Below are 115,343 nucleotides of genomic sequence, written 5' to 3' on the forward strand. Positions count from 1 at the left end.
CAGGGAAAAGCCCTTGGTCTACCGGTAAGTTCGCTGTTGGGTGGCGCACTCACCACGAAACTTCCGGTGCTATGGACGCTGGCCAGTGGCGACACCAGCAAAGACATTGCCGAAGGTGAAAAGCTGCTGGAAGAAGGGCGGCATAACGCCTTCAAACTTAAAATTGGTGCGCGAGATTTTCGCACCGACATGCAACACACCCGCGCCATTGTGGTCGCACTTGGCGATCGTGCCAGCATTCGAGTTGATGTGAATCAGGCGTGGGACACCAGCACCGCCGTGCGCGGTTGTGCTGAGCTTGATGCAATGGGTATTGATCTGATTGAACAGCCGGTGGCTGCACAAAACCGTGAAGCACTGGTTCATCTTAGCCAGCACTGCCGGGCTGCTATCCTTGCTGATGAAGCGGTTGCCAGCAGCGATGACGGGTTTGATATTGCCCGCCGTGGTTTTATTGGTGCATACGCGTTGAAAATTGCTAAATCAGGTGGTCCGGCAAGTGTTTTGCAGCTGGCCCATGTGGCTCAGGCTGCGGGAGTCGGTTTGTATGGCGGGACGATGCTGGAAGGGACTATCGGTACGGTTGCCTCCTTACATGCCTGGTCAACGTTGCCGTTGCAGTGGGGGACTGAAATGTTCGGCCCCTTATTACTGAAAGATGACATTGTTGAGAACCCGTTGCATTTTGCCAATAGTTCCGTCGAATTGCCTCAGACTTCAGGGCTTGGCGTAACAATTGATGAAGATAAACTCAACTATTATCGCCGCAAGGATTGAGGAGAATGACATGTTATTTAAAGTTGAAATGACGGTAAATATTCCACTAGATATGCCGGAAACAATAGCTACAGAAATTAAAGCTAAAGAAAAGGCCTATTCACAAGCTTTACAGCAAGAAGGTAAGTGGCGACATATTTGGCGCGTTGCCGGTCTGTATTCAAATGTCAGCATTTTTGATGTTAAAGATGCTGATGAACTGCACGAAATATTAATGGGGTTGCCGCTATACCCTTACATGGATATTCAAGTGGACGCTTTGTGTCGCCATCCATCATCAATTCGTAACGACGATAAGTAAATAACAATAATAATTCATCTTAACCATGCTCTTTTTCAGGGTGTGGTTCCCTACAAATAAGCAATGAGACAATCATTATGACAAAGAACTTCATTAACCAACCAGAAGTACAAGCATTATTAAGAGAGAGTGCCGGTTTAAATAGTACGGAGGGCGATGAGCGTTTTAAGAATATTATTCATCGCATGTTAGAAAATATTTGTGCATTGATTGATGATTTTAATGTTACCGAAGAAGAGTTCTGGCACGCAGTTAATTACCTGCACGAGTTGGGTGGCAGCAAAGAGGCAGCATTATTAGCCGCTGGCCTTGGCATTGAGCACTACCTGGATTTACGCCAGGATGCTCTGGATGCAGCAGCCGAGATTGAAACCGGCACCCCACGTACTATTGAAGGCCCCCTGTATGTTGCTAACGCGCCACTTTCTCAGGGCCATGATCGCATGGATGACGGGAAGGACAATGGTAAAACCATGTGGCTGTTCGGAACTGTGCGTGACACGAAAGGCAACCCGGTGGCAAATGCTGTTGTTGATATCTGGCACGCCAATACGCTGGGTAACTACTCCTTCTTCGACTCAAGTCAGAGCGAATACAACCTGCGCCGCCGCATTAAAACTGGTAGTGATGGGCGTTACAGCGTGCAAAGTATTGTGCCATCAGGCTACGGTTGCCCACCGAACGGTCCGACACAGCACCTATTGAATGGTTTAGGCCGTCACGGAAATCGCCCAGCACATATTCATTTCTTTGTTTCCGCTCCGGGCCATAAACATCTCACCAGCCAGATCAATCTCATTGGTGACAAATATCTGTGGGATGATTTTGCCTTTGCAACTCGTGACGGATTAATTGCCGACCCGGTAGAAGTGACCGATACGCAGACTATTAAAACGCGTGGCTTAAATGGCCCGCACACCGAAGTGAATTTTGACTTCACGCTTTGCGTTTCTCATTCACCAGAAGAAGAGTCCCGTATCGCTCGCCTGCGCGCCAAAGAATAATAAGAGTGCCAGCACAAGCTGGCACCGCTTTCACCTCTGGCCACACATTACATCGCTAAATAAAAGATCCCCAACGGGAGATTAAGCCATGCAAAATAAAATGGATTTATTAAAAAAGAAAATCAGTAACGCGCTAATTGTTGATCGTGAAAATGACATTTACCGCTACAACAGAAATATCTTTATTGACGAGCAGCTATTTGAACTCGAAATGAAACATATATTTGAAGGAGGTTGGGTCTATCTGGCCCACGAAAGCCAAATTCCTGAGTCAGGTGATTATTTCACGTTGACCCTTGGTAGGCAGCCAATAATTATTACACGTGATAAAAAGAATGAATTGCATGGTTTAATTAATAGCTGTGCTCATCGTGGTGCCATGTTATGCCGCCGTAAAGCGGGTAATAAAAGCTCGTTCACCTGCCCGTTCCACGGTTGGACGTTTAGCAATAACGGTAAATTACTAAAAGCTAAAGACGAAAGTGTGGGTGGCTACCCAGAAAACTTTAAGCAACACGGTTCCCACGATCTCAAAAAGTTACCGCGCTTTGAGTCATATCGAGGGTTCCTGTTTGGCAGCCTTTCAGACGATGTGATGCCGCTTAATGATTATCTCGGTGAAACTCTAAAAATCATCGATCTGATAGTGGATCAAGCACCTGATGGCCTCGAAGTTCTGCAAGGTGCATCGAGTTACATTTACGAGGGTAACTGGAAACTGGGTGCTGAGAATGGGGCCGATGGTTATCACGTCAGTGTCGTCCACTGGAATTATGCCTCGACTATGTCGCGCCGTAATTATGAAGAAGAGGGGACTCAGGCGGTGGATGCCAATGGCTGGTCGAAAAGCATTGGCGGTGGCTACGGTTTTGAACACGGACACATGCTGCTCTGGACGCGAGCACTTAACCCGCAGGTACGCCCGGTATTTGCCGAGCGTGAACGTTTGACTACCCAGTTTGGTGAGTTGCGCGCCGATCAAATGGTGAATGAAACGCGCAATTTATGCCTGTACCCCAATGTTTATCTGATGGATCAGTTCTCCACGCAAATCCGTGTAATCCGCCCTCTGGCGGTGGATAAAACCGAAGTCACCATCTATTGCTTCGCGCCTAAAGGGGAAGCCGCTGAAACACGAGCCACGCGCATTCGCCAGTACGAAGATTTCTTTAATGTCAGCGGTATGGGCACGCCGGATGATTTGGAAGAGTTCCGCGCCTGCCAGAATGGATATCTCGGGCAAAATCTTGAATGGAGCGACCTGAGCCGTGGAGCGCAGCATTGGGTTTATGGGCCTGATGAACATGCCCAAAAAGCAGGCTTTGTGCCGCAAATGAGCGGCGTACGTTCCGAAGACGAAGCGTTGTACATCGCGCACCACCATCACTGGCAGCAAACCATGCTGGCGGCGATTGAAAAAGAGCAGCGCAGTTACGATGCCTCCATTACCCAACGTGTGGAGGTGACGCCATGAGTCTGGATATCAACGCTATCAGCCAGTTTCTCTATTATGAAGCGAGTCTGTTAGACGATCGTCAATGGGATGAATGGATCAGTTGCTACAGCCCGAAAGTGGTGTACTGGATGCCAGCCTGGGGTGATGACGATCAACTCACCACCGATCCTTATAGCCAAATTTCACTGATTTTTTACCCAAACCGCCAGGGGCTGGAAGACCGTGTATATCGCATTAAAACGGAGCGTTCCGGAGCCAGTACGCCCGAGCCAAGAACGACGCATATGCTGTCAAATATCGCCATTGTCGGCCAAAGCGGTAACAGCGTCGATGTGCGTTACAACTGGGTGACACATAGCCATCGCTATCAGCAGAGTGGTTATTTCTTTGGCACCACATACTGCACACTGGATTTGAGCGAAAGTCGACCGCAAATCACCCGCAAAACTATTCATCTGAATAACGATTACATCCGTCAAGTGATCGACATCTATCACGTCTGAGAAGAGGTAATGCCATGAGCTTTAACATCGCCCTCAACTTTGAAGATGGGGTCACACGTTTTATTTCCTGCAATGTGGGTGAAAAGGTGCTGGATGCGGCCTATCGCCAGAAAGTGAATTTACCGATGGATTGCTCTGATGGCGTATGCGGCACCTGTAAGTGCCACTGTGCGAGCGGAGAGTACAACCTCGGTGAAGATTTTCTGGAGGACGCGCTCTCCGAAGATGAAGCACAACAACGCCTGGTACTAACTTGCCAGATGGTGCCCGACTCTGATTGTGTGATTGATGTGCCAGTACCCGCGGCGGCCTGCAAAACTGGCATCGGCAGTTTCGAGGGGACGGTAATACGCAGTGAAGCACTGACGTCCAGCGCTATAGAATTGGTCATCGGCCTGGATAAGGGCATCGATTTCCTGCCAGGGCAGTACGTCAATATCCAGATCCCTGGTGGGAAACAGGTACGCGCCTATTCGTTTAGTTCGCTACCTGGTGATTCGCAGGCAAGCTTTCTGATTCGCAATGTTCCTGGCGGCATGATGAGCACCTGGCTTGCGCAGCACGCGAAAGCAGGGGATGTATTAACGCTCACAGGCCCAATGGGTAGTTTTTATCTGCGCCCGGCGTTACGCCCGATTTTGATGTTGGCCGGTGGTACGGGACTGGCACCGTTTCTTGCCATGCTTAAACAGTTGGCGAAAACTCCCGCCGAACAGCCGATTACGCTGCTTTATGGTGTGACGAAAGATACCGATCTAGTGATGGTCGAGGTACTTAACGAACTGGCGGCTCGCTTGCCAAACTTGACCTGGCTGCCGGTAGTCACCGATGAAGCTTCCGCCTGCCCACAAAAAGGCTATGTCACCGATCACTTCAGTGAAGAGTTGCTTAACCAGGGTGAGGTGGATGTGTATCTGTGCGGGCCACCACCGATGGTTGATGCAGTTTTACGCAGTTTCCGCGAGCGCCAAATAACCCCGGCGAATTTTCATTACGAAAAATTCACTCCCAGCCAGAATGCAACGGACAGCGCGGCAGCCTAAGGAGCCATAATGCGATTTCATAACAAAGTAATGGTGATTACCGGGGCGGCCCAGGGCATTGGTCGCCAGGTTGCTGAACAAGCCGCTAAGGAGGGCGCGCGACTGGCTTTGATTGACCGCGCTCGCTACGTTCACGAACTTGCGCAAAATTTGCGTCAGCAAGGTAGCGAAGTGCTGGCCATTGAGGCCGACCTTGAACAGTGGCAAAGCACTGAAAAGGCGATGAGTGAGGCGCATCAGCACTTCGGCGTGATTGACGTGCTGGTTAATAATGTTGGCGGGACTATTTGGGCTCGTCCTTTTGCTGAATATCAGGCAGAGCAAATTGAAGCTGAAATCCGACGCTCGTTATTTCCTACGCTGTGGGGATGTCGCGCCGTCTTACCTTACATGCTCACCCAACAACGCGGTGCGATTGTGAATGTTTCTTCTGTGGCAACCCGTGGGGTTAACCGCGTGCCATATTCCGCCGCCAAAGGTGGGGTAAATGCGTTAACACAATCGTTGGCGATGGAATATACCGGAAGCGGCATCCGTATTAATGCCACGGCACCGGGCGGAACAGAGGCGCCTGCACGCCTGACTCCTCGTAACCAGGAGCAGCCAAGTCCACAGGAGCAAGAATGGTATCAGCAGGTAGTAGACCAAACCAAAGAGAGCAGTCTGATGCATCGTTATAGCTCGCTTACTGAGCAGGCTAATGCGATTTTATTTCTGGCAAGTGACGAGGCAAGCTATATCACGGGAACTATCTTGCCAGTCGGCGGTGGTGATTTAGGTTAGCGATAAAAAGAAAAGAGGCCGGTTATCCGGCCCCAGACGGACGCCTCACTTTCACCGCCATCCATATGAAATTTCAATAATTGCGAAAATCGATAGCGCAGATTAGCCGCCTCGCTTACACCTTATCTACACTCTAAAAATCATCCAGTTATCTTACCGTGGGAAATATTTCAGGTACGCGCTTTACTGCGCTGTCTATCACATCCTGGTGAAATTTCCTTGCCGCCCTGTGCTTGCCATATTTACGCAGACTATTGTTTTTGTACGGGGATTTTTTTGGACTTCGGCACTGATTGTTTGAGCGTGCCGCCTTCATCTTTCAGACAGGAGTAGCAGCAATGCGTACAAAACAGGCTATATGGTCTCTTTCCACCCTCTGTTTGACCGTGCTTTCTGCACAGGCGGCGGGGCTTCCAGACAAAATAGGTGCCGGTGAAGGGCAGCTCGATATCATCGCCTGGCCGGGTTATATCGAACGAGGTGATACTGACAAAGCGTACAACTGGGTCACCGACTTTGAAAAAGAGACCGGTTGTAAGGTGAACGTGAAAACCGCCGCGACGTCTGACGAAATGGTCAGTTTAATGGCGAAGGGCGGTTATGACCTCGTCACCGCCTCGGGCGATGCATCCTTGCGCCTGATTATGGGTAAACGTGTGCAGCCGATTAACACGGCGCTGATCCCAAACTGGAAAAACGTCGATCCACGTCTGGTGAAAGGATCGTGGTTTAACGTGGGCGATAAAGTTTACGGCACGCCGTATCAGTGGGGGCCAAACCTGCTGATGTACAACACTAAAACCTTCCCGACACCGCCTGACAGCTGGAGTGTTGTGTTCGTACAACAAAATCTACCAGATGGCAAAACCAACCAGGGCCGCGTGCAGGCTTACGACGGGCCAATTTACATCGCCGATGCCGCGCTTTTTGTGAAAGCCACACAGCCACAACTGGGCATTACCGACCCGTACCAGCTCACCGAAGAACAATATGCCGCAGTGTTAAAAGTGCTGCGTGACCAACATGGTTTGATTCACCGCTACTGGCATGACACCACCGTGCAGATGAGTGACTTCAAAAACGAAGGTGTAGTCGCTTCCAGCGCCTGGCCGTATCAGGCTAACGCCCTGAAAGGCGAAGGCCAGCCGATTGCCACCGTATTCCCGAAAGAGGGCGTCACCGGGTGGGCGGATACCACCATGCTGCATGCTGATGCGAAACACATGAACTGCGCCTACAAATGGATGGACCACTCGCTAAAAGCGAAAGTCCAGGGTGACGTGGCGGCCTGGTTCGGTTCACTGCCTGCGGTAGCGGAAGGCTGTAAAGCTAGCACTTTGCTCGGCGACAAAGGCTGTGAAACCAACGGCTACAACTATTTCGATAAGATTGTGTTCTGGAAAACTCCGGTCGCCGAAGGCGGTAAATTCGTGCCGTACAGTCGCTGGACCCAGGATTACATCGCCATTATGGGTGGCCGCTAAGCCTGGAGGAGTTATGTCGTACGCTGTTCAGTTCAGAAACGTCTCGCGCCTTTATGGTGATGTTCGCGCCGTAGATAACGTTTCAATTGATATCGATGACGGGGAGTTTTTCTCGATGCTCGGGCCTTCCGGCTCGGGCAAGACCACCTGTTTAAGGCTGATTGCCGGTTTTGAACAGGTGACTTCCGGGGAGATAGCTATTTTTGGCAAACCGGCACAAGACGTGCCGCCTTATCAACGCGATGTGAACACCGTTTTCCAGGATTACGCCTTATTCCCCCATATGACGGTACTGGAAAACGTCGCTTATGGGCTGATGGTGAAAGGCGTTGATAAAAAGACGCGACTTGCCAAAGCTCAGGAAGCACTGGAACGCGTGGCGCTTGGCTTTGTTCACGCGCGCAAACCCTCGCAGCTTTCCGGTGGCCAACGTCAGCGTGTGGCGCTGGCACGAGCGTTAGTGAATCGTCCGCGAGTGTTGTTACTGGATGAGCCGCTGGGGGCACTGGATCTTAAACTGCGTGAGCAGATGCAGGGCGAGCTGAAGAAACTCCAGCGTGAACTGGGCATCACCTTTATTTTCGTCACCCACGACCAAAGTGAGGCGCTGTCGATGTCTGACCGCGTTGCGGTGTTCAATAATGGGCGTATCGAGCAGGTGGATACGCCACGCCAATTGTATATGCAGCCGCGTACCGCATTTGTGGCCAGTTTTGTCGGTACTTCAAACGTGTTGCAACCGGCGCTTTCCGGGAAAGTGTGCGGTGAGGAGGGGCTATTTTCTCTACGCCCTGAGCATATTGTTCTCAACGATCATTCTGGCCAAAGCGGTGGTATTAGCGTTAGCGGTATGATTCAGGAGATCCACTATCAAGGAGCGGCGACGCGACTCGAACTGCGCCTTGCCGACGGCGAAAAACTGCTGGTCAGTGAAGCGAACCCGCAACGGATTATCAGCGAAGAGCGCTATCAAATTGGCCAGCAGGTCACCGCAGTCTGGCCTCGTGCGGCGATGGTCCCGCTGTTGGGGGAAGGATGAAATGGATATGAGTCTCCCCACATCGCATCCTGACAACCGCCTGATGCGCCGCATTGCCACATTTTTGTGGCAGCGTCCAGGATTCTGGTTGGCCTTACTGCTTCTGCCACCGATGTTATGGTTCGGTGTTATTTATCTTGGTTCGTTACTCACGCTATTGTGGCAAGGGTTTTACACCTTCGATGATTTCACCATGTCGGTCACGCCTGACCTGACCTTTGCCAATATCGCGGCGCTGTTTAACCCGGCTAACTACGACATTATTCTGCGTACCCTGACGATGGCGATTGCTGTCACGCTTGCAAGCGCCGTGCTGGCATTCCCGATGGCGTACTTTATGGCGCGCTATACCACCGGCAAGCTGAAAGCGTTTTTCTATATCGCCGTGATGCTGCCGATGTGGGCCAGTTACATTGTTAAGGCTTACGCCTGGACGCTGTTACTTTCCCGTGATGGCGTAGCCCAATGGTTCCTTAACCATATGGGATTGGAACCGCTATTAAACCTGATGCTGACCATTCCAGCGGTGGGCGGTAATACGCTATCCACATCCGGTTTTGGGCGCTTCCTGGTATTCCTCTACATCTGGCTGCCGTTCATGATTTTGCCGATTCAGGCGGCACTTGAGCGCCTTCCTCCTTCGTTGTTACAGGCATCTGCTGATCTGGGTGCGCGGCCAACGCAAACCTTCCGCCATGTGATTTTACCGCTGGCAATTCCTGGTGTGGCCGCAGGTTCAGTGTTTACGTTTTCGCTTACGCTGGGTGATTTTATTGTGCCGCAGTTGGTGGGGCCGCCGGGGTATTTCATCGGCAATATGGTCTATTCCCAGCAAGGCGCGATAGGCAATATGCCAATGGCGGCTGCGTTTACCCTGGTGCCGATTGTATTAATCGCTATTTATCTTTCACTGGTGAAACGACTGGGGGCCTTCGATGCACTCTGAACGCGCACCATTACTGTTAAAAATTGCCGCCTGGGGCGGGGTTATCTTCCTGCATTTCCCGCTGGTGATAATCGCTCTTTATGCGTTTAACACCGAAGAGGCGGCATTTAGCTTCCCGCCAAAAGGACTGACGTTGCACTGGTTCAGCGTGGCGGCATCGCGCAGTGACATTCTTGACGCTGTGACGTTGTCACTTAAAATTGCCGCACTGGCAACTATACTTGCTTTGATCCTTGGCACACTGGCTGCGGCTGCACTGTGGCGGCGTGAATTCTTCGGCAAAAATGCCATCTCGTTATTGTTGCTGTTACCGATTGCTTTGCCGGGAATTATCACGGGCCTTGCGCTGTTAACCGCCTTCAAGATGATGAATTTTGAACCGGGCTTTTTCACCATCGTGGTTGGGCACGCAACGTTTTGCGTCGTTATTGTGTTTAACAACGTCATCGCTCGTTTTCGTCGTACCTCTTACAGTTTGATTGAGGCGTCGATGGATCTTGGTGCCGACGGCTGGCAGACCTTCCGCTATGTCATTTTGCCTAATTTGGGGTCGGCATTACTCGCTGGAGGGATGTTGGCGTTTGCTCTGTCGTTTGATGAAATTATCGTCACTACCTTTACCGCAGGACATGAACGCACATTGCCGCTGTGGCTGCTCAACCAATTAGGGCGTCCGCGCGAAGTTCCGGTCACGAATGTGGTGGCGCTAATGGTGATGTTGATGACAACCATTCCGATTTTAGGGGCGTACTGGCTGAGCCGTGGTGGAGATGAAGTCGCGGGCAGCGGTAAATAATGTTGAAAAGGGTATCACTATGCAAAGCCAGCTATTAATAAACGGCCAGTTAGTGCAAGGCCTTGGGGAAAAATTGCCGGTATACAATCCGGCGACTGGGGAAGTGCTGCTTGAGATTGCGGAAGCCAGCGCGGATCAGGTAAACGATGCGGTACGGGCTGCAGATATTGCTTTTGCTACCTGGGGGCAAACCACGCCAAAAGAGCGTTCGGAACATCTACTAAAACTGGCAGATGTTATCGAGCAAAATGGCGAAGTATTTGCCCGCCTGGAATCGCAAAACTGCGGCAAACCCTATCATTGTGTGTTGAATGATGAGATCCCGGCTGTGGTGGATGTATTCCGTTTCTTTGCGGGAGCAAGCCGCTGTTTGAATGGTTTGGCGGCGGGGGAGTATCTCAGTGGCCATACCTCGATGATTCGCCGTGACCCTGTGGGCGTGGTGGCATCTATTGCACCCTGGAACTATCCACTAATGATGGCGGCCTGGAAGCTCGGCCCGGCACTCGCCGCGGGTAACTGTGTAGTGATCAAGCCTTCCGAAATCACACCGCTTACTGCTTTCAAACTCGCTGAATTGGCAAAAGATATTTTCCCGGCTGGCGTATTGAACGTATTGTTCGGACGTGGGCAAACGGTGGGTGATGTGCTGACCGGTCACCCGAAAGTACGCATGGTCTCCTTAACCGGGTCAATTGCCACCGGCGAGCATATTATCAGCCATACTGCCCCTTCGATTAAGCGCACCCATATGGAACTGGGCGGCAAAGCGCCGGTGATTGTCTTTGATGATGCGGATTTAGATGCCGTCGTCGAAGGTGTACGCACATTCGGATATTACAACGCCGGGCAAGACTGTACTGCCGCGTGCCGAATTTACGCCCAGAAGGGTATTTACGACAAACTGGTGGAAAAACTGGGGGAAGCGGTCAGCAGCCTGAAATATGGTGCGCCAGACGATGAATCCACCGAGCTCGGGCCACTAAGTTCCGCCGCTCACCTTGAGCGCGTAAGCCTTGCGGTGAATGCCGCCAAAGCGCTGGCGCACGTTAAAGTGGTGACGGGGGGCTCGAAAGTAGAAGGGCCGGGATATTACTTCCAGCCAACTCTGCTTGCCGGTGCGAAGCAGGAAGATGACATCGTGCAAAAAGAGGTGTTCGGCCCGGTGGTCAGTATCACGACCTTTGATGATGAGGAGCAGGTTCTGGGTTGGGCTAACGACTCAAGTTATGGATTGGCTTCATCAGTCTGGACAAAAGATGTCGGTCGCGCACATCGCCTGAGTGCTCGTTTGCAGTACGGCTGTACATGGGTGAACACTCATTTCATGCTGGTAAGCGAAATGCCGCACGGTGGGCAAAAACTCTCAGGTTACGGCAAGGATATGTCGTTATTCGGGCTTGAGGATTACACCGTTATTCGCCACGTGATGATTAAGCACTAGCGTTATCTCACCACCTCCGGGAGAGGTGGTGATTATTTTTTACAACTTAATGATCCAGATACAAATAGTGCATCCAACTGGTCATCCGCAATAAAACCTTACGCATCACAGAGACATGGGTAAAGTGGTCGGAATAGACGGCAACTTGTGCAAAGATCCCATCGGGTAAGGCATCCACTTGCGCATTTGGTGCGAGCTCAATCACCGCTAATACGCCGTCACTTCCGGGGGTTAGCGTTAGAGATTGCAACGTACCTTGAGCCTGATAAGAACCGCCTGGAACAACAGGCAGAACCGTTGTCAGTTTACCCTGAAAAACCTGCCCCGGTAGCGCATTGAACACCACTTCGGCTTCGTCACCAGCTTCTAAGCGTAACAAAGAGTTTTGTCTGAATTGGGCAATAATCTGGCGTTTTTGTTGCGGGATAAACACCATCACCGGACGTAACGGAAGTGCGGCTGCATAGGTTCCCGGACGAATCAGAACTTGCGTGACATAACCATCGCTGGGGGCACGAATAACGGTTTGGTTAAGATTATATTTGGCTTCGGCAAGCTGGGCGCGCAGGCTGACAATCTGTGATTGTTCGCCGTTCACCATGCTGTCTAACTGGCTTCTGATCTGTGACTGTTCAGCAACTGAGCCTTTTACCAGCGCATCTTGTGCGAGGTAGTTTTGCCGCGCGTTATCAATATCGCTTTCAGAGAAGGGATTCACACGGGCTTTGCTGCCCTGAAGATAACGTTGGTAGTCTTTATACAGTCTGTCGCGTTCGGCGGTGACGCGGGTCGTGTTGGCCACAGCAGCATCAAGTTGAGATTTGAGTGACTCTGTGCTGTGAATTTCCGTCATTAAATCAGCTTGCAACCTGTCGACACGAGCTTGATAGCGCGTAGGGTCTATTTTAAAAAGGACTTCCCCTTTTTTAATCATCATATTTTGTTTATCGGTGACTTCACTGACAATTCCCGTTACCTGTGGAGTAAGTGGAATAGAAATAACCGCTTTTTGTGCGAGATAAGTATAAGGGTGGTTGTAGTTCATTAATAAAATAAGCGCACCAATTAAAAATACCCCGCCTAAGGCAGCTGTTGGCACTGTCCATTTATTTACCGGTATTTTAAAAATCTTAAATACGGCCCACGCAAAAGCAACATACGTCAGGATAATGAGCAGATCCATGATATTACTCCGATGGAGTTATTTTGTTGTTATCCAGTTTCTGTTCCAGTTCGCTTACGCGTTGCTGTAACGAAGCCAGTGTTGCGTCGGCATTTTGTTGCATGCCCCATCCGCGTTCAGGGCGGTAGAGCGTTGCCCAAATCCATAAGAATGGCCATATAACATGCAGAGTAAATAAACTTACCCAGCCGGCGACGTGAATCGCATCGGCGTGAGGGTGGTTGCGGGCTTTGGCTATCAGGTAGGGAATGTCGTGAAGAATAATAATCCCATAAAAAATAATGAGAAAGACAACGATCAGAACACCCAGCGCGAAATAGTTGAGGAACATAGTGACCTCGATTGAGAAACCGCCGTTTTTATTAAAGATAGTCGTTATCTAACTCAGGGTTTATGAATCAGTAAAATTTCACCCGGAATAATTAATTACCACCCTAATGACCAGGATAACGCCGGCATTTTCTTTCCTGAAAAATCGTAATAATGAGAACTGGCGTCATCCTTTTTCTTCTGTTAATTACTCGGTTTCGTCGCGTACATCCGTCGACGAGGCATTTTTTTGAACGGATTCAATCCCTTTATGGGCCGCCGCTTTCGATGAGTACATTTCGCTTTGTGCAATAACTTGCCCGTTTGACGCTTTCAGCACGAAATAAAATGGCTCCGCTGTCGCTTTCGTTGATTTCTTTAAAACATAGTGTCCCATAGAAAATCTCCGCAGTTACCCAAGGCCCAATGCCTGTGGGATAACTTAAATATAGTGCAATCAACAAGCGAGACGGTCAGGGGAGTTTGATGGGAGCAAAAACTTGATCTGAGTCATAAAAAAGAGCATATTTTGCGGGAAATTTTTCAAACTACCCATTATAAAAATGACTCTTTATCAAGATATGTTGGTTTTTTACGCTGTAATGTCGTTAATCACTGCTTCTGTTACCTGGTTTTTGGCTCATGATACCAAACGAATTAAACTATTAAGCTCTGTGCTGGTGGGTGCGACCTGGCCAATGAGCTTTCCAGTGGCTTTAATGTTTTCTTTGTTCTAAAAGCCGTCATAATTCAAGCCGAATCACTACAACTCGAATGATTTTGGGTTAGCTAACCAGGTATTCCATGAATGACATAACTTTTTTCCAGCGTTTCGAGAGCGATATTGTCGCCGGGCGCAAAACAATTACATTGCGTGATGCCTCTGAATCGCACTTTAGCGCAGGCCAACAACTGCGCGTCGGGCGTTATGAAGATGACGTTTATTTTTGCACTATTGAAGTGGTCAGCGTGACGCCAGTGGCTCTTGACCAACTGACCGATGAGCATGCACGGCAGGAAAACATGACGCTGCCAGAGCTCAAGGAAGTGATTGCTGAAATTTATCCGGGTCTGAATGAGCTTTACGCGATTGTATTTAGCTTGGTATACCCTAAATAATTCGATTTGCAGGAAGGCGGCGACGCAGTGAGTCCCCAGGAGCTTACTTGAGTAAGTGACTGGGGTGAGAGAGGAAAGCCAACGCACATGCAACTTGAAGTATGACGGGTATAAAGGAAGGGGGAGCGCCCCCTTCCTGACAACGAACCTAATGACTGGCTTTCTTCAACATCTGATACAACTCATCTTTTAGCCGCAGCTTCTCTTTTTTCATCTGCACGACCTTTTCGTTGTATCCCGTCCCTTTTGGTCCCCCCTGGCGTAAAATCTCATCGTCGAGTTGATTGTGCTTGTCAAACAAGCTGAGGAAACGTGGATTAGCGGATTTTAGTTCGTTGATCAATTCACGGTACTCAGGAAACATTGCGAACCTCCTGGACTGTTCTACCCGTCATGCTTCAATGGCGAATTATTTGGGTAGAGGGTGGGTGAATGGAATTTGCTGGCAGTCACTGCCAGCCCCAGTGTATGCACCACTTAAAGCAAATTGAAAGCGCCGCTTGGTAAGGGTTTGTCAATTTGCGACCCGTGAGACGAGTTAGTTAAATTGATTAAATTTTCAGCGGAATACAGCTTGTATAATCGCAAAAATTGATAACGACAATCTCATATTCATGTGCTAAAACATATCTATGATATATCTTATGCAATGAATAATGAGAAACCGATGACCACACAAACCAAACCTAAACTTCCTAAGCGCGTAAAAAACGAGCTCAAATTCCGTGAATTAACCGTTAAAAGCAAACAAACGGTCGCCGGCTGCTTCCACCGTATTGTTTTTACCAGTCCTGAACTGGTTGGCTTTTCTTCCCAGGGGTTTGATGACCATGTAAAAGTCTTCTTCCCACCTGAAAACGGCGACTTTGTGCGCCCATCAGTTACCGACGACGGCATTGTCTGGGGCGAAGGGCTGCGTCCCATTTCTCGCGATTACACGCCTTTGTCTTTTGATGCCGCACATAACGAATTGACGCTCGATTTCTATATTCACGACGGCGGTGTGGCAAGCATGTGGGCTGATAAAGCCGCAGTGGGCGATACATTGCTTATCGGCGGGCCAAGAGGCTCTCTCGTTATCCCAACCGATTACGCATTCCAACTCTATATTTGTGATGAAAGTGGTTTACCCGCAGTCCGTCGCCGCTTGCTCTCCTTACCCGAACACATTTCACCTGTCGTGCTGGTCAATAGTCACCATGCACAAACTCATGAATATCTCAGCGATTTTGAACATGCACGCGTTGAGTGGCTTGATACCGAATCCATCGCAAGCAACGTCCGTTCCATCGAATTCCCGGAGACTGACTATTTCGTCTGGATTACCGGCGAAGGGCACGATGTGAAACAACTGAGCGATGAACTGCTGGAAAGCCGTGGTCTGGACGCCGATTACGTTCGCGCTGTCGCTTACTGGCATAACAAATAAGGAAACGAACATGAAAATCCAACATATTCATCATCTTTTTTGTGCAAAACACGAACGCCATGAACAGCATGGTTTACACGGTGGTCATCATGGTCATCACGAACACGGGGGATTGGAAGGCAAAGCTCGGATGCGCCGTGAACGTTTGTTTGATGCCAACGACATTCGTCTGCTGATCCTGCACTTCCTCTCAGTCAATACAGCCCACGGGTATGAGCTGATTAAATCCATCGAGGCCACGGCAAAAGGCGAGTATGTGCCAAGCCCTGGGATTGTTTACCCTAACCTCTCATTGCTTGAGGAGATGGGGTTTATCAGTGCCGTGCAGAGCGAAAGTAACAAAAAAGCGTGGATGCTAACCGAAGAGGGACATGCCGAACTCGCTCAACAACATGAGCACCTTGGCCATCTTATCTCGAAGCTTGAATCGTTAGGAGTATTAGGCGATAACCGCCGGCTTCCTGAAATACAGCGCGCCATCCATAACTTCAAAATGGCGCTCAATACCAAACTTGGCCAGAGCGATTTGCCAAAAGAGACGCTGTATAAAATCATCGATACCCTGGATCAGGCCGCGAAGGATATCGAACGCAGTTAATTTCGCCGGTTCTCGACAATGAAGCATAAAGATTCGCCCAAATCTGCCGAAACTATATGCTTCTGTTGCCATGAGAACAAATTAGCATGTTAAATCGCATAAAAGTTGTAACCAGCCTTCTGTTTGTGCTGGGTTTATTCGGTATTTTACAAATGACGTCTGGCGGGTTGTTCTTCAACGCGCTGAAAAACGACAAAGAAAACTTCACCGTACTGCAAACTATTCGCCAGCAGCAATCCACACTCAACGGCAGCTGGGTTGCGTTACTGCAGACTCGTAACACGCTAAACCGTGCCGGTATCCGCCATATGATGGATACCAACAATATCGGTAGCGGTGCGACGGTAAATGAGCTGATGCTGATTGCCAGCCAGTCGTTAAAGCAGGCCGAAAAAGAGTGGGCGGCATATGAAGCCCTGCCACGCGACCCGCGTCAGAGCGAAGAGTCTATCAACGAAATCAAACGCAACTATGTGATTTACCACGGTGCGTTGGCCGAGCTGATTCAACTGCTTGGCGCAGGAAAAATCAACGAATTCTTCGACCAGCCAACCCAGAAATATCAGGATGGCTTCGAACAGCAGTACGTCACCTACCTGCAACAAAATGACCGCCTGTATCAACAAGCGGTAGACGACAATAACCAGTCTTACTCGCAGGCCATCTGGATCCTCGCTGTGATTCTGGCACTGGTTGTTGCGGCGATTATTACCGTTTGGCTGGGTATCAAGAAAACCCTTATCGAACCGCTGCATCGCTTGATTGATAACATCCGCCATATTGCGGACGGTGACCTGATGCATTCTATTGATGTGCATGGGACCAACGAAATGGGCCAACTGGCAGCAAGCCTGCGTCATATGCAGTCGGAGCTGGTGAGCACAGTGAACGAAGTTCGTAACGGCGCACATGCGATTTATAGCGGTGCCAGCGAAATCTCTATCGGTAATAACGACCTTTCTTCCCGTACTGAACAACAAGCGGCTTCGCTTGAAGAGACTGCTGCCAGCATGGAACAGTTAACCGCGACCGTGAAACAGAATGCGGAAAATGCGCGTCAGGCAAGCCAGCTGGCATTAAGCGCATCAGAAACTGCGCAGAAGGGCGGTAAAGTGGTGGATAACGTGGTGCGTACCATGAATGACATCGCCGGTAGCTCGAAGAAAATTGCTGACATCACCAGCGTGATTGATGGTATCGCTTTCCAGACTAATATCCTGGCGCTGAACGCCGCCGTTGAAGCTGCGCGTGCCGGTGAGCAAGGACGTGGTTTTGCGGTTGTTGCCGGTGAAGTGCGTAACCTGGCGCAGCGTAGTGCACAGGCGGCGAAAGAGATTAAAGGGCTGATTGAAGATTCCGTCAATAAAGTAGATACCGGTTCAACTCTGGTTGAAAGTGCTGGTGAAACCATGGGCGAAATCGTCAATGCGGTCACGCGTGTGACGGATATTATGGGTGAGATTGCTTCAGCGTCTGATGAGCAAAGCCGTGGTATCGACCAGGTCGGGCTGGCGGTTTCTGAAATGGACCGTGTAACGCAGCAAAACGCCGCATTGGTTGAGGAATCTGCCGCTGCTGCTTCAGCGCTTGAAGATCAGGCAAGCCGTCTGACTCAGGCTGTTGCCGTGTTCCGTATTGGCCAGGAAACCAAAAAAGAACCCCGTAGCGTTGAGCCGAAGCTGACTCTCACTGCTGTACAAAATCGCAAAGCCCCGGTGAGCGATTCAAACGAGAATTGGGAAACGTTCTGATTTTCGTGATGTGACTGCGGTGGATAAGCGCATGCGTTATCCACCCGTTCATACGCCATTAAGATGTCGGATTAGCGCAAGCGAGATCCGACATCTCTCTACAATACTGCTTCATCTAACCGCATTAAACGGTCCAGGCGCTGATGGTAGCAACGCAGCGTGGCATCAATTGCCTCGGCTGGCATAAACGAATCACGATATACGGACTCCACAACCCGGCTCTCTTTTTGCAAATCGTTCAGCAGTTTCACAATAAGCTTCTCGGTTAAGCCCATTCCTAACCCAAGCTCCCGGAAATCCATTCCCAGATATTCTCCATATGCCGTTTTGAAACCCGGAGCTAACTCCCGGTCGCCTTCTTCACAGATAAGCAGGGGCAGCGCCATAAATCCGGAACTAAAAATAGCCGGATAGGGTGCAACAGAGACAAAGTCATAAACCGGGGATAGCGTGGGTTCGCCAACTCTCGGGTGCATCAACCCGAAATTGCGCAGATGCATATCGTTATTACCCAGCAAATAGGCATAGGCGATACGGCGGAACAAGTCGATTTTAAAGGCGAGGTTGCTGTTAACATGCTGGGTCAGGAACGCAGCCAGTTGCTGATAACTGACATATTGCTTTCCGTCACTGCCGGTTTTGCCGTACTTTTCACCAACATTCATCGCCGCATCAAGTTGTTCCTGGTGAATAGCCACCCCGGTTATCATATCCCGGTCAAAGCGGCGGATAACAAAGGCCAACTCACGCTCGGTATCACTTCCTTCGGGCGCAAAACTCACTAGTCCATGCGGCGGTACGTCAAACCCCAGTCGCGACATGAGCGTCATTGTGGCGTGTTCGTTTTCCGCCAGATGAGGGAATTCGGCCGGAGAGGGTTTGAGTATGTATTCACCCTGATGCTCTACCACCGCAAACTCGCCATCGCGTACCACCATTTGCAGTTTCGGCTGATACCCGGAAATACTCATTCCGCGCTGGGCTTTTGGCAATTCGTGAATAAATTCACTGCGCGTAAAACTCAGCTGCGGGTTGACCTTACCGGAGCTGGTCAGGTGCTTGAGGCCTTTGTTCGAATAACCTGACGCCTGCTCTTTGGCCTGTACCAACGGAGTTAAAAGAATGTGGCAGCGCATTGTTAATCCTCCTGGGTGTTGACCAGCTGTACTGCGCCAATCAGGTTTTTGCCGTTATCAATCAGCATACCGAGTAGATCATGCTCATCGCGTTGTTGCAGTTGGCTGTAACGCATTTTCAACCAACCTTCCGGTGCTAATGATGCAAAAAATGGCGGTAGTGTTCGGCTGTGAAAGTGGCCGACACGCACCGGTAAACTTAAGGAGAGCGGCGGCCCGATATAGTCGGCATAGTAGCTAAACGCAAAACCGTCATCGTTCTGGCGCAGTTCACCCACAGGTTCACCGTATAACCACACTTCTACACGGCGGCGCACAGCTTCACTCCTAATGCGTCAGCAACTCGCAACACGGTACCGAATTTGACCTGGTCGGGATCTTTAAACAGGCGTTTGAGCGTTGATGCGGATACGCCGGTTTGCAGTTCCAGCGTCGCCAGATCGATATCAAGCTCTTTGCGGCGCTGGTTCAACTGCTGCCCCAACTGCGCGGATTCAGCAATGACGTGTTCATCAAAAGTGAGATCAGATTCCTGCGCCCGCAGAATCACCACCTTTTTAACGTCATTCAGTAATTCGCCCATAGCGTGGAGTTTGTCGGCAAGCGTGGCTGTGTCGTAGTTCATTTTTGACCCCTTTCTCTTAATTTAGGTAGGGAAACGGTTAAATGTGAGCCTGTGATACAAAAATGTATCATGCATGAGCTTTATTGTCTTTTTTTAATTCAAATAGCTCATATTTGGTCTGATAGGGATTTAATGGTTTATTAAAGACCTTACTTAGATTCACAAATATAAAAATAGACCATTTATGACCTTATCTGCGTCATGAAAATCGGCTTATCCAGAAACTGGATAACCAAATGTAAATTAATTGTTTCACTCGTGTTGGTGAAAACCTTATTAATTAAGGCATGTTAAACAATACGAGTTTGTCGCATGTCTTATCGAATCAGCCTGCTGGATAAAAGTCCGGTCGCAAAGGATGGCACTCCTGGCGACGCTCTGAAACACACGTTACATCTGGCTCAACAGGCCGAAGACTGGGGTTATCACCGTTTCTGGATTGCCGAGCACCACAACACTTCCCGTCTGGCAAGTCCGTCTCCTGAGTTACTGATTGCCTGGATTGTTGGGCAAACCAGCCGCATTCGTGTCGGCTCCGGCGGGGTAATGTTGCAACATTACAGCCCTTATAAAGTGGCGGAAAACTTCAATTTATTAGCAAGTCTTGCTCCGGGCCGTGTGGATCTCGGTGTAGGTAAAGCGCCGGGTGGGTTGCCGCTTTCCATGCAAGCATTGCAACGTGCCGGGCAAGATAAAGAGTCGTTCGCGGAAAAACTTACTCAGCTTGATAACTGGCTCTCATTACCAGCAGCGCAGGATGACGAGGAAACCTTACGTGCAACACCCGTTCCTGCACAAAGCGCTGAGCGTTTCTTGCTGGGTGCAAGCCTTGAGAGCGCAGAACTTGCCGCAAATCTTAACTGGAATTTCGTCTACGCCGCCCATCTGAATGGCGATAAAACCCTAATGCGCGACGTTCTTAACGCCTGGCGCAGCAAAAGTCAGCGCGATACGCAGGTGGCGGTGCAGGTGATTGTGGCAGCGGATGCGGATACTGCTGACGCACTGGCAAGTCTGGTTGAAATCTGGAGCGTTGAGCTTGAAAACAACCAACGCGTTAGTGTCGCCAGTGAAGAGCAGGCACACGCATTTTCTCGCCAGGCGGGCAGCGCCATCAAAAAAATCGAACGCCGCGAACCCTCGCTGCTTAAAGGCACCGCCGAGGTAGTTCAAGCCGGGCTTGCGGCATTAAGCCAGCAGTTTGGCATCGACGAATTTATTATTGATACCCCAATTGCCGACCCGACAGCACGTTTGCAGTCGCTGCGTTTGTTGGCAGGTAAAACGACCGAGAAACCCGTGTCTGATTTTGCCACCTCCTTTACTGCACAGCATGAAGCCTGGTAAGGGGATGACAATGACATTTGCCCCACAGACATTCGAACAACAGCTTATCGACTGGCGACGTGAGCTCCACCAAAACCCTGAACTGTCCGGCGAGGAAGTGGCAACTACCGCTCGTATAAGGCACTGGCTGGAATCCGCAGGGCTGCGTCTGTTGCCGTACACACTAGCCACTGGTGTGGTGGCTGAAGTAGGGCACGGCGATAAGGTGATTGCGCTGCGTGCTGATATTGATGCACTGCCTATTCATGAAACCAGCGGCGTCTCTTTTAGCTCACAACATGACGGCGTGATGCATGCCTGCGGGCATGATGTTCACAGCAGCGTGATCCTCGGCGCAGCCTTGTTACTTAAGGAGCGTGAAGACCAATTGGCGGGTCGCGTTCGCTTGCTGTTTCAACCGGCGGAAGAAAATTTTACTGGCGCAAAGGCATTGATTAAGGCCGGTGCGCTGGAAAATGTCTCAGCCATTTTTGGAATGCATAACGAACCCGGTTTACCGGTCGGCACCTTTGCCACCAGAGGCGGTGCATTCTATGCCAATGTCGATCGCTTTGTTTTGCGGGTGAAAGGGAAAGGTGCGCATGCCGCTCGCCCACATGAAGGCCACGACCCTATTGTGTTGGCAAGCCAGCTGGTTATCGCACTGCAAACTATCGCCAGTCGCGATATCGATACGCTGGATTCAGTGGTCGTAAGTGTGACACGCATACAGGGAGGTAATACCTGGAATGTACTGCCTGAAAACGTTGAGCTTGAAGGAACGGTGCGCACGCATCATGGCGATATTCAAAAACAGGTCGAGAAACGCATCCGCGAAATTGCTTCCGGCTTAGCCAGTGCATTTGGTGCTCAGATTGACGTGGAGTGGTTTAACGGGCCGGTGACGTTAATCAACGATGAGAAATGGGCGGCATTTTCTATGCAGGTCGCAGAAAGCGTGGGTTACAACACACAAACCTCCGAACTGCATATGGGTGGCGAAGACTTTGCTGTTTATCTGCAAACCATTCCCGGTGCGTTTGTCAGTATTGGTAGCGCCAGCCCTTATGGTTTACATCATTCGGCGTTTAATCCGGATGAGGCATTAATTGAGAATGCGGCGCGATATTTCGCGACACTTGCCGAACAGGCATTACTAAAAAATTAACTATTGCTCATTTGCAGGGGTATCACTCCCCGGGATGCGTGCGGCCAAAATATAGGGGTACATATGTCAAATAATCGACAACTGCGTCTTGGAACAATCTTACATGGCGCATCAGGAAATATGTCGGCATGGCGTCACCCGGCAGCTATTGCTGATGCCAGCATTAGTTTTGAATTTGTGAAAGAGACGGCGTTAAAAGCAGAAGTGGGCAAGCTGGACTTTTTATTTGTCGCAGACGGTTTATATATTAACGAAAAATCGATCCCTCACTTCCTGAATAGATTTGAGCCATTAACGGTGCTGTCAGCATTAGCCAGCGTCACTTCGCATTTGGGGTTGGTTGGCACACTGTCTACCTCCTACAGTGAACCCTTTACCGTCGCTCGCCAGTTTGCAAGCCTTGACCATTTGAGTAAAGGGCGTGCGGGCTGGAACGTGGTGACATCGCCACTGGAAGGCTCGGCGAAGAACTTCTCCCGTGAAAAACATCCGGAACATGCGCTGCGGTATCGCATTGCTGATGAATATCTGGATGTGGTCAAAGGGCTGTGGGATTCCTGGGAAGAAGATGCATTTATCCGTGATAAAGCCAGTGGGCAATTCTTTGACCCCAATAAATTACATACCCTGGATCATCGCGGAGATTTCTTCCAGGTAGCAGGTCCATTAAATATTTCCCGCACGCCGCAAGGGCGTCCGATTGTATTCCAGGCTGGCGCATCAGACGACGGCAAGAAATTAGCCGCCCGCCATGCAGATGCTATTTTCACCCATCATGAAACCCTCGAAGAAGCGCAACATTTCTATCGGGATGTTAAACAACAGCTGGAAACTCATGGTCGCCGTCATGAAGACCTGCACATATTCCAGGGTGTGAGCGTGATTGTTGGCAAAGATGCTGACGATGTGGAGAACCAGTATCAAACGACCGCCGCACTGGTCTCAATTAACGATGCTCTGAATTACCTCGGCCGCTACTTTGAGCACCACGATTTTAGCCAGTATCCGCTTGATGAGCCGTTCCCGGATCTCGGAGACCTGGGGCAGAACAGCTTCCGCAGTACTACAGATGAAATCAAACGTAATGCTCACACTCGCAATCTGACGCTACGCCAGGTGGCACTTGAAGCCGCATCACCGCGCCCACGTTTTTCCGGGACGGCACAGCAGGTGGCAGATGGGTTGCAGCAGTGGTTTGAAAGCTATGCCGCCGACGGTTTCATTATTCAGGGCGGTACACCAGATACCTTCCCACGCTTTGTCGATGAAGTGGTCCCGGTTCTGCAAGCACGCGGGTTGTTCCGCAGGGAGTATCCCGGCACCACGCTGCGCGAAAGTTTGGGCCTGGCAGAACCCGTAAATCAGTTTTCGTAACAAACACCAAACATCACAATAAAAAAGAGAACCTGCTATGCAAAAAATATCGCTAATCCTTGCTATCGCTCTGGCACTTTCTTCGGCACAAACTCTGGCGCAAGAGGTCACCATTAACGGCACTGGCGTCAGCCTCGAAGCCAATAAAACGCCGATTAACACGGCCGTGAATCCATCGGCTGTGGCACAGCTGCCAAAAGATCATCATTTTGCGGTTCCCGGTAAATTCACCGTGGCAGTTGCAGCGCTGAACTCACCACCACTGACCGTGTTTGCTGAAGACAACAAAACGTTGCTCGGCAGCGAAGTCGATATTGCCCGTCTGGTGGCTGACAGCTTAGGACTTGAGCTCAACGTTGTACCCACATCCTGGGAAGACTGGCCATTGGGTGTGGCATCGGGGAAATACGATGCGGCAATCAGCAATATTACCGTGACCAAAGAGCGCAAACAGAAATTTGACTTCGCCACCTACCGTAAAGATTCACTAGGGTTCTACGTGAAAGCCAACAGCCCAATCAAGAAGATTGAGAAAGCAGAGGATATTGCCGGGCTGCGCATTATTGTCGGCTCGGGAACCAACCAGGAATCTATTTTGCTGGCATGGAATGAAGAGAACCTGAAGAAAGGGCTTAAACCTTTCACCCCGGTTTATACCAAAGACGATGCGGCACAAACGCTGGCATTGCAGTCCGGCCGCGCCGATGCGTTCTTTGGCCCCAATGTAACGGGAGCCTGGAAGGCCGCACTCACGCAGAAAACCCAATTAGTTGGCGTGGTTGATGGCGGCTGGCCGAAAGCTGCGCATATCGCCGTAACGTTGAAGAAAGGCAGTGGACTCGTGGAACCGGTACAAACCGCGCTTAATGGCGTCATCAAAAATGGTGATTACCACAAAGTACTGAATCGCTGGGGAGAAGGTGTAGAGCAAATCCCTTCATCAGAAGTTAACCCAGCCGGTCTTGGCGATTAAGGAGCAGAACATGCGTGAACAATTTCGTGATGTTTCACCTGAGGCGCCAGAGCTACAGCCGATCATTGCTGGGTTATTTGGCGAATATGAAGCGCGATACGGGGACTATTTTTCCCGTGATGCCGAAGTCGAACTTACCGAATGGTACCTGGCACCGCAGGGCCTGTTTATTGTTCTGGAGCGTGACGGGGAAATTATTGCCACAGGCGCTTATAAGCCATTCGACGAACAGACAGCCGAAGTTAAACGTATCTGGACGCATCCTGCATTACGCCAACAAGGGCTTGCTCAGCGTGTGATGCGTGAACTGGAAAGTCGGGCGCAGGTTGCCGGTTATCGCCATATCTATCTGACTACCGGTTTTCGCCAGCCAGAAGCGGTGAAACTTTATCTGAGTCTTGGCTACCAACCGCAGTTTGATATTCACCGTAACCGGGAAGAATACAGTGTGGCTCCGTTCGACGGCCGCTTACGTTTTACAAAAGAGTTGGCTCGTCTGAGCAAAACGGCCTGAGGAATACTTATGCATACCCCATCAACGATAAAAGTGGTTCCTGCGCGCTATCCACTCAGAACACTCGGTGCAATTATCGCTCTGTTTGTGCTGGCTGTGGTTATCCAGTCGGTTGCATTTAACCCCCGCTGGGAGTGGAGCGTCTTTGCCCGCTGGTTCTTTGACCCGGTGATTCTTGAAGGACTGGCGCAAACTTTACTGCTGACGCTAATAGGGACTGTGCTGAGTGTCGTGATTGGCGGAATGTTGGCGCTGGCACGGCTTTCATCTTCGTGGCTGCTAAATAGCCTTGCGTGGAGCTATATCTGGCTGTTTCGTTCACTGCCACTGATCGTGGTGCTGATTATTCTCTATAACTTCTCCTATCTGTACGACACGCTCTCGATTGGTATTCCGTTTACCCAAATTCAGTGGGGAAGTTACCAAACGATAAACGTGCTGGGGCAGTTTTCTACCGCCGTGGTTGGGCTGACGTTAGTGCAAAGTGCCTATACTGCCGAGATTATTCGCGGTGGTTTCCTTGGCGTGGATCACGGCCAATATGAAGCGGCAGCGGCATTAGGGTTACCCGCATGGCGACGTACGCTGCGTATTATTCTGCCGCAGGCGCTGCGCACCATCTTGCCTTCAGGTTTTAATGAAATTATCAGTCTCGCTAAAGGCACGGCGATGGTTTACGTGTTGGCGATGCCTGAGCTGTTCTACACCATTCAGATGATCTACAACCGCACTCAGGAAGTGATCCCACTGCTAATGGTGGGGGCGGTCTGGTATCTGGTTATCACCAGCGTACTGTCGCTGATTCAACATCTGGTCGAACGTTGGCTGGCACGTAGTGAGCGCCGCTCGGCGATTAATCAACAAACTCCCGCTCGTAATCCGTCACATCAACCGGTGCTGCAGACTCAGGAGGCCGCCCATGTACCAACCCCATAACCAGACTGGCCAAATTTCGATTACCGGTGTGAGTAAATATTTTGGCCGCCATAAAGCGCTGGATAACGTCTCACTGGAACTGGAACCAGGTTCGGTCACGGTGATACTTGGGCCGTCAGGTTCCGGCAAATCAACCTTGCTGCGGGCGATTAATCATCTTGAACGTGTAGATGAGGGTTTCATCCAGATAGATGGTGATTACATTGGCTATCGTCAGGCTGGCGACAAACTGTATGAACTCAAAGAAAAAGAGATCCTGCGTCAGCGCATTAACGTCGGCTATGTGTTTCAAAACTTCAATTTGTTCCCGCATCTCACGGTGCTGGAAAACCTGATTGAGGCACCGATTGCTCATAAACAACTGAGCCGTAAAGCGGCGATTGAACAAGCCTATCAACTGCTTGATGTGGTGGGGCTGCGTAATAAAGCGGATGCCTGGTCGCGCCATCTTTCCGGTGGGCAGCAACAACGTATCGCCATTGCGCGAGCGCTGGCACTGCGTCCACGCGTGATGCTGTTTGATGAACCTACGTCCGCACTCGATCCGGAACTGGTGGGCGAAGTGTTAGACGTGATTAAAAAACTCGCCCGTTCCGGCACCACGCTGGTGGTGGTGACGCATGAAATCGGTTTTGCCCGGGAAGTGGCGGATAACGTGGTGTTTATGGTCGACGGGAAAATCGTTGAACAAGGCAGCAGCGACGAAGTGCTTAACCATCCACAACATTCGCGAACGCGTCAGTTTTTATCAAAAGTTCTCTAAGGAGCAGTTATGAAATTTGTCCCACTGGCGCTGTTGATAGTGAGTTCGGCGAGCTTTGCACAGGGAAGTCTCGATCTTAAAGCTAATGAAGTGCCGATACATACGGCTAAAGACCCGGTGGCTATCAGTAAAATTCCTCAGGGCTATAAATTTGTTGAGCCGGGTACGCTTACAGTCGCCATTTCAGCACTAAATTCGCCACCGCTGGCGATGCTGGCGAGTGATAACCGCACAAGGATCGGCAGCGATCCTGATATTGCACGTTTGCTGGCTGATAGTTTAGGGCTGAAGCTCAAACTGGTGCCTACCGCCTGGGAAGACTGGCCGCTTGGCATTACATCCGGTCGCTACGATGTGGCACTGGTGAATATTGCGGTAACCGAGCAGCGTAAAACCAAGTTTGATTTTGCGACCTATCGCGTAGATTCGCTGGCATTTTCGGTGAAATCAGACAGCCCAATTCAAAAGATTGCCGGGCCAGCAGATGTTTCCGGCCTGCGTATTATTTTGGGTTCTGGAACCAATCAGGAAAAAATCCTCCTGGGCTGGAATGAACAAAACGAACGTGAAGGGCGTAAACCTGCGCAGCCTATTTACCTGACGGATGACGCTTCCGGCAATTTGTATATTCAGGCGGGGCGTGCAGATGCAACGTTTGGCCCGCAAAGTGTCGCCGCCTACAAAGCGGCATTAACCGGGAAAACGCGTGTTGTGGGGCTTGGGCCTAAAAAAGCGTATGTCGCCACGACTACCAAAAAGGGTAATGGTCTGGTTTATGCGCTACAGGCCGCGCTGGATGGCGCGGTGAAACGTGGCGAATATCAGCAAGTTCTCGACCGTTGGGGAGAAAAGGGCGAAGAAGTTGCGGCGTCTGAGATTAACCCGCCGGGCATTACTTATCCCTAAGCAGTACCTGCTCAATAAACCCGTGAATATCCTCCAGCGCCTGCTCTCTGGCGAGCGGCGCGCTGTCGATAATCAGTTGATCCGAATACCCGTTCAGCAATGCGCCAAGCTGGCGGGTGACACGCAAAACATCCGTCTGGCGGAACACGCCGCTTTCGATGCCGTCATGAATAATACTCGCCAGCAACGCATCCCACTTTTCGGTTAACGCCAGCGCAAAATCGGCATACACCTTGTTATGCACCGCCAGTCGCCACAGCGAACTGTACAACTCCCAAACGGCATCCGCGCGGTCGGGTAAATAGTCTTCGATAAAAACGGATAAACCTTGCTCCGGCGGCAGCGCGCGGCTCTTTTGGGTAAAGGTTTCCAGATCCGCGTACATAAAGCGCGAAAACGCCTCGATGCACAGTGTCTGCCAGTCCGGGAAGTAGTGATAAATGTGGCTACGGGCGATGCCAACTTGCTCCGTAAGCTCACGCGTGGTGACCTTTTCTACGCCCTTTTCGGTGAACAGGGCAATCGCCGCATCAAGAATATTCTCTTTTAGAACAGTCGCTTTTTCTTTCATCACAGTACCTTCGTTGACTTTGAGCAAGTGCTCAAATAGACTCTTTCCATTCGTTGAGCAACCGCTCAAGGATAACAATCTAAGAAATTAAAGTCATGGAAACCTTACAAACCGCTCAACTTAAACCTTCGCGCGGTGCATTAAACACCTTAAAAAAACTCGCCAGACTCCACAGAAAAAAGCTCGTTGTGACGCTGATGCTGGTGGTCGCCGAAAATATTATCTACCTGCTTTATCCGCTGATGGCGGGTTTTGCCATCAACGCCATCATTAAAGGGCAACCGCTACATGCATTGCTGTATGCGCTGGTGGTCTTTGTGATGTGGGCGATAGGCGCTGCACGCCGCAGCATGGATACCCGGACATTTGCCAGAATCTATGCCGGTCTTGCCGTACCGGTGATCCTTGCACAGCGCGAGGATGATCATAGTCATTCGACCATCGCTGCTCGCGTGACGTTGTCACGTGAATTTGTCAATTTCTTCGAAACACACCTGCCGCTACTGATTACCTCTGTCGCGTCAATTATCGGCGCAGTGATTATGTTGCTGACTATCGAGTTTTGGGCAGGTGTCGCTTGTTTTGGCGTGTTGATATTCTTCGCGATGTTTCTGCCGAGCTATACGCGCAAGAACGAAATGTTGTATGAGAAACTCAACGACAGGCTGGAAAAAGAGGTGGGTTTTGTCGGCACAGCCAGTGAAAACACACTGAACAAGCATTACAACTTTTTGGCGCGTGTGCGTATTCGTTTGTCCGACCGGGAGGCATACGGCTATTTATCTATTGGTATTGCCGCAGCGTTCCTGTTCGCGATGACCATTTGGCTTATGACCGTGAAAGGTGTCGGGAACGCCGGGCATATTTACTCTGTCATGACCTACATGTGGATGTTTGCCATGAGCCTTGATGATGGCCCATCTCTGCTTGAGAAGTACTCGCAGCTTAAAGAGATAGGCAAACGCGTTAACACAGGGCTTGTGTAATTAACCCACTTCCGGCAATGCGCCGGATGCAATCAACGCCTGAATCACAATCACGGCGATACCGCAGGCAAATACCAGAATCAGCAACGGTTTGCCACCAGCGACACGGTAGCCAGGCTCTTTTTGAGTCTGGCGACTTTTCCAGACCAAAAGTGACGGGATGATTAGCGCCAGTATTGCCAAAGCAACACCGGCATAACCCAGCGCCATCACAAACCCTTGCGGGTAGAACAGGGCGAAAACCAACGGCGGCACAAACGTCATCAAACCTGTTTGCGCACGGCCCGATGCATTACGTTTACGGTTGAACAGGTCGCTCAGGTAATCAAACAATCCTAACGACACACCCAGGAATGAAGTTGCCAGCGCCAGATCCGCAAACAGATGCACCGCCAATTCGACATGCGGCGAGGCCACCACTTCACGAACCGCCTGCAATAAACCATTCAGCCCTGAATGGTTAGCTAACAGCCCGCTAAACACACCCGAATCAATCGCACCCAGCGTGGCAACTTGCCAGAAGATATAGGCAACTAACGGGATTGCGCTGCCAATGATAAACACCCAACGCAGTTTGCGCAGGTTGCCATCAAGGTAACTGACAATACTCGGTACGCTGCCGTGGAAGCCAAACGAAGTGAAGATCACCGGAATCGCCGAAAGTGCGAGGCCTTTCTCCAGCGGCAATGTCAGCAAATTAGTATGATGGATGTGCGGCATCATCAGCCCCAGCATCACCACCAACATAATCACCTTGGCGCTAAACAACACGCGGTTGAACATATCCACCATATGGGTACCGATGCAAACAATGCCTCCGGCAACAATCGTGAACAGCAAAACCCCAGTGGTGACCGAAATGTTAGTAGAAAACCACTGGCTCAGGCTTGCCGATAACAATTCGCCCGCACCGCTGATATACGCCGCCGTCAGCGCATACATCAGGAACAGCATGCTAAAGCCGGTAAGCCATTGCCCCGGCCGTCCAAGGTAGCGACGGGCAAGGGTGCCAAGCCCGGTGTCTGCGGAAACGTGTTGATAAACTTCGACCAGAAGCAGTGCTGTGTAACACATCAACCCCCACAGGCCGATGAGCAACAGGAAAGTCACTCCAAACCCAACACCTGCTGAAGCCAGCGGCATTGCCAACATTCCTGCGCCAATAGTGGTACCGGCGACGATAAAGATACTGCCAAGAGTGCGATTCTTCACGCTTCCCTCTGAATTTACGCTTGTAATAACGAGATTATGCCGCGCAGGGTAAGGGATTGTTACGACTCCGTCAAATGAGAGTTACATGAGGTGTAATTTTATGTTTACGATATTTTGTTGGTGCTCATATTATTCAGACCGGTAGTGAATGCGAGTCTTTATTTATTGTACCAGGAAGATTCTTGGGGAAATTGTAGTTAAGGAACGGTCAGATACATACCCTACCATTATTGGTGTTTATCCCATTGATTGCTTGACGTTTTATTTATTATTGGCGACATTATTCCGTCTTAAATTCTCAAGCGTAAATAAGTGTCTTTCAGATACTTGTGGCTTTTTGCGTGCAATAAATAAAAAACATACAGCTTATATAAAAGGATTTGTGCAAATGAAAACTAAAAATTTATTTCTCTCTGCCTCTGTTTTAGCCGCCTTACTTCTCAGTGGTTGTGCAAGCGTCCCTTTGGCTCCAGAGCAAGAATCTATTAATGCCAAAGCATTCCCTGCTCCAGAGCAAGATAAAGCTGGGCTATATATTTATCGCGATAGCTTTGCGGGTAAATCGCTTAAAAAAGATGTGTATGTCGATGGGAAATGTGTGGGTGAAACCGCGGACAGAACGTTCTTCTATACGCAGGTAACAGGTAACCAGACGCACAAAATTTCTACTGAGTCCGAATTCTCTCCAAATGATTTGTCGTTATTCATGCAAGCAGGAAAAAACTACTTCATCAGACAATATATCAAGATGGGGGCTTTTGTCGGTGGCGCAGGTTTGAGCGAATCTTCTGAAACCGAAGGTAAGCGCGTAGTTTCCAAACCGGAAGTGAAACTGGCCCAGCAAGGTCACTGCGATAACTAAATAGAAATGCCCCTTTGGATGCGTGAATTTTGCCGTACTGAATTATTGTCTCAGTCTTCAGAATTCACGCCGATAACTCAAACAGTAAAATAAAACGCTGCCTCAACACTAACTGAGGCAGCCAAAGATTAATGCTTGCCAAGATACTCTTTTTCCAGCCGGGCAACAGTGCCGTCCTGCATCATTTTGGTGAGAGCATCATTGATGAATTTCAGCGTCTGATCATCACCTTTGCGCACACCGATGGCGCTATTGGCTGAAAGCATCGGGTCTTTCACTGGCTCACCAGAGAAGGCGTACTCTTTGCCAATGGGTTGGTCGAGAAATGCAGACTGCCCTGAGGTGGCAATGACAAAGGTCGCATCCAGTCGGCCATTGGCTAAATCGCCGTAAATCGACTGCTGATCCGGGTACTCTGTCACGTTGGCACCTTGCGAACGCCATTTCGCATCAGCATATTTCGCCTGCACTGAGCCCTGTAATACGCCAACATTTTTACCACTCAATGATGTTGCCTCAGGCTTCAGTGGTGCACTTTTGGCAGAAATTAAACGGCTGTCGTCTTCATACAATGTCTGGCTGAAGTCGATAACTTTCAGGCGTTGTGCGTTCGGGGCCATCGAGGAGATAACCGCATCGAATTTTTTGGCTTTCAGCCCCGGAATTAAGCCATCAAAACCGGACTCCACCCACTGGCAGGTGACGCCTGCGGTTTTGCAGATCTCATTACCAATCGCAATATCCAGGCCAACCAAACTGCCGTCAGGCTTTTTCGATTCATAAGGTGGATAAGTGGGGTCGGTACCAAAACGTAATGTTTGCGCCTGAACGGACTGGCAGACCGTCAATGCCAGCAACCCACAAACTCCTGCAACGTATTTGTTCATCTTTTACTCCGGTGATAGTCAGTTAGCGCTGTTATGCACAAAGGCGGTCAAGGGCGAGGGTAATGAAATAGCGCACGCCCAGCGGCAGTACATCGTCGTTAAAATCGTATTCTGGGTGATGGCAAAAAACGCCGCCCTGGCCGAGCAGCACGTAAGCACCTGGCCTGCGTAACAAAAACTCTGAGAAATCTTCAGAACCGTTCATTGGCGGGAAACTGCGTAAAACATTGTCTTTGCCAAACACCTTTTCGGCACTTTTTGCTGCGGCCTCGGCCTCGGCCGGATGGTTAACGGTTGCCGGTGAGCCATTGGCAAAACCAACGCTAATCGCGCATTCGCAGGTTTTGGCCACCCCTTCGCAAATTGCCTCAATACGGCGTTTTGCCTGGGCGCGCACCGCCTCGTTAAAGGTGCGCAAGGTGCCAGCAAGTGTTGCATGGGCTGGGATCACGTTCGGCGTGCTACCGGCATGCATGCTACCGATACTCAGCACCGACATTTCTGAAGGAGAGATGGTGCGACTGACTACCGTTTGTAATGCGCAGACCAGTTGTGCTGCGGCAATCACCGGGTCGCGAGTTAGCTCTGGTGCGGAACCGTGCCCACCCACGCCATCGATGCTTATCAACACATCGTCACATGAGGCGAGCATTGCGCCATCCAGCACGCCAAAAGTCCCTGGCGCAAAGTGTGGGGCATTGTGCAGCCCGTAAATTTCATCCCAGTCAAACTGCGTTTCAGCACCAGCCTCCAGCATCGCTAGTGCGCCACCGCCGTTTTCTTCCGCAGGTTGGAACAAGAACACCACTTTCCCGGCAAAATCGCGGTTTTGGCTAAACCACTGCGCCGCACCTAACAACATGGCGGTGTGCCCGTCATGCCCACAGCCATGAAAAGCGCCCGCATGAGTTGAGCGATATTCCGGATTGCCTTCTTCTTCCATCGGCAGCGCATCCATATCCGCTCGTAGAGCGATAGTGCGCCCCTGGCCGCGCTCGCCTTCCACCACGCCAACAACACCCGTGCCGCCAATATTGCGCCAATGGGTGATTCCCCATTGCTGCAGGCAATTTGCGACACGTTCACTGGTGCGAGTTTCTTCAAAAGCAATTTCGGGATGGGCATGTAAATCACGGCGTAGTGCTACTAACTCAGCAATATTTACCGTCAAATCAAGGTTATTGTTCACCACTTATAAAGCCCTCTATTATACTGAGTTCGCAAAACGGCCGGCTTTATGATGCTAGAAGAGACTGAAATCATTGGTCAATTTCCAGTTTCTTATGCCTATAACAAACAGTTATAGCGGAGGGTTTATCAAAACATCTCAATTGCGGATCTTAGTGGCAGTTGCCCGACACGGAACGCTGATCGGTGCCGCTGGTGAGTTGGGGTTATCTCAACCGGGCGTAACGCGCAGTATCAAAGAACTCGAATCCAGATTAGGTGTGCAGTTACTGGTGCGCAGTGGAGCTGGCGTGCGTTTCACTGCATATGGCAACACGCTACTTCGTTACGCGCGCACCGTAATGACAGAAATCAGCCGCGCAGAACATGAAATTGCCGCCATGAAAGCGCAATCCCATGCCAGTTTGAATATTGGTGTCTCTTTGCTTTCGGCAACCGTTCCGGTTTACGAGGCTTTGCGTCGCTTTCGCTTACGCTTCCCGCAGGCCAGAGTTAACGTTCACGAAGGCATGCCTGGGCAAATCATTGATGGATTACGCAATGGCGATTTTGACTTGTGCCTGGCATTTGTGGCGCAAACCGACCCGATTGCTGAGTTTCGCCTGATTGCTTTGCAGCACTGGCCACAAATTCTGGCGGTGGCGGAAGACGACCCGCTGGTCAACGCCACAAACCTGAATCAACTCTCTGAAGCGCAGTGGCTGTGCAGCCACACACGGGAAAGCTGGCAACCGTTCTGGCAAGAACTGGTGGGGGAGCAAAACGTACAGGAACCTGAGCAGGTGAATATTTGCACCTCCTGGGGGCTTTATTCCGCACTGGCGCAGGATGCTAACACCGTCAGCATCTGGCCAGATTTTTTGCTGCACGCTCGCTCAGGGCAAGGCAAATTAGTACCGCTCAATATTCAGAGGCAACTACCCGATATCACCTTTGGTTTTATGCTGCGAAAAGACCAGGTACTGACTCCGGCTTACGAATATTTTATCGACTGTATGGGTCAGGAGCTAAAAGCTTCTGCTTTGTAGCCATCGAGCAAAGTGCAATTCCCAGCGTGATAAGCAGAGCGCTGACGAGATGAAAACCGTGTAACGGTACATTGAGAAACAGCACACTAAACACGCCACCGCTGAGTGGAATAAGGTGCGAATAAACTTCACCACGCGTCGCCCCAATGGCCTGAATACCTTTATTCCACAACAAATATGACAGCCATGACGGGAAAATAACCAGGTAACCCAGCCCTAATAAGAAGCCTGAATTAAAGTAGGCATTAATCTCAGATGCATAGTGGGCCGCCGAATAGAGTGATAACACCGGTAGCAGCACTATTGCGCCAATCGCGGCACTTACCGCAACAAATGCATTCCCACCAACCTGTTTGGGTTTGAGGCGCAAGAACGCGCAGTACAAGGCCCAACTGACAGCCGAACCCATGGTCCACACGTCGCCACGATTGAGGTTTTTAAGCGTATCCATATGCAGAAGGTCGCCTTGCATCACCAGATAGATCACACCCAAAGAGCTAAGCACCACACCATAAATATTGCGTCGTGAAATATCCTCTTTGAAAATAAAATTATTAATCAACAACACTAATGCAGGCGTGGTGGATAAATATATAGCTGCATTTAATGATGAGGTGTATTGCAGGCCGATATATAGCGTCACCGGGAATAACACTTGCCCGCATAAAGCGAGGAAAAACACCGTGTATTTTGCCTCAACCATCGCCTGCCATTGCGCTCTTATCTGCCGGAAATAGAGGCTGATGAGCAACAGGGCGGTGAGCATCCAGCGAGCCTCTGACAGCACAATGGGGTCAACCTGCGCGACCAGTTCGTGGCCCACAACGTAGTTTCCACCCCAGAAACAGGCGGCAAGGCTTAACAGTAAATACGGCATAATTTGAGTTCCAGAAAATGGTTTAATACACTCAGCTATAGATTAAATTCATATAGGCGATTTCACTCAGCTGATAAAGACTGCGTGGGTCTAGCGGTTGGACACCTGATTTTTTCTTGAGTCATTGGCTTTCTGAGGACCATGGTAGGGTTGCGAGACAATCAAATCTAATTCATCTTTTTCATGGCGAGGTATAGTTTAAAACTATGAGATTCACACTGCGGCAGCTGGAGTTTTTCATCGCGCTTGCGCAAACACAGCAAGTTTCCAAAGCGGCATCGCGCTGTAATATCTCGCAGTCGTCGATGACGGTCGCCATGCGCAACCTCGAAGCCTCGTTAAACAACCAGCTGTTTTTGCGCCAGCCAAAAGGTATTGAACTCACCGCCGCAGGTGAGCGCTTCCTGCATTACGCCCGTAAGATTATTAATGATAGCCAGCTTGCCATCGACGATTTGCTACACCAACCGCAACTGGAACAAGGCACAGTGAATATTGGCATTGCCAAAACGCTTTCCGCTTATTTGCTTCCGGCGATTATTCTTGAAGTTGAACAGCACTTCCCATTAATGACGATTAATTTCATTGAGGAGAATCCACAGGAATTAACCGAATCATTAAAACGTAAGGATATTGATTTCTCGCTGCTGTTAACCTCAAATATTGCGCACGACAACGCCCTGAAAACAGAAATCTTTATTCGTTCACCACGTCGACTTTGGGCCGCACAAGGCCACCCGCTATTGAACCAGTCCGTCATTCATCTGGCTGATATCGAAAACCAGCCATTCTTGCTGCTGGATACTGATGAATATCCTGACGTGATTAAAGAGCACTGGCGCACACGTGTTGGCAGCCCAAATATCTCTTTCACCACCACATCGTTCGAAACGGTGCGCAGTATGGTCGCAAAAGGAAAGGGTGTGACGATATTGTCGGATCTGGTTTACCGCCCGTGGTCGCTCGAAGGGTTACGCGTGATGCGCCGCAGCATTGCCGACAGCACCACCTACATGGATGTTGGCGCGGTAACGCTTGCTGAATCCTCGCTGAGCGAAACGGCAACAGCAATGCTGACTTATTTGCGCAGGGTGATAACGCGGTTGGGTGAGGAGACATGATAGTGACCTGGAACCAATGCAGATTATTCGAATCAAGCGGATATAAAGCAACATGAAAAGAAGGGTGAAATATAATAACAATAAATATGTGGATATATATATCGTATGACAGTTAATTGATCTGCCATTATCAGCGTGGCATCATATCGGCACAAAAGATATATAGGGCTTACGATGAAAGACGTTATTGACGGTTTTTTGAGGTTTCAGAAAGAAGCATTTCCGCAACGTTCCAAACTCTTCAAAAAACTCGCATCAAATCAAAATCCTAAAACACTTTTTATTTCCTGTTCTGACAGTCGACTGGTTCCTGAATTAGTGACACAGCGTGAACCGGGTGAACTGTTTGTCATTCGAAACGCGGGTAATATTGTGCCACCGTTCGGGCCTGAGCCTGGTGGTGTTTCAGCTTCAGTTGAATATGCGGTGATGGCGCTTGGCGTTCGTGACATCGTGGTTTGCGGGCATTCGGACTGTGGAGCAATGACAGCTGTCGCCAACTGCCAGTGTCTTGACCATATGCCAGCCGTTGCCCACTGGTTACGTTATGCCGATGCTGCAAAAGCCATTAACGAAGCGGAAGATCATAACTCAACCCAATCTCGCGTGGACGGCATGGTGCACCAAAACGTGATCGCTCAACTGGGGAATTTACGTACTCACCCTTGTGTTGCGTTAGCGCTTGCGAAGGGCAACATCACGCTTCACGGCTGGGTTTATGATATTGAATCGGGATGTATTGAAGCTTTCGATAGCAAATGCGGGAAATTCATCTCGTTATCAGACAATCCTGGTGTAACGGCGTCTTAATTAGCCATTTATGAAAACTTCCGCCACGGGCAATAACCGGGCGGAAGTTTTCAGTTGGTCTGCTAAACCCTACGCGCAACCAGCGTCAGAATGGAATAGAGCGCCACGGATTGTTTATCCTGGTTCAGCACTTCAACTGCCCACTCCACCACACCAACCGGTCTGTCTTCCGCATTCTTTTGCGGTTTGGCAGTTTTGCGCTTGCACGTCAGGCGCACTTGCAGAGTGTCACCAATTTTCACCGGTTCGATAAAGCGCAGGTTTTCCATACCGTAGTTGGCAATAACCGGCCCGACACCTGGGTCAACAAAAAGGCCCGCTGCAGCTGATACCACAAAGTAGCCATGTGCTACACGTTCGCCAAAGAACGACTCGGCCGCACCAATTTTATCGACGTGAGCATAAAAATGATCGCCACTCAGATTGGCGAAGTTGACAATATCAGCCTCTGTAATGGTCCGGCGCGCGGTCAGTAAACTCTCACCGATTTCCAGTTCGTCAAAATGCTTACGGAAAGGGTGAGCCGGGCTTTCATGCACCGCCGCGCCGTAACACCACTGTTTGCTTATCGCCGCCAGCATTGATGGGCTGCCCTGAATCGCCGTGCGCTGCATGTAATGTTTCACTGCTCGCAGGCCACCAAGCTCTTCGCCACCACCAGCGCGACCAGGGCCGCCATGAACCAGCATCGGCAGCGGCGATCCGTGACCTGTAGATTCCACGGATGACTCCTGGTTTAGCACCTGAATGCGCCCGTGAGCGCGGGCGGCCCCCAGAACAAACTGGCGCGCAATATCGCCACTCGCCGTGACCAGCGTTCCCGCAAGGCTACCCTGGCCTGCACGTGCCAGCGCCATCGCGTGTTCTGAATTGTGATAAGGCATCACGGTAGCAACTGGGCCGAACGCTTCGAGTTCATGCACCGCTGGCGTTTCACCTGGATGCTGGCATAGCAATAACGTTGGCGGGAAGAAGGCGCCGGGACGAGAGTTATCCGCTTTGCCACCGATCACAATCTGACAACCAGCGGCAACCAACTGATTCACTTTGCTTTGCACATCGTCACGCTGCTCAAGACTAACCAGTGCGCCCATTTTCACGCCTTCCTGCGCAGGGTCGCCGGGTTGGATCTTCTCTAGTTTGGCTTTCAGCGCCTGAATAACATTTTCCAACTGAACCTGTGGGACGATAACACGGCGGATCGCGGTACATTTTTGCCCGGCCTTGGCTGTCATTTCACGCACCACTTCACGGATAAACAACGCGAACTCAGGATGTTCTGGTGTCACGTCTTCGCCCAGCACGCAGCAGTTAAGCGAGTCGGCTTCCATGGTGAAAGGTACAGAGCGGGCAACAATATTTGAATGACAACGTAACTTTTGTCCGGTGCTGGCGGAGCCGGTAAAGGTCACAACATCCTGCTCATCAAGCAGTTCAAACAGATTACCTACGCCACCGCAGATAAGGCTGATTGAACCTTCCGGTACTAGTCCAGAATCGACGATGGATTTCACCATTATCTGGGTCAATTGTGCACTGGAGGTACCCGGTTTGATAATGGCTGGCATTCCGGCAAGCCAGGTCGGAGCCAGTTTTTCTAACATGCCCCAACAAGGGAAGTTAAACGCGTTGATGTGCAACGCCACGCCGGATTTCGATGTCAGCACATGGCGGGCGGCAAACCCACCTTGTTTAGAAAGCGGGATCATCTCATCTTCTGGCCACAGCACATCGTCAGGCAGTTCACGGTTTCCCATACCGGCATAGGCGAAAAGGGTGCCTATACCGCCTTCGATATCAACCCAGCTGTCAGCGCGGGTCGCACCTGTCTGTGCAGAAACTTCATAAAACGTTTCTTTGTTTGCCAACAGGTGTTTTGCCACCGCTTTCAACATCGCCGCACGTTGCACAAAGGTCAGGGCGCGTAATGCAGCACCTCCAGACTCGATAGCAAAATGGCGTGCCTGTGCCATATCCAGCCCTTCGCTTGTGACTTGATACAAAGCTTCGCCATTAATTGCATGATTTATCGTACGTTCTTTGCCGTGGCCCATCACCCAATTGCCTGCCAGATAACTTGTTAACTGTTGCATCAAACACCTCGTTAAGCATTACGTTTAATGACACTAATGTTTGATTTGTGAATCATAAAAAGCAAGGTGTAATTTAATAATTTATTAACAATGTGATTAGTGGTCGTTGTCACTGAAATCACATTCATTTGAATAATAGGAGTTTGTGAAAATTTATCGTGATAACGCTCACAAAGCATACGTGTAATTTTTGCTGTTTTGTTTAACTTATCTGTAACTTTAACTCATCAAGTGATTCACAAAACCGTATTTAGTTAATTAATTTTGAATCATAAAGGGTGATGCCGTGACAGAACTACGCCGTTTTGATGAGCGAATCGCACAGGAAGTCGCGATTGAACCCCAGGACTGGATGCCGGATGAATATCGCAAGACGCTGATTCGACAGATTGGGCAGCACGCCCATTCTGAGATTGTCGGCATGCTGCCGGAAGGTAACTGGCTGACTCGCGCACCGAGCCTGAAACGCAAAGCAATTTTGCTGGCAAAAGTGCAGGACGAAGCCGGACACGGGCTTTATCTCTACAGCGCGGCGGAAACACTGGGCTGCGCGCGAGAAGACATCTACCAGAAGATGCTCGACGGCAAGATGAAATACTCATCCATCTTTAACTACCCGACGCTGAACTGGGCCGATATCGGTGTGATTGGCTGGCTGGTTGATGGCGCGGCGATCGTAAATCAGGTGGCACTGTGCCGCACGTCATACGGCCCGTATGCCCGCGCCATGGTGAAGATCTGCAAAGAAGAGAGCTTCCATCAACGCCAGGGTTTTGAAGCCTGCATGGTGCTGGCACAGGGTAGCGAAGAGCAGCGCCAGATGTTGCAAGACGCGATCAACCGTTTCTGGTGGCCTGCATTGATGATGTTTGGTCCAAACGACGACAACTCCCCGAACAGCGCCCAAAGCCTTGCATGGAAAATTAAACGATTTGGCAATGATGAACTGCGCCAACGCTTTGTCGACAACACCGTGCCGCAAGTGGAAATGCTCGGCATGACAGTACCGGATAGCGATCTTACGTTCAACGAAGCCACCGGGCATTACGAATTCGGCGAAATCGACTGGCATGAATTTAACGAAGTGATTGCCGGGCGCGGGTTGTGCAACGAAGAGCGTTTGAGCGCCAAGCGCAAAGCGTGGGAAGAGGGTGCATGGGTTCGTGAAGCGGCGCTGGCGTACGCAGAAAAACAGAATTTGTAGGGTGGATAAGCGCTAGCGTCATTCACCATTTACATCAGATATGAAGGATCAATTTATGAGCAATGTTCACTGGCCATTATACGAAGTGTTTATTCGCAGCAAACAAGGATTATCGCACCGCCACGTCGGTAGCCTGCATGCCGCAGACCAACAAATGGCGCTGGAAAACGCCCGTGACGCCTACACACGTAGAGCCGAAGGCTGCTCAATCTGGGTGGTAAAAGCGAGCGAAATCATCGCCTCACAACCCGAAGAGCGCGGCCCCTTCTTTGACCCGGCTGAAACAAAGATTTATCGCCACCCAACATTCTACGCCATCCCTGATGGCATCGAGCACATGTGAGGCGTGACATGACTAATTCCCCGTTAACCACTTATACCTTGCGTCTTGGCGACACTAGCCTGGTGCTGGCACAGAGACTAAGTGCCTGGTGTGGGCATGCACCAGAACTGGAGATTGATCTCGCGCTGGCGAACATCGGCCTGGATTTACTCGGCCAGGCGCGCAATTTTCTGACGTACGCCGCCGAACTTCAGGGCGACCAGCTTGATGAAGACAAACTGGCTTTTGGCCGCGATGAGCGTGAGTTCCACAATTTACTACTGGCAGAACAGCCGAATGGGGATTTTGCCGACACCCTGGTACGCCAGTATCTGCTGGATGCCTGGCATGTCGAACTGTTCAGCCAACTGGCACAAAGCCGCGACCGCCAACTGGCTGCAATTGCCGCGAAAGCCATCAAAGAGGTGCGATACCACCTGCGCTTTAGCCGTGGTTGGTTAGTGCGTCTGGGCAACGGCACTGAAGTTTCTCAGCACAAAATTCAGCAGGCGCTCAACAAACTGTGGCGCTTTAGCGGCGAAATGTTTCATGCCGATGAGCTGGAAATCGAGCTGGCACAGCAGGGAATAGGCGTTGACCCACGCACGCTGAAAGCCGCGTGGGAAGAAGAAGTGTTTGGCGGATTAAGGGATGCAGCACTGGTCAAGCCACAAGAAGCGCAATATCGCACCGGCGGCAAACAGGGGCTTCATACCGAGCATCTTGGCCCGCTGCTGGCAGAAATGCAGTACCTGCAACGCGCATACCCCAATCAGCAATGGTAATGAGGTAAACATGCAAATTCTCGATGTGGTTGAACCGGCGCAGACCCGCGATGTATGGCGCATCCTTGGGCAGATCAGCGACCCGGAAATCCCGGTGCTGACTATCACCGATCTGGGTATGGTGCGCAGCGTTCACCACCGTGATGACGGGTGGCACATCGGTTTCACGCCAACGTATTCCGGCTGCCCGGCAACCGATTTTTTGCTGGCGGCAATTCATGAAGCGATGGAAGACGCGCAGCTGCGCCCGGTGCACATCGAGCAGGTGCTTCATCCAGCATGGACGACCGACTGGATGACGCCATCAGCCAAAACGCGGCTGCGTGAATATGGCATCAGTCCACCGCAGGGCCATGCTTGCCACGCATCATCCGTGAGTGGTGACGTGGTTTGTCCACGCTGCGGCAGTTTGCACACCTCGCTTATCAGCGAATTCGGTTCCACGGCCTGCAAAGCGTTATACCGCTGCGACAGCTGCCGCGAACCCTTTGATTACTTTAAATGTATTTGAGGTAGCCATGACAACGTTTCATTCGCTAAAGGTGGCGCGCATTGAGCAGGAAACTCCTGAAGCGGTGGCCATCACTTTTGAAGTGCCAGGGGAGTTACAGACGCACTTTACTTTCAAACCTGGCCAGCATTTGACCCTAAAAACTCGCCTCGGTGGCGAGGAGTTACGCCGCTGTTATTCCATTTGTCGCGCTGAGCAACCCAGCGAAATCTGTGTGGCGGTCAAAGCCATCGACGGCGGGCGCTTTTCGCAATATGCGGTGAGCGATTTGGTGGCTGGTATGGCGATGGACGTGATGATCCCACAGGGAACATTCGGCTACCAGCCGCAGCCTGAAACAGAGGGTAATTATCTGGCGCTGGCAGTCGGCTCCGGCATTACGCCAATGTTGGCGATTGTCACAGCCACGCTTGCCACCGAAACGAATAGCCGCGTGACTCTGGTTTACGGTAATCGCAGTAGCCGCAGCATGATGTTCCGCCAGGCGCTTGCCGACTTGAAAGACCGTTATCCACAACGCTTGCAACTGATCTACCTGTTCAGCCAGGAAGTGCAGGAAAGTGAGCTGCTCAGCGGGCGATTAGACGGCGCAAAAATCAAAGCACTGGGCGACAACTTGCTCAATTTAAAGGGCTTTAATCGTACCTTTATTTGCGGCCCGCAAAGCATGATGCAAGAAACTGAAGCGGCACTGCTGGAGATGGGCGTCGCGGCTGAAAACATTTTTATCGAGCACTTCAACACACCAGGCTCTACACCGAGCTTGCGCCGCCGTGAACTGGCGGCAGGTAAAATGGTAACGATTCGCCAGGACGGACGCGACCGCAAAATCACCCTCGACTCCCATGACGAAAGCATTCTCGACGCGGCTTTGCGCCAGGGCGCGGATTTGCCATACGCCTGCAAAGGCGGGGTGTGCGCCACCTGCCGTTGCAAAGTGGTGAGCGGAGAGGTGGAGATGGGTGTCAATTACAGTCTCGAGCCAGATCAACTGGCGGCGGGTTACATCCTTAGTTGCCAGGCGCTGCCGAAAGGTGACGACGTGGTGCTCGACTTTGATGCTCAGGGGCTGTGATGAGCGAACTATTGGTTAGCCTGAACGGGCGTGTACTGACGCTGACGTTAAACCGTCCGCAGGCGCGTAATGCGTTAAACAACTCACTGCTGGAGCAAATTGCCCTGTCACTGGAAAGTGCTCAAAACGACGAAAGTATTGGCACGGTGGTTATTACCGGCAACGAGCGATTTTTTGCTGCCGGTGCTGACTTAAAGGAGATGGCGAGCCGTGATATGCCCGCCACGCTTAACGATCCAAGGCCACAGCTTTGGGCGCGTATCGAACGTTTTAACAAGCCGTTACTCGCAACTGTAAATGGTTATGCACTAGGCGCAGGGTGCGAGTTGGCGATGTTGTGCGACATCGTAATCGCGGGTGACAACGCACGCTTTGGCCTACCGGAAATCACCCTCGGCATTATGCCAGGTGCGGGTGGCACGCAACGTTTGATTCGTAGTGTCGGCAAAGCGCTGGCCTACAAAATGGTGTTGACGGGCGAAACCATCACCGCGCAGCAGGCGCTACAAGCCGGACTGGTTGCAGATATCTGCCCTGCGGCGTTAACGCTTGAATACAGCGAGAAGCTGGCGGCCCGCATCGCACAACATGCGCCGCTGGCATTACAGGCGGCGAAAACGGCGTTGCGCCAGGCACATGAACTGTCACTCAGCCAGGGCTTAACTCACGAACGGCAGCTTTTCACGCTGCTTGCAGCCACCGAAGACCGCCAGGAAGGCATTGCTGCATTCCTCGAAAAACGACCCGCTGCGTTTAAAGGACGATAACCATGACATTCATTGTTAGCGATGTGCAAAACGGCGTGATGACACTGATTTTAAACCGCCCGGAGCGCCTGAACAGTTTTAATGACGAAATGCACCGCCAGCTTGCCGATGTGCTGACGCAAGTCGAACGTGACGACACCATTCGCTGCCTGCTGATAACTGGCGCGGGCCGTGCGTTTTGTGCCGGACAAGATCTCAATGACCGCAATGTTGACCCAAGCGGAGCTGCACCAGATTTAGGCACTTCGGTTGAGAATTTCTACAACTCGCTGATTAAGCGCCTGGCCGCATTACCAAAACCGGTTATTGCCGCGGTAAACGGTGTCGCCGCAGGGGCCGGGGCAACGCTTGCACTGGGCTGCGATATGGTGATTGCGGCACGTTCGGCAAACTTCATTATGTCTTTTAGCAAATTAGGCCTCGTTCCTGATTGCGGCGGTACCTGGTATTTGCCGCGCCTTGCCGGACGTGCGCGGGCCATGGGGCTGGCGTTACTGGGTGACAAACTTAGCGCCGAGCTAGCCTTGCAGTGGGGCATGATCTGGCAAGTAGTTGATGATGAAGCACTCAACGATACCGCTCGCCAGCTCGCCGTGCATTTTGCCAGCCAGCCAACCTTTGGCCTGGGACTGGTGAAGAAGGCACTGAACGCTTCCGAAACAAACACCCTTGAAGAACAGCTCGATCTGGAGCGCGATTACCAGCGCCTTGCCGGACGCAGCGAAGATTACCGTGAAGGGGTGTCGGCATTTCTGGCTAAACGCACACCGGTGTTTAAGGGGAAATGATGATGCTGACACCACAATCAATTATTGCCGTGATTGGCGGCGGCACCATGGGGGCTGGCATTGCGCAGGTTGCCGCTCAGGCTGGGCATCAGGTCAGAATTTATGATATTCAACCCGGCGCTGCGGCGCGTGCCATTGACGCAATTGCCACAGCACTGAGTGCCCGCATGGCTAAGGGCAAACTGACGGCGTCCGAAAAGCATGACGTTGAAAGCCGTTTAAACGCCGCACAAAGCATCAGTGAACTGGCGGATGCGGCGCTGGTCATTGAGGCCGCAGCCGAACAAATCGACATCAAACAGGCAATCTTCAAAGAGCTAGCAGAGTTCTGTTCAGCAGAGGCGATTTTTGCCAGCAATACATCGTCGATTTCCATTACTGCGATTGCCAGTGGCATTCCACAACCACAACGCGTGGCAGGGCTGCATTTCTTTAACCCGGCACCAGTAATGAAACTGGTGGAAGTGGTGAGTGGACTGGAAACCGCGCCGGCGGTGCTGGAGAGCCTGACTGAGCTGGCATTGCGCTGGGGGAAACAACCGGTGCGTTGCCACTCAACGCCTGGGTTTATCGTTAACCGCGTGGCGCGCCCATTTTATGCAGAGGCCTGGCGCGCACTGGAGGAACAGGTGGCTCCGGCTGGCGTGATTGATGCGGCGCTGCGCGACTGCGGCGGGTTTCCGATGGGGCCGCTGGCGTTAACTGATTTGATTGGCCAGGACGTGAACTTTGCCGTGACCTGTTCGGTGTTCAACGGTTTCTGGCAAGAGCGCCGCTTTTTACCGTCGCTTATCCAGCAGGAGCTGGTATTTGGTAAGCGCCTTGGCAAGAAAACTGGGCAGGGGGTTTACAGTTGGCCACTCAACGAATCATTACCTTACCAGCCCGTAGAAACCGCTGAGTCATGTGCACAGGACATCCGGCGCCATGGTTACGCAGCATGGCTGAACAATCATCATTCTAGTGACAGTGTCACTGATTCTTATCTTGAACTGGACGATGTTCTGGTGCAGGTAACGCAAGGCGAAACAGCGACTCAACTGGCTAAACGCTTGCAGCGCCCGGTAGTGCTGCTTGACCTGGTTAATGATTGGCAGCGCTCGCCATTGATTGTGCTGGCAGCCGCAGCCAGTAACACCGCGCAACAGACCGCCAAAGCGGTTCATTTCTTCCAGCAGCAGGGCAAACAGGTACTGATGATCAGTGATTATCCTGGAATGTTGGTCTGGCGCACTGTAGCGATGCTGGCAAACGAAGCGACCGATGCTGCACAAAAGGGTGTCGCCAGTGAAGAGGATATCGACACCGCGATGCGCCTTGGGGTGAATTATCCTCACGGCCCGCTTACGTGGGGGGCTGAACTCGGCTGGCAACAGGTGCTGCGCCTGCTGGAAAATCTGCAACAACATTACGGCGAGGAACGTTACCGCCCAACGTCACTGCTGCGCCAACGCACACTTCTGGAGACACAACATGAGCACTAATGCATGGGCGAATGCCCGGGAAATGTACGCTCGCGACAACTGTGCGCAGCAGATGGAAATTGAGATTCAGGAAATGGGCGAAGGGTTTGCGCGCCTGACGATGACCATCACCAACGCGATGCTTAACGGCCACAAAACCTGTCATGGCGGACAACTTTTTACGCTGGCTGATACTGCGTTTGCCTATGCCTGCAACAGTCAAGGTCTGGCAGCTGTGGCTTCCGGCTGCAGTATCGATTTCGTTCGACCTGGAAAAGCAGGTGATGTGCTGACGGCGACAGCTCAGGTGCGTACTCAGGGGAAACAAACCGGCGTCTACGACATTGAAATTATCAATCAGGATGAGAAAACAATCGCCCTGTTTCGCGGGCGTTCGCACCGTATTGGCACAACATTATCCGGAGCCAAATTATGAAAGATGCCTTTATCTGTGACGGGGTACGCACGCCCATTGGCCGTTACGGCGGCGCACTCTCGTCAGTTCGTGCCGATGATCTTGCCGCGATCCCGCTAAAAGAACTGATGGCTCGTTATCCGAACCTTGACTGGAATGCAGTAGACGATGTGATTCTCGGCTGCGCCAACCAGGCAGGGGAAGATAACCGTAACGTGGCGCGAATGGCGACACTCCTCGCCGGGCTGCCACAGGCTATTTCCGGTACCACGATTAACCGGTTATGCGGCTCCGGCCTGGATGCGTTAGGCATGGCGGCGCGTGCCATTAAAGCGGGTGATGCCGAACTGATGATTGCCGGCGGCGTGGAGTCGATGTCACGCGCCCCATTCGTGATGGGCAAGGCCAACACACCGTTTCAGCGCCAGGCGCAAATGTTCGATACCACGATTGGCTGGCGTTTTGTGAACCCGCTCATGGCTGAACACTTTGGTACTGACAGCATGCCAGAAACGGCAGAGAATGTAGCGGAGTTGTTAAATATAAGCCGCGACGATCAAGATGCTTTTGCATGGCGCAGCCAGCAACGTGCACAGCTCGCTCGCGAAAATGGCATTCTGGCGCAGGAAATTGTGCCTGTGCAGCTCAAGGGTAAAAAAGGTGTGGTGACTGAAATTCGCGAAGACGAACATCCGCGCCCGGAAACAACGCTGCAACAACTGAATGAACTGAAAGCGCCATTTCGCCAAAACGGCGTGATTACGGCGGGGAATGCATCCGGTGTTAACGACGGTGCCGCCGCGCTGATTATCGCCAGTGCGTCCGCTGCACAGCGCCACGGTTTAACGCCGAAAACACGCATTGTGGCGATGGCGACCGCAGGCGTTGAGCCGCGATTGATGGGCCTTGGGCCAGTTCCCGCAACCCGCAAGGTGCTGGAGCTCGCAGGGCTTTCCATCAACGATATGGATGTTATCGAACTGAATGAGGCCTTTGCCGCGCAAGCTTTGGGGGTATTACGACAGTTAGGGCTGCCTGACGACACCCCACATGTTAACCCCAACGGCGGTGCGATTGCGTTAGGCCATCCGTTAGGTATGAGTGGAGCCCGACTGGCGCTTGCCGCCAGCCACGAACTTCATCGCCGCAAAGGGCGCTATGCCCTGTGTACGATGTGTATCGGTGTTGGCCAGGGCATTGCCCTGATCCTTGAGCGTGTGAGCTAATCAACCCTGCGAGTATCCTATAATGATAACCTCTACTACAAAGCTGGAACCGATTGAAACCGCGTCAGTTGATGAGCTGCAGGCTTTACAAACGCAGCGAATGAAATGGACTCTTAATCACGCTTATAACAATGTGCCGATGTACAAACGCAAATTTGATGCGGTGGGTGTGCATCCTGATGATTTTAAAGAGCTGAAAGACATTCGGCTTTTTCCCTACACGACTAAACAAGATCTGCGCGACAACTATCCATTCGACACTTTCGCTGTGCCAATGGAGCAGGTTGTACGTATTCATGCCTCATCCGGCACTACCGGGAAACCTACGGTAGTCGGCTACACACAGAAAGATATTGATACCTGGGCCGATATTGTCGCCCGTTCGCTACGTGCGGCTGGCGGTACGCCGAAAGATAAAATTCATATCGCTTATGGTTACGGGCTATTTACCGGCGGGCTGGGCGCGCATTATGGCGCTGAGCGCCTCGGGGCGACCGTTATTCCGATGTCCGGTGGGCAAACTGAGAAGCAGGCGCAACTGATCCGCGATTTTCGCCCCGACATGATTATGGTCACGCCATCATGGTGCCTGAACCTGATTGAAGAGCTGGAGCGCCAGATGGGGGGCGATGCCCGCGATTGTTCGCTGCGCGTCGGTGTATTTGGCGCAGAACCCTGGACCCATGCGATGCGCCGGGAAATTGAACGCCGCCTCGGCATTACCGCGCTGGATATTTACGGTCTGTCAGAAGTGATGGGCCCGGGCGTGGCGATGGAGTGCCTGGAAACCACCGACGGGCCGACAATCTGGGAAGATCATTTCTACCCAGAAATCGTTAACCCGATAAGCGGTGCTGTGCTCGACGATGGCGAGCAGGGCGAGTTGCTGTTCACTACGCTGACCAAAGAAGCGCTGCCGGTGATTCGTTATCGTACTCGCGACCTGACGCGTTTACTGCCAGGAACAGCCCGAACCATGCGACGCATGGACCGCATCACCGGGCGCTCAGACGACATGCTTATCATCCGTGGTGTGAATGTGTTCCCATCGCAGTTGGAAGAGGAAATCGTGAAGTTCGAGCACCTGGCACCACATTACCAATTGGAAGTGCATCGCGATGGCCATCTCGATACGCTGGCAGTGAAAGTTGAGCTCAAAGAGAGCAGTTTGCATTTAAGCCATGAACAGCGTTGTTCCGTATGCCACCAGTTGCGCCACCAAATTAAGTCGATGGTGGGGATTTCAACCGATATCAGCATTGTGAATTGCGGCAGTTTGCCTCGTTCGGAAGGAAAAGCGACTCGCGTTTGTGATTTACGCCAGGCTGCGAACCAATAACAGACAATGGCGGGTGGCACAGTGCTTATCCGCCATGCACTCCATAAAAAACTATAAATACAAAAATGTGAATCACATTGTTAGTGACATGATTTTTATTATCTTTCTTATGCTATGTTTTTGGTAATGAGCTTTAAACACGGAATTTCTGGAAGATGATGAACAACAAACTGGAACAGTTTATAGAGCAGGCGGTCAGTGCCGTTCCTATAAGCGGAACGTCACTGATCGTCTCTTTATACGGTGATGCGCTGGCGCATCGCGGCGGTGAAATCTGGCTCGGAAGCCTTGCCACAATGCTTGAGTCGCTGGGTTTTGGTGAGCGTTTTGTCCGTACTTCACTGTTCAGACTTAATAAAGAGGGCTGGCTGGATGTGGAGCGCGTAGGGCGGCGTAGTTTTTATCGCCTGACAGAAATGGGCCAGCGTATGACTCGCCGGGCGGAAGCGAAAATCTACCGTGCGGGGCAACCTGAATGGGACGGTAAGTGGCTGCTTTTGCTCTCTGAAGGGCTTGAAAAAAGCACGCTGCAACAAGTGAAAAATCAGCTTATCTGGCAAGGGTTTGGCACACTGGCCCCAAGTCTGATGGCATCGCCTTCGCAAAATCTTGCCGATGTACAAAATCTACTGCATGAAGCCGGTGTGGCGGATAACGTTATCTGTTTTGAAGCCAGTTCACCGCTTCAAACTTCGAAAACCGCACTCAAAGCCCGCGTGGAAGAGTGCTGGTTACTCACCGATAAAAACGAGCGTTATGGCGAGTTTATAAACTCGTTTCGCCCGTTGTTGCCGTTATTGCGTGAGGCAGATGCAAGCGAACTTACACCGCTACGTTGCTTCCAGATTCAACTTTTGCTTATCCATTTCTACCGCCGCGTCGTGCTGAAAGACCCATTGCTTCCTGATGAATTACTGCCGCCGCACTGGCTGGGGCAAAGCGCCCGCCAGCTGTGTATCAACATTTATCAGCGTGTTGCACCAGGGGCACTGGCTTTTGTTAGCGAACATGGTGAAACCTCAGTAGGAGACTTGCCACAGCCGGGAAGCGGTTATTTCCAGCGTTTTGGTAGACTCAGCCTGAAGCCGTAAGGAGAAATTATGCCCGTATATCAAATTGATGGACTCACCCCCGTGGTACCTGAAGATAGCTACGTACATCCAACGGCGGTGCTGATTGGTGATGTGATTCTTGGCCATCGCGTGTATATCGGCCCGAATGCCAGTTTACGTGGCGATTTTGGGCGCATCATCGTCAAAGATGGGGCGAATGTACAAGATAACTGTGTGATGCACGGTTTCCCCGAACAGGACACAGTGGTTGAAGAAGACGGGCATATCGGCCACGGTGCAATTCTGCACGGCTGCTTAATTGGCAAAAATGCGCTGGTCGGCATGAATGCGGTGATCCTTGATGGGGCGCAGATCGGAGAGAACAGTATTGTCGGTGCTGCCGCTTTTGTTAAAGCACGGGCCGAGTTTGGCGCCAACCTGATGATCCTCGGCAGTCCGGCAAAAGTGGTTCGCGAGTTGCGAGCGGATGAGATTGAGTGGAAAAAGCAGGGAACACGTGAGTATCAGGATCTGGTAATCCGCTGCCAGCAAACGATGCACCAGGTTGAACCGCTGCGCGAAGTTGAGCCAAACCGTCACGAAAAAACGGTTGGTGCGGGTTACAGTGTAAAACCCAACAATTAAGAATAATAGGGAAGTGTAGTCACTTCCCTAACGGTTAAATAAATAGCCTCGGATTATTCCGGGGTTTATTTTTAATTAGCGATAATGATGATGATGCCAGCCGTGGTGATGGCCTCCATCCCTGTAAATACAGCCAGACAGATTCATGATAATTACTATGCTACTGATAATTAATGCAAATTTCTTCATGATTAAAACCGTTTCTCACTGTTAACATTACCAGTGATTATCGGTTGATATAAAACTGGAACAACCAGATAAAACTCAATTTCATCCCCTTCACATTTTTCTCAATATTGCTCAATTAATATTCATATCATAATTAAATATAACAAATAATTAATACGGCTGAATTGATATGCTAATCGCTGAACAAAATAAGACTATTTCGATTGGCGTTTTTGAACCGCAGTGGGGATACAAGAAGAGTTGGGCAACGCTGTCTCATGTTGGGAATAAATGAAGCCCAATTTTTTGATGCATTTACGTGAATTCTGCTGCACCAATGTACTGCCAAAACAGCAGAATTCACGTAGCGACGCCATTTTAAAACAAACCCATTTTATTCAATAGGTTATATAGTAGATATTAACTGCCCCAGCGGTTTTTAAGGTAGCTAACGGCTTCTCTGGTCTGTGGCTGGTTAAGATTATTCTCTCTGAACAAAATGGTGCCGCTGATTTGTGGCAAAGATTCGTTCAGATCGAGCTGTTTTTTCAGCTCGGGTACACCACCATTTACAGTCCAGTCCGGCTCTTTCCTGGACGGTTCGCCGATTTTGTAGAGCGCAATGCCAATATAGAGCCGCGTATTTGTTGGTTTCACCACGTCGGCCCACCATTTTGCGAGCACATCATACCGGGCGGCATCTCGCGCGAAAGGCCAGTACAACTGCGGGGCGATGTAATCCAATAGGCCCTGTTGCACCCACTTTCGTGTATCAGCAAAAGATTCATCATATGCCGCTGCACCTCTGGTATCGGAACCAGCCGGATCAAATGAACGGTTACGCCATACGCCAGCAGGGCTCACACCAAATTCAACACCCGGCTTTAACTGTTTGATAGTACGAGAAACTTGTTCAATTAATTGCTGCGTGTTGTGCCGACGCCAGTCCGCTTTTGAATCAAATCCCTGGCCATATTTTTGGAATGTCGGGTTGTCGTTGATGAAGGACCCTGGGGATTCTGTATAGAAGTAGTCATCAAACTGCACGCCATCAACGTCGTAACGCGATACCACTTCAGCAACGACGCTGGTAATCCAGTCACGAACTTCCGGAATCCCAGGATCTAAGACATAACGATCGCCTGATGTACGAATCCAGTCACGATGCAGCACGAACACGCTCGGTGGCTGGTCCGACAAAGTGTTGTTGAGTTCTGCAACGGTCGACGGTTTGGTATTTGTGGAAACACGGTAAGGGTTAAGCCAGGCGTGAACTTTTATACCGCGCTTGTGCGCTTCATCGAGCATAAATTGCAGTGGGTCGTAACCTGGATCTTCACCAATTTTTCCCGTCAGTACATCTGACCATGGCAAAATTTTTGATTGCCAAAGCGCGGTGGCATCGGGTTTGATCTGGAAAAATACGGTATTAATTCCAAGACTTTTCAGGTTATCTAATTTGTTTTTTAGCGCTTGCTGTTGCTGGCTAACGCGAGTGGAAGCGTTGTTGGGATTTACTGATGCAACAGGGGGCCAATCAAGACGAGATACTGTTGCGAGCCATACGCCTCGTACTGGTTCTTTATTTTGCGAAGGCGATGCCGGATGCGTCTGTTTAGTCACTGGGGTCACGAGTGAGACCGGTGGTTTTGAAGAACAGCTGGCAAGTAACATAGCGGCGATAACAAAGGCGCCTGACGTTTTCACTTTTCTTGTCATAAGCGGAAAGCTACGAGAGCGGCTGATGGTAGACTCCATTTTTTCGGCACATAGTCAGGAACGAATATTCTCTTCTGATTCGCATTTAAGTCAATGATGTAGATTATGTTAATTAGCATCGGGAAGACTATACCCGAGAAACTTCGAGATGCAGGTAGGCGGCAAACGAACAAATCCCGATGAGCTTACTGAAGTAAGTGATTCGGGTGAGTGAGTGTAGCCAACACCCCTGCATTTTGAAGGGCGACGGGTATATATAGAAGAAAAAATAGTAGCGAGTGGCACTATGGCCACTCGCCTTAAATAGGATGGCATCAGTACTCCTTGAACGCCAGTTCCAGACGAGCAATTAATGGCTTGAACAGATAGCTCAAGAATGTTCGCTCTCCGGTTTTAATCGTCACACTTGCCGGCATGCCCGCTTTAATTTTGTAGTCGCCCAACAAACGCACACCTTCTGTAGAGACCTGAACTTCTGCCAGGTAATAGGGCTGCTGTGTGGCCTCATCGATTAACCGGTCAGCCGAAATAGTTAACACGCGCGCAGGAACTGACGGTAATAAAGCATGGTTAAGGGCAGGGAACAGCACATCAACCGTCAACCCGGGAATCAGTTTATCAATGGCGTGTACCGGTATTTTTGCATCTATTTGCAGAGGTTGCCCGGCGGCAACAATATCCATTAAATGTTCTCCTGGCTGAATAATGCCGCCCACAGTACTGACTTTTACATCCAGAACGATGCCATCAATAGGTGAACGAATCTCCGTATTATCCAGTTCATGCCGAGTTGAAACTAACTCATCTTCAAGCATGGAGACTTCTTTTTGCTTTTCCGTAAGCTCTGATTCTACTTCCCGCAGATATTGATGACGTACCTGATACGCTTTGATCTTCAGTTCATTTTGCTGTGACTTTAATTTTGCGATATTCAGAATATCTTCTGAAACGCTACCTGATATTTCAGCAGCCTCACGTTCAAGCACCAGCAATTGTGCTTTAGGGTAATAGTTTTTTTCACTTAGCGCTCTTATGGCACCTAACTCTCTGTTAATCAGGCTGAACTGGTGGTCACGATAGCCCTTTATTTTATTTAGATTGTTGGTCTGCTCAATAAGGCCATCAAGCGTCTCCTGAATCATTGATAATTCATCCTGGATATTTTTTCTACGTGTATCGAATAACTTTTCTTGCAGATTTCTGACCTCAATCAGGCGTTTATTATCAGCAAATTTTTGTGTCAATGTATTATCAAAAGCAATGGTTTCCAGGCCGCCTCGTTCTGCCAGCAAACGGTCTTCAATACTTTTTGCTGACATATATTGTGCATTTAAGGTGCTGTAACGCATGCCAAGTTGCATTTTATCCAGTCGCACTAACACCTGGTTTTTTTTAACCAGGTCGCCTTCTTTAATAAAGATATCGGTGACTCGCCCACCGCTTAAATGCTGAATAGTTTTACGGTGGCTTGAAACTGTCACCGTCCCGTCAGCCACCACACCAGCATCTAAAGGAGCCTGTACCGCCCATAATAAGAAACCACCAACGCCAAGTGTTATAACGATGATCCCTCGCAGTATTGGAGGCCATATATTGGTATCAACGCTGCCGGAACCGGGGGTTTGCGCGTCTTTATTATTCTTTTTCATCATCAGGCCTCTCGTTGCTGTTCAGTACTTGATGGAGAGGAGGCCGCTACCGGTTTTAATATATTGGCCTGCCGTAGATTGGCAAAAACCTGGTCGCGGGTGCCGAACTCTTGCATGGCTCCGTCATTGAGCAGTAAGACTTTATTGACCACGCCAAGCAGCGTCGGGCGGTGCGAGATAATGACGGTGGTTTGACCTTGGGTGCGCAGCGTATTTATCGCTTTGACGAGGGCAAACTCACCGGCATCATCCAGGTTGGCATTTGGCTCATCCAGCACGATGAATGCAGGATTGTTATAGACCGCACGCGCCAACCCAACTCGTTGCCGTTGCCCACCTGACAACTGGTGTCCGCCTGCACCCAGAGGCGTGTCGTAGCCTTGGGGGAGACGTAGGATCATGTCATGCACGCCAGCCAAAGTTGCGGCAGCGACGATAAGTTCGCTATCGTTTTCAGCAAAACGGGCAATATTTTGCGCGATGCTGCCGTCGAATAATTCAACATCTTGTGGGAGATAACCGATGGATGGACCAAGCAACTCTTTATCCCACTGGCAAATATCTGCGCCGTCAAGGCGAACTTTACCGGATAAAGGTTTCCAGACGCCGACCAGTAACTTCGCTAGTGATGTTTTCCCTGAGGCCGAAGGGCCAATAATACCCAGCACTTCACCTTTCTCGAGTTGAAATGAGATATTACGTAGCAGTGGAGCATGTTGGCCTGGTGCTGCGGCAAAAACACTTTCAACACTAATATTTCCTTTAGGGCGTGGCAGGGTCAGGACCTCTTTGGGCACCGGATACTCCTTCAGCAGTGTTGATATCTGATGCCATGCGCTACGAAATTGTACAAACTGCTTCCAGCTTCCGATGATTTGTTCTACCGGGTTAAGTACGCGCCCTAGAATGATAGAAGCGGCAATCATCAGCCCTGGGGTAATTTGGCCTCCGATCACCAGTAAAGCCCCGGCTCCCAGCGCAATAGATTGCAGCAGCACACGCACAAAGCGGCTTAAACTGTTTAATCCGGCTGTTTTATCGGCAATCTGCGTTTGTAATACCAACACTTTGTCATGCTGTTCCCCCCAGTGGAGTTTTAGGGTGGAAAGCATTCCCATCGCTTCTATAGTGTCGGAGTTTTGTAATTGCTTATTGAGTTTGCTGGCGTTATTGATGGTTAACGCATGTGCTTGCTGAATAGGGCGTTTAGTCGAAAATTCCGAAACCAGGGTCAGGATAAATAATATTGTTATGCCTCCCAAAGAGAGGTATCCCAACAGTGGGTGGACAAGAAAGGCAATAAATAAATATACCGGTGTCCAGGGGATATCCAGCAGCGCAAATAAACTGCTGCCGGAAAGAAACTGACGAATTTGATCCAACTCGGCTAACGCCTGGGCAGGGTTACTATCGCCTGTAGCAACTTTTCGTTTAAATGCAGCATTAAAAACTAACTTATTCATTTTGACATCGAGCCGATTGCCAAGCCTGATCATGACGCTTGAACGGGCCGATTCAATCATCGCAATAACGATGTATATACCGACAATAAGTAACGTCAACATCAATAATGTCGTCGTGTTTTTACTGACTAAAACACGATCATAGACCTGCAGCATATATATTGCCGGCGCCAGCATAAGCATGTTAATTACACAACTAAAAAACAATAACATTATAAAGGTCGGTTTAGTCCCCTTTAATGCACTCTTCAGTTCTGTTGGCGTATGCTGGCGCGACATAGTCTTCTCCTTACGCAATCAGTGAGTTATTGCCATTATTAGCGGCAAAGGTTGATGGTAATTCGAGAATGAAATCACCAATATTAACGCTGGTTGAGTTCACCCCGACTAAAGTAATGACATCAGCACCAACGGTAACGACGGTATTACCGTTGTTTCCTGTAATCGCGACATTGCCGTTAAAACTACCCGAAGTAATACCTAACAAACTTAAATCGAGGTAGTCCTGCCCGCCAACGGCGTTACTATCAAAACCAGTGATGCGGTCTTGTCCAAAGCTTGCGCTGAAGGCGAAGATGTCATTACCTGTGCCACCGTCCATGGTGTCATTACCCGCCTGGCCGTTGAGGATATCGTTGCCTATGCTGCCAGAAAGAACATCAGCACCTGCTCCACCAATCATCACGTCGTTGCCAATCCCACCCTGGAGGTTATCGGCACCATCGCCACCATCAAGGAAGTCATTCCCCAGCCCTCCGGTTAATTGGTCATTGCCTCCCATTCCAAACAAAAAGTCATTCCCGTTGCCGCCAGTAATGGTGTTGGCAATAGCATTCCCGGTACCGATGAAGCTGCCCTGGCCGGTAAACACCAGTTCTTCGATGTTATCGGTCAAGTCGTAGCTTGCGAGGTTGGTTCGGACAATATCTGTTCCGGCATTAAGACCTTCGATAACGATGTCGCCCGCGTTATCAACGATATAGGTATCATTTCCGGCACCGCCGGCCATGCTATCAGCTCCCAGACCACCATCGAGATCATCGTTGCCAGCATCTCCTTGCAAGATATCTTGTCCTGCTTCACCTGCCAGGCTGTCGTTGCCTGCACCACCAACCAACAAATCGTCACCCGCACGTCCAAGCAGGGTATCGTTGCCGCCTTCACCACGCAGGATGTCACTCCAGGCGGTGCCGATGAGAGTGTTACCAGCGTTAGATCCAATAATAAGATCGCCAACCGGCTGTGTAGCGGCAGATGTGAGGACAACAGGGGCGTTTCCTTCATCATCTGTGACTGTCACCACCACTTGCAGAGTCCTGCCAACCATCGCCTGAGCCGGAGTGAAGGTTGCCGCTGTGGCGCCAACAATATTCACAAACCCGGTCGCAGTGCTCATTCTCCATTGATAATTAAAGTTACCGCCGGTCAAACCGTCCGCATCAGCAATACCGGAGACAACAGCAGTAAGCGTGACGCTTTCGGTCGGTGTCAGGTCATTAATCACCGGAGCACCGGTAGTCGGTTGGTCGCGCACCATAACGGCCTGGGTTTGAGCCGAAACCAGGGTTTCAGCATCTCCCATACGGTCATTGAAACTGGCCACCACACGCAGTGGAGCACCCAAAATAGCGCCAGGGACTCTGAACTCCTCACCAACGGCCTGATCACGCCATTGGCCATTGGTAAATGCCTGCCATGTCAGCGTGATAGCTGCGTTAGCCGCAATACCGTTCCCATCCTGCAGATTCGCCAGGTTGACTCGCAGGAGGTCGCCAACTTCTGGTGTTGGGTTATCAATGGTGAGATTGCCTGTAGCCTGTTGTGCTGTTACCCACAACTGTTCACCGTTGCCAAACTCCACTTTTTCGATGTTCAGCAGGCGGTCAACGCCGTCATCAAAATTCAATGCGGCGTCGGGGGTAGCATGGTCAACCCGGAGGCTACCATCTGGCATACGGGTAAAGGCATAGTTGCTACTGACATCGCGGTACACCGCAACGTCGGTTTCAGAGCCATTACCCTCACGCAAGATCTCACGCACTATCGAGAGTTGATGCGGTTTTAAGGTGCCTGCCAGCATGTAAGATTTCAGTTCGTTCATGCTGTCTGCACTGGTGATGCCCGGCATTCCGCTGACGGCAATTCGCACGTTCAACCACGAGTCGCCATCAATAATATCGTTGCCCGCTTTACCGGTTATGCGGTCGCTGCCACCACCGCCGAGCAAAATATCACTGCCATCATCGGGGTTAACCAACACTGCATTAGGGTCCGCGGAGTGTGCAACACCGAGAATGGCCTGCAGACCGCTAATCCTGTCAGCACCTTCCTGGGTAAGATTGTTGGAGAGCGGGGTGCCCAGAACCGGTGCAGTCCCGAGAGGTTGTTCGGTGCCAACTAACACGTCGTTGTGTTTCCAGCCCGATAACCCCTCAACCAAATCGAAGCGATCCCGCAGGATAAACTCTTGTTGGTTAACGAAAATTGGAATACCGAGGTCGGAATTAGCACCATGCGGATCGCCTTTATGGATTGCCCAGTCGAAACCGGCCATGCCATTGTTGCGCTGAATTCCGGCGCCCTGAACCATGATGTCGTCGCCAGCTTCGCCATCGTAGTCCGTATCGTTACCCTGGCCGTTAAGCACATCGTGGCCAACGATCGTACTGTTGAAGAACAGCTCGGAGTTTTCACCCGTCAGTGAGTCAAACCCGTCACCACCTTCCAGCCAGTCATCGCCTTCGTTACCGAGCAGAGCATCAGCGCCGGAGCCACCCAGAACAAAGTCATTGTCCCGGCCAGCAAAGACTTCCTGGGCATCTTCGCCAACCACCACAAAATCACTGCCACTGCCGCCGAATACCAGATCGTTACCGTTACCGGAGAAGATGACATCATGACCTGCGTCGCCGTGCAGGAAGTCTGCATCGCCAACTGGCGTGCCGGTGTCGGTAATAATGTCATTACCATCACCACCGTGAACCACATCCGCTTCGTCGCCACCATCAAGGCGGTCATCGCCACCATCACCCCACAGGCTGTCGATGCCTTTACCGCCGATTAACGTATCGTTACCAGCAGAACCACCGAGCACCACATGCCCATCGCCGGTGTATTTAAGGTAAGCGCCGTCAGCTGCGCCATCGCCGTTAACATCCTGAGTGGCAGCGCGTCGTGTCAGCAAAGGCGATAAGAGATCTTTTAATGGGTTACCCCACGTTGGGTCAGCTTCTGTTTGCAGAGCCCGGTTCACTTCGAGAATATGGTCTGGAGTCTGGAATAGGTTAGCGGGCAGGTGAGATGAACCATTTTCCCCAAGGTCGCTGTTGCGCATAACCAGCGCGGAGAATGAGTTGGCTTCCAGCTCGTTGAGCATGTTCAGACCCTGAGCTCGGCTCAGATAGTAGAAGCGGTCGCCGTCTTGCAGCATTTCCATTTGCGTTTCAAAGACAAAGTTGAAGGTAGAACCCAGCATCCCACCAAACTCGTTCTTCCGCTCAGCAAGCCCACCAATCCAGAAGTCGACCATGTTCAAGCCAGACTCTTTAGTGGCCCACGCGCCGGTACTGTTGAAGAAATCCATCGCATCGGCAGGCGGTTGGGAAGTGCCATCGCCAAACAGCAGGAAGTTCACCGCATCGCGTTTGCCTTCAATGGTGGTAGCGCCAAGAATCAACTCATGCTGACCGTAAGCAGCCATAAAGTTGATGATGGAGGCCGGGTTTTTCAGGTATGTAGTGAAGTCGGCCCAACTGGTATAAGGGCGCAGCTCACTGTTGCCGCTAAGTTCAAAGAACTGCTCACGGGCCTGGTTCAGTGTTGGCATTGCCGTATCACGGCCACGAGCAATGTTAAGAGCACCTAAATCAAGCGGTAAACCGATAAGGTTATTACGCAGCGCATCGGTAATAAATTCATCAATTTCGTTACCGACTTGCCGTGTCATACCGCGAACAATCGCGCCGATTGCTTGTTCATCGGAAACCGCGCCACCGTTGATTTCATTAAAGGCGACTGGGTTCAGGAACGCTTCAATTAGGCCAATGTCACCGTTTTGCATATCGATATCGGTACGCGCTACGGTTTCTGTCAGCATCGAGTGGCCAAAACGGTAAACCACGTGTGCGAATTCAGCAAAAATCAGCGGGTTAATGTCTGCCGTATTGGAGAACACAAACGGGTCAACAGCAGGCTGTACGGTGCGGGCGAATTCTTCGAAGACCAGGTGCTGATACTGCATCTCCGTGCTGAAACGACCTGCCTGGAATAAATACTCACCATTCCAGACCAGGGTGCTGGTATCGGCTGGAAACTCAGTTATCTGGTGCGCTGGCATCAGCCATTGGTTGATAAGATCGATATCACCGGTTGCCAGCAGGGTGGTTTTATACTCTTCCACCAGGCGATTATGCTCGCTGTGGAAGACGGCATGCACCGCGGTTAAACCGATGTTTTCATTGCCACGTCCATCACCGGTGATGAAGTGGCGGTCGAGCAGTTCGTCATCGTAGGTTCCGGCGACCTGAACGCCACCAATCACATCATCGTCATCGGCCAACAACCCTGCTTTTGGTGCAGCGGTATGAGCAATGTCGTCCAGGAAAGCATGCCCGGTGCGCAACGTTCCTGGGGGTAGGAAATCACCATTCGCTTCAACCAACCCGGAAGTGGTAACGATCTGCACTTTGCCATTTTCACTTAAGATCAAGTTGCCGTAACGGTCAGTGGCCAGCAGCGGAACATTAAACACGTCCTGATCGGTGAGTTTAATTCCAAGCATGGTTTCAGCCTGGTTTTTGACATCAGCCCAGGTTGCCAGCCCACCGTTCGCACCACCTAATAAATTGCCGGTAGGTTCAGGTTTACCATCAATCATGACGTATTCGCGGATGAAAATCTGATGTGAAGGGTGGGAGGTATAGGTTTGGTTTTGATCGATGAAGGGGGTGGTGAGGTTGACAGTTTCATGGTTAGCATCAACCTTTGCCCTGGTTAATACCATGAAGTTAGTGGGCGAACCTTCTACATATAGGGGGTCATCAGGTTGCAGCGGAATGAATACAATGCCGTTTCCCTCCTTTGGAATTAAATCCAGGCCGTGGTCAAAGAACTGCCCGAATAGTGTCATCCAGCCATTGAAAGCAGGGGATAAACCCACATCCGGAGACAGGTTAGGAATCGACAAGCTTCCATTTGCCGATGTGGTTCCTCCTCCAGGGGCATCTTGTAACCCGTTATGCGCTTCGACCGCAGCCGGGTTGGACGCGGTTTGGTCCGATATCAAGTTACTGATAATACGCGGGTCGGCATCAACGACCGTGCCACCGAGTTGGGTATAACTGGTCATGGCATCTGCATCCTGCCAGTTCAACTCGGTTAGTCTTGGCATGTTTTGATCGGCTGAACCGTATAGCTCCTGACCCGGAAGAAGGTTATTCCACGAGCCATCTACGGTACGGATACCGTAGGGTAATAACGGACTGGAAACTAAATCTCGAAGTGCATCGCCATTGACACTTCCGTCTGGGTTTGTCGCTGCTTCAGATATCTTTATCTGCTTGAGAATAAAAGCAAGATCGTGCAGCGTGACAGTAAAGTCATATTGTGAGGCCATAAATAATTACCCCTATCTTTACCTTGAACTAGCTATCATCACTCGTCCCGTCTTTTTCAAAAAAGGCAGGAGAATGAACCGTGTGTATTGAAATGAGTTATCGAGTTGCAATGTCGCAACCAAGGTCCTTTTTTATGTAATTAAAATATTGGCTACCTTATAAGAGTTATTCTCCCTGTGGAAATAGTTAGCTGCATAAGTTTATTTCCTCGCTTGCAAAGATAATTTTAATTAAGTTACAGGCAGCCTCAGTCTTTTGAATTTGCAGGTGCATTCAAGGCGGAGGGTTTTAAATATTAATGATTCATCTGGATGGCTGAGGTTTTTACCCTATATGACACATTTGTTATATTAATAACTATGGTTTTACTTTGAGTTACTTCTCTCATGCTTTTTTATGAGAAAAAATAAAAGTTGAAACAATTCTGACGAACAGTAATCACAATACGTTATTTTCTTCATGTGATGGGGGTAGGTGGCAAGTTTTTCTTACGGGGTTAGGTGAGGACGGATAATATAATAGGTTGATAAGTCTCATTTTTAAACACTGTAACCATGAGTTAGACGTTTAGCCTTTTGCCAAAAACAGCCAAATGATAAAAAATCTCATCATTCATAATAATAGGTGATGTTTTCATTTCTTTACGTTTTGATTCTATGTCGGCTAAGTATTTATGCTACCACTTTTATAAAAATCATTAATATCACTATATCGATGGTGGGGTATTTTCATTACGTAATAACACTGTGCAATTAGCATGCTGATTTTGCTGTCATCCCGGAGTAGGGATGACAGCGTACTTTTCTATTTTCTGAAGCCGAGCATTCAAGAAATGGAAAATTGATACTATTGCTGCACGATTAAATATCATCAAAAGTATGGTCAACAACAATCTCAAGGGTTTTACGCACGATGTCGATGGTGACGACATCATCAGTGGATTCAATAGCCTCAATCAAACGCTGAATTATGGCTTTATTAGTTAAATGTCCATCAGTAGCAAGAATGCTGCGTATTACCGCTCCGAGTAATACGGCCTCATCAGCCAGCATGTCGCCAGCGTTACGAAAATATGCGGTCAAAGCTGTGTTTGGCAGGGTGGCATAAATTTCTGATTTATGAAGCGTCATCTGGGTCATTTACTTTCACCATGAGTAAGTTGAGTGTGTAGGGCAGTCAGTGTTTTTTACTGCTGCCAGGATCAGGGCTATCGTCGAATAACGGATATGCCTTGTTTTTATGTTTTATCGGGCTCTCCATGTCCCACTGCTGTTGAGCCGAAACTGAAGTACGTCGAGAAATGCCCAGGCGTTGGTGACTGATATCGGCAATGACATCCGCTATCACATTTCGCCTCTGTGCATCTCTTTCTGACGCTTCCATTGTTTGCAGTCTTTCAATCAGGGACCGGGTACTGATGGGTCCGTTATCGTAAAGGATTGATAAAACTGCTTCTCCAATCAGTTGATCGATTTGTTGCTCTCTTTTACTTCTGCTCATAACTGCGTCTCTTCTTGCCACCGTGTTTCGTTACCGAAATGTGGCTTGAAATCAGCCCTCGCTCAGGAGGTCAGCTGAAGGTTGCCAGGCTTTCTATATTGCCCGAAATAATGCTCCCGCAAGTGTTGATCTAAAAAGCCAGTAATTTGCGCTATAGCCGTTTGAACTTAACGGTCAAAAAGCAGGCCAATCAAAGTGTGGTAGTGACTCTCTTCTTCAGGACCTGATGCTTCTTCAACCCGACGTAACAATTTTGTGCAGATTGCTTTGCGGTTCAAACTGCGTCCGTCGCTCAGGATCTCCACTACGATTTGTCCCAGAGTTTCCTGCTGAGAAGGCAGGGCTGCTTTGGAGAAATATCGGGTGATAGCGTTAGCTGTATCGGGTACGTAGTTGTTCTGTTGCATCAGTCACTCCTGTAAATATGCAGTATTTAGTAATATGTACAAATAAAGTTATACAATGATTAAAAAGTTGTACATAGAAAAGTGTAAGGATTTTTCTTAAAAGCTTAAGCATTAAATGCTATACATTTAATTTCAATTAGTTAGCGTGATAAGTAGTTTGGGTCTACAACGTTTACTGTATAGGTTAAGCATTTCATGGCCTCCGCAATGACCAAAAACATGCGAGTTCATGCGTACACATGTTCATTTATTGTTAATAAGTTATTAATTTTAATGTATTTTAAGTGGGTGGTTTGGCAAGTCATCTGCTACTGTAAATGCCTAAACAGCTTTCTATTGGACACAGCATGCTTACAACCATCATTTACCGCAGTCATATCTGTAAAAACGTACCGTTTCAATCGGTTACAGATATGGTTGCCGCTGCAAATGTTAAAAATGACCAGGCCGACGTGACTGGCATACTGCTGTTCAACGGCACGCATTTCTTTCAGATGATTGAAGGCCCGGAAGAGAGCGTTTTAAGTATTTACCAACATATTTGCCAGGATAATCGCCACTACAACATTGTTGAGCTGCTTTGTGATTACGCGCCCGCGCGGCGGTTTGGAAAGACGGGGATGGAACTCTTTGATTTAAGAGAGTACGACAGGGATGAAGTGCTACAGGCTGTGCTGGATAAAGGGACCTCGAAGTACCAGCTATTCTACAACGATCGCGCGCTTAAGTTTTTGCGTACATTTGTTGAAGCCACTGAAAAAGAAAACTATTTTGAAATTCCGCCAGCGGACTCCTGGGTGTTTATCCCGGACAAAAAAGGGGTTCATACCGAAGCGGTTGTTGCTGATAACACGGCAGATTGTAGTTTCGCTTTTCAGCCTATGGTTGACCCGTTTGCTCAGAAAATCTTGTCCATTGAAGCTTTGCTACGCACCCCGAGCGGAGATTCCACAGCCACCTATTTTGCAGGATTAAGCGGTAAGACACTTTACGAAGCGGATCTCAATAGCAAAAAAGTCGCCTTTGCGATGGCGAGTGCGCTCAAACTTGGCGAGCAGTCTGTTTCGGTTAATTTGTTGCCAATGACGCTGGTGATGATTCCTGATGCGGTTGAATTCTTGTTAAAAGAAATTCAGACAAATGGACTTGTTCCAGAGCAAGTAACCGTAGAGTTTACTGAGAGCGAGGTGATATCGCGCATTGACGAGTTCACCGATGGAATCAGACAACTCAAAGCAGCAGGGATTAGCGTAGCGATAGACCACTTTGGCGCCGGATTTGGTGGGCTTTTGCTGCTGTCACAGTTTCAGCCAGACAGAATTAAAATTAACCGCGCGCTGATTAAGGATGTCCATAAAAGTGGCCCACGGCAGGCAATTATCCAGGCCATTATCAAATGCTGTGCATCGCTTGAGATATCCATTTCGGCGGTTGGAGTGGAGAAGGCTGAGGAGTGGATGTGGCTGGAATCAGCCGGAATCTCGCATTTTCAGGGCAACTTATTTGCCTGTGCCCAACTCAGTGGCATATCTGCCGTAGCCTGGCCTGAAAGGAAAGCAGATCTCTAATTCAGGTTGTACAATGTAAAAAAGGTTGTACAACCAGCACGGAGTCGTTAGTTTCAACATGGACGTTTTAAGCTCACAACGAGGGATTAATGACCTTATACAGTATCGGTGAAGTTGCCGAACGATGCGCAATCAACCCTGTCACGCTGCGTGCGTGGCAACGCCGTTATGGATTATTCAAGCCGCAACGCAGTGAAGGCGGACACCGCCAGTTTGATGACGAAGATATCCTGCGCATTGAAGAGATTAAACGCCTGATAAAAAGTGGTGTGTCCGTAGGGAAGGTTAAAGCACTGCTTGAAGCGAGTCAGGAGATGACTCATGACCATGAGGCATGGCGCTCACAGCAGGAAGAAGTGATGACTGTACTGCGCCTTGTACAACCCGCAAAACTCCGCACAAAAATTGCAGATTTAGGTCAAGTATTTGCTGTTGATACCCTCATAGACCATGTTTTTATCCCGGTACGTCAGTGTCTTAGCCTTGATAAAAATACCGCAAGGGCAATGATTAGCCTTCTTGATGGATTGCTGATTGAGTACGTAATCCAGCGTCTCGCTGACTCTAGAAGCAAAGAAGGTAAGGACACATTACTGATCGGCTGGGAAAGCGAGGACAGAACCCGTCTTTGGCTCGAGGCCTGGCGTCTTTCACAGCATGGCTGGCGTCCTGATGTGCTGGCCGATCCTCTGGATTCACCTCGACCGGAACTATTTCCAGGCCAGCATATTTATGTCTGGACAGGGAAGGTACTAACTTTGCGTCAACAGGAACAACTGGAACACTGGCAGAAGCAAGGCTTCGCCATTAAGTTTCATTCAGGCCAGTAACCAAATCGTGAGCTATAACCCTGAATAAAAATGCAGAACGTGGTTAATAGATAGCTTCGCCCGAGTTCAGGCTTAGCTAACAGGATGCAATATGGAAAATTACGCGAACAAAAGCGGTGATTCACAAGTTGTCAGTTTCCAGATTGATACCAACTCGATCAAAGTCCGTTTTAAAAATAATCACGTGTATCTCTACGATCTTCGCCATCCAGGACCTGAACATCTGGAAAAGATGAAAGAGTTGGCTCGAGCTGGATGGGGCCTGAATACTTATATAGAAAGCGAAGTAAAATCCGATTACTCATCAAAAGTGTTTTAGCACGCAATACGGAACTGTGGATGGCTGCCAGTCAGCTATTTCAGTTCCGTTTTGTTTCCTGGTTTCAACCAAGGGCAATCGCATGCGAATCTGGTAAAGGATGAGGTGAGTTAGTCTGATGAGTACTGAGATGGTAGTGAGTTTGTATCCTGACACTCAATTTAACATAATATACATTATGCGCACCAAGATAAGATAAGGCGCAATCCAGCGGTTTCGTGGTTGGTCTTATTGCATAACATGTTCGTTCATCTGTCGCCTGGTGCGCATAACGGCTGAAATGTCTTGCGGCCTTTTATCTGAACTACGGGTCGTCCTGTTGTTTTTCTTTGGGACCCGATTTAAATGAAACGACTGATACTGACCCTGGCTGCAACTACATGACTGACCGTTACTGAACTTGTAATGGCTGACAACATCGTCTGTCATGATAACTGGAGCATTGAACGAAATGTTACCGGAAGTGCTGACAGCGGATTTCTGAGTTACGTAAAATATGCTGGCGCAATAAAACTGCTCCATCACGGCAAGCTGATTTCTCAGAAACGCATCCAGGATATCCAACAGCATGTTTATCAAACTTGTGGCAGCCCGCTTATTAATTATGAATTTAATGTCCATCGCCAACTTGAGATTGGCGATGAACTTGAAACTATATTCACATGGCGAGAACCAAGGGAATCCTCAAAACCCATTAATCTTCAATATGATAAGTTTCTATATTTGATTGAGTATCCGCTGCGCTATCGGTAAATATGTGGATATATGGCATTACTCAGATGACCGTAAGGAAATCAAATTTCATGGAGTATCACTTCCCTACTCCACCTATGACCCTCTTTCAGAAAGTGACCAGAGAGCAGTCGCTAGTACCGGTCATAAATCTCATTACAACTGGAATACCCCTTCGATGGTCATACGTGCGTAACCATGCAATTCCACACGCCCGTCATCACGAACCGCACAGCGCAACGATCCCTTACGCTTCCCGCCTTGCTGAGCGGTCAGTACATTTTTTCCCGTACGTGCCGCCCAGAAAGGAGCGAGGAAAGTGTGTGCCGAACCCGTTACCGGATCTTCGTTAACACCGACCTGCGGGCCGAACCAGCGAGACACAAAATCAAACTGGTTATCAGCGGCGGTTACGATCACACCACGGGTATCGAATTCTGCCAGTCTATTAAAGTCCGGGTTGAGCCCTTCGATGATAGTTTTGTCATCTACCAGCACAATGAGATCATCTGATTTCCACACTCCGATAACGCCGTCTTTAATGCCAAGCGCTTCCAGCAGTCCGTCAGGGGTATCAATTTCAGTGGCCGATTTAGCCGGGAAGTCCATGCAGAGCTCATCTCCCTTCTTACTCACCGTCAATACGCCGCTACGGGTGTGGAAACGAATAGTCTCTTTTTCGTAGCCAAGTTTGTTGAACAGTACCCACGACGCCGCCAGTGTGGCATGGCCACACAAATCCACCTCGACCGCAGGCGTACACCAGCGAAGTTGGTAGCCATCCTCCACCGCCACAAAAAAAGCGGTCTCAGAAAGGTTATTCTCCGTGGCGATTGCTTGCAGAACATCGTCGGAAAGCCACTCGGTTAACGGGCAAACACCCGCAGGATTACCCCCAAAACGCTGAGAGGTGAAGGCATCAATCTGATAAAAAGGAATTACTGTTGTGTCAGGCTTTGTCATTTAATTTATCCAGATAGTTATAAATGGTATACCGGGTAACGCCCAGCGCTTTTGCTACATGATTAACGCTGCCTTTAATCTTGAAAAAGCCCTGTGCATATAATTCAGAAATGACCCGCTTCCTGAAATCGATTTTACTTTCTGAACCTGTTGGCCTGAATTTTGAAATAACGTCATCCAGGGATTTATCCCGAATCTCTCGCAGCGGATTGTCAGGCGTTTCGGCCGCTGCGGCCGGGTGAAGTAGATAGTCCAGATCGCGTTTAAGTTTTAACACCACGTCCATATCGACGTTAATACAGAAGGCTACTAACGGTACGCCATCTTCACTGTAATAAATCGTCGATGCGCTGTTCAACGTTGTGCCCGACAGAGTAGTAGTCATGTATCCACTGAAAACCTGACTTGGAACACGCTGCGAAGCATTAAGTAAGCCTAAGAATCCTGTGTCATCTTCGGGGCCTGACAATAACGCATCTCCTACTTTCCTGCCGCTGACGTGCCCATTAACGATGTTTACCACGGACGATTCAGGGCGGGTAAGATCATGCAGCACCGCTTCGGTGTTCAACGGAAGCGTGCTTCTTAGTGCTTCAAGAGAAGCCGTCAGAATAGTGATTAAGCGTTCGCGTTCGTCTCTCATTTTAATCTCTCCATCAGGCTACGGCCTGGACTTCTATTTCGACGTCCAAATCGAAAGCAAGGCGGCTGGTGACGACGCTCCTTGCGGGGAAACCCTGCGGAAAGAACGTACTGTATGCGGCGTTGAATTCGCTGAAGTGATCCATGCTACTTAACCAAACCTGGACCTTCACAATATTTTCCAGCGTCGTTTGCGCTCGCGCCAGGGTTTCCCTGATGGAGTGCAAGATATGCCCGGTCTGTTGGGTGACAGTTCCATACAGCGGCTCACCTTCGGGGCTCATGGCGACATGGCCTGAAAGAAAAATAAACCCGTTCACCTGCACGGCATCTGAAAAGGGAAAAGGCTTGGTAGTGGGATAGCGTACAATAGACATGCTTCAGATGAGCCCTATAGGAAGTTTAGTGGCACGGTAGCATGACTTTATTTAAAATTAAACAAAATTTGTTTTTTAAACAATTGTTGAATTTACTGGCGTCACTAATGTATCAATCACTCGGCAAAACGGTCACGCTATTGATACGGCAACTCACCTCTTTTCGATATCTTTGATTGCATATGAAATCCACCGCCCGGTTAAGGGCGGCGGTAATCAATTACTGAGAGTAATGCTCTGGTTTGGCAATCAAGTGGTCCAGCGAGTAGCTTGTTGAGCCATGCGAGTCATGAGAAATCTGGATATGTGGTGCATCAACGATAGGTGCCACCGTTGGCGAGTGCACCACATGATTGCCAGCATCCCCTTTTTCGTGACCTTCGCCGCCCTTGATATACTGAGTAATATCATTAACTTCATGCAGCTCATGAGCGAGATCACTCAAATCCACTTTCCCATGATCGCCACTCTCTTTAATGCCATAGATATGATGACCTTCATCGCCATGATGCCCTTTCGCATCATGATGCAGATTAAAGAAAAGGGACTCATTGCTATCAGCAAATAAATTGCTTAAGCCATGCTCGTGTGAACCATGGTGGTGCGGCTTATCATCTGCCACATCTTGTTGAGGGTGTTGCGTACCAACGTTTTGTGATTGTGGGTTCACGTTGATATTTTCATCGTGTGCCATCGTCTGAACATGTGTATTGCCATGCCCGCTTTCAAACGCGGCAACATGTGCCGAAATGTCGTAGCTCAAAGGGCTACTATTGTCATGAATCAGCGAACTGTAATGGTGTTCATTGACTACGGTAGTGACTTTATCGCCATCATGAACATCACTCGCGACCTGACCGGTAAGCGGAGCATGTGCCGGGTTGTGTCCATTAGTGTCTTGATGCGGTGCTACTGGATCGATAGTGACCGATACACCAACTCGTGTGTCGACTGCGAAGTGATGGTTTTCGGTGATCGTCGTGTGGTTATTCGCCGCGTCGGTAACGCCCATAGTGACTTTCACGGTGTTATCACCTTCGTGTAACCAGTCTTTATCGACAGGAACGTGGTAACCCAGATGGCCGTTAATCATCTCGACTTTCGCATCGACGAAGTGACCGTTAACATCAAGCCTGACCTCATCGCCTACTTTTGCATCACCGCCCACTTTACCGTCAACGAATAGATGTTGTGACTCTTGCCCGTTAACGACATTGTCTCCGGCAATTGGGGCAATAGTCATAGTCGCGTCGGCATGGGTATCAAGTACCACATTCTGGTGCCCATTAACCGTTATCGTATTACCGGCATCATCCGATGATTTCACGCTCACGTGCACATCGTTATTGCCTTCGTTCAGCCAGCCTTTATCGATACGCGCGTCATAGCCCAGATGCCCGTCAACCATCTCCACTTTTGCATGAACGGTGTGGCCATTCACATCAAGCGTTACGTCATCACCGAGTTTGGCATCACCCCCTACTTCACCTTTAACGAAAATATGCCCTGACTCTTTCGCGTTAACGGTATTGTCGCCAGCCACATTGTCAATTGTGATCGACGCATGAATCTGGGTATCAACTGTGAAGTGGTGGGTATCTGTAGATGTTGCGGGGTTACCTGCCGCATCCTGTCCCGTTACGGTGACATTGACCGTGTTATCACCTTCATGTAGCACGCTGTTATCAACCGGAATGTCGTAGGTCAGAGTACCGTTATGATCGACAACCTTGCCATGATAGATGTGGCCATTAATAGTGAGCGTGACTTCATCCCCGGCATGTACATCGCCGTCTACCGTACCGGTTATTGAGGTGGTGGAATTGCTTGCTTCTGCCATATTCACTTTATCGTCACCGGCAATGGTGCCAATGTGAATATGGTTTTCCGCTACCTGATCGATGGTGATGGTGTTGTTTTCAGTGATTGTCAGGGTATTACCATATTGGTCAACACCCGTTACCGTATAAGTGATGTTCGGGTCCGCAAGTAGATCTGAGGTATTGGCATCAACGCTAAAGGTAAAAGTGCCGTCTGGCTGTTGATGTAGAATGCCAAGAAGATCGTTACCGTTAACGTGGACAATAACTTTGTCACCGTCATGTACATCGCCTGTGACTGTCCCGCTAATCGTCGTCTTCGTGTCGTGGCTTTCAGCCATATTCAGCACGTTATCGCCGGACACATTATTGAAATGCAAGGTCACGTCCGCATGATCATCAATGGTCAGTGTTTTATCACTATCAGCGGTAAATGTATTACCTGCCGCATCGGTGCCGGACACCTGCACATGAATGTGAGGGTCTTGTTGCAGATCATTGGTATTAACATCAGCGACGTATCCCAGCACGCCATTCATATTAGGCAGTGCTTCTACATGCGCGATGTATTGGTGACCGTTAACAGTGATAATCACTTCATCACCAATCTTCGCATCTCCGCCCACCACGCCATTCACCTTAGTGGTTGCTGATTGCAGATCCTGATGGCTAAGAACATCGTCACCCGATACCGTATTGATATCGATGGTTCCTGATGCGGTGGTATCAACGGTCACATGGTCAGTTGCCGTTTTAGTGATTGTGTTACCCGCATCATCATATCCGGTAACTTGAGCAGTAATTTTTCCGCCCTGATCCAGATCGCTGGTTAAAACATCGACGCTGTAGTTATCATTTTTATCAACAACTGCGTCATATTCATGGCCGTTGACCGTCACTTTGACATGGTCACCTGGATGTACATCCCCGCTCACCTTACCGGTGATTTCGGTATGGTCTTGCTGAGTATCGGCCAGGTTCAGAACATTATTATGCCCAACAGGATCGATGGTGACAGTCGCATCAACGTTGGTGTCCACCGCAACGGTTTGATGGTCGGTGACGGTAATCGAATTTCCTTCACCATCATGCCCTGTCACGCTGGCGGTAATATTGGGATCCTGAAGAAGATCGTCAGTACTCACATCGGTACTAAAACTCAATAGTCCTGTCTTAGGATCTCTGAATACCTGCGTTGTCACCTCATGACTATTGATGATTAAAGTGACGTTGTCACCGACATTCACATCCCCCGTTACGGTGCCGCTAACGTTGGTCGTCCCATTGTGGGATTCGGCAATATTAATCGTGCCATCGCCAGCCACCGTATTGATGTGGATCGTGGCGTTGACGTCGGTATCAACCGATATCGTTTTATCTGCGGAGGCGATAACACTACTGTCATCATGTGCCGCTACGGTCGCGATGATATCGGGGTTATTGAGCAGATCATTAGTTTCCACATCAATGGCATAGCCATATTCGCCCGGCAGGTTCGGCAGTTCAAATACGTGGCCGGTGTAGGTATGGTTGCCAATGTGGAGCGTCACATCGTCGCCAACATTAACATCGCCAGAAACCGTACCCCGAACTATCGTATGGTCGGCCTGAGATTCCTGCTGGTTAATCACATCGTTGCCCGCAACGGGGCTAATAGTGATATTTACATCCGTATTGTGAGGTGTTGTGCCACCGCCGCCGCCCGGTTGTGTCGGGTCACCCGGCAAATGAATATGAATATGGTCGACAGAAGTATTGGTATTCCCAAACGGGTCGGTTTCAGTGATTGATAACGTGATATCCGGATGTGCGTGTGCATCCCCGCTCCCCACGTTGAAAAGATATCCCAGTCCGCTCCCATCGGGTAATTCCACCACATTAGTGGTGAACTGATGCCCGGCAAAAGTATAGGTAATCGGATCGCCTACGTGGACATCGTTACCGCTGACATGCCCGGTGACGGTGTAGAAATCAGAACCATGCGGTGTTGAACTCCCGTGGTCAAGATGGACATCTGCGCGCGTATCAACACCCACGCCACGCTCACTGGTCGCAACGATAGTGTTTCCTGCCGCATCATGGCCGTTTACCGAGGCGGTAATGAGAGGATTTTTTTGAGAAAGCAAATCGTCGGTGCTGACATCAATGCTGTAGTTTAAGTTCTTATCGAGCGTGCCGTAGTAGTGCTGCCCGTTGATATCAAGATCAACCACATCTCCAGGATTCACATCACCTGTCGCGTGACCAGTAATTGTGGTTTTTGGGTCGTGGGCTTCATGATTATTAATAACATTATCATCGGTGACAGGGTCAATGGTGATGGTGGCATGCGCAGCGTCATCATGTGAAACATCGTGTGTCGTTCCAACCGTAATCGTGTTCCCTGCCGCATCTTTCCCATCGACAGTTGCAGTGATATGCGGATCAGCCAGCAGTCCTGCGGTACTTACGTCTACTGAGTAACCGAGTCCACCGTTGAGATACCCTTGCGGCCCGACCACGGCATCGTACTCAACGCCATTAACAAACACATGAACGATATCACCCGCGTGCACATCACCGCTGACTCTACCGTTAATCGTGGTGGTGCCGTTGTCTGACTGCTGTTCTTTACCATTGAGAACATCATCACCTGTTACCTTATTAATGGTGATGGTGGCATCCGCATGAGCGTCAATGCCTACAGAATCATCGGCAGTCCGAACATCATGGTTTTGCGCGGCATCAGTGACGTCAATGCTGGCGTGAATATGAGGGTCGGCCTGAATATCTGCCGTATCTACTGGGATGCGGTAGCCAAAAATCGGATTACCGTTGCTATCAACACCTTCATTTTCGACAAAGCCATGATAGGTGTGGCCATTCACCGTCAACGTTACCGGGTCGCCCACATGCATTTCACCAGTCACTTTACCCGTCACCAGGGTGAAATGATTGTGCAGTTCCATGTCGTTAAGCGTGTTATCCGAGGTCACCGGATCAATGGTGATATTGGCATCAATCTGAGTATCAACAATTATATGTTGCGTAGCGCTCACGTTAACCACGTTATTTGCATCATCGGTACCAGTGACGGTGACTTTAATATCGGGGTCTGACATCAGATCAAATGTACTGACCTGGAAACTGTATTCCAGAGCACCGGTATCTGGATCTCTGAATACATGGGTCGTCATATCAATACCGTTGATATCAAGATGAACCAGGTCGCCAACCTTGACATCGCCACCAACGGTACCCGTGATCGTTGTTGTGCCATTATGCGACTCAACGCCGTTGATCATATTGTCGCCAGTCACCGGATTGATGGTAATGGTCGCGTCAGCATGCAAATCAATGCGTACGTTTTCCGTCCCTGGAGTAAGCACCACGTTACCCGCATCATCATGACCACCGATGTATGCCGTTGGATGCGGGTCGGCGAGCAGGTCCCCTGGGGGAACATCAATGCTGTAACCTAACGCCCCATTTTGATGCGGCAGCTCATAAACAGTCCCCACGTAGGCATGCCCGTTGACGATAATGATTACTTCATCGCCAACACGCACATCACCGTTCACCGTGCCGGTAACCTTGATGTAGTTCTGCTGAGATTCTGAATAATTGATGATGCCATCGCCGGTAATCGGATCAATGGTGATACTCGCTGCCGCATGGTTATCGATATGAACGGTGTGGTCAGTGCTCTGGGTAACTTCATTGCCTGCCGCATCATAAGCGGTAACGGTGGCGATGATTTTAACGTTGCCGTCCAGCTCTTTCAGGTTGTCACCGAATGCCGAAGAATCTACCGGGATTTGATAACCAAGATGGCCGTTACCTAAATCGACCACTTTGCCGGTGTAAATATGGCCGTTAATATCAAGAACGACCTTATCGCCTACTTTCGCATCGCCGCCGACATCGCCCGTCACCAGTTGCTTAGGCGTGTTCAGCTCATCGTAATTCAGTGTCGGGCCAGCGCTAAGATCGTGAATATTGATAGAGGCATCGGCATGAGTGTCGAGCGTGACGTGGGTATGTTGGTTCGCCACTGCAACATTTCCTGCAACGTCAAAGCTGGTCACCGTCACCGAGACATCATTGTCGCCCTCATGCAGAATGCCCGGCGGGACGGGCACCTCGTAGTGCAAATGACCGTCAGCACCCGCCACCACCACGCCATCGTAATTATGGCCATCGATAGTGACCACGACTTTGTCGCCCGCTTTTGCATCTTTCCCGTTAACATCACCAGTAATCATGGTGTCATGCTGCGATTCACCATGGTTAACCACGTTATCGCCCGCCACCGTATTGATGTTCAGTCCGTTGTAAGCATGGTTATCGACATGAATAGTGTGATCGGTGCTCGAAATGGCTTCGTTGCCAGCGGCATCATGAGAGATGACAGTCACCGTAACGGAAACATCTTTATGCAGAATGGTGTTGTTATCACCGAATTCTGATGAAGGAACCGGGATCTTATAGCCCAGCTTGCCGTTACCCATATCGACAACGTGGCCCACATAATAGTGACCGTTAATCTCCAATGTGACTTCATCACCGAGTTGCGCATCACCGCCGACAAAACCGGTAATAGTCTGATTATGTTGGCTCAACTCACTGTGGTTCAGGGTGTTGTCCTGGGTGACGTCATTCACAGTGACGGAAGTGTTAGCTTGGGTATCAACCGTCACTGTCTGGTTGGCGATGGCAATCGCTTCGTTGCCCGCCGCATCAAAGCTGGTGACGGTCACCTTCACATCATTGCTGCCTTCGTGCAGCGCGCCGTCCGGTAGCGGCACTTCGTAATGCAGCTTGCCGTCAGAACCCTTCACCACCACGCCGTCATAGTCATGACCGTTGACGCTGACCACCACATGGTCGCCCGCTTTCGCATCGCCGCCCACATCGCCGCTGATAAAGGTCGGCATATGGGATTCATGGGCGTTCACTGTGTTATCGCCCGCCACCGGGGTAATGGTCAGGGTGTCACTGGCTTCGGTGTCCACCACCACGTTCTGGGTGGCGGTGGCAATCGCTTCGTTGCCCGCCGCATCAAAACTGGTGACGGTCACTTTGACATCATTGCTGCCTTCGTGCAGTGCGCCGTCCGGCAGCGGGACTTCGTAATGCAGCTTGCCGTCTGATCCCACCACCACAATACCGTCGTAGTTCTGACCGTTGACGCTGACCACCACATGGTCGCCCGCTTTCGCATCGCCACCCACATCGCCGCTGATAAAGGTCGGCATATGGGATTCATGGGCGTTCACTGTGTTATCGCCCGCCACCGGCGCAATGGTCAGGGTGTCACTGGCTTCGGTGTCCACCACCACGTTCTGGGTGGCGGTGGCAATCGCTTCGTTGCCCGCCGCATCAAAACTGGTGACGGTCACTTTGACATCATTGCTGCCTTCGTGCAGCGCGCCGTCCGGCAGCGGCACTTCGTAATGCAGTTTGCCGTCTGATCCCACCGCCACAATACCGTCGTAGTTCTGCCCGTTGACGCTGACCACCACATGGTCGCCCGCTTTCGCATCGCCACCCACATCGCCGCTGATAAAGGTCGGCATATGGGATTCATGGGCGTTCACTGTGTTATCGCCCGCCACCGGCGCAATGGTCAGGGTGTCACAGGCTTCGGTGTCCACCACCACGTTCTGGGTGGCGGTGGCAATCGCTTCGTTGCCGGCTGCATCAAAGCTGGTGACGGTCACTTTGACATCATTGCTGCCTTCGTGCAGCGCACCGTCCGGCAGCGGGACTTCGTAATGCAGCTTGCCGTCTGATCCCACCACCACAATACCGTCGTAGTTCTGCCCGTTGACGCTGACCACCACATGGTCGCCCGCTTTCGCATCGCCACCCACATCGCCACTGATAAAGGTCGGCATATGGGACTCGTGCGCGTTCACCGTGTTATCGCCCGCGACGGTATGAATGGTCACATTATTATTTGCCTGGGTATCGACGATGACATTCTGATTAGCGGTGGAAATCGCGATGTTACCGGCATCATCGACACCAGTAACCGTCACTTTGACATCATTGCTGCCTTCGTGCAGCGCACCGTCCGGCAGTGGGACTTCGTAATGCAGTTTGCCGTCAGGCCCTTTCACCACCACACCGTCGTAGTCATGACCGTTGACGCTGACCACCACATGGTCCCCCGCCTGCGCATCACCTGTGACATCACCACTGATAAAGGTCGGCATATGGGACTCGTGCGCGTTCACCGTGTTATCGCCCGCGACGGTATGAATGGTCACATTATTATTTGCCTGAGTATCGACGATGACATTCTGATTAGCGGTGGCAATCGCGATGTTACCGGCATCATCGACACCAGTAACCGTCACTTTCACATCGTTGTTGCCTTCGTGCAGCGCGCCGTCCGGCAGTGGGACTTCGTAATGCAGTTTGCCGTCAGCCCCTTTCACCACCACACCGTCGTAGTCATGACCGTTGACGCTGACCACCACATGGTCCCCCGCCTGCGCATCACCGGAAACCTCTCCACTGATAAAGGTCGGCATATGGGATTCATTGGTATTTACCGTGTTATCACCGGCTACGGTGTCTATGGTGATGGTATTGTGTGCGAGAGTATCGAGAGTAACGGTTTTGTCTTCGGTGGCGATCGCTTCGTTGCCGGCCGCATCAAAACTGGTGACCGTTACCTTCACATCATTGGCACCTTCGTTAAAGACATTGGTCGGCACCGGCACTTCGTAATGCAGCTTGCCGTGAGGCCCTTTCACCACCACACCGTCGTAGTCATGACCGTTGACGCTGACCACCACATGGTCGCCCGCTTTCGCATCGCCGCCCACATCACCGTTGATGAAAGTCGGCAGATGAGATTCGTTGGCGTTAATGGTGTTGTCGCCAGCTACCGTGCCAATGGTTACTGAGTTATGAATATCGAGATCAATATCGACATGATGATCGCTTGATGCCTGGGTAGTATTGCCCGCCGCATCTGTCGACGTCACTGTGGCATGGATATTGGGGTCTGCCAGCAACCCTTGTGTTGAGACATCAATCTGATAACCCAACTTACCATTACCAAGATCAACAACCACGCCGTCATATTCCTGGCCATCGACCATTAAGACCACTTTATCACCCACCGCAGCATCGCCGGAGACTGTGCCGTGAACAGAAGTCAAATTCTGATGGGACTCATTGATATTGATGGTGTTGTCAGATGTTACGTTATCAATGGTGATATGGTCTTGCGGGCCAACGGTATCAATGACAGCGTCGGCCGTGCTTGTTGCGGTGCGGCCTGCAACATCAGTTGCCGTGGCTAAAACAGAAATGTTGCCATCTGCCAGTCCACTTAAGTCAGGTTGTGTGGTCCAGTGGCCATCAATGACCGGAACATCAATCGTAATTGTATTATTTTGGCTATCTGTAAAAGTCAGAATGACGTGATCTTCATTGCTTGTCCCACTGACGTGAGCGTGGTCGATTTCATTTTTGTTAACATAACCATCGTTACCAGCAAAATCGTCGATGTGAACAAGGGGAGGAAGAACAGGAGAGGAACTTGAATCGTTGCCAGTCGTCAGCCCACTTTGAGGGAGGTTAATTTCTGGTGTTGGAACGCCTAACCCCAAGGTGTTGAAACCAGCAGAAGGATCAACCACTTTTCCCGTTAAATCTAATTGAACGAGGGTATGTCCGCCACCACCACCTTCAATATGTACCGGTGTTTCATTACCCGCAGCGGTCGCTTCTAATGCTTTTGTCGGGTCAACGCCATCGGTAATGGCTTTTTGCAAAGACGCGACATCCTGAGTGTCATGTTCGGCGGTATTAACTGCATTCACGCCATGTTCTGTCCAGTGGCTATTACGCCCCAGATCCATCGTCTTACCATTCGGCAGGGAGACACTAACCGCGCCACTGTCACCAGTAACAATCTCCTCACCACTAAATATTCTGTCACCTTCTATCAAGAGGCGCTGTGAGCCGTCTGCTTCAACTACATAAACCAGGCCAATTACAGCTTTAATCACACCAAGTAAATTGCTCACGAGCTACTCCTCTTGAATATTGTTGTTATTTTTATAAAAGCTACAATTAATTAAAAACCCTACAACACAATTCTTTCATTTGAATGTGCCAACAGAATACAAAATGCCCATTAATGGATATTTATAAGTATGAGCTTCTAAAGATGTAGAAAAAATACAATTTGTTGAATTTCACTATTGTAGCTTTGAAGGAGTCGTAGACATAATTGAAAGATGATGGGAAGTGAAACGGCGCATTGCAGAGTATTAAATTTCATTTCAAATTAAATCTACGCTTATGCTAGTAATATAAACATGTAGTTATGTGTAAATTAATATGAAAAATCTTGTTACGGAGTGGGTTTTAACAAGGTGTAAGTTAGTTTTTGTTAAAGTGAGTAATAGTTGGAATGAGCCCTGCAACTGAAACACCCCAGATGAACCCTCTCTTTCTTCAATAACTTCCCCGTAGATCCCGTTGTTACCAAATTGTATTAATTAAAAAGATAACCCGCCATTTTCCCAATGCTAGTCGCCAAAAACATAATCAGTTAAAAATTCCAAAAAGATTCCTGAAAGGGTTGGTTTTTAATCAACCAGCAGAATAAGAAAAAAAATAATGGTTAATTTAAATATTTAATTTTACCAAATGAGCCATAGAATTTATTTAATACTCAAAATGACGCATTAAACACAATTTAATATTGGTATTAACAACATGACGCAAAAAATAACATTATCTTTTTCTAAAACTCTGGCGCTTGGTGGGATGACTCTCGCACTCTTTCTTGGAGCCGGGAATATTATTTTCCCACCACTGGTTGGTATGCAAGCTGGGAGTAATACGTTTACAGCTGGATTTGGTTTTATCATCACCGCAGTATTATTCCCCGCGCTGGCCATCATATCGCTGGCCATCAATGGTGGTGATATTAATGAGTTAACTCGGCCATTAGGTAAACGAGTAAGTTTCATTTTTATGAGTGTCTGCTTTCTAACTCTTGGTGTTCTGTTTGGGACTCCAAGAACAGCAACAATCAGCTACGAACTTATTGCTCACGGAGCAAAGGAGTCCTGGGGTCAGAAACTTCTATTTTCAGTGGCATTCTTTGGCCTTGCCGGCGCAACACTGGCCAAGCCGGGGAAACTACTAGAGATAGTAGGATTTGTTCTTTCGCCTTTGAAGATCAGCGCATTAATTTTCATTGGAATTTGCGCATGGATTCATCCAATTGGTGCCATTACTGTTGCAGAAAATGCCTATGAGGTACATCCATTCAACATGGGTTTTATAAACGGCTATCAGACCCTGGACGTTATTAGTGCCCTCTGCTTTGGCGCGATTATTACGCATACCTTGCAACAACGCGGCATTGCCCATAAAGCCGGAATTTTTAAATACTCCACAACTGCCGCCGTTATTGCCGCAGTGGGGCTGATTCTGATTTATGTCTGCTACCTTTCAATGGGTGCTCACAGCCCAGTATTACATGCCACTAATGGGCTGCAGATCATCAGTATATTTGTGGAAACCCTATTTGGTGCTTATGGACGTATCCTTCTGGCGGCGATAATTACCCTTGCCTGTCTGGTCACGGCAATCGGCCTGATAACCGGTACTGCCCAATATTTCAACCAAAATACTGGAGTATCTTATGGATTGCTGGTCGTCATTTCGCTGATTGCTTCTGCTGGTATTTCCGTGCTTGGCCTAAATTCGCTGACTGCTTTTGCTGTGCCAGTACTTTGCGCCATTTATCCAGCAGCATTAACCGTTGTGGCCCTCGGGATCATTCGCAAATGGATTGATATTCCGAGTAATTTATATGGAATCATTTTTTACAGCTCACTCTTGATAGGGATTATGAGTCTGTTTGTCCACAGCTAAGTAATATCCAACTATTAATATTTTGGACGCTGGCCGATAAACAGAGTCCGTTATAATGAGATTTAAGGATCTGCAGTCTCAACAAGACTACAGATCCTTTTCACTATATTCATTCCGGTGTTCATCAAACTTCCTTCCGAATTTAATTGCCTACTGAGAGGTTTAGGTGTTTGAAGATGCTCAGATTTTTTCCTGATTAACCCGATTGGACAGCTCCTGATGGCTTTCTTTCCTTTCGCTATAGCGGTCGGCCAGATACTCAGTATGCCCTTTCAGGATTAACGTTATTTTGAACAGTTCTTCCGCGACATCCACAATCCGGTCATACCAGGCTGAGGGTTTCATACGTCCTTCATCATCAAATTCTTGCCACGCCTTCGGTACTGATGACTGATTTGGAATGGTGAACATTCGCATCCAACGTCCAAGTATTCGCATCTGATTTACCGTATTGAATGACTGCGAGCCACCGCTAACCTGCATTACGGCCAGTGTTTTCCCTTGTGACGGACGAACAGCGCCTTCGCTCAGTGGTATCCAGTCAATCTGAGCCTTCATCACTGAACTCATGGCTCCGTGTCTTTCCGGAGAACTCCAAACCATTCCATCACACCACCTGACCAGTTCTCGCAATTCGAGCACTTTCGGATGGGTTTCCGGTGCGTCATCAGGTAAAGGCAGGCCGGAAGGGTTAAAGATTTTCACCTCGGCCCCCATTTCGCTAAGTAAACGCCCTGCTTCTTCGGCTGCAAACCGGCTGTACGATCGCTGCCGAACTGAGCCGTAGAGGATCAAAATACGCGGCATCGATTGGGTATCGTTTTGCAGTTTGCTGGCAATCTCATCATCAAAACATTCCCGTTCGATTGCTGATAAATGCGTCATGAAATTTCTCCATCTTAAACACTAAGCTTTAAAAGAAAACATATATGATTTATCATATGTATCATAAATTCATAGCGAGGTTCAACATGCTACAGCCTGTTCAGCTTTTTAAACTGCTTGCCGATGAAACCCGTTCAACCATCGTGATGCTACTCCAGGAGTCCGGTGAGCTATGTGTCTGCGACATCTGTTCAGTGACAGCAGAATCCCAACCAAAAATATCGCGTCATATGGCGCTATTACGAGAAGCAGAGCTGGTCACCGATCGCCGGGAAGGAAAATGGGTGCATTATCGCCTGTCACCACATATGCCGGCCTGGGCTGCGACCATTATTGAATCCGCCTGGAATAGTGAGCGAGAGAACATCCAGAAAAAGCTCAGTGCAGCTTCATTATCCTCATGTTGATAACGATGAAACACATTTACTTATTCAAATATGTTTGGAGTTTGTAATGTTAGTGGCTAGTGCGATTTTTTTGCTCACTCTTGTTTTGGTCATCTGGCAACCCAGAGGTCTTGGGATTGGCTGGAGCGCCATACTAGGCGCTGGTCTGGCATTACTAACAGGTGTCGTTCACCCTGGGGATATCCCGATAGTCTGGCAAATAGTCTGGAATGCGACTGCCACCTTTATCGCGGTGATAATCATCAGCCTACTGCTGGATGAGTCTGGCTTCTTTGAATGGGCCGCATTGCATGTTGCACGCTGGGGCAATGGCCGCGGCCGACTGCTTTTTACCTGGATTGTTTTGCTGGGTGCAATGGTGGCGGCACTGTTTGCCAATGATGGTGCAGCACTTATTCTGACTCCGATTGTCATTGCGATGCTGCTGGCGCTGGGTTTCAGCCGGGGGGCTACGTTAGCTTTTGTCATGGCTGCAGGGTTTATCGCTGATACGGCCAGTCTGCCGCTGATTGTCTCGAACCTGGTGAATATCGTTTCGGCCGATTTCTTTAACCTTGGTTTCACGCAATACGCAGCCGTGATGGTGCCGGTTAACCTTGTCGCCATTGCGACAACGCTGGTTATGTTGCACCTGTTTTTCCGTAAGGACATCCCCGCCGTTTACGACGTTGCTCTGTTAAAAGAGCCAAAAGAAGCAATCCGGGATCCCAGTACTTTTAAAGCCGGTTGGCTGGTCCTTCTTTTGCTATTAGTGGGGTTCTTTGGCCTGGAACCACTCGGCGTACCAGTCAGTCTGGTGGCCGCCGTTGGGGCACTGATTCTGCTTGCTGTGGCAAAGATCGGTCATACCATTAATACCGGAAAAGTGCTGCGCGGTGCGCCCTGGCAGATTGTGATTTTCTCGCTGGGTATGTACCTGGTGGTCTATGGTTTGCGCAATGCGGGACTGACTCACTACCTTTCCGCCCTACTCAATCAACTTGCAGAGCAAGGATTGTGGGTGTCGACATTAGGAACAGGGTTCCTGGCAGCCTTCTTGTCATCAGTTATGAACAATATGCCGACTGTTCTGATCGGAGCCCTATCAATTGATGGCAGCGTTGCTTCGGGTGTTATCAAAGAAGCAATGATTTACGCCAATGTTATAGGTAGCGATTTGGGGCCAAAAATCACCCCTATTGGCAGTCTGGCGACATTGTTATGGCTGCATGTTTTGTCGCAGAAAAATATAACGATTACCTGGGGATATTACTTCCGAGTAGGCATAGTCATGACTATTCCTGTGTTGATCGTCACGCTTGCGGCATTAGCCCTGCGGTTGTCAGTAGCCCTATAACTATTGTTTAAATTACAGGCCTGGAAGAGATATTTTATGGGCCTAAACGAGAGATCAACACGATGAGCAATGTAACTATTTATCATAATCCCGCTTGTGGAACGTCCCGTAACGCATTGGAATTAATTCGCAACAGTGGCACTGAACCCACAGTTATTCTGTATCTGGAAACGCCGCCAGCCCGTGATGAACTGAAAAAGTTAATCGCCGATATGGGGATCACGGTCCGTGCGTTATTACGTAAGAATGTCGAACCTTACGAACAATTAGGGTTGGCAAGCGACTCCTTCAGTGACGACCAGTTGATTGATTTCATGTTGCAGCACCCAATCCTGATTAACCGGCCAATTGTTGTCACCCCTCTGGGTACCCGGCTATGTCGGCCTTCAGAAATAGTTCTGGATATATTGACTGATGGGCAACGTGGCGCATTCACCAAAGAAGATGGTGAGCAGGTTGTTGATGTACAAGGTAAGAAAATCGACAAATAGAGGACAATCAACGAACTATTAGCCGCTGCAGGTTTTAATTCTTGCAGCGGCTATTTGCTGTGTTTGTGCAGGAATAGAATCCTCGATTCACCATGCTTCTGGTTCGCGAAGCATATGTACAATATTACAGGGGCTCATTACCCATCCTCCTTTAAATCCCTCTGGCAAAGGCTCGACAGCATCACATCTGACAACTCCACACTTTTCGATATGTGTTTCAGCTGACTTAAAATCGGGTGTGAACATTTCAAGCCAGACCTCAGCCTGGCTCAAACCTGGTGCTTCATCAATCCACAAACGGTTCGGGCCAAATACAAACCCGGTAGCGGGTGATTTATCTGTGATTTCCTTGAGCCCGATGGCATTACGATAAAAATCAAGCGTCTGCTGGTATTGGTGTGATGGCACTTTAATCGCGATATCAATACCGCCCTTAATGTCTGCATTCATAAAATTTTCTCCTGACTTAACGTTGCAAAAAGCAGAACAGTACAAGACAGATTTTGAGGAAAAGACGAGCCATTGCGCTCATCTGTCAGGATAGTCGAGAGGGAGAAAATTGGATGGGCTACAGCTCAATGGACATGTCCATGCAGCGCAGGTCTGCCTGGGCAAGAGCAGAAGAATGGAGGTTTTCACGTAGTAGAATAAAGCCATGTTTTTCATAGAAAGATTGCGCGTTAGGCGTCGAGGACAATGTTAATTGTTTAAAGCCACGTTTACGCCCTTCATCTTTAATCGCTTGCAGAATAAGCCCGGCAAACCCTTTGCCGATATAATCGGGCGAGGTAAAAATAGCCTCAACACTCCCCTCAGAAAGATCGAGATAACCTGTGGCGACAGGTCGATTGTCTTGCCCATCAACCACGAAAAATGGATTGTCCGCGATAACCACTCTATATTTTTCAGGCATTGCTTCAGGTGTCCATGCTGCAATTACCGCAGCGCTGTAACTATTCTGGCATCCATGGCGTATAGCTTGATTTCTGATGTTCCAGCACTCTTCTGCCTCTGCAGGCGTTGCCAATCTAACTTTCATCACTTCACTCCCCATTTGCGCGAATTTACCTGAATCACGTTATTCACCCGAACCTTTACTTTTTTCATACCCTATTTAAAATGTCTATAATCATTTCTTCTTTATAGGTATTCGTCCAATGCGCCATTGATGCTGCCGTCTATCTGACGGCCAATTTACTAGTCCCGACTTATCGGGCCAGTTTCTGGCATCTATGGAGTAGTTACATGACGAATTCATTCATTACGCTTGAAAGCGTATCTTTTGTATTACCTGACGGCACACCGCTGTTCTCACAACTCAATGAATCTTTCGACTCACGTCATACCGGCCTTGTTGGGCGAAACGGTGTGGGTAAAAGCGTTCTCTCGCAAATTCTGGCCGGGATAATCCCTCCTTCATCGGGCAGATGTAACTGTTCCGGCGTTGCGTATTATCTGGCTCAGCAAACCCACTATCAGGCAGAAATGACCGTTGCAGAACTCGCAGGGATTCAATCCATTTTTGGCGCACTTGAGCGCATCGAAATGGGTAGTGTCTCAATGGCAGATTTTGAATTGGTCGGCCAGCAGTGGGATATACGCCAGCGTTTGGACATTGAGTTAGAGCGGTGTGAACTGGGGCATCTTGCGCCATCAACACCTGTCAGCCAGTTGAGTGGCGGCGAAGCCATGCGCGTGTCACTCATAGGGGCCTTGCTTTCACAGGCCGATTTTTTGATTCTCGATGAACCCAGTAACCACCTTGATAGAGCAAACCGACTTGCATTGATTGCTCAGTTACAACGCTGGCCTGCCGGGCTATTGGTGGTAAGCCATGACCGAGAATTGTTGGAATCGATGCAGCGGATTGTTGAGCTTTCATCCATCGGCTTGAACAATTATGGCGGCAATTACTCGTTTTACGCCCAGCAAAAAACGCAAGAAACACAAAGCGCACTTCAGCTGCTGGAACAGAGAAAACGTGAACGCCAGCGCGAACAGAAGAACCTTCAGGATCAGAAAGAACGTTTAGAGAAACGGCAATCGCGTGGTCATCGCCAGGGGCGAGAAGCTAATCAGGCTAAAATTTTGCTGGGTGGACAAAAGCAACGCAGTGAATCGTCGGCCGGTAAATTAAACCAACTCCATCTCGCCGCTCAGGAATTACTTGATCAACGCGTGCATGAAGCGGCAACGCGCGTTGAAGATAATGCTGAAATCGTTGTGCATTCGCTTGCTGTGAACTCTCCTTCACGGCGTCTGGTTGCAGAGCTAAATCAGATACAACTGCCTTTCGTGACAGCTTTTTCTTCACCATTGAACCTGTCGATATACGCTCAGCAACGCATCGGTATCGTTGGATGTAACGGCTGCGGAAAATCGACACTTTTAAACGTACTATCTGGCAAACTTCAGCCATTAAGCGGTGCTTTCCGTATCCCACATGGGCATACCTTACTTAATCAACATCTCGACAACCTTGATCCGCAACGTTCAGTTCTGGAGCAGATACGTGAAGCCAACCGCAATGCCAGTGAAGCTGATTTGCGCATGCGGCTTGCGCAGTTGGGCCTGGATGCTCACAAAATCCAAATTGCCAGCGGATGCCTGAGTGGTGGTGAGCGCCTGAAAGCTGCGCTGGCGTGTGTGTTGTACGCTGATCCCGTGCCACAACTATTGCTGCTCGATGAACCCAGCAACCATCTGGATTTGCCTTCTATTCAGGCACTGGAGACAATGCTGCGGACTTATCAGGGGGCATTGGTGGTGGTTTCGCACGATGAGACGTTCTTGAAAAACCTGAATTTAACTGAACGCTTATCTATCACCGAGGGTAGCTGGCAACTTGAGGCGTGTTAAACGATTAAGGGGAAGTAAAAGATCATCAGCATGATAGCTAGTTTGTGACACTTGATTTGATCATCATGTTTTTAATAGGCTCTTTGTCGTTACCACAATGGCTATCGCGCAATTTTGCAAAGCAGAAGGTGAATGATCGTTGAATACGAATAAATATGGTCAGCCTGTGGGTTTCCCGCTTTCCGACTGGCAACCTGCACCCTTTCCGGCCCGAGCCCAGCTCTGTGGCCATCACTGTTATCTTTTACCTCTTGAAACCAGCCATTGCGGTGATCTTCTTGAAGCGTTCTCACAGGCGCCTGATGATAGAGACTGGACCTGGCTTGGTGCTGAGCAGCCTACCTGCTTAGAGCAAATGCAGCTTTGGGTTGAGAATAAAATTAACGATTCCGGGCTGGTTGCATGGGCCGTGGCGGAAATAAACAGTAGTCTTCCGGTTGGTGTCGTCTGCTTTAGCAATATTGATGTTGTTAACGGTGCGATCGAAATAGGACATGTCACTTGGTCACCCAGGATGCAACGAACCGCCATGGGCACAGAAGCCATATTTTTGTTGCTGAAAAATGCATTTTCTCTGGGCTATCGGCGCGTGGCATGGCGTTGTGACTCGCTCAACCTGGCTTCCAGAAATGCGGCAGACAGACTGGGATTCACATTTGAAGGACGCTTCCGTCAGGCCATGACACGCAAACAACGCAACCGTGACACGGACTGGTTATCTATTATCGATATTGAATGGCCAACAGTAGAAAGCGCACTTTCAGGCTGGCTTTCACCGGGCAATTTCAGTGCTCGCGGAGAGCAAAAGCGAAAACTTGCGAGTTTTCGAAGTAACCCATAACGTTTTCAATACTGATGCAATATGGTCGCTGGTGCGGCCATATTTGCTCCATCGTATTACGCGCTATTGCCCGCTATCAGTGATTTCAGCCCTAAGCCATTGCTCGAAAGCCTGTAGTGCAGTGTCATTTATTCCAGTCTCTACTGGTTTCACCAGGCAAAAGTTTTTACTCAGCACTTCAGATTTGGGCCAGGGCGCTGCAAGTGCCCCACTGCTGAGATCTTTTTCAACATACATCCACGGTACTAATGCCACGCCATCTCCTGCCAGCGCCGCTGCGATTGCCATTTCGTGAAGGTCATATCTGACCCCTTGTGCCGGATTATCGAGGAAAATTCCACTTTCACAAGCGTAGCTATACCAAGCCTCTGGATTTTGTCTGCGATGAATTCGCGGTAGCTCGTTTAACAGGCTGGAAAGATCTGTATCTGTAAGCAGCTCTGGATGACATACCGGAACCAGATTCTCCTTAAACAGGAAATCCATGCGCATACCCGCCCACGCGGGGTGATCGAAATGCACTGCCGCATCAAAGCCACTACCGGTAAGAATAAATGGATCGATTCTGGCCGCTATATTCAGTGTGATGTCTGGATGCTGCTTTCTGAAACCGCTCAAGCGAGGAATGAGCCAGCGGCTGGCAAAGGTCGGCAGCGCAGCTAACTCCAGACTTCTGTTTCCTTCCGGCATTCCCGTTATGTATTGAGTATCTCGGTCCAGGCGCTCAAGCGTTTCACCCACGTGACGCGCATAGCGCGCCCCGACAGGATTGAGCTTCACGCGACTTCCCGTTCGGTCAAATAGCTTACATTTCAGTAGCGATTCGAGGCGTGCAATTTGACGGCTGATGGCACCTTCCGTCAGCGAGAGTTCTTCTGCCGCACGGGCAAAATTACCGTGTCTTGCTGCGGCTTCAAAAGCCAGCAACGAAGCGCTACTGGGGATATTTCTACGCATAACCGCTGCCTTTTTAGTTGAGGGTGGGTTTTATCGTCAGTGACAAAATGTCACTGAATCATGAAATAATATCGATTCAGAAGCGATAATACAGCGTGTAGCATGACGAAATGTCAGTTGAAGGATTATTCCTTCTCCACAATTTGTCATGCTCTCAAGAGGAACTGTTCATGAGCTACCCGTCCTTTGCATCTCATCAAATCGGTGATTACCGGGTTACCGTCCTGAGTGACGGCAATATGTCTGCAAGCCTTGAATTATTGTGCGGTATTGATATTGCTGAGGCTGGTGAAATACAGCGTAATGCCGGGATTTCTGAACCAGGCAATATTCACATCAACTGTTATCTTATCCGTGGCGCTGGGCGAACCATTTTGGTTGATGCGGGTACAGGTGGTCTGAATAATGCTGGAGGGAAGCTCAAGGAAAACCTTTATGCTGCCGGCAGTAGCCCAGAAGAAATAGATACCCTTCTTTTAACGCACGGTCATCCTGATCACATTGGCGGCCTGCTCGACATTGAGGGGCGCGCCGTTTTTAAGAATGCGACACTCCATCTTAATGCTCTGGAAGCAAAATACTGGCGCAATGATACCTGGCAAAAACAAGCAAGTGAGCGTGGTCAACGCAATTTTGCGCTGGTGCGCCGAACGCTGGATGTCTATGAAAAGAGAGTCAGATTTTTGGATGGGAATGAGATTGTTAAGGGTATTCATTCGGTCTGGCTTCCGGGGCACACGCCAGGTCACACCGGGTTTCGCATTGAGTCGGATAATAAAAACCTGGTGATTTGGGGAGATATTGTCCATTTTCCGCATATACAATCAGCGCAACCGGCTGTTTCTATTGCATTTGACTGCGACCCGGTACAAGCGGAAGCGACCAGGAAAGAAATTCTGGAACAAGCAGCTCGAGAAAAATGGCTCATTGCAGGCATGCACTTTGCCAGACCAGGATTTGCTCACGTTATTCCTGAAAATGATGGGTATCGTATCGCATATTTTGAAGACTAACAGGCTACTGAAGAGCAAAGGATTGCTCGGAATCAATGCTTTAAAGATCTCGTTCTATTCAATTCACAGTGAGCTGGAATAATCGTAAAAAAGCGACTTTGCCCTTTTCTGTAATTGCCACTTCTCTGTAACCAGCGATTTTAGTTATCCACCCCTTTTGTTCAAAGAACAGCATCAGTGCAGCACCAGCACTGCCTCCAAGGTGAAATCTTCTCTCGCTCCAGTCAAGGCAAGCACAGGAACTTTTGCGCCTGCTATTAGGATCGATGAGCACGCCCATATTCTGAAACTGGAGCTTTCCCATCGGCGAAAGCAGATTACCATCAGGAGAAAACCAGCCTTCTTTGAACATGAAGTTATAGATTCCAACAGCAACTTCTCCGGCCATATGGTCGTAGCATGTCCGGGCAACACGTAAATGTGTGGGTGTTTTGGTCTCAAGCGTCTTTCCACTGTGCACTGATACCACCATCAAAGTTTCAAGAAGAGCTGCAATATCGCTTCCAGCCAGGCGGTAATAACGATGCCGCCCTTGAGACAGGCATGTAACTAAGCGGCTATTAAGCAGTTTTGCGAGATGTGCGCTTGTTGTTGATGCGGCGATATTGGCAACCGTACTTAATTCTGTTGCCGTCCATGCCCGTCCATCCATTAGCGCACAAAGAATGCTGACCCGGGATGGGTCAGCAATGGCCGATGCAACAACTGACATGGATGTTTCGAGATAGTCAGTTTCATCAACAGCAGCTTTTGAAACTTTTAAATTCATTCCGCAGGCACTTCCCATTGTTTGGTTACTTTAGCGGCGAGGTCGTTATTGTCGGTCAGAAGAATCAAACGATTATTATGATCGCTATATTGTACATTGATATTAATTCCATTCAGAGCAATGACATTGGCAATTTCACCAAGCTCTCCGGGCTTTTCTTGTTTTAACTTTCTGATTAATGGCAATGTGATATTTTTAACATTCAAACCAGCCTCGCTAAGAACTTGCCGCGCAAGCTCACCATCTTCAACCAGAAAATGAGCATGGCTTTCATTACCGATGGTAAAAACTCCGCCGCCTTCAAGTCCTACCCCGCTTTGGCCCAGTAAAGATCCCAGCGATGACAGTGCCCCCGGAGTATTGGTAAGAATAACGTGAATGTCATACATGGCCAGAATCTCTATTTTCAGATGAATAATCGCGCAGGACATGTGCAACTCTGATTCTGTAAAAAGAAAATATAGATTCCCGCCCTTCAAATTGAGCAGCCTGGTGTTTTAGGTTTTGTTTCCACGCTATGACAGACTCTTCACTTTCCCACCATGACAGCGACAGGATTTTTCCTACGGTATTCAGACTTTGAAAACGCTCAATAGAAATAAATCCTGCAATTTGCTCCAGCTCTGGCTTTAATTCTGCAGCCAGTTGGAGATACCGCTCTTGTTGCGCAGGTATGGCATTCGCTTCAAAAATTACCGCAATCATAATACTGCTCCTGAATGTACGCTTGTGAGGCCTACTATAGGGATTCAATAAGATGATGCTTCGTTGGTAAGCGAAGTATGAATGTTCAGGAGAAGTTACAGGGGTTTTTAATCGCCATTACGTGCGCTGATTTGTATGCTCAGCGCAGGTTCTTTGGCTCAATTCGCCCAAGAGCATCTTCATAAAAGAAGAGGATTGCTGGCGTTAGTCGCTACGCGCTGTGGGCAACAGTATTAGCGCGGTACAACAAACAGTGATTTGCATTTTGGGCAGAGCAATGTTTGCCCCTGGCGAATTTTGTTAGCGGGAAAAGAGGCTTTATTTCCACAGATTGGACATGTCACAGTGCCATTTGTGGCGTTACTAAAGCGCTTCATTGCATAATCGAATATAGACATGATGATTAGCCTTTCAATGAATGAGGTTCATCGTATCACGCCCTGATCAAATAGCGCACAAATTATCCAGCAGGCAATTGAACCTTAAATTAATAAAAATATCTGCAGCCAGAAAATTAAAAATTTAACATTAAAAACTGTACCTTAATGCGTTGAATATCCAACAGTTGGGGTACAGTTCAGGTCGTTAAATTATGGTAATTTAAAATGTCTGCCAGTGACCTTCTGATGTATGTTTTTCCTGCTTCGTTGGGACTAAGAGCGGAGCCACAGGCATCGTGTTTTTATCTTCACCATTCAAACGTAAATTATTGGTTCTTTTTTGAAGTTCTACGACCTGGTTTTTTAAAACGTCTGAGGATTCCGCGAGCTCCACAACGACTGCAGCATTACTCAGAGTGACTTTTTCCAGTTCGGACAAAGCAATGGTTATTTGTTGAATACCTTTTTCCTGCTCATTAGTCGATATGAAAATATGCTCCATCAGCATGTTAAGATCATCTGATCCTGAAACGATGTCGTGCATGTTTTTTTCTGCTTCAGATACAAGTTTTGCACCCTGCATTACATTGGTATTTGTTTTTTCAATCAGTGCTTTTATGTTTTTGGCAGACTCAGAGCTTTTTTGAGCTAACACCCGAACTTCACCCGCTACCACTGCAAATCCTTTGCCGTGTTCACCCGCTCTCGCAGCTTCAACTGCTGCATTAAGCGCCAGGATATTCGTCTGAAATGCTATCCCATCAATAATGCTAATAATTTCGGTCATTTTCTTCGAACAATCAGTAATGGATACCATATTCTCCGTGAGTTTATGCATCAACTGACTCCCATGACCTGCAGATTTATGGGCTTCATTGGTTATATCGTTTAACTGACGCGTGTTTTCTGCATTGCTCTTTGTCCCCGCTGAAATCTCTTCCATGCTTGATGCTGTTTGCATCAGCATGGCCGATTGCTGTTCAGTTTTGACTGAGAGTTCGGCACTTTGGTTAGCCAGCGTGCCGGATAAAATGCTGGCCGAATTGGATGATTTTCTTATATCCATGACCAGACTGGATATTTCTTTTGCGAGGCTATTTATCCCTGGAATCAATTTCCCCGCACAGTTATTACCAAACTCGCGGATAGAAATTGATAAATTCCCTGAATTTATTTCATCAATATTTCTTTTAACCTCGTTAATCGGCCTCACAAGATATTTAGTCATGTAAAACCATAAACTTGAGATCAAGACAACTCCGGTGATGTTCAACATGAGGATGACACTCACATTTGCTACCAGAAGGAATGCCATTAGATCAATGAAGACAAAAGAGGCAGATATAAAAACAAGGATAACGGTTCTTACGCTGTAGTTGTTAAGCATACCTAACCCTATAACATGTTTTGCTGGTTCTTTATTTATTGTCGGTATTGATGAAAAAGCCAGTGCGCAATAGAAATTGAAGCTATGTATTGCCATAAGCAAATGAAATAGTTTTTTACACTTCTTTACCCTTCTACTTTTGAAGCGGGAAAATGAGTCTATAAAAAAACGGCACCATCGTGCCGTTAGCTTCTCTACATCACTTACTGTTCAGAGCTTCATCTGGCCAGTATTTGTAACCATTAACCATGGCTTGTGCGGCAAGGCCTTTTTCGGTGAGTTCGTATACACCCACGGGTTTAGGCACAGCTACATTGTCCGGAGCGACAGCACTTGCCGAAGCCCCCAGCGCAGGCAACCCTTTATCGTCATATTTAGCCGCGGCATTCGCATCAGCGCCGACAATATAGCCATTCTTAATGAAATTGCTCAGCGCTTTGCTGTCCTTAAACACCAGTACGGTTCGCTGTTGCTTCACCCCCATCCCCAGTCCTGCGCCGGCCTGTGCCATCTTCATATAGGTGTCTTTCCCTGACCTGAGATCTTTCACAACACCATATCCACTGCCAAATCCAAATAACAAAATCTTGCTGCTGTTATTGGAGAACACCGCATACCCTTTTGACTTCAGAATCTCACTGCGGGCTTCAGGGTGGACCTTATACAGCTTTATCAGCGTATCAATTCGCATCTGCTGAATGGCACTTCGTTGCTGGCTAGCCGTATCGCCCTTTGCGCTACAACCCGCAATAGCCAAAGCGGCAATTAGAATGAGCTTTTTGTACTTCATCTATATCCTGATTCAAAAAATAGGCGGCAAAACGAACAAATTCTGTTGCCAAATACCAAAAATAAGAATGCGGATTTTATGTTTCAACAGTGTTGCGTGTTATTTAATTTGTGCTGAATTTTATTTTCTTTGTTTAATTTTATACAAAATTTAACTGGAAATAATTTGATGTTAAAGATCAACGTGGCGTGCGCAAAAATCAGCCAACCAGCTAATTAAGTGGATATTACGATGAATGTTATATATGGTTATTTCTTTACTTGATTATTGACGGAGTCTTTACTCATGAAACGTAAAAGTAAAAATATAGCTGAAGCATATTTCTTTTCGTTCTTAAGCTACCTGGTGACAAAGTGGATTTTTTCTGATCTTTACTATTACATGCCAAAATATCTATATCCCAGGCTATCTATAGTGTCGATTTTCTTCGCACTAAGTTTTGGTTTTCTAACCTACAAGTTATATAAACTTATCATTTGGGCATTTACAGATTAACCCCTTTGCGTACTGCCTGAATAATAACGCAGTGCGATTTTGAAATTAACAAAAACCATTAGTAAAAGTTAAGCATGATGGTTTATATCTGCTGAACCAAACCTTCAGCGAGAGAACTAAAAATAATGACGTGCGTTTTACCTTTGCTTGCCGCAGGCAGTTTACGACTGGCTTTAAACCCGCTACTTAACCATTTTACCCATCTCACCGGGATTGAGGTTGCAGCGCAATACGGCCCGGCAGGGTTATTGAGAGAGCGCATTGAAGCGGGAGAACCCTGTGCACTTTTCGCTTCTGCCAACCGGGAGCATCCTCAACACTTACTTGCGACAGGTAAAGCGATCAAAACCGAAACCTTCACCTGGAATCAACTGGTATTAACTACGCAAAAAAACGGCGACTGGCTGGACTTGCTCACTGACCCAGCATTAAGGGTTGGTACATCCACGCCTGGGTGTGACCCGTCTGGTGATTACACATGGGCACTGTTTGATAAACTCGAACAGTTTCACCAAGGTCTCGGGCAGCAACTGCGCCTGCGGGCAATTCCACTGGTCGGTGGCCGTGACACACTCAGCGTTCCGCCAGGTGAACTGGCTAGCGCCTGGATTTTGCGCCAGGGCTTCGCTGATGTGTTTATCGGCTATGCGCATTATGGCAAAGTGTTGGCCGAGCAACCGGATGTCCGTTGCGTCGCGATTGCGCCTGAGCACAATATTCGGTGCGAATATCAGTTGGCTGTGCTCGAAAACTCCGCAGAGGTAATAGCGCTGGTTGAATTTATTCTTAGCCATAAAGGACAAGCGTTTCTGACTAGCGCGGGTTTTTTACCACTCACTTCTCAATCGTAAAGAGTGGCGCAACAAATGGGGTGGCGTAGTTGTCCATCCTTATTTTACGCAACGTTAAACCATACGCTTGATACAGATTCGCTTCATTAACGATGGTATCGGTCGTGCCGGCCAACCATTTCCCTCCAGGCAAAAGTAGCAGCGTATAAGTTGCGACCTGTAATGCATGAACTGGGTCATGGGTGGTAAAAACGATGCCGCGTTGCTGGCGGTGAGCCAGATCGCTAATCAGTTGTAACACTACCTGTTGGTTAGCTAAATCTAGTGCTGAGCACGGTTCATCCAACAATAAGATTTGGCTGGCAGTCACAAGTGCGCGGGCAATCATCACTAATTGCTGCTGCCCGCCAGAGAGGGAAGTAAAAGGCGTTGAAACCAACTGTGCAATATTTAACTGTTCCAGCGCCTCGATAACTTTATGCTTGTCCTCACTACCCGGCTGTGAAAATAGCTTCACATGCTGCGCCCTTCCCATCAGCACCACATCTCTTACTGTGTACGGAAAGGGCAAGTGCGAATGTTGCGCAACAATACCAATTCCGCCCTCATTCTCTATATTCCCGGCAAGGGGTTTTAATGTACCTGTCAGTGTGTCAAGTAAAGTACTTTTCCCCAAACCGTTACGTCCGAGAACTGCCCAAACCTCCCCTTGCTGGCAGTGAAAGCTGAGCGGTTCAAACAACGGCTCTTTGTGTCCATATAACAGTCGCTGAACACGTAGTTCACCCGTTTTCATCGACGGCCTCTGCGGCTTGAGTGTATTAGCAAAAAGGTAAACAGCGGTGCCCCCAATAAAGCGGTGATGATTCCCAGTGGAATTTCGGCTTGCATTAACGTGCGGGCAATATCATCGACGACAATCATAAAACCGCCCCCCATCCAGAATGCTGTAGGAAGCAAACGGCGATGGTCAACTCCCACCAGAAGACGCGCCAGATGAGGAATGACTAATCCCACCCACGCGATACTGCCGCTGACAGCCACCTGTGCTGCGACCAAAAATGCACAGCAAACCAGTACGCTGCGTCGAAGTGGTACCACGGAAACACCCAATGCCTGCGCGTCTTTATCGTTAAGTGACAATAAATTAATGCGCCAACGTAACTGGAATAAAATCGCGGTAGAAATCATGACCGGAACAGCCAGCATTATAACTTTATGCCAGTTGGCGGTCGCGAAACTTCCCAACAACCAGAAGACGATGTTAGGTAAAACTTCTTCTGTATCGGCCTGATATTGAATAAGGCTTACCAGGGCTGCAAAAAAACCACTCAGAATGATGCCGGAGAGAATAAGCACCAACGCGTTTTCTCGCCCCTGCAAAGCGGCAATCGCATAGACCAGAATCAATGCACTCAGTCCGAAGAAAAATGTCGACCCCATCATCAATAATGGTTCAAGACCTAGCAGAATCGCCAGTGTGCCGCCAAAGGCTGCGCCTGACGTCACGCCGATGATATGTGGATCAACCAGCGGATTATGGAAAACCCCTTGCAGGGTTGCTCCACATAACCCCAGCGCACCACCGGCAAGCAACGCCATCAGAATACGCGGCAGTCTTACCGTCCAGATGACCTGGTTGGCAATACCTTGCGTATCGGAGTAATGCGTTAGCTGATGGAGAACTTCACTGAGCGTAAGTGAATATTGACCTACGCAAAGTGAAGCAACTCCCAGCAAAAGCACTGAGATAATCAGTACCAGTTGCTGGGGAATAAATGACTCACTGCTTAGCATCGGTCTGCCAGTTCACACGATAAAAGTTATGGTAATAATCTTGCGCCTGGGCATCAACATCGACGTTTTTGTAGGCATCCGGATAGAGTTTTTTCGCCATCCACAATTCACCAATCGCCAGGGCTTCCGGCATTGGGTAACCCCAGGCTTTCGCGTATTCCGGCATTAACCAGACACGATGGTTTTTCACGGCATCAATACCCTGCCAGTTCGGGTCATTCAGGATTTCAGTTACCACCTGCGGATAGCGATCTTGCACGAAGATAACTTGTGGATTCCACTGTAATACCTGTTCCAGAGAAACCTGGCGCGCCCCTTTTACGCTGGCTGCGGCGACGTTCAGCGCACCTGCGTGTTTCATCATAAGCCCAGTGTATTTTCCTGAGCCATAAGTCATCAAATCAGGGTTCGCCATGTAGACACGCACTTTCTGCGTATCCGGGATATTTGCAACCGGTGCGTTAAATTTCTCGCGCGCCGCAAAGGTATACTTGATGAGTGCTTCACCCTCAGGTTTGCGCCCCACCACATCTGCAATCAGGCGGATACCTTGTTTTAGCCCTTCGTTGTAGGCCTGCTCTTCATCCGCCATCGTCGGATTCATTTTATCCTGCTGCCCGTCAGCATCTTTTCTCAAAGAGACTGCCACGACAGGTATTCCAGCACTTTGAATCTGCTGAATCATCTCAGCGGGTGCATAGTTGGCGACGAATACTACTTGCGGATGAATAGCCAGCAAGCTTTCGATATTTACCGAGGTGAGATCACCCGGCGTCGGCAGCGAGGTAATCTCAGGCATAAAACGTGAAAACTCAGGGCCAAGCTGTTTTTTCCAGCTGGTCATCACTCCTGCTATTTCATTTTGTGCATTGAGCTGAACCAATAGATTCAGGGTCTGATGCTGTAACACCACCACTTTTTCAACATGATCAGGAATAGTAACCTGGCGACCAAGTTGGTCAGTGATGATTCTGTCTGCCTGGGCGTTCAATGCGAAAAACATACTGGCAAGAACCAGTACGATATTACGAAGGATTAACATAATTGCCATCTGGGAAAGGAGTAAATTCGATATATATTAAATTATATAGCGAAGACATTGGCAACTGATTATCGATCCTTACTGCTTGCCAGGCTAAACATGGCTGATATCCTAAGCGCCATTTTCAGCTAATGACATTGCCAATGAACGCGCCTGAAAGCCTGCTATCTGTTCGTGACCTAACCCACTTCTTTGCCGGTAAAACACCCCAGGTGAATGCGGTGTCATTTGATATTTATCCCGGTGAGTTTGTTTCGATAATAGGGCCAAATGGTAGCGGGAAATCGACTGTGTTACGGCTTATCATCAGCGAACTGCTACCCGCCCGCGGCGAGATTGTGATTCGGGGTAAAGCGTTAAGCAGCATGAAACCCATTGAACGCGCGCGCTCCGTCGCGCTACTGACCCAACATGATAATGCAGATTTACGTCTAACAGTCCGGGAATATGTGGCATTGGGGCGCATTCCCTGGCAGGCCGAATATCCAAATGTCGAACATGAAAAGGCCATTACTGAAGCGATTGATGATGTTGGTATCACGCATTTACAACAGGTTTCTTTGGGGAAATTATCCGGTGGTGAGCGCCAACGAGCAGGTTTAGCCCGTGTTCTGGCACAACAACCGGCTTTGCTGTTGTTGGACGAACCGACCAATCATCTCGATCCACTTGCCCGTCATCAGTTGCTCAGCCTCGTCAGACACAAAAACATCACCACCATTGCGGTGTTGCATGATCTTGAATTAATTCAACCTTTCTCAGACCAGGTTCTGATGATGAACCAGGGGCAACTGATTTGCCGAGGTACGCCGGCGCAGGTTCTGGACTCCCCCTGGCTTGCAAAGATATTCGGTATGCAGAGCCTGCATGTTACACATCCCAACAGTGGCAAAACACTGCGCATCTTCGAAGCCCTGCCATCACAATTTGATTGAAATACAAATAACTAAGCATTGTTTGATCTGACCAGACCTATTCACCCCATCAATTCCTGTATGGTGCGGCGGTTTATCAGGAAGCGAGAGTTTCGCTTTCGGTTCTACCGTTTTAGCGCACGTCGCTATCCGGGAAGTGTGCTCAGGTGAGGTTCCATTCTGGACACCCTGTCCCCGCTATTCATGTGTGCAAGGTCAGTCACTTGCGGCAATAGTGAATCAGGAGTATGTGTGAAAAAATCAATTCTGGCGGCGTTACTGACCGTGATTTCTGGCGGCGCGGGTGCCTCTGGCTTCCCGGTCACCGTCGATAACTGTGGTAAACCAATGACGTTTACCGAGGCACCTAAGCGCATGGTCGTTCATGACATCAATATGTCTGAAATGGCCTTCGCTCTACATCTACAACCAAAAATCGTAGGCGTCAGTGGCATTTCTGGTTGGTACAAAAACATCCCCGCATTTACTCGTTTGCAGGGTTCTATCCCGGAGATTGCACCCAAATACCCTTCGATGGAAACGTTACTGGCGGCAAAGCCCGACCTGTTCTTCGCAGGCTGGAATTACGGTTTACGTGGCGATGTCACGCCTCAGGCACTGGCAAAATTTAACATCAAGACGCTGATCCTGAGTGAAAGTTGTATCCACGTTAATAGCCATCGCCCACGCGCCAGTATGGAGCTGCTATATGGCGATATGCTGCGCCTGGGGAAAGTCTTTGGCAAAGAAGAAGATGCCGTGAAATTGGTCGATAGTTGGAAAAGGGAGGTTGCGAACTTAACCCAAAAGACTGCCGGGCATAAACCAGTGCGCGTTTTCCTCTACGATTCAGGCGAAGATAAGCCTTTCACCAGCGGTGCGTATGCCATGCCAACGGCAATTATCGAAGCTGCTGGCGGTAAAAACGTCATGGATACGATGGATAAAAGCTGGGCCGCGACCAACTGGGAAAGTGTTGCTGCCGCGGAGCCTGAGTTTATTATTCTGATGGACTATCAGTCTGACTATAACGGTGGCGCTGATGGATTACGGCGTTTCCTGGAACAACATCCGCTGATGAAGAATACGCCAGCGGTGCTTCATCATCGCTATCTGAAACTGAAGTATCAGGAACTGACACCAGGCCCTGCCAATATCACCGCGATTACTAAACTTGCCCGCGCATTTTATCCGGCAGCATTTAACTAATGTTCGTTAACAAGCGTTTTTTGCTGGTATGGATAGTCGCCCCACTTTTGCTTGCGGGGCTCGTTCTGGCAAGTGTTGCGAATGGCAGCGTGCCACTCTCATTTTCACAAGTGTTGACCTCCCTCGGCCTGGTGCATGGTGAGGTCGATCCGATGATAAAAAGCATCGTGCTCGAATTACGGTTACCACGAACGATACTGGGCATGATTGCCGGTGCCGGGTTGGCTCTGGTCGGTTCCTTGCTACAAACCACCACGCGCAACGATTTAGCCGATCCCTTTTTATTCGGCCTCTCTTCTGGTGCTTCTGCAGGCGTGGTGCTGGTGATAACCCGTCTTGGCGACAGTCTGGGTTCGTGGACATTACCCATAGCCGCATTTGTCGGTGGGATGCTGTCTGCCGCGGCCGTGATGATTATCTTTATGTCGCAATCACATAAAGGAACTGAAAAGCTGATTATATGCGGGCTGGCGGTGTCATTTTTATTTGGGGCATTGACCAACTTCTTGATTTTTTCCGGCGATCAGCGGGCTGCCAGTAATGCACTGTTTTGGGCGCTTGGCGGTTTAGGTTATGCACGCTGGGAAAATCTCGGATTTGCCGCTACCGCACTGGTCATTCTCATTGTGCTGATATCCCAACGCTGGCGAGCCCTCGATGCCCTGTTGGCTGGAGAGCAAACCGCCTGGTCACTGGGTATTAACGTCAATCGCTTACGAACCGAGGTTTTCCTCTGCTGTTCTATGACCACCGCAATCCTGGTTTCGCTAACCGGTGTGATTGGTTTTGTTGGGTTGATGGTACCGCATCTGGCGCGTCCCTTTGCCGGAGTGCGTCACCGAAGATTATTACCACTGGTGGGTATAATGGGCGCAATCCTACTCTCTGCCGGTGACATTCTTAGTAGAACACTCGCAGCCCCTCAGGAACTGCCAATTGGGATTATCACCGCCGGTGTTGGCGGAGTGTTTGTCCTGGTGATTCTGCTACGCCGCGTCAGCTAAATACTAAGCGTCACTACGGCGACGGCCTATCCTAAGAATTGCCGTAGCTGAGTTAGCCATGTTGGCAAATGTCTGCGATACCAATCGATATATTTGCTGAGATCAGCCTTATGGTTGCGAGAAAGAATATCGAGGACTTCGGTGACTATCCATAGTTTGCAGATAGCAATCTCCTGAGCCAGTGCTGCGGCATCAGTGGATGGTGAAACTTCCTGATATCGTTTTGCGATATGAATGTAATCAGAGATGTTTCCCATTCCTTTAATTAAGGGGGCGAGGTCAATTGCCGGGCTGCCGGTACTGAATCGCTCCCAGTCATATAACACCACTTCTCCCTGATCTCTTATTCCCCAATTCCCTGCATTGGTATCGCCAGAGATAAGCGTTTGCGGGCTAAACAGGCATGCGCCATATTTTTCAATATCGAGAACAATCGCAACAGACTCATTCGGTAGCTTCAGCAGCTCAAGCGCGCTTGCTGTTTTGTTCTGCAGCCAATGGTGGTGTTTAAAGGCCCAATGCTTATCGACGGGGTATTGATGAATACGCGTAATAGTCTTCAACACGTCGTGGCGTTCCGCTAACGCATGTTGACTCATAGCGTGGGGAATATATTCCAGGGTTAATGTCTGGGTTTCGGCATCGCAAGCTAACAACTCGGGTATAGCGATACCTGCGGAGCGAAATGACGGAGCAACATATTGATAGAATTGAAACTCGACTGTACTGCTCGGGCTTTTTTCAATGCATTCGATACCATGGAATGACGTTCGACGAACACGGGCAGCCCCCATTTTTGCCAGACAATCACTCATCACTTCACCCCGCTATTGGTTGCTACTCCTGGTCTTTCTTACTTTGCCAGTTAGCCCACGGGCTATCAGCGGGAAGGTCTTGTGGCGCCTCGTTTGTTGTCTCTACCATATCGATATACAGATCTTCGACTTCCTTGCGCGCCCATGGCGTGCGACGCAAAAATTTGAGGCTGGACTTCACGCTTGGGTCGCTCTTGAAACAATTGATATTGATAAGTTTTGCCAGTTTTTCCCAGCCGAAATGTGCAACTAACGCATTCACAATAGCTTCAAGCGTCACGCCGTGCAGAGGGTCTTTTGATGAGTGGGTCATAATGCGTCCAGTAGATCTAAATAATTGCGCATAAGATACCAAAATAACGCGGCCTCATCTTTCTAAACGAGAACTTTCCTTACAAGCGTACGACATGTAGCCTACCCGTGCATACATTCATCAAGAGAATGATAAGGAATACGTAATGAAACATGCAGTATGGACCCTGTCGCTTGCCCTGCTAACCAGCACTTCTGCGCTGGCAACTGAGGCTAAACTCCCTGCCCCAATTACCGCCTTACAGCAGCAAGGATTTGAAATCAAAGGTGAATTTAAAGGCCCTGGCGACCTGGCAGGCTACGTGATGCAATTCCAGGGGCAAGGCACAACCGTGTTTCTGACCCCGGATAAAGAGCATGCAATTATGGGCAATCTGGTTGATGCCACCGGGAAAAACCTCAGCGATGCGCAAGTCGAGAAATGGGTTTATGCGCCCATGGCCAAAGAGATGTGGCAGAAACTTGAGAAAAACCACTGGATAGCAGCAGGAAAAGCAGATGCCCCGCAAATTGTCTATGCGTTTGCCGATCCTTACTGCCCGTACTGCACTCAATTTTGGCAAAATGCGCAACCCTGGCTGAATTCAGGAAAGGTACAGTTGCGTGTCTTAATGGTTGGGATGTTACGACCGGACAGTGGGCAAAAAGCCGCAGCCATCATGATGGCTGACGATCCGGCTAAAACACTGGCGGAATATGAAAGTAGCAAAGGGAAATTGGCATTAAAAATCCCGACAACCATCAAACCTGAAATCACGAAAGCGCTGGAAGATAACCTGGCGTTAATGGATGAACTCGGCGGAACGGCCACTCCTTCTATTTATTACCTCAATAAAGATGGGCGTCTGCAACAACATCAGGGCCTGCCTGATGAAGAAACCATGAAAACGATTATGGGTGGCGATAAGTAACCATTCACGGGTGACGTTGTCACGTTACATCGCCAAAACTGGCTTGCAACGTCGCCCTGAAACAGCAAATTCCCGTAATGCATCGCGCCACTTCGCCAATGCAAATAGCTTAACATCGGGTAACTGGCTGTTCGCAAGTAGCGGCCAAAGCTCGACGAACCACTGCTGCCATTCTCTTGAGTCAGTCACAGCCAGGGTATCGCGCAGATGAAATCTCTGAGGTCTTGTTACGTAACTTTTGGCTTGATAGGGTTCACCACTCAACAGGCCGTAGGAAACAAAATCTGCTTCGGCCTGAAGATGAGATAGCAGCAAAGTCGCAAGGCTCCCGCCCACCGCATCGAAAACCACATCGGCCTGCTGTGCAGTAATCCGCAGCGCTTCATGATCATCCATGATAAGCGGCCTAATGCCGTCCTGAAGCAACATAGCTTTTTGATCTTCTTTACGGCACACACCAACAACTTCTGTCGCGCCCTGAATAGTGGCCCACTGAGCAAGCAATACCGCGCAGGAGGAGTTTGCCGCGGTTAGTAACACGCGCCTCCCTCGCACCGGCCATTGTTTAAGCATCATGAATGCCGCAAGCGGGTTGATATATCCTCGGGCAGCCAATAGATCGGGAATGTTATCAGGGACAGGTACAGCCCATTGCTGTGGGCAATCAACCCATTGCTGCCAGGTACCGTCACCGCGTAACGGTAAAACGCGTTTACCAATCCACTCGGGATTATCCGCATCGATAACTACACCAACACCTTCGTAGCCCACTATTCGCGGCGGCATCACACGATGACGATAAGCACCAGTTATCGGGATAAGGTCTGAAGGATTGACTGGGGCATAACGCATTTGTACGCGCAACATTGCGCAAGGACGCGGAGTAAGTTCTGCCTGCTCAAGAGTAATGACGTGTTCTGGTTGGCCAAATTGCCGGAACCAGAGTGCAGAATTGTGCATAAAAAAAGTGCCTCAAAGCAAAGCCTGGAGGCACTATATCAAGGTTTTCTACCGGTTTGGCACTTAGCAGTAACGAGCTACTGCGGCACGCATACCCTGAGTCAGAATAACCTGCAAATCTTCGCTAACTTTAGCAACCATACCTGGAACCTGAGTCAAATCCTGGCCCCAATGATCGCTATCGCACAGTACCGCTTCAACCAACTGCTGCTCGGTGATCTGTTTGTCGCCAAGTGAAGTCCACAGTTGCTGATAACGCACCAACCAATGCTCGTCATCCTGTAACGGATAGCTTTCGTTGTTACGCTCGCCTTTGTAGAAGGCAATCAGTGCTGCCAGTGCGAAAGTCAGACGCGCAGGTAGAGTACCGTTAGCCTGCTGGCCTGCCAGCAATTGCGGCAGAATACGGGTACGGAACTTGGTCATGCCGTTCAGCGCGATAGACAGCAGTTGGTGCTGAATATACGGGTTCTGGAAACGGCTGGTCACAGCTTGTGCGAATGACTGTAATTCGTCACGTGGCAGATCCAATACCGGGATGATTTCTTCAGCGATGGTCTTTTCTACGAAGCCACAAACTTCGGCATCGTTCATAGACTCACCAACGGTGTTCAAACCAGCCAGATAAGCAACCGGAACTAACGCAGTGTGAGCACCGTTCAGGATCGCAACCTTACGTTCTTTATAAGGTTTGATGTCATCAACGATCAGCACGTTCAGCGGATATTTATCCAGACGCAGCTCTTGCGCCAGTGACGCAGGCCCCTGAATAACAAACAGGTAGAAGTGCTCAGCAGCAGCCAGGAAGCTATCTTTGTAGCCCAAAGATTTTTCAATATCGGCAGCTTCGTCACGTGGATAACCCGTAACGATACGGTCCACCAGCGTAGAACAGAATGTGTTAGCGTCGTTCAGCCATTGGGTGAATGCTGCAGGCAGTTCCCACTCTTGTGCATAACGCAGAACCAGTTCTTGCAGTGCGTCACCATTGTAGTCGATCAATTCGCAAGGAATGATAACCCAACCTTTATCCGCAGCACCGTTGAAGTGAGTAAAGCGCTCGAACAGCAAACGGGTCAGTTTAGCCGGGTAGCTTACCGCTGGCGCATCTTCAAACTTATCGCCTGCATGGTAGCTAATACCCGCTTCGGTGGTGTTAGAGAACACGAAACGCATGTCTGGGTTATGTGCCAGTTTCAGGTACGTTTCATATTCTTGATAGACGTTGATTTCACGGGTAACGGAGCGAATCAGACGCGAGTCACTTACCGCTTCGCCCTGCTCGTTCAGACCACGGATAACCGTAGTATATAGCCCATCCTGGGTAGATAACGACGGCGGGAATGCGCTGTCGATAGGACGTACGATAACAACGCCCGCGTCTAAATCCGTGTGTTCATTAAGAAGATCGACTTGCCAGTCGATGAAAGCACGCAGGAAGTTGCCTTCACCAAACTGGATAATACGTTCAGGGTATTGGGCGCCAGGGAAGTCTTGACGATTAAGTGTTTTCACTATGTTGTTCCTTGGTGTGTACAGGATGAGCGACCATAAAAATCCTGTCCAAATTACCAGAACTCAACGAAGTGAAACCCCGTTTTGATCAAGTTAGAGTTGTTATACCAATTATTTTTACACCCATTTTTGGTAGAACAACTCTCTATCTGCGACTAACTATTGATAGCCAGTTCTTTGTAGGTGGCGGTGCTTGTTTGATTGCGGCCATTACGCTTGGATAAATAGAGGTATTTATCAGCCTCCGCCAACAGCGAGTTAAACACATCAAGCAGCGGCTCATTTTTAGGTATTGCAACAGCAAGGCCAATACTGACGGTAATAAACAATGTTTGTTGCTGATAACGAAACGCTGTGAGTTCTATGCTCTGGCGAATTTTCTCCGCAATCTTATACCCCTCATCTTCGGAATTGGTGCTACAAGCCACCACAAACTCCTCACCGCCCAGACGTGCCACCAGCCCTTCATCACCCACCGCCTTTCTTAATTGCCCGGCAAAAGCGCTTAACACGACATCACCACATTCATGACCATAGTTGTCATTGATACGTTTGAAATAATCGATATCCAGCAGCATCACAGACAAGTTTTGCCCAGGTTTATGCATTAACGGCGCGGTAATTTTCAGTGCTTCATAAAGGCCTGAACGAGAATGCACACCTGTAAGATAGTCATAATCGGCACGCAGCGAGGTCTGTTTAATCAGGCGGTTAATGGCATCTACGCTGACCGACACGATCAGCGGGCAAATCGCCATAGTGGCAATCCCCAGACGTGCAGAGAACATCTCATTTACCACCAGCGGATGGCTATCGTGAATCACCACTATTGAGTTGGCGACCAGAACAATCTCGATAGCGCCGGTTAAAAACGTAACCAACGCGGTCATCGGCAATGGGTAGCGGATTGCACACCAGATAAGGGCTGGCAACGGGAACGCCAGACTCCCTGCACCACCAATTACCACTGAGGCAATCACCGAAATGATAACGCTCAGCAATGGGTACAGTTTCGAAAAATGAAAAGCGGGCATCTTGCCCCACTGCGGCCATTTAGCCATAAGCAAAAATGGCATCATCAGGACGCCGGTAGAGAATTGCTCACTAAACCAATCAGCATACAGCGGGACTAACTGGCGATAGTCTGAAGAAGGGCCAAGGGAGCCCAAAGATCCTAATAAAGAGCTGAGCACCGAACCAATAAGGCAAAAATAGAAAAGTTTAAAGGCATTAATTGCCCAATTATTTTCATCTTCATCCCGGGAATAACGGAGTAATAGCAGGGCTACAATGATAATAAACACCATATTGGAGAGATTTATTATCGCTGATTGCCAACCCCAATGCGTGGTAAAGGCGTCGTAGACCACCATCGCGCTATAACAGAGGAAATAATATACAGGGCGATTCAGGAACGGGTTGCGCACAAACACGGCAGCCAGCACTGCATTCAGCGGCCAGAAGAGAGACAGCTCATCAATCAGGCGAAGTGAAGCCCCAAAGAAGTAAAACAATGTAGTAATAACAAATATATTGATGGCGTTAGCCAGCCGTTTTTCAGGCGAAAAGATCATAAATTTATTGTGATTAGACATGCTGTATTAACTCATAATTATGCATGCACTGCTTAATAAAATAATACAACGAGATGAGTGCAAAAAATAAATTTTAGCTTAGCATATTTTATCTGGTACAACCTGTTACCAACGAGATAAATCTTATAAGCCTGATCCATCAGGCTCTAATATGCATAGTTTACAAAAGTCTTAGAAGATTGAGCGACCAATTCGCTGCGCCAGAATCTCAAGCGCTGCCGTTCCCGCAAGCGAGTTCCCCGAAGCATCCAATTCCGGGCACCAGACAGCAATCGACATCTCGTGGGGCACAACGGCAATGATTCCCCCGCCGACACCCGACTTACCAGGCATCCCGACACGATAGGCGAACTCACCGGCACCATCATACATTCCGCTGGTGACCATCAATGCATTAATCTGCCGCGCTTGTTGAGCCGTAATAACGGGATCATCAAGATGCAATGCGCGCCCCTGGTTTGCCAAAAACAGGAAGGTTTTTGCCAATTCAGTACAGCTCATTTTCAACGCGCAGTAGTGGAAGTAATTTTGCAGAACGGTAATCACGTCGTTATCGAAATTGCCGAATGATTTCATAAGCCAGGCAATCGCCGCATTACGGGCCGAATGTTCAAACTCAGATTTCGCTACGCGTGAGTCATAAGCCAGGTCAGGTTGCTCCGCAAGCACACGCACCACTTCCAGCATACGTTGCCTCGGCGCACTCAAACGAGTTTGCAACATATCGCATACCACTAACGCGCCGGCATTAATAAACGGATTACGGGGTTTACCTTGTTCAAGCTCCAACTGGAGTAAGGAATTGAATGGTTGCCCTGATGGCTCTTTACCCACGCGTTGCCAGATTTCGTGCTCGTCATAGCGCGCCATTGCCAACGCCAGACTCAGTACTTTAGAGATCGACTGAATGGAGAAGCGCTCAGTTGCATCCCCTGCGCTAAATACCTCACCTTCTACGGTGCAAACAGCAATACCTAGCTTATCTCCTGGAATTTCCGCCAGTGCAGGAATGTAATCCGCCACTTTACCGCGACCAATTAATGGCCGTACCTGTGTGAGAATATCTTCCAGCAATTGATTATCTAACAGACCTGGCACTGCAAACTCCTGATTGGCGGGTATTTTACGCCCGCCATTATATCAGACCACCGCCACGTCAGGCAGATGAAAACGCGCAACAGCGCTTTCCAGCCGATGCGTTTCAAGTGAAAACAACTCAACTGCGCAGAAATACTTTCCCAATCAAATAAGTTGCAGCTTTACCCGCTATAAGTACTCTGTCGCCAACGAGTTGACAGCGCAAATCACCACCACGACTGGAAACCTGACGAGCCAACATCTGTGTTTTGCCTAACCGTTGCGCCCAATAAGGAATCAACATGGTGTGAGTTGACCCGGTAACCGGATCTTCGGTAATTGCCGCAGCAGGTGAGAAGAAACGGCTGACAAAATCGTAACCTTCAATTTCGGCAGGTGCCGTGATGCAGACCTTTTGGTTGAGCTTGAGCATCAATTGAATATCAGGATTTACCGCTTCAACCTGCCGTTGATTCTCGAGCAGAACGGTATAAGTGCGCCCAAGCCTGACTTCCTGGTAATCACTAATCCCCAGACAATCGAGCAGTAATTGTGGCGGCTCAACAGGCTCGCTGCTGGTTGCCGGGAAATCCAGCGTTAACCAGTCACCATTGCGGGTAACCGTCAGTGGGCCAACGAAACGGGTAGTAAAGTGGATTGAGGCCTCAGGGTAATTGAGATACTCAAAAATCACATGCGCCGTAGCAAGCGTTGCGTGGCCACAGAGATTAATTTCCCCCTGCGTGGTGAACCAGCGCAATTCAAAGCCATCATCTGTAGTAATAAAAAAAGCTGTTTCTGACTGGTTATGCTGGCGAGCCATTGCCAGCAGGGTTTCATCAGGCAGCCAATCCGTAAGTGGACACACCGCCGCTGCGTTGCCACCAAAAGTGGTATCGGTAAAGGCATCTACCATATAAAAATCAATTTGCTGCATCGCGTTTTCTCCACCACCTATCCCAGTTACATACCATGCCATGAGAGGCAGGATTAACAGCACAATTAAATGAGACTTAAATCACAAAATGGGTTGTATGGCTGGATCGATGGTTTTATGATCACCGCCTCTCCTAACAGTTCATTTATCAGCGCGAAACCAATCTATGACAATAAGTAATGTCTCACGCAAAACGGCATGGTTACGCGTCGTAACACTCGCGGTTGCGGCCTTCATTTTTAATACCACCGAATTTGTTCCCGTCGGTTTGCTTTCCGATATCGCCAGTAGTTTTGGTATGCAAACTGCAGAAGTCGGGATCATGCTGACTATCTACGCATGGGTCGTTGCGCTGATGTCCCTGCCATTTATGTTATTGACCAGCCAGGTTGAGCGTAAACGACTGCTGATTGGCATCTTTACCTTGTTTATCGCAAGCCATGTGCTCTCTTTCGTGGCCTGGAACTTCACCGTGCTGGTAATAAGCCGCATTGGTATCGCGTTTGCTCACGCTATTTTCTGGTCGATAACCGCATCTCTGGCCATTCGTATGGCACCTGCGGGTAAAAAAGCTCAGGCGCTGAGCTTGATTGCAACCGGCACTGCGCTGGCGATGGTTTTAGGTTTGCCGCTTGGGCGCGTAGTCGGCCAGTATTTCGGCTGGCGCACCACCTTCTTCGCCATCGGCGTGATAGCCGCTCTGACGCTATTTTGTGTTATCAAGCTGCTGCCTAAATTACCAAGCGAACATTCTGGCTCACTGAAAAGTTTGCCACTGCTGTTCAAACGTCCGGCGTTAATGAGTCTGTATGTTCTGGTAGCAGTAGTCGTAACCGCGCATTACACCGCCTATAGCTACATCGAGCCATTTGTACAAACCGTGGCAGGCCTTAGCGCCAACGTAGCCACCTTCCTGTTGCTGGTTCTTGGTGGTGCCGGGATTATTGGTAGCGTGATGTTTGGAAAGTTGGGCAACCGCCATTCATCTATGCTGGTTAGCGGCTCAATCGGCTTGTTAGTTCTTTGCCTTGCATTGCTCTTGCCCGCGGCACAAAGCACAGTGAACCTGACTATATTAAGCCTGTTCTGGGGCATCGCTATTATGATTATTACGCTGGGTATGCAGGTAAAAGTACTCGCGCTGGCCCCGGATGCAACAGACGTCTCAATGGCGCTTTTCTCAGGGATTTTTAATCTTGGGATTGGTGCGGGCGCGTTGGTTGGAAACCAGGTCAGCCTGCATTTTGATATGTCGAGTATCGGGTTGGTCGGTGCGGTTCCAGCCCTGGCAGCGCTTATCTGGTCGGTGTTGATATTCCGTCGCTGGCCCGTATCGCTTGAAGAGCAACAAAGCCACTAAGTGAGTTAAGGGCTACGGTCTGATACCGCGGCCCTTATCAAACTTACTTCGCTGGGAAGTGGGTAATAATTTCCAGCACACCGTTAATAATAAATTGCACACCCATACAAACTAGCAAGAAGCCCATCAGACGGGAAATTGCCTCAATACCGCTTTTGCCGACCAGACGCATAATCGCGCCAGAGCTGCGCAAACTACCCCATAAGATCACGCCCACCAGCGCAAAGATTATCGGTGGCGCCACCAACACAACCCAATTAGAGAAATTGACGCCGTGTTCAATCGTTGACGATGAACTGATAATCATCGCAATGGTACCAGGGCCCGCAGTGCTTGGCATCGCAAGCGGCACAAACGCGATATTGGTATCCGGCTCTTGTTCCAGTTCCTCAGCCTTGGTGTGCGCCTCGGGGGACTCATGTGCCTTTTGTTGCGGGAATAGCATCCTGAAGCCGATAAACGCAACAATCAAACCACCCGCAATACGCAGACCCGGTATCGAAATACCGAACGTATTCATCACAACTTGCCCAGCGTAATACGCAACCATCATGATGATGAAGACGTTGACTGACGCCATCAACGCGGTTTTATCACGCGCTTTTTTGTTCATATCTCCGGCAAGCCCGAGGAACAATGCCACTGTGGTCAATGGGTTAGCCAGCGGCAGTAGCACCACTAACCCAAACCCTATGGCCTTAACCAATTCCATCATCTTTAGTCCTTAATTAAGGTGATTTACTGCGCCGCTGAGTATAGCAGCCAACCTTCTGCGTTTACGTTATCGGATTTGTATCAATGTTAAAAACTGTACCGTTTTAGCTATTCGTGTCATCGCAGAATCATCACGTTGACTTATGGTTGCCTGAGCAATAATATCTGCCGTGATTAAATATACTTGCCTGGGCAATCATAGTGAAAAGCACCAACGATCTGTTTAATGAAGTCATTCCTTTGGGACGCCTTATCCATATGGTTAACCAGCATAAGGACCGCCTGCTAAACGATCACCTTTCCCCTCTCGATATCACCGCTACGCAATTTAAGGTGCTTTGCAGCATTTATTGCGAAGGGTGTTTGCAACCGGTGGAATTGAAGAAAGCGTTGTCGGTAGACCTCGGTGCGCTCACGCGCATGTTAGATCGCCTACTATCCAAAGGATGGATTGAACGCTTGCCCAACCCAAACGACAAACGCGGTGTGCTGGTACGACTGACTCCAGAAGGGAAAACGTTGTGCGAAAAATGCCATCAGCTTGTAGGGCAAAACCTGCATCAAGAGCTAACTAAAAACCTGACAGATGACGAAGTGAACACACTTTATCAACTGCTGACAAAAGTATTACCGTAAAACCTGAAAAGAGGTGAAACGATGTCCAGACGGAACAATGATGCCATAACAATTCAAAGCATTTTGGACTGGATAGAAGAGAATCTGGAAAACCCTCTGTCACTTGAGAAGGTTTCACAGCGTTCTGGCTACTCGAAGTGGCACCTGCAAAGGATGTTTAAAAAAGAGACTGGTCATTCATTAGGCCAATACATCCGCAATCGCAAATTGACCGAGATCGCCCTCATGCTTAAAGAGAGCAACGAGCCGATTCTCTATTTAGCAGAGCGTTATGGGTTTGAGTCACAACAGACACTCACCCGCACGTTCAAGAATTACTTCTCTGTGCCACCTCACAGATACCGCGTTGCGTGTTCAGGTGGCGAAGGAAAGTTTATTCACCCGCTAAATCATTAAAAAATTAACAAACGCTATGCAACCGTCTGGTTAAAACAGACACCGAGGATTTATGAAACGTTTTATCGGCGCTGTAAGCCTGGTACTGATTCTGGCTTCCGCTAACGCTCTGGCGGAGCAGCCCGGCAGTTTTAACGCCACCCAAAGCAATCACGGCGGGATGATTCTCCCTCCTTCTGACAACAATACCAATTGCAGTTCCCGCGATACGATTGGTGATAAATCAGAGTTGTTGGGTACGCCTTACTACCACGAAAGTACGCGCTAATTTCCGCATCTGGCGGGCGCACTTATGTTAGCCCGCCAGATGAAATTAACTGACTATCGCCCGTCTAATCCGCAAGCCAAAGACGTTAATATACAAGCCCCCCATAATCAGTAACGCCCCTGCCAACTGCGTGAACGACAGTGTTTCATCCAGTAACCACGCGGCACTCGCCATCCCCACCACTGGCACCAGCAACGACAATGGCGCAACTCGCCAGGTTTCATAGCGACCCAACAAACTTCCCCAAATGCCGTAACCAACAATCGTCGCCACGAAGGCCAGATATACCAGCGACAAAATCGTCGTCATATCAATGGCAATAAGGCTTTGCCACATCACGTTTGGGCCATCCAGCAGGTAACTGGCGGCAAAGAAGGGCAGCACCGGGATTAATGCGCTCCACACCACCAAAGACATAATCGGTGGACGAGACTCAAGTTGCATGATTTTTTTATTAAAGATATTCCCACATGCCCAACTAAGCGCCGCTGCCAACGTCAACATAAAACCGAGCAAGGCAACATGCTGCCCACCGAGACTGCCCTCAATCAACACCAGCACCCCGATCACCGCAAGCGTTATTCCCGCCAGCTGTTTACCTTGCAGGCGTTCCTGAAACACAAACGCACCAAGGATAATGGTGAAAAATGCCTGCGCCTGAAGTACCAGTGAAGCCAGTCCGGCGGGCATACCAAACTTGATTGCGCTAAACAGAAATGCAAACTGCCCAAAACTGATAGTCAGCCCGTAAGCGGCAAGCAGACGAAAGGGAATTTTAGGGCGCGCGACAAACAGCAATGCGGGAAAGGCAACCAGCAGAAAGCGCAGACCAGCCAGTAACAGCGGCGGCATATTATGTAGTCCCATTTTAATGACTACAAAATTAAGTCCCCACACTACAACTACCAGCATCGCCAGTAGCCCATCTTTACGCGTCATACCTTGCCCTCGGTTTATTGCAATTTTGTTAAAATTTAAGGCTATATCCAATCTGAAAACAGATACAGATCGCACTTTTAAGCATAAGCACAGAAAGCATTCCATGATAAACGCCATCTATACTTTGCCGATTCTTCATGCTAAATCTGAAATACATCTTCGTGAACATACTAAAAACACACAACAAAATGGTTTCTTTAGCAGCTCGTTTTTCTGGTAAGCAACTCTCCATCAGCGTTTTACTGCTCTCTTCGCTACTACTCACCGTAGGGCGTGGTCTGACACTGCCATTTATGACCATTTATCTATCCCGGCAGTACGGTATGCCGTTAAGCGAAATTGGTATGGCGTTGACCATCGCGCTTACGGCGGGTGTGGTGTTTAGCCTATGGTTTGGCATTCTCGCGGATAAATTCGACAAGAAAATATACATGCTGTTGTCGATAGTGATTTTCCTCGGCGGCTTTATCGCTATTCCGCTGGTGAATAGCGCCGTTCTGGTGGTGGTGTTCTATTCACTCATAAACTGCGCGTATTCAGTATTTGCTACGGTGCTGAAAGGGTACTTTTCTGACACGTTAGAAATTCACCAAAAGCCGAAAATCTTCTCGCTTAATTACACCTGCGCCAATATCGGCTGGACGGTTGGCCCACCAATCGGCACCCTGGCGGTGCTCTACAGCACCAACCTGCCATTCTGGCTCTCAGGTCTAACCGCAATAATCCCGTTTATCGTGATTAGCCGCTATGTGCATAGCGTGCCGGTTGCCCCTTCGCGTTCTACCGATGGGGCGGTACTTTCCCCGCGGCAGATGCTTAAAGACAAGGCATTGATGTATTTCACCTTGTCCGCATTTCTTGGTTCGCTGGTGTTTGGCTCTTTTGCTGCATGTTTATCTCAATACGCGATTGCGATCTCTGATTCAGATTTGGCACAAAAAGTGGTGGGTGTGGTACTGCCGGTGAATGCTTTTGTGGTGGTAGTTTTCCAGTATATGGTCGGCAAACGCATTCGCCCGGACAACATCAAAAAATTGATGGGCTACGGTACGCTGTTTTTCATAGTGGGTCTGGCAGGTTTTATGATCTCAGGCGATAACCTGCTGTTATGGGGAGTCTCTGCGGCAGTGTTTACACTCGGTGAGCTGATATTTGCGCCAGGTGAATACATGCTGGTTGATAACATTGCACCTGAAGGACTTAAAGCGAGTTATTTCTCGGCGCAGCAGTTGGGTTGGTTAGGCGGTGCATGTACCCCGCTGTTCACCGGCTTGATGCTGACCTGGTTCCCACCATCGATGTTATTCGTAGCATTGATGGTGGCGATTGCACTGGCCTATCTGATGATTGTGAAAGGAATGGCGGTGAAACCGCAGTTGGCTCTCAATTAAATGGTGGATGTCGCTTCGCGAATCCACCCGAAATAACTGACTACAAATTCTTGCGATACTGAATAAACCCAGGCTTATCCGCCAACTTGTCGTATAACGCCTGGCCTGCCGCATTGGTTTCATGGGTATGCCAATACACTCGCCCGCAACCTTTTGATTGCGCATGCTGATAAACACCTTCAATCAGTGCCCGGCCAACCCCTTTGCCACGCGAATCAGGTGCGGTAAACAGATCTTCAAGATAGCAATGATCCTCGGCCGACCAGGTGCCACGGTGATAAACCATATGCACAATACCAACCATTTTACCCTGCTCATCAAATGCGCCGAGCGCATACATCGGCTCGGCGACATCAAGCATTCGCTGCCATGTCAATTGAGTGACAGCGTCACTAATTTGCGAGTTGTAAAAAGTTAGATACCCCTGCCATAACGCAGCCCACTGTGTGTAATCGCTTTGAACCAGAGCGCGCACCTGAACCGCATGTCTGGCCTGGATTGGACGATTGCTCATCAGACTTGCACGGATCTGGGCCAGCCCCTGCTTCTGCACGCCGCCAGCCATATTTTCAAAACTCAGCCACCCTTCAAAAGCCTGCTGAATTTGCGGCCATTCGCTATCGAGAATTGAAAACCACGCAGTATCTCGAGTTCGATGTTTATAAACGATCGCCTGGCGGAACAGCCCTTCATAACGGAAACCAAGGCGAATAGCCGCATGGCGCGATGGGCCATTCAGGCTGTCACACTTCCACTCATAACGACGATAACCCAGCTCAAAGGCGTACTTCATTAACAGGTAATGAGCTTCGGTTGCCTGAACGGTGCGCTGTAATAATGGGGAGTACATAACGAAACCGACT

110 protein-coding genes and 1 pseudogene (2 of these 111 cut by a window edge) are annotated in these 115,343 nt (G+C 49.3%); 64 read left to right on the plus strand and 47 right to left on the minus strand.

Features of this window, described 5'->3' with window-relative positions:
- The 12 genes from LVQ77_RS02115 to patD all read left to right on the plus strand — a co-directional run.
- Positions 1-777: the 3' portion of a muconate cycloisomerase family protein gene (locus LVQ77_RS02115; protein WP_232903526.1), read on the plus strand. Its footprint begins 342 nt before the window's first position; the window shows 777 of its 1,119 coding nt (coding positions 343-1,119); the start codon falls outside the window, past its left edge; it ends in the stop codon at positions 775-777.
- Positions 778-787: 10 nt separating this feature from the next.
- The gene (catC, locus tag LVQ77_RS02120) at positions 788-1,078 is read left to right on the plus strand and encodes a muconolactone Delta-isomerase (protein WP_232863687.1); all 291 of its coding nucleotides are present in this window, start codon (positions 788-790) and stop codon (positions 1,076-1,078) included.
- Between the two features lie 77 nt (positions 1,079-1,155).
- Positions 1,156-2,082, plus strand: coding sequence for a catechol 1,2-dioxygenase (gene catA / locus LVQ77_RS02125; RefSeq protein WP_232903527.1), 927 nt, complete (start codon positions 1,156-1,158; stop codon positions 2,080-2,082).
- 88 nt (positions 2,083-2,170) lie between these two features.
- On the plus strand, positions 2,171-3,556 hold the full coding sequence (locus LVQ77_RS02130; RefSeq protein ID WP_304502998.1) for a Rieske 2Fe-2S domain-containing protein: 1,386 nt from the start codon (positions 2,171-2,173) through the stop codon (positions 3,554-3,556).
- Entirely contained in the window at positions 3,553-4,041 is a 489-nt protein-coding gene (benB, locus tag LVQ77_RS02135) for a benzoate 1,2-dioxygenase small subunit (RefSeq protein ID WP_151993558.1), read from the plus strand. The genes LVQ77_RS02130 and benB overlap by 4 nt, the downstream gene beginning before the upstream one ends.
- A 14-nt stretch (positions 4,042-4,055) precedes the next feature.
- Positions 4,056-5,084, plus strand: coding sequence for a benzoate 1,2-dioxygenase electron transfer component BenC (gene benC, locus LVQ77_RS02140; protein ID WP_232903528.1), 1,029 nt, complete (start codon positions 4,056-4,058; stop codon positions 5,082-5,084).
- A gap of 9 nt (positions 5,085-5,093) precedes the next feature.
- Positions 5,094-5,867 (plus strand): benzoate diol dehydrogenase BenD, encoded by a 774-nt coding sequence (benD, locus tag LVQ77_RS02145; RefSeq protein WP_232903529.1) that lies wholly within the window; start codon positions 5,094-5,096, stop codon positions 5,865-5,867.
- 338 nt (positions 5,868-6,205) lie between these two features.
- Complete coding sequence (ydcS, locus tag LVQ77_RS02150) at positions 6,206-7,351, plus strand: putative ABC transporter substrate-binding protein YdcS (protein ID WP_232903530.1); 1,146 nt, start codon at positions 6,206-6,208, stop codon at positions 7,349-7,351.
- 13 nt (positions 7,352-7,364) lie between these two features.
- Positions 7,365-8,390: an ABC transporter ATP-binding protein gene (locus LVQ77_RS02155; protein WP_232863692.1), complete on the plus strand. Its 1,026-nt coding sequence runs from the start codon at positions 7,365-7,367 to the stop codon at positions 8,388-8,390.
- A 7-nt stretch (positions 8,391-8,397) separates the two neighbouring features.
- Positions 8,398-9,336, plus strand: a complete 939-nt coding sequence (locus LVQ77_RS02160; protein WP_370644924.1) for an ABC transporter permease — start codon at positions 8,398-8,400, stop codon at positions 9,334-9,336.
- On the plus strand, positions 9,326-10,132 hold the full coding sequence (locus LVQ77_RS02165; RefSeq protein ID WP_232863694.1) for an ABC transporter permease: 807 nt from the start codon (positions 9,326-9,328) through the stop codon (positions 10,130-10,132). The genes LVQ77_RS02160 and LVQ77_RS02165 overlap by 11 nt, the downstream gene beginning before the upstream one ends.
- Before the next feature lie 19 nt (positions 10,133-10,151).
- Entirely contained in the window at positions 10,152-11,576 is a 1,425-nt protein-coding gene (gene patD, locus LVQ77_RS02170; protein ID WP_232903532.1) for an aminobutyraldehyde dehydrogenase, read from the plus strand.
- Positions 11,577-11,622: 46 nt separating this feature from the next.
- Here the strand turns inward: patD and LVQ77_RS02175 are convergent, their stop codons facing one another.
- The 3 genes from LVQ77_RS02175 to LVQ77_RS02185 all read right to left on the minus strand — a co-directional run bounded on the left by LVQ77_RS02175 (position 11,623) and on the right by LVQ77_RS02185 (position 13,465).
- A complete protein-coding gene (locus tag LVQ77_RS02175) occupies positions 11,623-12,759 on the minus strand; it encodes an HlyD family secretion protein (RefSeq protein WP_232863696.1) in 1,137 nt (378 codons plus the stop codon).
- A 4-nt stretch (positions 12,760-12,763) separates the two neighbouring features.
- Positions 12,764-13,090 (minus strand): DUF3302 domain-containing protein, encoded by a 327-nt coding sequence (locus LVQ77_RS02180; RefSeq protein ID WP_072009402.1) that lies wholly within the window; start codon positions 13,088-13,090, stop codon positions 12,764-12,766.
- A gap of 186 nt (positions 13,091-13,276) precedes the next feature.
- Positions 13,277-13,465 (minus strand): YegP family protein, encoded by a 189-nt coding sequence (locus LVQ77_RS02185; RefSeq protein WP_154154722.1) that lies wholly within the window; start codon positions 13,463-13,465, stop codon positions 13,277-13,279.
- 166 nt (positions 13,466-13,631) lie between these two features.
- Between LVQ77_RS02185 and LVQ77_RS02190 the strand changes: the two genes are divergently transcribed.
- Together LVQ77_RS02190 and yqfB are read left to right on the plus strand one after the other, a co-directional pair.
- Positions 13,632-13,805, plus strand: a complete 174-nt coding sequence (locus tag LVQ77_RS02190; RefSeq protein WP_151993548.1) for a GhoT/OrtT family toxin — start codon at positions 13,632-13,634, stop codon at positions 13,803-13,805.
- 67 nt (positions 13,806-13,872) lie between these two features.
- Positions 13,873-14,187, plus strand: coding sequence for a N(4)-acetylcytidine aminohydrolase (gene yqfB, locus LVQ77_RS02195; RefSeq protein ID WP_232863697.1), 315 nt, complete (start codon positions 13,873-13,875; stop codon positions 14,185-14,187).
- Positions 14,188-14,335: 148 nt separating this feature from the next.
- Here the strand turns inward: yqfB and LVQ77_RS02200 are convergent, their stop codons facing one another.
- Entirely contained in the window at positions 14,336-14,551 is a 216-nt protein-coding gene (locus LVQ77_RS02200; protein ID WP_064518993.1) for an HP1242/YdcH family protein, read from the minus strand.
- Positions 14,552-14,854: 303 nt separating this feature from the next.
- On the opposite strand from LVQ77_RS02200, the gene LVQ77_RS02205 reads away from it, so the two are divergent.
- From LVQ77_RS02205 to tsr, 3 genes are all read left to right on the plus strand, one after another.
- Complete coding sequence (locus tag LVQ77_RS02205) at positions 14,855-15,616, plus strand: siderophore-interacting protein (protein WP_232903533.1); 762 nt, start codon at positions 14,855-14,857, stop codon at positions 15,614-15,616.
- 10 nt (positions 15,617-15,626) lie between these two features.
- On the plus strand, positions 15,627-16,214 hold the full coding sequence (locus tag LVQ77_RS02210) for a PadR family transcriptional regulator (protein WP_232903534.1): 588 nt from the start codon (positions 15,627-15,629) through the stop codon (positions 16,212-16,214).
- Positions 16,215-16,300: 86 nt separating this feature from the next.
- Positions 16,301-17,965: a methyl-accepting chemotaxis protein gene (tsr, locus tag LVQ77_RS02215; RefSeq protein WP_232903535.1), complete on the plus strand. Its 1,665-nt coding sequence runs from the start codon at positions 16,301-16,303 to the stop codon at positions 17,963-17,965.
- A gap of 98 nt (positions 17,966-18,063) precedes the next feature.
- On the opposite strand, the gene LVQ77_RS02220 is transcribed toward tsr, so the two are convergent.
- Genes LVQ77_RS02220 through LVQ77_RS02230 form a run of 3 tightly spaced genes read right to left on the minus strand, consistent with a single transcriptional unit; the run spans position 18,064 to position 19,726 of the window.
- Positions 18,064-19,101 (minus strand): type II toxin-antitoxin system HipA family toxin, encoded by a 1,038-nt coding sequence (locus LVQ77_RS02220; protein ID WP_232903536.1) that lies wholly within the window; start codon positions 19,099-19,101, stop codon positions 18,064-18,066.
- Between the two features lie 2 nt (positions 19,102-19,103).
- Positions 19,104-19,418 carry a HipA N-terminal domain-containing protein gene (locus LVQ77_RS02225; protein ID WP_232903537.1) on the minus strand — a complete coding sequence of 105 codons (315 nt, stop codon included), beginning with the start codon at positions 19,416-19,418 and terminating at the stop codon, positions 19,104-19,106.
- Entirely contained in the window at positions 19,403-19,726 is a 324-nt protein-coding gene (locus LVQ77_RS02230) for a helix-turn-helix domain-containing protein (RefSeq protein WP_232863703.1), read from the minus strand. Before LVQ77_RS02230 ends, LVQ77_RS02225 begins: the two co-directional genes overlap by 16 nt.
- Before the next feature lie 312 nt (positions 19,727-20,038).
- On the opposite strand from LVQ77_RS02230, the gene LVQ77_RS02235 reads away from it, so the two are divergent.
- The 8 genes from LVQ77_RS02235 (at position 20,039) to LVQ77_RS02265 (ending at position 27,686) form a co-directional block, all read left to right on the plus strand.
- Positions 20,039-21,073 carry an MsnO8 family LLM class oxidoreductase gene (locus LVQ77_RS02235; protein WP_232903538.1) on the plus strand — a complete coding sequence of 345 codons (1,035 nt, stop codon included), beginning with the start codon at positions 20,039-20,041 and terminating at the stop codon, positions 21,071-21,073.
- 10 nt (positions 21,074-21,083) lie between these two features.
- Positions 21,084-22,220 (plus strand): amidohydrolase, encoded by a 1,137-nt coding sequence (locus tag LVQ77_RS02240; protein WP_232903539.1) that lies wholly within the window; start codon positions 21,084-21,086, stop codon positions 22,218-22,220.
- A gap of 63 nt (positions 22,221-22,283) precedes the next feature.
- Entirely contained in the window at positions 22,284-23,594 is a 1,311-nt protein-coding gene (locus LVQ77_RS22435) for an LLM class flavin-dependent oxidoreductase (protein ID WP_503489105.1), read from the plus strand.
- A 37-nt stretch (positions 23,595-23,631) separates the two neighbouring features.
- Positions 23,632-24,567 (plus strand): ABC transporter substrate-binding protein, encoded by a 936-nt coding sequence (locus LVQ77_RS22440; RefSeq protein ID WP_151993536.1) that lies wholly within the window; start codon positions 23,632-23,634, stop codon positions 24,565-24,567.
- Between the two features lie 10 nt (positions 24,568-24,577).
- Positions 24,578-25,081 carry a GNAT family N-acetyltransferase gene (locus LVQ77_RS02250; protein ID WP_134182543.1) on the plus strand — a complete coding sequence of 168 codons (504 nt, stop codon included), beginning with the start codon at positions 24,578-24,580 and terminating at the stop codon, positions 25,079-25,081.
- 9 nt (positions 25,082-25,090) lie between these two features.
- The gene (locus LVQ77_RS02255; RefSeq protein WP_232863706.1) at positions 25,091-26,017 is read left to right on the plus strand and encodes an amino acid ABC transporter permease; all 927 of its coding nucleotides are present in this window, start codon (positions 25,091-25,093) and stop codon (positions 26,015-26,017) included.
- Positions 26,001-26,780: an amino acid ABC transporter ATP-binding protein gene (locus LVQ77_RS02260; protein ID WP_232863707.1), complete on the plus strand. Its 780-nt coding sequence runs from the start codon at positions 26,001-26,003 to the stop codon at positions 26,778-26,780. The genes LVQ77_RS02255 and LVQ77_RS02260 overlap by 17 nt, the downstream gene beginning before the upstream one ends.
- A 9-nt stretch (positions 26,781-26,789) precedes the next feature.
- Positions 26,790-27,686 carry a transporter substrate-binding domain-containing protein gene (locus LVQ77_RS02265; RefSeq protein WP_232863708.1) on the plus strand — a complete coding sequence of 299 codons (897 nt, stop codon included), beginning with the start codon at positions 26,790-26,792 and terminating at the stop codon, positions 27,684-27,686.
- Here LVQ77_RS02265 and LVQ77_RS02270 read toward each other — a convergent pair.
- On the minus strand, positions 27,673-28,257 hold the full coding sequence (locus LVQ77_RS02270; RefSeq protein WP_232863709.1) for a TetR/AcrR family transcriptional regulator: 585 nt from the start codon (positions 28,255-28,257) through the stop codon (positions 27,673-27,675). The two genes, LVQ77_RS02265 and LVQ77_RS02270, sit on opposite strands and share 14 nt — an antisense overlap.
- 95 nt (positions 28,258-28,352) lie before the next feature.
- Between LVQ77_RS02270 and LVQ77_RS02275 the strand changes: the two genes are divergently transcribed.
- The gene (locus LVQ77_RS02275) at positions 28,353-29,243 is read left to right on the plus strand and encodes an ABC transporter six-transmembrane domain-containing protein (protein WP_232863710.1); all 891 of its coding nucleotides are present in this window, start codon (positions 28,353-28,355) and stop codon (positions 29,241-29,243) included.
- Here the strand turns inward: LVQ77_RS02275 and tyrP are convergent, their stop codons facing one another.
- Positions 29,244-30,455 (minus strand): tyrosine transporter TyrP, encoded by a 1,212-nt coding sequence (gene tyrP / locus LVQ77_RS02280; protein WP_232863711.1) that lies wholly within the window; start codon positions 30,453-30,455, stop codon positions 29,244-29,246. It abuts the gene before it with no gap.
- A 148-nt stretch (positions 30,456-30,603) separates the two neighbouring features.
- Between tyrP and LVQ77_RS02285 the strand changes: the two genes are divergently transcribed.
- On the plus strand, positions 30,604-31,317 hold the full coding sequence (locus tag LVQ77_RS02285; RefSeq protein ID WP_232863712.1) for a DUF2846 domain-containing protein: 714 nt from the start codon (positions 30,604-30,606) through the stop codon (positions 31,315-31,317).
- Between the two features lie 128 nt (positions 31,318-31,445).
- Here LVQ77_RS02285 and LVQ77_RS02290 read toward each other — a convergent pair whose 3' ends face one another.
- On the minus strand, positions 31,446-32,204 hold the full coding sequence (locus LVQ77_RS02290) for a transporter substrate-binding domain-containing protein (protein ID WP_232903540.1): 759 nt from the start codon (positions 32,202-32,204) through the stop codon (positions 31,446-31,448).
- 31 nt (positions 32,205-32,235) lie between these two features.
- Entirely contained in the window at positions 32,236-33,396 is a 1,161-nt protein-coding gene (locus tag LVQ77_RS02295) for an amidohydrolase (RefSeq protein ID WP_232903541.1), read from the minus strand.
- Between the two features lie 91 nt (positions 33,397-33,487).
- Here LVQ77_RS02295 and LVQ77_RS02300 point away from each other — a divergent pair, with 91 nt between their 5' ends.
- Entirely contained in the window at positions 33,488-34,420 is a 933-nt protein-coding gene (locus LVQ77_RS02300) for a LysR family transcriptional regulator (protein ID WP_233337884.1), read from the plus strand.
- On the opposite strand, the gene LVQ77_RS02305 is transcribed toward LVQ77_RS02300, so the two are convergent.
- The gene (locus LVQ77_RS02305; RefSeq protein WP_232863716.1) at positions 34,377-35,297 is read right to left on the minus strand and encodes a DMT family transporter; all 921 of its coding nucleotides are present in this window, start codon (positions 35,295-35,297) and stop codon (positions 34,377-34,379) included. The two genes, LVQ77_RS02300 and LVQ77_RS02305, sit on opposite strands and share 44 nt — an antisense overlap.
- Positions 35,298-35,503: 206 nt before the next feature.
- Here LVQ77_RS02305 and LVQ77_RS02310 point away from each other — a divergent pair, with 206 nt between their 5' ends.
- Both LVQ77_RS02310 and LVQ77_RS02315 read left to right on the plus strand, forming a co-directional pair.
- Complete coding sequence (locus LVQ77_RS02310; RefSeq protein ID WP_232903542.1) at positions 35,504-36,418, plus strand: LysR family transcriptional regulator; 915 nt, start codon at positions 35,504-35,506, stop codon at positions 36,416-36,418.
- Positions 36,419-36,592: 174 nt separating this feature from the next.
- Positions 36,593-37,228 (plus strand): carbonic anhydrase, encoded by a 636-nt coding sequence (locus tag LVQ77_RS02315; RefSeq protein WP_232903543.1) that lies wholly within the window; start codon positions 36,593-36,595, stop codon positions 37,226-37,228.
- 62 nt (positions 37,229-37,290) lie between these two features.
- On the opposite strand, the gene paaZ is transcribed toward LVQ77_RS02315, so the two are convergent.
- Positions 37,291-39,321: a phenylacetic acid degradation bifunctional protein PaaZ gene (gene paaZ, locus LVQ77_RS02320; protein ID WP_232903544.1), complete on the minus strand. Its 2,031-nt coding sequence runs from the start codon at positions 39,319-39,321 to the stop codon at positions 37,291-37,293.
- 286 nt (positions 39,322-39,607) lie between these two features.
- Between paaZ and paaA the strand changes: the two genes are divergently transcribed.
- From paaA to paaY, 13 genes are all read left to right on the plus strand, one after another.
- The gene (paaA, locus tag LVQ77_RS02325; RefSeq protein ID WP_232863719.1) at positions 39,608-40,525 is read left to right on the plus strand and encodes a 1,2-phenylacetyl-CoA epoxidase subunit PaaA; all 918 of its coding nucleotides are present in this window, start codon (positions 39,608-39,610) and stop codon (positions 40,523-40,525) included.
- Between the two features lie 55 nt (positions 40,526-40,580).
- Positions 40,581-40,868 (plus strand): 1,2-phenylacetyl-CoA epoxidase subunit PaaB, encoded by a 288-nt coding sequence (gene paaB, locus LVQ77_RS02330; protein WP_232903545.1) that lies wholly within the window; start codon positions 40,581-40,583, stop codon positions 40,866-40,868.
- 8 nt (positions 40,869-40,876) lie between these two features.
- Complete coding sequence (gene paaC / locus LVQ77_RS02335; RefSeq protein WP_232903546.1) at positions 40,877-41,632, plus strand: 1,2-phenylacetyl-CoA epoxidase subunit PaaC; 756 nt, start codon at positions 40,877-40,879, stop codon at positions 41,630-41,632.
- Positions 41,633-41,642: 10 nt separating this feature from the next.
- Positions 41,643-42,143, plus strand: a complete 501-nt coding sequence (gene paaD, locus LVQ77_RS02340) for a 1,2-phenylacetyl-CoA epoxidase subunit PaaD (protein WP_232863722.1) — start codon at positions 41,643-41,645, stop codon at positions 42,141-42,143.
- Between the two features lie 7 nt (positions 42,144-42,150).
- On the plus strand, positions 42,151-43,218 hold the full coding sequence (paaE, locus tag LVQ77_RS02345; RefSeq protein ID WP_232903547.1) for a 1,2-phenylacetyl-CoA epoxidase subunit PaaE: 1,068 nt from the start codon (positions 42,151-42,153) through the stop codon (positions 43,216-43,218).
- Positions 43,218-43,985, plus strand: coding sequence for a 2,3-dehydroadipyl-CoA hydratase PaaF (paaF, locus tag LVQ77_RS02350; RefSeq protein ID WP_232903548.1), 768 nt, complete (start codon positions 43,218-43,220; stop codon positions 43,983-43,985). Before paaE ends, paaF begins: the two co-directional genes overlap by 1 nt.
- 2 nt (positions 43,986-43,987) lie before the next feature.
- Positions 43,988-44,773, plus strand: a complete 786-nt coding sequence (paaG, locus tag LVQ77_RS02355; RefSeq protein WP_232903549.1) for a 2-(1,2-epoxy-1,2-dihydrophenyl)acetyl-CoA isomerase PaaG — start codon at positions 43,988-43,990, stop codon at positions 44,771-44,773.
- A gap of 2 nt (positions 44,774-44,775) precedes the next feature.
- Positions 44,776-46,257 (plus strand): 3-hydroxyacyl-CoA dehydrogenase PaaH, encoded by a 1,482-nt coding sequence (gene paaH / locus LVQ77_RS02360; RefSeq protein WP_370644928.1) that lies wholly within the window; start codon positions 44,776-44,778, stop codon positions 46,255-46,257.
- A complete protein-coding gene (paaI, locus tag LVQ77_RS02365) occupies positions 46,247-46,672 on the plus strand; it encodes a hydroxyphenylacetyl-CoA thioesterase PaaI (RefSeq protein WP_232903551.1) in 426 nt (141 codons plus the stop codon). Before paaH ends, paaI begins: the two co-directional genes overlap by 11 nt.
- Complete coding sequence (gene pcaF, locus LVQ77_RS02370; RefSeq protein ID WP_232863728.1) at positions 46,669-47,877, plus strand: 3-oxoadipyl-CoA thiolase; 1,209 nt, start codon at positions 46,669-46,671, stop codon at positions 47,875-47,877. Before paaI ends, pcaF begins: the two co-directional genes overlap by 4 nt.
- Positions 47,878-47,899: 22 nt before the next feature.
- Complete coding sequence (gene paaK, locus LVQ77_RS02375) at positions 47,900-49,216, plus strand: phenylacetate--CoA ligase PaaK (protein ID WP_232863729.1); 1,317 nt, start codon at positions 47,900-47,902, stop codon at positions 49,214-49,216.
- A 158-nt stretch (positions 49,217-49,374) separates the two neighbouring features.
- Positions 49,375-50,307: a phenylacetic acid degradation operon negative regulatory protein PaaX gene (paaX, locus tag LVQ77_RS02380; RefSeq protein WP_232903931.1), complete on the plus strand. Its 933-nt coding sequence runs from the start codon at positions 49,375-49,377 to the stop codon at positions 50,305-50,307.
- A 9-nt stretch (positions 50,308-50,316) separates the two neighbouring features.
- On the plus strand, positions 50,317-50,913 hold the full coding sequence (gene paaY / locus LVQ77_RS02385; RefSeq protein WP_232903552.1) for a phenylacetic acid degradation protein PaaY: 597 nt from the start codon (positions 50,317-50,319) through the stop codon (positions 50,911-50,913).
- A 588-nt stretch (positions 50,914-51,501) separates the two neighbouring features.
- Here the strand turns inward: paaY and LVQ77_RS02390 are convergent.
- The 7 genes from LVQ77_RS02390 to ycgZ form a co-directional block, all read right to left on the minus strand.
- The gene (locus LVQ77_RS02390; protein WP_232903553.1) at positions 51,502-52,800 is read right to left on the minus strand and encodes a glycoside hydrolase family 10-like protein; all 1,299 of its coding nucleotides are present in this window, start codon (positions 52,798-52,800) and stop codon (positions 51,502-51,504) included.
- A gap of 314 nt (positions 52,801-53,114) precedes the next feature.
- Complete coding sequence (locus LVQ77_RS02395; protein ID WP_370644929.1) at positions 53,115-54,452, minus strand: HlyD family type I secretion periplasmic adaptor subunit; 1,338 nt, start codon at positions 54,450-54,452, stop codon at positions 53,115-53,117.
- Positions 54,452-56,191, minus strand: coding sequence for a type I secretion system permease/ATPase (locus LVQ77_RS02400; protein WP_232863733.1), 1,740 nt, complete (start codon positions 56,189-56,191; stop codon positions 54,452-54,454). The genes LVQ77_RS02395 and LVQ77_RS02400 overlap by 1 nt, the downstream gene beginning before the upstream one ends.
- A 10-nt stretch (positions 56,192-56,201) precedes the next feature.
- On the minus strand, positions 56,202-61,526 hold the full coding sequence (locus tag LVQ77_RS02405; protein ID WP_232903555.1) for a peroxidase family protein: 5,325 nt from the start codon (positions 61,524-61,526) through the stop codon (positions 56,202-56,204).
- Between the two features lie 861 nt (positions 61,527-62,387).
- Positions 62,388-62,666: a biofilm development regulator YmgB/AriR family protein gene (locus tag LVQ77_RS02410; RefSeq protein ID WP_034455564.1), complete on the minus strand. Its 279-nt coding sequence runs from the start codon at positions 62,664-62,666 to the stop codon at positions 62,388-62,390.
- A 37-nt stretch (positions 62,667-62,703) separates the two neighbouring features.
- Positions 62,704-63,027, minus strand: a complete 324-nt coding sequence (locus LVQ77_RS02415) for a hypothetical protein (protein ID WP_232863735.1) — start codon at positions 63,025-63,027, stop codon at positions 62,704-62,706.
- Positions 63,028-63,194: 167 nt separating this feature from the next.
- A complete protein-coding gene (gene ycgZ / locus LVQ77_RS02420; protein WP_064518920.1) occupies positions 63,195-63,434 on the minus strand; it encodes a regulatory protein YcgZ in 240 nt (79 codons plus the stop codon).
- 347 nt (positions 63,435-63,781) lie between these two features.
- On the opposite strand from ycgZ, the gene LVQ77_RS02425 reads away from it, so the two are divergent.
- The 4 genes and pseudogenes from LVQ77_RS02425 to LVQ77_RS22445 all read left to right on the plus strand — a co-directional run.
- Positions 63,782-65,002 carry a diguanylate phosphodiesterase gene (locus LVQ77_RS02425; RefSeq protein WP_232903556.1) on the plus strand — a complete coding sequence of 407 codons (1,221 nt, stop codon included), beginning with the start codon at positions 63,782-63,784 and terminating at the stop codon, positions 65,000-65,002.
- A gap of 89 nt (positions 65,003-65,091) precedes the next feature.
- The gene (locus tag LVQ77_RS02430; protein WP_232863737.1) at positions 65,092-65,832 is read left to right on the plus strand and encodes a MerR family transcriptional regulator; all 741 of its coding nucleotides are present in this window, start codon (positions 65,092-65,094) and stop codon (positions 65,830-65,832) included.
- Positions 65,833-65,923: 91 nt separating this feature from the next.
- Positions 65,924-66,151 carry a hypothetical protein gene (locus LVQ77_RS02435; protein WP_064518918.1) on the plus strand — a complete coding sequence of 76 codons (228 nt, stop codon included), beginning with the start codon at positions 65,924-65,926 and terminating at the stop codon, positions 66,149-66,151.
- A gap of 606 nt (positions 66,152-66,757) precedes the next feature.
- Positions 66,758-67,016 (plus strand): annotated as a pseudogene (locus LVQ77_RS22445) (ISNCY family transposase); the annotation flags it as partial.
- A 23-nt stretch (positions 67,017-67,039) separates the two neighbouring features.
- Here the strand turns inward: LVQ77_RS22445 and LVQ77_RS02445 are convergent.
- From LVQ77_RS02445 to LVQ77_RS02460, 4 genes are all read right to left on the minus strand, one after another.
- Positions 67,040-67,846, minus strand: a complete 807-nt coding sequence (locus LVQ77_RS02445; protein WP_232863740.1) for a PhzF family phenazine biosynthesis protein — start codon at positions 67,844-67,846, stop codon at positions 67,040-67,042.
- Positions 67,833-68,489 carry a helix-turn-helix transcriptional regulator gene (locus LVQ77_RS02450; RefSeq protein WP_232903557.1) on the minus strand — a complete coding sequence of 219 codons (657 nt, stop codon included), beginning with the start codon at positions 68,487-68,489 and terminating at the stop codon, positions 67,833-67,835. The genes LVQ77_RS02445 and LVQ77_RS02450 overlap by 14 nt, the downstream gene beginning before the upstream one ends.
- Positions 68,490-68,502: 13 nt before the next feature.
- The gene (locus LVQ77_RS02455) at positions 68,503-68,865 is read right to left on the minus strand and encodes a RidA family protein (protein WP_232863742.1); all 363 of its coding nucleotides are present in this window, start codon (positions 68,863-68,865) and stop codon (positions 68,503-68,505) included.
- Between the two features lie 220 nt (positions 68,866-69,085).
- Positions 69,086-78,715, minus strand: coding sequence for a retention module-containing protein (locus LVQ77_RS02460; protein ID WP_232903558.1), 9,630 nt, complete (start codon positions 78,713-78,715; stop codon positions 69,086-69,088).
- Positions 78,716-79,412: 697 nt separating this feature from the next.
- On the opposite strand from LVQ77_RS02460, the gene brnQ reads away from it, so the two are divergent.
- Entirely contained in the window at positions 79,413-80,582 is a 1,170-nt protein-coding gene (gene brnQ, locus LVQ77_RS02465; protein ID WP_232865802.1) for a branched-chain amino acid transport system II carrier protein, read from the plus strand.
- Positions 80,583-80,762: 180 nt separating this feature from the next.
- On the opposite strand, the gene arsH is transcribed toward brnQ, so the two are convergent.
- Complete coding sequence (arsH, locus tag LVQ77_RS02470) at positions 80,763-81,467, minus strand: arsenical resistance protein ArsH (protein ID WP_232903559.1); 705 nt, start codon at positions 81,465-81,467, stop codon at positions 80,763-80,765.
- An 86-nt stretch (positions 81,468-81,553) separates the two neighbouring features.
- Between arsH and LVQ77_RS02475 the strand changes: the two genes are divergently transcribed.
- The 3 genes from LVQ77_RS02475 to arsC all read left to right on the plus strand — a co-directional run bounded on the left by LVQ77_RS02475 (position 81,554) and on the right by arsC (position 83,701).
- Entirely contained in the window at positions 81,554-81,874 is a 321-nt protein-coding gene (locus LVQ77_RS02475; protein WP_232903560.1) for a metalloregulator ArsR/SmtB family transcription factor, read from the plus strand.
- Between the two features lie 46 nt (positions 81,875-81,920).
- On the plus strand, positions 81,921-83,210 hold the full coding sequence (locus tag LVQ77_RS02480) for an arsenic transporter (protein ID WP_232903561.1): 1,290 nt from the start codon (positions 81,921-81,923) through the stop codon (positions 83,208-83,210).
- Between the two features lie 62 nt (positions 83,211-83,272).
- Entirely contained in the window at positions 83,273-83,701 is a 429-nt protein-coding gene (gene arsC, locus LVQ77_RS02485) for a glutaredoxin-dependent arsenate reductase (protein WP_232903562.1), read from the plus strand.
- Between the two features lie 87 nt (positions 83,702-83,788).
- Here arsC and LVQ77_RS02490 read toward each other — a convergent pair whose 3' ends face one another.
- Positions 83,789-84,151, minus strand: coding sequence for a VOC family protein (locus LVQ77_RS02490; RefSeq protein ID WP_232865807.1), 363 nt, complete (start codon positions 84,149-84,151; stop codon positions 83,789-83,791).
- A gap of 118 nt (positions 84,152-84,269) precedes the next feature.
- On the minus strand, positions 84,270-84,740 hold the full coding sequence (locus LVQ77_RS02495) for a GNAT family N-acetyltransferase (RefSeq protein WP_232903563.1): 471 nt from the start codon (positions 84,738-84,740) through the stop codon (positions 84,270-84,272).
- 206 nt (positions 84,741-84,946) lie between these two features.
- Here LVQ77_RS02495 and LVQ77_RS02500 point away from each other — a divergent pair, with 206 nt between their 5' ends.
- Both LVQ77_RS02500 and LVQ77_RS02505 read left to right on the plus strand, forming a co-directional pair.
- The gene (locus tag LVQ77_RS02500) at positions 84,947-86,560 is read left to right on the plus strand and encodes an ABC-F family ATP-binding cassette domain-containing protein (RefSeq protein ID WP_232903564.1); all 1,614 of its coding nucleotides are present in this window, start codon (positions 84,947-84,949) and stop codon (positions 86,558-86,560) included.
- 139 nt (positions 86,561-86,699) lie between these two features.
- Complete coding sequence (locus tag LVQ77_RS02505; RefSeq protein ID WP_232903565.1) at positions 86,700-87,401, plus strand: GNAT family N-acetyltransferase; 702 nt, start codon at positions 86,700-86,702, stop codon at positions 87,399-87,401.
- 63 nt (positions 87,402-87,464) lie between these two features.
- On the opposite strand, the gene LVQ77_RS02510 is transcribed toward LVQ77_RS02505, so the two are convergent.
- Positions 87,465-88,358, minus strand: a complete 894-nt coding sequence (locus LVQ77_RS02510; RefSeq protein WP_232903566.1) for a LysR substrate-binding domain-containing protein — start codon at positions 88,356-88,358, stop codon at positions 87,465-87,467.
- A 170-nt stretch (positions 88,359-88,528) separates the two neighbouring features.
- Between LVQ77_RS02510 and LVQ77_RS02515 the strand changes: the two genes are divergently transcribed.
- Positions 88,529-89,371, plus strand: a complete 843-nt coding sequence (locus LVQ77_RS02515; RefSeq protein ID WP_232903567.1) for an MBL fold metallo-hydrolase — start codon at positions 88,529-88,531, stop codon at positions 89,369-89,371.
- Between the two features lie 58 nt (positions 89,372-89,429).
- Here the strand turns inward: LVQ77_RS02515 and LVQ77_RS02520 are convergent, their stop codons facing one another.
- From LVQ77_RS02520 to LVQ77_RS02545, 6 genes are all read right to left on the minus strand, one after another.
- Positions 89,430-90,140, minus strand: a complete 711-nt coding sequence (locus LVQ77_RS02520; RefSeq protein WP_232903568.1) for an ArsR/SmtB family transcription factor — start codon at positions 90,138-90,140, stop codon at positions 89,430-89,432.
- On the minus strand, positions 90,137-90,529 hold the full coding sequence (locus LVQ77_RS02525) for an amino acid-binding protein (RefSeq protein WP_232903932.1): 393 nt from the start codon (positions 90,527-90,529) through the stop codon (positions 90,137-90,139). Before LVQ77_RS02525 ends, LVQ77_RS02520 begins: the two co-directional genes overlap by 4 nt.
- Complete coding sequence (locus tag LVQ77_RS02530; RefSeq protein ID WP_232865813.1) at positions 90,522-90,845, minus strand: antibiotic biosynthesis monooxygenase family protein; 324 nt, start codon at positions 90,843-90,845, stop codon at positions 90,522-90,524. Before LVQ77_RS02530 ends, LVQ77_RS02525 begins: the two co-directional genes overlap by 8 nt.
- A 233-nt stretch (positions 90,846-91,078) precedes the next feature.
- Entirely contained in the window at positions 91,079-91,243 is a 165-nt protein-coding gene (locus LVQ77_RS02535) for a YnfU family zinc-binding protein (RefSeq protein ID WP_226812007.1), read from the minus strand.
- A gap of 202 nt (positions 91,244-91,445) precedes the next feature.
- Positions 91,446-92,612: a methyl-accepting chemotaxis protein gene (locus LVQ77_RS02540; protein WP_232903569.1), complete on the minus strand. Its 1,167-nt coding sequence runs from the start codon at positions 92,610-92,612 to the stop codon at positions 91,446-91,448.
- Between the two features lie 199 nt (positions 92,613-92,811).
- Positions 92,812-93,402, minus strand: coding sequence for a lipid-binding SYLF domain-containing protein (locus LVQ77_RS02545; protein ID WP_232865815.1), 591 nt, complete (start codon positions 93,400-93,402; stop codon positions 92,812-92,814).
- A gap of 620 nt (positions 93,403-94,022) precedes the next feature.
- On the opposite strand from LVQ77_RS02545, the gene LVQ77_RS02550 reads away from it, so the two are divergent.
- Positions 94,023-94,748 carry a substrate-binding domain-containing protein gene (locus LVQ77_RS02550; RefSeq protein WP_232903570.1) on the plus strand — a complete coding sequence of 242 codons (726 nt, stop codon included), beginning with the start codon at positions 94,023-94,025 and terminating at the stop codon, positions 94,746-94,748.
- Here the strand turns inward: LVQ77_RS02550 and LVQ77_RS02555 are convergent.
- The 3 genes from LVQ77_RS02555 to LVQ77_RS02565 are packed head-to-tail and all read right to left on the minus strand — an operon-like array spanning position 94,732 to position 97,527.
- Positions 94,732-95,484, minus strand: a complete 753-nt coding sequence (locus LVQ77_RS02555) for an ABC transporter ATP-binding protein (RefSeq protein ID WP_232903571.1) — start codon at positions 95,482-95,484, stop codon at positions 94,732-94,734. The genes LVQ77_RS02550 and LVQ77_RS02555 overlap by 17 nt on opposite strands.
- On the minus strand, positions 95,481-96,485 hold the full coding sequence (locus LVQ77_RS02560; protein ID WP_232865818.1) for a FecCD family ABC transporter permease: 1,005 nt from the start codon (positions 96,483-96,485) through the stop codon (positions 95,481-95,483). The genes LVQ77_RS02555 and LVQ77_RS02560 overlap by 4 nt, the downstream gene beginning before the upstream one ends.
- Positions 96,472-97,527: an ABC transporter substrate-binding protein gene (locus LVQ77_RS02565; RefSeq protein WP_232903572.1), complete on the minus strand. Its 1,056-nt coding sequence runs from the start codon at positions 97,525-97,527 to the stop codon at positions 96,472-96,474. The genes LVQ77_RS02560 and LVQ77_RS02565 overlap by 14 nt, the downstream gene beginning before the upstream one ends.
- 143 nt (positions 97,528-97,670) lie before the next feature.
- On the opposite strand from LVQ77_RS02565, the gene LVQ77_RS02570 reads away from it, so the two are divergent.
- The 3 genes from LVQ77_RS02570 (at position 97,671) to LVQ77_RS02580 (ending at position 100,654) form a co-directional block, all read left to right on the plus strand.
- Positions 97,671-98,462 carry an ABC transporter ATP-binding protein gene (locus tag LVQ77_RS02570; RefSeq protein ID WP_232903573.1) on the plus strand — a complete coding sequence of 264 codons (792 nt, stop codon included), beginning with the start codon at positions 97,671-97,673 and terminating at the stop codon, positions 98,460-98,462.
- A gap of 231 nt (positions 98,463-98,693) precedes the next feature.
- Positions 98,694-99,650, plus strand: coding sequence for an ABC transporter substrate-binding protein (locus tag LVQ77_RS02575; RefSeq protein WP_232865821.1), 957 nt, complete (start codon positions 98,694-98,696; stop codon positions 99,648-99,650).
- Positions 99,650-100,654: a FecCD family ABC transporter permease gene (locus LVQ77_RS02580; protein WP_232903574.1), complete on the plus strand. Its 1,005-nt coding sequence runs from the start codon at positions 99,650-99,652 to the stop codon at positions 100,652-100,654. Before LVQ77_RS02575 ends, LVQ77_RS02580 begins: the two co-directional genes overlap by 1 nt.
- A gap of 26 nt (positions 100,655-100,680) precedes the next feature.
- Here LVQ77_RS02580 and LVQ77_RS02585 read toward each other — a convergent pair whose 3' ends face one another.
- Together LVQ77_RS02585 and LVQ77_RS02590 are read right to left on the minus strand one after the other, a co-directional pair.
- A complete protein-coding gene (locus LVQ77_RS02585) occupies positions 100,681-101,469 on the minus strand; it encodes a phosphotransferase (RefSeq protein WP_232903575.1) in 789 nt (262 codons plus the stop codon).
- A gap of 22 nt (positions 101,470-101,491) precedes the next feature.
- Positions 101,492-101,782 carry a VF530 family protein gene (locus LVQ77_RS02590; protein WP_154150454.1) on the minus strand — a complete coding sequence of 97 codons (291 nt, stop codon included), beginning with the start codon at positions 101,780-101,782 and terminating at the stop codon, positions 101,492-101,494.
- Positions 101,783-101,927: 145 nt separating this feature from the next.
- Between LVQ77_RS02590 and dsbG the strand changes: the two genes are divergently transcribed.
- Positions 101,928-102,692, plus strand: coding sequence for a thiol:disulfide interchange protein DsbG (gene dsbG, locus LVQ77_RS02595; protein WP_232903576.1), 765 nt, complete (start codon positions 101,928-101,930; stop codon positions 102,690-102,692).
- A gap of 24 nt (positions 102,693-102,716) precedes the next feature.
- On the opposite strand, the gene LVQ77_RS02600 is transcribed toward dsbG, so the two are convergent.
- From LVQ77_RS02600 to LVQ77_RS02620, 5 genes are all read right to left on the minus strand, one after another.
- Positions 102,717-103,652, minus strand: a complete 936-nt coding sequence (locus tag LVQ77_RS02600; RefSeq protein ID WP_232903577.1) for a zinc-dependent alcohol dehydrogenase family protein — start codon at positions 103,650-103,652, stop codon at positions 102,717-102,719.
- 63 nt (positions 103,653-103,715) lie between these two features.
- Complete coding sequence (locus tag LVQ77_RS02605) at positions 103,716-105,167, minus strand: tagaturonate reductase (protein WP_232903578.1); 1,452 nt, start codon at positions 105,165-105,167, stop codon at positions 103,716-103,718.
- Between the two features lie 155 nt (positions 105,168-105,322).
- Positions 105,323-106,762 (minus strand): GGDEF domain-containing protein, encoded by a 1,440-nt coding sequence (locus LVQ77_RS02610; RefSeq protein WP_232903579.1) that lies wholly within the window; start codon positions 106,760-106,762, stop codon positions 105,323-105,325.
- 171 nt (positions 106,763-106,933) lie between these two features.
- Positions 106,934-107,860, minus strand: a complete 927-nt coding sequence (gene glsB, locus LVQ77_RS02615; protein ID WP_232865829.1) for a glutaminase B — start codon at positions 107,858-107,860, stop codon at positions 106,934-106,936.
- Positions 107,861-107,978: 118 nt separating this feature from the next.
- Positions 107,979-108,776: a PhzF family phenazine biosynthesis protein gene (locus tag LVQ77_RS02620; RefSeq protein ID WP_232903580.1), complete on the minus strand. Its 798-nt coding sequence runs from the start codon at positions 108,774-108,776 to the stop codon at positions 107,979-107,981.
- Positions 108,777-108,942: 166 nt separating this feature from the next.
- Between LVQ77_RS02620 and LVQ77_RS02625 the strand changes: the two genes are divergently transcribed.
- Positions 108,943-110,136, plus strand: a complete 1,194-nt coding sequence (locus LVQ77_RS02625; RefSeq protein ID WP_064518830.1) for a sugar transporter — start codon at positions 108,943-108,945, stop codon at positions 110,134-110,136.
- A gap of 43 nt (positions 110,137-110,179) precedes the next feature.
- On the opposite strand, the gene LVQ77_RS02630 is transcribed toward LVQ77_RS02625, so the two are convergent.
- The gene (locus LVQ77_RS02630; protein WP_232865831.1) at positions 110,180-110,851 is read right to left on the minus strand and encodes a MarC family NAAT transporter; all 672 of its coding nucleotides are present in this window, start codon (positions 110,849-110,851) and stop codon (positions 110,180-110,182) included.
- 200 nt (positions 110,852-111,051) lie between these two features.
- On the opposite strand from LVQ77_RS02630, the gene marR reads away from it, so the two are divergent.
- From marR to marB, 3 genes are read left to right on the plus strand one after another with little or no spacing between them, the layout of a single operon-like run.
- Positions 111,052-111,486: a multiple antibiotic resistance transcriptional regulator MarR gene (gene marR, locus LVQ77_RS02635; RefSeq protein ID WP_064518793.1), complete on the plus strand. Its 435-nt coding sequence runs from the start codon at positions 111,052-111,054 to the stop codon at positions 111,484-111,486.
- Between the two features lie 21 nt (positions 111,487-111,507).
- Entirely contained in the window at positions 111,508-111,882 is a 375-nt protein-coding gene (gene marA / locus LVQ77_RS02640) for an MDR efflux pump AcrAB transcriptional activator MarA (RefSeq protein WP_064518792.1), read from the plus strand.
- A gap of 52 nt (positions 111,883-111,934) precedes the next feature.
- A complete protein-coding gene (gene marB / locus LVQ77_RS02645; RefSeq protein ID WP_034455622.1) occupies positions 111,935-112,150 on the plus strand; it encodes a multiple antibiotic resistance regulatory protein MarB in 216 nt (71 codons plus the stop codon).
- 45 nt (positions 112,151-112,195) lie between these two features.
- Here marB and eamA read toward each other — a convergent pair whose 3' ends face one another.
- Positions 112,196-113,089 (minus strand): O-acetylserine/cysteine exporter, encoded by an 894-nt coding sequence (gene eamA, locus LVQ77_RS02650; RefSeq protein ID WP_232865832.1) that lies wholly within the window; start codon positions 113,087-113,089, stop codon positions 112,196-112,198.
- Between the two features lie 188 nt (positions 113,090-113,277).
- On the opposite strand from eamA, the gene ydeE reads away from it, so the two are divergent.
- Positions 113,278-114,480 (plus strand): efflux MFS transporter YdeE, encoded by a 1,203-nt coding sequence (ydeE, locus tag LVQ77_RS02655; protein ID WP_232903933.1) that lies wholly within the window; start codon positions 113,278-113,280, stop codon positions 114,478-114,480.
- 40 nt (positions 114,481-114,520) lie between these two features.
- On the opposite strand, the gene LVQ77_RS02660 is transcribed toward ydeE, so the two are convergent.
- A protein-coding gene (locus LVQ77_RS02660) for a GNAT family N-acetyltransferase (protein ID WP_232903581.1) crosses the window boundary here: on the minus strand, positions 114,521-115,343 show its 3' portion. Its footprint extends 347 nt past the window's final position; 823 of the gene's 1,170 nt are visible here — the last part of the coding sequence; its start codon lies off the right edge, out of view; its stop codon occupies positions 114,521-114,523.

This window comes from Buttiauxella cochleicola, assembly GCF_021282435.1.
Taxonomy (GTDB): domain Bacteria; phylum Pseudomonadota; class Gammaproteobacteria; order Enterobacterales; family Enterobacteriaceae; genus Buttiauxella; species Buttiauxella massiliensis.

Excerpts from the sequence above, each read along its gene's own strand:
- paaE (WP_232903547.1), top strand. The coding sequence starts at position 42,151 with ATGACAACGTTTCATTCGCTAAAGGTGGCGCGCATTGAGCAGGAAACT.
- LVQ77_RS02235 (WP_232903538.1), top strand. The coding sequence starts at position 20,039 with ATGTCTTATCGAATCAGCCTGCTGGATAAAAGTCCGGTCGCAAAGGAT.
- LVQ77_RS02620 (WP_232903580.1), bottom strand. The coding sequence starts at position 108,776 with ATGCAGCAAATTGATTTTTATATGGTAGATGCCTTTACCGATACCACT.
- catA (WP_232903527.1), top strand. The coding sequence starts at position 1,156 with ATGACAAAGAACTTCATTAACCAACCAGAAGTACAAGCATTATTAAGA.
- benC (WP_232903528.1), top strand. The coding sequence starts at position 4,056 with ATGAGCTTTAACATCGCCCTCAACTTTGAAGATGGGGTCACACGTTTT.
- LVQ77_RS02625 (WP_064518830.1), top strand. The coding sequence starts at position 108,943 with ATGACAATAAGTAATGTCTCACGCAAAACGGCATGGTTACGCGTCGTA.
- LVQ77_RS02630 (WP_232865831.1), bottom strand. The coding sequence starts at position 110,851 with ATGATGGAATTGGTTAAGGCCATAGGGTTTGGGTTAGTGGTGCTACTG.
- LVQ77_RS02510 (WP_232903566.1), bottom strand. The coding sequence starts at position 88,358 with ATGCGTAGAAATATCCCCAGTAGCGCTTCGTTGCTGGCTTTTGAAGCC.
- dsbG (WP_232903576.1), top strand. The coding sequence starts at position 101,928 with ATGAAACATGCAGTATGGACCCTGTCGCTTGCCCTGCTAACCAGCACT.
- LVQ77_RS02310 (WP_232903542.1), top strand. The coding sequence starts at position 35,504 with ATGAGATTCACACTGCGGCAGCTGGAGTTTTTCATCGCGCTTGCGCAA.
- arsH (WP_232903559.1), bottom strand. The coding sequence starts at position 81,467 with ATGACGCATTTATCAGCAATCGAACGGGAATGTTTTGATGATGAGATT.
- LVQ77_RS02585 (WP_232903575.1), bottom strand. The coding sequence starts at position 101,469 with ATGAGTGATTGTCTGGCAAAAATGGGGGCTGCCCGTGTTCGTCGAACG.
- yqfB (WP_232863697.1), top strand. The coding sequence starts at position 13,873 with ATGAATGACATAACTTTTTTCCAGCGTTTCGAGAGCGATATTGTCGCC.
- LVQ77_RS02175 (WP_232863696.1), bottom strand. The coding sequence starts at position 12,759 with ATGGATCTGCTCATTATCCTGACGTATGTTGCTTTTGCGTGGGCCGTA.
- LVQ77_RS02255 (WP_232863706.1), top strand. The coding sequence starts at position 25,091 with ATGCATACCCCATCAACGATAAAAGTGGTTCCTGCGCGCTATCCACTC.
- LVQ77_RS02155 (WP_232863692.1), top strand. The coding sequence starts at position 7,365 with ATGTCGTACGCTGTTCAGTTCAGAAACGTCTCGCGCCTTTATGGTGAT.
- paaY (WP_232903552.1), top strand. The coding sequence starts at position 50,317 with ATGCCCGTATATCAAATTGATGGACTCACCCCCGTGGTACCTGAAGAT.
- eamA (WP_232865832.1), bottom strand. The coding sequence starts at position 113,089 with ATGACGCGTAAAGATGGGCTACTGGCGATGCTGGTAGTTGTAGTGTGG.
- paaX (WP_232903931.1), top strand. The coding sequence starts at position 49,375 with ATGAACAACAAACTGGAACAGTTTATAGAGCAGGCGGTCAGTGCCGTT.
- LVQ77_RS02265 (WP_232863708.1), top strand. The coding sequence starts at position 26,790 with ATGAAATTTGTCCCACTGGCGCTGTTGATAGTGAGTTCGGCGAGCTTT.
- LVQ77_RS02285 (WP_232863712.1), top strand. The coding sequence starts at position 30,604 with ATGCGAGTCTTTATTTATTGTACCAGGAAGATTCTTGGGGAAATTGTA.
- LVQ77_RS02410 (WP_034455564.1), bottom strand. The coding sequence starts at position 62,666 with ATGACCCAGATGACGCTTCATAAATCAGAAATTTATGCCACCCTGCCA.
- LVQ77_RS02600 (WP_232903577.1), bottom strand. The coding sequence starts at position 103,652 with ATGCACAATTCTGCACTCTGGTTCCGGCAATTTGGCCAACCAGAACAC.
- LVQ77_RS02260 (WP_232863707.1), top strand. The coding sequence starts at position 26,001 with ATGTACCAACCCCATAACCAGACTGGCCAAATTTCGATTACCGGTGTG.
- LVQ77_RS02165 (WP_232863694.1), top strand. The coding sequence starts at position 9,326 with ATGCACTCTGAACGCGCACCATTACTGTTAAAAATTGCCGCCTGGGGC.
- paaK (WP_232863729.1), top strand. The coding sequence starts at position 47,900 with ATGATAACCTCTACTACAAAGCTGGAACCGATTGAAACCGCGTCAGTT.
- LVQ77_RS02525 (WP_232903932.1), bottom strand. The coding sequence starts at position 90,529 with ATGTATGACATTCACGTTATTCTTACCAATACTCCGGGGGCACTGTCA.
- LVQ77_RS02275 (WP_232863710.1), top strand. The coding sequence starts at position 28,353 with ATGGAAACCTTACAAACCGCTCAACTTAAACCTTCGCGCGGTGCATTA.
- LVQ77_RS02515 (WP_232903567.1), top strand. The coding sequence starts at position 88,529 with ATGAGCTACCCGTCCTTTGCATCTCATCAAATCGGTGATTACCGGGTT.
- LVQ77_RS02550 (WP_232903570.1), top strand. The coding sequence starts at position 94,023 with ATGACGTGCGTTTTACCTTTGCTTGCCGCAGGCAGTTTACGACTGGCT.
- LVQ77_RS22440 (WP_151993536.1), top strand. The coding sequence starts at position 23,632 with ATGCAAAAAATATCGCTAATCCTTGCTATCGCTCTGGCACTTTCTTCG.
- benD (WP_232903529.1), top strand. The coding sequence starts at position 5,094 with ATGCGATTTCATAACAAAGTAATGGTGATTACCGGGGCGGCCCAGGGC.
- LVQ77_RS02180 (WP_072009402.1), bottom strand. The coding sequence starts at position 13,090 with ATGTTCCTCAACTATTTCGCGCTGGGTGTTCTGATCGTTGTCTTTCTC.
- LVQ77_RS02160 (WP_370644924.1), top strand. The coding sequence starts at position 8,398 with ATGAGTCTCCCCACATCGCATCCTGACAACCGCCTGATGCGCCGCATT.
- LVQ77_RS02315 (WP_232903543.1), top strand. The coding sequence starts at position 36,593 with ATGAAAGACGTTATTGACGGTTTTTTGAGGTTTCAGAAAGAAGCATTT.
- LVQ77_RS02535 (WP_226812007.1), bottom strand. The coding sequence starts at position 91,243 with ATGTCTATATTCGATTATGCAATGAAGCGCTTTAGTAACGCCACAAAT.
- LVQ77_RS02560 (WP_232865818.1), bottom strand. The coding sequence starts at position 96,485 with ATGCTAAGCAGTGAGTCATTTATTCCCCAGCAACTGGTACTGATTATC.
- LVQ77_RS02305 (WP_232863716.1), bottom strand. The coding sequence starts at position 35,297 with ATGCCGTATTTACTGTTAAGCCTTGCCGCCTGTTTCTGGGGTGGAAAC.
- paaH (WP_370644928.1), top strand. The coding sequence starts at position 44,776 with ATGCTGACACCACAATCAATTATTGCCGTGATTGGCGGCGGCACCATG.
- LVQ77_RS02435 (WP_064518918.1), top strand. The coding sequence starts at position 65,924 with ATGGAAAATTACGCGAACAAAAGCGGTGATTCACAAGTTGTCAGTTTC.
- LVQ77_RS02185 (WP_154154722.1), bottom strand. The coding sequence starts at position 13,465 with ATGGGACACTATGTTTTAAAGAAATCAACGAAAGCGACAGCGGAGCCA.
- paaC (WP_232903546.1), top strand. The coding sequence starts at position 40,877 with ATGACTAATTCCCCGTTAACCACTTATACCTTGCGTCTTGGCGACACT.
- pcaF (WP_232863728.1), top strand. The coding sequence starts at position 46,669 with ATGAAAGATGCCTTTATCTGTGACGGGGTACGCACGCCCATTGGCCGT.
- LVQ77_RS02430 (WP_232863737.1), top strand. The coding sequence starts at position 65,092 with ATGACCTTATACAGTATCGGTGAAGTTGCCGAACGATGCGCAATCAAC.
- LVQ77_RS02290 (WP_232903540.1), bottom strand. The coding sequence starts at position 32,204 with ATGAACAAATACGTTGCAGGAGTTTGTGGGTTGCTGGCATTGACGGTC.
- marA (WP_064518792.1), top strand. The coding sequence starts at position 111,508 with ATGTCCAGACGGAACAATGATGCCATAACAATTCAAAGCATTTTGGAC.
- paaZ (WP_232903544.1), bottom strand. The coding sequence starts at position 39,321 with ATGCAACAGTTAACAAGTTATCTGGCAGGCAATTGGGTGATGGGCCAC.
- tsr (WP_232903535.1), top strand. The coding sequence starts at position 16,301 with ATGTTAAATCGCATAAAAGTTGTAACCAGCCTTCTGTTTGTGCTGGGT.
- LVQ77_RS02565 (WP_232903572.1), bottom strand. The coding sequence starts at position 97,527 with ATGTTAATCCTTCGTAATATCGTACTGGTTCTTGCCAGTATGTTTTTC.
- LVQ77_RS02455 (WP_232863742.1), bottom strand. The coding sequence starts at position 68,865 with ATGTCTATTGTACGCTATCCCACTACCAAGCCTTTTCCCTTTTCAGAT.
- LVQ77_RS02545 (WP_232865815.1), bottom strand. The coding sequence starts at position 93,402 with ATGAAGTACAAAAAGCTCATTCTAATTGCCGCTTTGGCTATTGCGGGT.
- brnQ (WP_232865802.1), top strand. The coding sequence starts at position 79,413 with ATGACGCAAAAAATAACATTATCTTTTTCTAAAACTCTGGCGCTTGGT.
- marB (WP_034455622.1), top strand. The coding sequence starts at position 111,935 with ATGAAACGTTTTATCGGCGCTGTAAGCCTGGTACTGATTCTGGCTTCC.
- paaI (WP_232903551.1), top strand. The coding sequence starts at position 46,247 with ATGAGCACTAATGCATGGGCGAATGCCCGGGAAATGTACGCTCGCGAC.
- paaB (WP_232903545.1), top strand. The coding sequence starts at position 40,581 with ATGAGCAATGTTCACTGGCCATTATACGAAGTGTTTATTCGCAGCAAA.
- LVQ77_RS02205 (WP_232903533.1), top strand. The coding sequence starts at position 14,855 with ATGACCACACAAACCAAACCTAAACTTCCTAAGCGCGTAAAAAACGAG.
- LVQ77_RS02520 (WP_232903568.1), bottom strand. The coding sequence starts at position 90,140 with ATGAATTTAAAAGTTTCAAAAGCTGCTGTTGATGAAACTGACTATCTC.
- LVQ77_RS02220 (WP_232903536.1), bottom strand. The coding sequence starts at position 19,101 with ATGCGCTGCCACATTCTTTTAACTCCGTTGGTACAGGCCAAAGAGCAG.
- LVQ77_RS02530 (WP_232865813.1), bottom strand. The coding sequence starts at position 90,845 with ATGATTGCGGTAATTTTTGAAGCGAATGCCATACCTGCGCAACAAGAG.
- paaF (WP_232903548.1), top strand. The coding sequence starts at position 43,218 with ATGAGCGAACTATTGGTTAGCCTGAACGGGCGTGTACTGACGCTGACG.
- LVQ77_RS22435 (WP_503489105.1), top strand. The coding sequence starts at position 22,284 with ATGTCAAATAATCGACAACTGCGTCTTGGAACAATCTTACATGGCGCA.
- arsC (WP_232903562.1), top strand. The coding sequence starts at position 83,273 with ATGAGCAATGTAACTATTTATCATAATCCCGCTTGTGGAACGTCCCGT.
- LVQ77_RS02610 (WP_232903579.1), bottom strand. The coding sequence starts at position 106,762 with ATGTCTAATCACAATAAATTTATGATCTTTTCGCCTGAAAAACGGCTG.
- LVQ77_RS02300 (WP_233337884.1), top strand. The coding sequence starts at position 33,488 with ATGCCTATAACAAACAGTTATAGCGGAGGGTTTATCAAAACATCTCAA.
- LVQ77_RS02270 (WP_232863709.1), bottom strand. The coding sequence starts at position 28,257 with ATGAAAGAAAAAGCGACTGTTCTAAAAGAGAATATTCTTGATGCGGCG.
- LVQ77_RS02190 (WP_151993548.1), top strand. The coding sequence starts at position 13,632 with ATGACTCTTTATCAAGATATGTTGGTTTTTTACGCTGTAATGTCGTTA.
- LVQ77_RS02130 (WP_304502998.1), top strand. The coding sequence starts at position 2,171 with ATGCAAAATAAAATGGATTTATTAAAAAAGAAAATCAGTAACGCGCTA.
- LVQ77_RS02540 (WP_232903569.1), bottom strand. The coding sequence starts at position 92,612 with ATGCTTAACAACTACAGCGTAAGAACCGTTATCCTTGTTTTTATATCT.
- LVQ77_RS02250 (WP_134182543.1), top strand. The coding sequence starts at position 24,578 with ATGCGTGAACAATTTCGTGATGTTTCACCTGAGGCGCCAGAGCTACAG.
- LVQ77_RS02200 (WP_064518993.1), bottom strand. The coding sequence starts at position 14,551 with ATGTTTCCTGAGTACCGTGAATTGATCAACGAACTAAAATCCGCTAAT.
- patD (WP_232903532.1), top strand. The coding sequence starts at position 10,152 with ATGCAAAGCCAGCTATTAATAAACGGCCAGTTAGTGCAAGGCCTTGGG.
- ydcS (WP_232903530.1), top strand. The coding sequence starts at position 6,206 with ATGCGTACAAAACAGGCTATATGGTCTCTTTCCACCCTCTGTTTGACC.
- LVQ77_RS02390 (WP_232903553.1), bottom strand. The coding sequence starts at position 52,800 with ATGACAAGAAAAGTGAAAACGTCAGGCGCCTTTGTTATCGCCGCTATG.
- LVQ77_RS02475 (WP_232903560.1), top strand. The coding sequence starts at position 81,554 with ATGCTACAGCCTGTTCAGCTTTTTAAACTGCTTGCCGATGAAACCCGT.
- LVQ77_RS02590 (WP_154150454.1), bottom strand. The coding sequence starts at position 101,782 with ATGACCCACTCATCAAAAGACCCTCTGCACGGCGTGACGCTTGAAGCT.
- LVQ77_RS02405 (WP_232903555.1), bottom strand. The coding sequence starts at position 61,526 with ATGGCCTCACAATATGACTTTACTGTCACGCTGCACGATCTTGCTTTT.
- LVQ77_RS02415 (WP_232863735.1), bottom strand. The coding sequence starts at position 63,027 with ATGAGCAGAAGTAAAAGAGAGCAACAAATCGATCAACTGATTGGAGAA.
- LVQ77_RS02400 (WP_232863733.1), bottom strand. The coding sequence starts at position 56,191 with ATGTCGCGCCAGCATACGCCAACAGAACTGAAGAGTGCATTAAAGGGG.
- LVQ77_RS02230 (WP_232863703.1), bottom strand. The coding sequence starts at position 19,726 with ATGAACTACGACACAGCCACGCTTGCCGACAAACTCCACGCTATGGGC.
- LVQ77_RS02480 (WP_232903561.1), top strand. The coding sequence starts at position 81,921 with ATGTTAGTGGCTAGTGCGATTTTTTTGCTCACTCTTGTTTTGGTCATC.
- LVQ77_RS02425 (WP_232903556.1), top strand. The coding sequence starts at position 63,782 with ATGCTTACAACCATCATTTACCGCAGTCATATCTGTAAAAACGTACCG.
- ycgZ (WP_064518920.1), bottom strand. The coding sequence starts at position 63,434 with ATGCAACAGAACAACTACGTACCCGATACAGCTAACGCTATCACCCGA.
- LVQ77_RS02395 (WP_370644929.1), bottom strand. The coding sequence starts at position 54,452 with ATGATGAAAAAGAATAATAAAGACGCGCAAACCCCCGGTTCCGGCAGC.
- LVQ77_RS02555 (WP_232903571.1), bottom strand. The coding sequence starts at position 95,484 with ATGAAAACGGGTGAACTACGTGTTCAGCGACTGTTATATGGACACAAA.
- LVQ77_RS02450 (WP_232903557.1), bottom strand. The coding sequence starts at position 68,489 with ATGAGAGACGAACGCGAACGCTTAATCACTATTCTGACGGCTTCTCTT.
- paaG (WP_232903549.1), top strand. The coding sequence starts at position 43,988 with ATGACATTCATTGTTAGCGATGTGCAAAACGGCGTGATGACACTGATT.
- paaD (WP_232863722.1), top strand. The coding sequence starts at position 41,643 with ATGCAAATTCTCGATGTGGTTGAACCGGCGCAGACCCGCGATGTATGG.
- LVQ77_RS02495 (WP_232903563.1), bottom strand. The coding sequence starts at position 84,740 with ATGAAAGTTAGATTGGCAACGCCTGCAGAGGCAGAAGAGTGCTGGAAC.
- LVQ77_RS02570 (WP_232903573.1), top strand. The coding sequence starts at position 97,671 with ATGAACGCGCCTGAAAGCCTGCTATCTGTTCGTGACCTAACCCACTTC.
- ydeE (WP_232903933.1), top strand. The coding sequence starts at position 113,278 with ATGGTTTCTTTAGCAGCTCGTTTTTCTGGTAAGCAACTCTCCATCAGC.
- LVQ77_RS02490 (WP_232865807.1), bottom strand. The coding sequence starts at position 84,151 with ATGAATGCAGACATTAAGGGCGGTATTGATATCGCGATTAAAGTGCCA.
- LVQ77_RS02580 (WP_232903574.1), top strand. The coding sequence starts at position 99,650 with ATGTTCGTTAACAAGCGTTTTTTGCTGGTATGGATAGTCGCCCCACTT.
- catC (WP_232863687.1), top strand. The coding sequence starts at position 788 with ATGTTATTTAAAGTTGAAATGACGGTAAATATTCCACTAGATATGCCG.
- benB (WP_151993558.1), top strand. The coding sequence starts at position 3,553 with ATGAGTCTGGATATCAACGCTATCAGCCAGTTTCTCTATTATGAAGCG.
- LVQ77_RS02240 (WP_232903539.1), top strand. The coding sequence starts at position 21,084 with ATGACATTTGCCCCACAGACATTCGAACAACAGCTTATCGACTGGCGA.
- LVQ77_RS02210 (WP_232903534.1), top strand. The coding sequence starts at position 15,627 with ATGAAAATCCAACATATTCATCATCTTTTTTGTGCAAAACACGAACGC.
- LVQ77_RS02445 (WP_232863740.1), bottom strand. The coding sequence starts at position 67,846 with ATGACAAAGCCTGACACAACAGTAATTCCTTTTTATCAGATTGATGCC.
- LVQ77_RS02500 (WP_232903564.1), top strand. The coding sequence starts at position 84,947 with ATGACGAATTCATTCATTACGCTTGAAAGCGTATCTTTTGTATTACCT.